This window comes from Photobacterium kasasachensis (assembly GCF_050336885.1).
GTDB lineage: Bacteria > Pseudomonadota > Gammaproteobacteria > Enterobacterales > Vibrionaceae > Photobacterium > Photobacterium kasasachensis.
Genome location: NZ_JAKJSH010000006.1, coordinates 57,672 through 173,014 on the forward strand (window position 1 = coordinate 57,672; position 115,343 = coordinate 173,014).

At 48.3% G+C, this 115,343-nt stretch carries 101 protein-coding genes (2 of these 101 cut by a window edge); 58 read left to right on the top strand and 43 right to left on the bottom strand.

Going from position 1 to position 115,343, the window contains the following annotated elements:
• On the top strand, positions 1-180 hold the 3' end of the coding sequence (locus L4D19_RS08000) for an alpha/beta fold hydrolase (protein WP_428452032.1). 765 nt of this gene lie to the left of the window's left edge; only the last 180 of its 945 coding nucleotides appear in the window; its start codon lies off the left edge, out of view; the stop codon is at positions 178-180.
• 145 nt (positions 181-325) lie between these two features.
• Here L4D19_RS08000 and L4D19_RS08005 read toward each other — a convergent pair whose 3' ends face one another.
• Positions 326-706 (bottom strand): winged helix-turn-helix transcriptional regulator, encoded by a 381-nt coding sequence (locus L4D19_RS08005; protein ID WP_239411019.1) that lies wholly within the window; start codon positions 704-706, stop codon positions 326-328.
• 152 nt (positions 707-858) lie between these two features.
• Here L4D19_RS08005 and L4D19_RS08010 point away from each other — a divergent pair, with 152 nt between their 5' ends.
• The 6 genes from L4D19_RS08010 to L4D19_RS08035 all read left to right on the top strand — a co-directional run bounded on the left by L4D19_RS08010 (position 859) and on the right by L4D19_RS08035 (position 7,364).
• Entirely contained in the window at positions 859-1,401 is a 543-nt protein-coding gene (locus tag L4D19_RS08010) for a nuclear transport factor 2 family protein (RefSeq protein WP_428452033.1), read from the top strand.
• 322 nt (positions 1,402-1,723) lie between these two features.
• The gene (locus L4D19_RS08015) at positions 1,724-2,632 is read left to right on the top strand and encodes a metal ABC transporter substrate-binding protein (protein ID WP_428452034.1); all 909 of its coding nucleotides are present in this window, start codon (positions 1,724-1,726) and stop codon (positions 2,630-2,632) included.
• A complete protein-coding gene (locus L4D19_RS08020) occupies positions 2,632-3,486 on the top strand; it encodes a manganese/iron ABC transporter ATP-binding protein (protein WP_428452035.1) in 855 nt (284 codons plus the stop codon). The genes L4D19_RS08015 and L4D19_RS08020 overlap by 1 nt, the downstream gene beginning before the upstream one ends.
• 13 nt (positions 3,487-3,499) lie before the next feature.
• Complete coding sequence (locus tag L4D19_RS08025) at positions 3,500-4,408, top strand: metal ABC transporter permease (protein ID WP_428452036.1); 909 nt, start codon at positions 3,500-3,502, stop codon at positions 4,406-4,408.
• On the top strand, positions 4,401-5,255 hold the full coding sequence (locus L4D19_RS08030) for a metal ABC transporter permease (RefSeq protein ID WP_428452037.1): 855 nt from the start codon (positions 4,401-4,403) through the stop codon (positions 5,253-5,255). Before L4D19_RS08025 ends, L4D19_RS08030 begins: the two co-directional genes overlap by 8 nt.
• Positions 5,256-5,591: 336 nt before the next feature.
• Positions 5,592-7,364: a S41 family peptidase gene (locus tag L4D19_RS08035; RefSeq protein ID WP_428452038.1), complete on the top strand. Its 1,773-nt coding sequence runs from the start codon at positions 5,592-5,594 to the stop codon at positions 7,362-7,364.
• A 146-nt stretch (positions 7,365-7,510) separates the two neighbouring features.
• Here the strand turns inward: L4D19_RS08035 and L4D19_RS08040 are convergent, their stop codons facing one another.
• On the bottom strand, positions 7,511-9,787 hold the full coding sequence (locus tag L4D19_RS08040) for a PTS ascorbate-specific subunit IIBC (RefSeq protein ID WP_428452039.1): 2,277 nt from the start codon (positions 9,785-9,787) through the stop codon (positions 7,511-7,513).
• Positions 9,788-10,209: 422 nt separating this feature from the next.
• Here L4D19_RS08040 and L4D19_RS08045 point away from each other — a divergent pair, with 422 nt between their 5' ends.
• The gene (locus L4D19_RS08045; RefSeq protein WP_428452040.1) at positions 10,210-10,860 is read left to right on the top strand and encodes an HAD family hydrolase; all 651 of its coding nucleotides are present in this window, start codon (positions 10,210-10,212) and stop codon (positions 10,858-10,860) included.
• 5 nt (positions 10,861-10,865) lie between these two features.
• Here L4D19_RS08045 and L4D19_RS08050 read toward each other — a convergent pair whose 3' ends face one another.
• The 5 genes from L4D19_RS08050 to L4D19_RS08070 form a co-directional block, all read right to left on the bottom strand.
• Positions 10,866-11,297, bottom strand: a complete 432-nt coding sequence (locus L4D19_RS08050) for a phosphoenolpyruvate-utilizing N-terminal domain-containing protein (RefSeq protein ID WP_428452041.1) — start codon at positions 11,295-11,297, stop codon at positions 10,866-10,868.
• Between the two features lie 91 nt (positions 11,298-11,388).
• The gene (locus L4D19_RS08055) at positions 11,389-12,033 is read right to left on the bottom strand and encodes a 3-keto-L-gulonate-6-phosphate decarboxylase UlaD (RefSeq protein WP_428452042.1); all 645 of its coding nucleotides are present in this window, start codon (positions 12,031-12,033) and stop codon (positions 11,389-11,391) included.
• Between the two features lie 33 nt (positions 12,034-12,066).
• A complete protein-coding gene (locus L4D19_RS08060) occupies positions 12,067-12,759 on the bottom strand; it encodes an L-ribulose-5-phosphate 4-epimerase (RefSeq protein ID WP_428452043.1) in 693 nt (230 codons plus the stop codon).
• 30 nt (positions 12,760-12,789) lie between these two features.
• Entirely contained in the window at positions 12,790-13,263 is a 474-nt protein-coding gene (locus L4D19_RS08065) for a PTS sugar transporter subunit IIA (RefSeq protein WP_428452044.1), read from the bottom strand.
• 65 nt (positions 13,264-13,328) lie between these two features.
• Positions 13,329-15,095: a PTS ascorbate-specific subunit IIBC gene (locus L4D19_RS08070; RefSeq protein WP_428452045.1), complete on the bottom strand. Its 1,767-nt coding sequence runs from the start codon at positions 15,093-15,095 to the stop codon at positions 13,329-13,331.
• A 434-nt stretch (positions 15,096-15,529) separates the two neighbouring features.
• Between L4D19_RS08070 and ulaR (L4D19_RS08075) the strand changes: the two genes are divergently transcribed.
• From ulaR (L4D19_RS08075) to ulaR (L4D19_RS08095), 5 genes are all read left to right on the top strand, one after another.
• Complete coding sequence (gene ulaR, locus L4D19_RS08075) at positions 15,530-16,285, top strand: HTH-type transcriptional regulator UlaR (protein WP_160650594.1); 756 nt, start codon at positions 15,530-15,532, stop codon at positions 16,283-16,285.
• 75 nt (positions 16,286-16,360) lie between these two features.
• Positions 16,361-17,428, top strand: coding sequence for an L-ascorbate 6-phosphate lactonase (gene ulaG, locus L4D19_RS08080; protein WP_160650593.1), 1,068 nt, complete (start codon positions 16,361-16,363; stop codon positions 17,426-17,428).
• Between the two features lie 157 nt (positions 17,429-17,585).
• Entirely contained in the window at positions 17,586-18,410 is an 825-nt protein-coding gene (locus tag L4D19_RS08085) for a Cof-type HAD-IIB family hydrolase (RefSeq protein ID WP_428452046.1), read from the top strand.
• A gap of 25 nt (positions 18,411-18,435) precedes the next feature.
• The gene (locus L4D19_RS08090; protein WP_160650590.1) at positions 18,436-19,308 is read left to right on the top strand and encodes an L-ribulose-5-phosphate 3-epimerase; all 873 of its coding nucleotides are present in this window, start codon (positions 18,436-18,438) and stop codon (positions 19,306-19,308) included.
• A 200-nt stretch (positions 19,309-19,508) separates the two neighbouring features.
• Positions 19,509-20,264 carry an HTH-type transcriptional regulator UlaR gene (ulaR, locus tag L4D19_RS08095; protein ID WP_428452047.1) on the top strand — a complete coding sequence of 252 codons (756 nt, stop codon included), beginning with the start codon at positions 19,509-19,511 and terminating at the stop codon, positions 20,262-20,264.
• Positions 20,265-20,328: 64 nt separating this feature from the next.
• Here the strand turns inward: ulaR (L4D19_RS08095) and dsdC are convergent, their stop codons facing one another.
• Complete coding sequence (gene dsdC, locus L4D19_RS08100) at positions 20,329-21,267, bottom strand: DNA-binding transcriptional regulator DsdC (RefSeq protein WP_428452048.1); 939 nt, start codon at positions 21,265-21,267, stop codon at positions 20,329-20,331.
• A gap of 223 nt (positions 21,268-21,490) precedes the next feature.
• On the opposite strand from dsdC, the gene dsdX reads away from it, so the two are divergent.
• The 3 genes from dsdX (at position 21,491) to L4D19_RS08115 (ending at position 24,912) form a co-directional block, all read left to right on the top strand.
• Positions 21,491-22,828 (top strand): D-serine transporter DsdX, encoded by a 1,338-nt coding sequence (dsdX, locus tag L4D19_RS08105; RefSeq protein ID WP_428452049.1) that lies wholly within the window; start codon positions 21,491-21,493, stop codon positions 22,826-22,828.
• Positions 22,829-22,842: 14 nt separating this feature from the next.
• Entirely contained in the window at positions 22,843-24,174 is a 1,332-nt protein-coding gene (gene dsdA, locus L4D19_RS08110) for a D-serine ammonia-lyase (RefSeq protein WP_428452050.1), read from the top strand.
• 249 nt (positions 24,175-24,423) lie between these two features.
• Positions 24,424-24,912: a hypothetical protein gene (locus tag L4D19_RS08115; protein WP_428452051.1), complete on the top strand. Its 489-nt coding sequence runs from the start codon at positions 24,424-24,426 to the stop codon at positions 24,910-24,912.
• Between the two features lie 84 nt (positions 24,913-24,996).
• On the opposite strand, the gene L4D19_RS08120 is transcribed toward L4D19_RS08115, so the two are convergent.
• Positions 24,997-26,343 carry a radical SAM protein gene (locus L4D19_RS08120; protein WP_428452052.1) on the bottom strand — a complete coding sequence of 449 codons (1,347 nt, stop codon included), beginning with the start codon at positions 26,341-26,343 and terminating at the stop codon, positions 24,997-24,999.
• A gap of 274 nt (positions 26,344-26,617) precedes the next feature.
• Between L4D19_RS08120 and L4D19_RS08125 the strand changes: the two genes are divergently transcribed.
• The 4 genes from L4D19_RS08125 to L4D19_RS08140 all read left to right on the top strand — a co-directional run bounded on the left by L4D19_RS08125 (position 26,618) and on the right by L4D19_RS08140 (position 30,675).
• On the top strand, positions 26,618-28,822 hold the full coding sequence (locus tag L4D19_RS08125; RefSeq protein ID WP_428452053.1) for a hypothetical protein: 2,205 nt from the start codon (positions 26,618-26,620) through the stop codon (positions 28,820-28,822).
• 71 nt (positions 28,823-28,893) lie between these two features.
• Positions 28,894-29,982, top strand: a complete 1,089-nt coding sequence (locus L4D19_RS08130) for a hypothetical protein (protein ID WP_428452054.1) — start codon at positions 28,894-28,896, stop codon at positions 29,980-29,982.
• 163 nt (positions 29,983-30,145) lie between these two features.
• Positions 30,146-30,475: a hypothetical protein gene (locus L4D19_RS08135; protein ID WP_428452055.1), complete on the top strand. Its 330-nt coding sequence runs from the start codon at positions 30,146-30,148 to the stop codon at positions 30,473-30,475.
• Entirely contained in the window at positions 30,472-30,675 is a 204-nt protein-coding gene (locus L4D19_RS08140) for a hypothetical protein (RefSeq protein ID WP_428452056.1), read from the top strand. Before L4D19_RS08135 ends, L4D19_RS08140 begins: the two co-directional genes overlap by 4 nt.
• A gap of 28 nt (positions 30,676-30,703) precedes the next feature.
• On the opposite strand, the gene L4D19_RS08145 is transcribed toward L4D19_RS08140, so the two are convergent.
• Positions 30,704-32,107 (bottom strand): methyl-accepting chemotaxis protein, encoded by a 1,404-nt coding sequence (locus L4D19_RS08145; RefSeq protein ID WP_428452057.1) that lies wholly within the window; start codon positions 32,105-32,107, stop codon positions 30,704-30,706.
• 375 nt (positions 32,108-32,482) lie between these two features.
• On the opposite strand from L4D19_RS08145, the gene L4D19_RS08150 reads away from it, so the two are divergent.
• Together L4D19_RS08150 and L4D19_RS08155 are read left to right on the top strand one after the other, a co-directional pair.
• A complete protein-coding gene (locus L4D19_RS08150; protein ID WP_428452058.1) occupies positions 32,483-33,943 on the top strand; it encodes a methyl-accepting chemotaxis protein in 1,461 nt (486 codons plus the stop codon).
• Positions 33,944-34,216: 273 nt separating this feature from the next.
• Positions 34,217-34,723 (top strand): glycine cleavage system transcriptional repressor, encoded by a 507-nt coding sequence (locus tag L4D19_RS08155; protein WP_075768245.1) that lies wholly within the window; start codon positions 34,217-34,219, stop codon positions 34,721-34,723.
• A gap of 122 nt (positions 34,724-34,845) precedes the next feature.
• On the opposite strand, the gene L4D19_RS08160 is transcribed toward L4D19_RS08155, so the two are convergent.
• Genes L4D19_RS08160 through L4D19_RS08170 form a run of 3 tightly spaced genes read right to left on the bottom strand, consistent with a single transcriptional unit; the run spans position 34,846 to position 40,150 of the window.
• Positions 34,846-37,974, bottom strand: coding sequence for an efflux RND transporter permease subunit (locus L4D19_RS08160; protein ID WP_428452059.1), 3,129 nt, complete (start codon positions 37,972-37,974; stop codon positions 34,846-34,848).
• Positions 37,971-39,044, bottom strand: a complete 1,074-nt coding sequence (locus L4D19_RS08165) for an efflux RND transporter periplasmic adaptor subunit (protein ID WP_428452060.1) — start codon at positions 39,042-39,044, stop codon at positions 37,971-37,973. The genes L4D19_RS08160 and L4D19_RS08165 overlap by 4 nt, the downstream gene beginning before the upstream one ends.
• Positions 39,044-40,150 carry an efflux RND transporter periplasmic adaptor subunit gene (locus tag L4D19_RS08170; RefSeq protein ID WP_428452061.1) on the bottom strand — a complete coding sequence of 369 codons (1,107 nt, stop codon included), beginning with the start codon at positions 40,148-40,150 and terminating at the stop codon, positions 39,044-39,046. The genes L4D19_RS08165 and L4D19_RS08170 overlap by 1 nt, the downstream gene beginning before the upstream one ends.
• A gap of 169 nt (positions 40,151-40,319) precedes the next feature.
• On the opposite strand from L4D19_RS08170, the gene L4D19_RS08175 reads away from it, so the two are divergent.
• Positions 40,320-41,027 carry a TetR/AcrR family transcriptional regulator gene (locus tag L4D19_RS08175; protein WP_428452062.1) on the top strand — a complete coding sequence of 236 codons (708 nt, stop codon included), beginning with the start codon at positions 40,320-40,322 and terminating at the stop codon, positions 41,025-41,027.
• A gap of 18 nt (positions 41,028-41,045) precedes the next feature.
• Here the strand turns inward: L4D19_RS08175 and lpxM are convergent, their stop codons facing one another.
• A complete protein-coding gene (gene lpxM / locus L4D19_RS08180; RefSeq protein WP_428452063.1) occupies positions 41,046-41,984 on the bottom strand; it encodes a lauroyl-Kdo(2)-lipid IV(A) myristoyltransferase in 939 nt (312 codons plus the stop codon).
• Between the two features lie 259 nt (positions 41,985-42,243).
• Here lpxM and L4D19_RS08185 point away from each other — a divergent pair, with 259 nt between their 5' ends.
• Complete coding sequence (locus L4D19_RS08185; RefSeq protein WP_428452064.1) at positions 42,244-42,990, top strand: glycerophosphoryl diester phosphodiesterase; 747 nt, start codon at positions 42,244-42,246, stop codon at positions 42,988-42,990.
• A 23-nt stretch (positions 42,991-43,013) separates the two neighbouring features.
• On the opposite strand, the gene L4D19_RS08190 is transcribed toward L4D19_RS08185, so the two are convergent.
• The 13 genes from L4D19_RS08190 to dinG all read right to left on the bottom strand — a co-directional run bounded on the left by L4D19_RS08190 (position 43,014) and on the right by dinG (position 58,208).
• Positions 43,014-43,430, bottom strand: coding sequence for a MarR family winged helix-turn-helix transcriptional regulator (locus tag L4D19_RS08190; RefSeq protein ID WP_428452065.1), 417 nt, complete (start codon positions 43,428-43,430; stop codon positions 43,014-43,016).
• Positions 43,431-43,443: 13 nt separating this feature from the next.
• A complete protein-coding gene (gene dmeF / locus L4D19_RS08195; protein ID WP_428452066.1) occupies positions 43,444-44,421 on the bottom strand; it encodes a CDF family Co(II)/Ni(II) efflux transporter DmeF in 978 nt (325 codons plus the stop codon).
• Positions 44,422-44,702: 281 nt separating this feature from the next.
• Positions 44,703-45,224, bottom strand: a complete 522-nt coding sequence (locus L4D19_RS08200) for a cupredoxin family protein (protein ID WP_075768254.1) — start codon at positions 45,222-45,224, stop codon at positions 44,703-44,705.
• A gap of 40 nt (positions 45,225-45,264) precedes the next feature.
• On the bottom strand, positions 45,265-48,393 hold the full coding sequence (locus tag L4D19_RS08205; RefSeq protein WP_428452067.1) for an efflux RND transporter permease subunit: 3,129 nt from the start codon (positions 48,391-48,393) through the stop codon (positions 45,265-45,267).
• The gene (locus L4D19_RS08210) at positions 48,390-50,018 is read right to left on the bottom strand and encodes an efflux RND transporter periplasmic adaptor subunit (protein WP_428452068.1); all 1,629 of its coding nucleotides are present in this window, start codon (positions 50,016-50,018) and stop codon (positions 48,390-48,392) included. The genes L4D19_RS08205 and L4D19_RS08210 overlap by 4 nt, the downstream gene beginning before the upstream one ends.
• An 8-nt stretch (positions 50,019-50,026) precedes the next feature.
• Positions 50,027-51,325 (bottom strand): TolC family protein, encoded by a 1,299-nt coding sequence (locus L4D19_RS08215; protein WP_428452069.1) that lies wholly within the window; start codon positions 51,323-51,325, stop codon positions 50,027-50,029.
• 112 nt (positions 51,326-51,437) lie between these two features.
• Positions 51,438-51,857 carry a hypothetical protein gene (locus L4D19_RS08220; protein ID WP_428452070.1) on the bottom strand — a complete coding sequence of 140 codons (420 nt, stop codon included), beginning with the start codon at positions 51,855-51,857 and terminating at the stop codon, positions 51,438-51,440.
• Between the two features lie 164 nt (positions 51,858-52,021).
• A complete protein-coding gene (locus L4D19_RS08225; RefSeq protein WP_428452071.1) occupies positions 52,022-53,239 on the bottom strand; it encodes a hypothetical protein in 1,218 nt (405 codons plus the stop codon).
• Positions 53,240-53,565: 326 nt separating this feature from the next.
• Entirely contained in the window at positions 53,566-53,736 is a 171-nt protein-coding gene (rsmS, locus tag L4D19_RS08230) for a pleiotropic regulatory protein RsmS (RefSeq protein ID WP_428452072.1), read from the bottom strand.
• 101 nt (positions 53,737-53,837) lie between these two features.
• Complete coding sequence (locus L4D19_RS08235) at positions 53,838-54,758, bottom strand: histone deacetylase family protein (RefSeq protein ID WP_428452073.1); 921 nt, start codon at positions 54,756-54,758, stop codon at positions 53,838-53,840.
• A 3-nt stretch (positions 54,759-54,761) separates the two neighbouring features.
• On the bottom strand, positions 54,762-55,313 hold the full coding sequence (locus tag L4D19_RS08240) for a primosomal replication protein (protein WP_428452074.1): 552 nt from the start codon (positions 55,311-55,313) through the stop codon (positions 54,762-54,764).
• A gap of 14 nt (positions 55,314-55,327) precedes the next feature.
• Positions 55,328-56,101 (bottom strand): sulfite exporter TauE/SafE family protein, encoded by a 774-nt coding sequence (locus L4D19_RS08245; protein ID WP_428452075.1) that lies wholly within the window; start codon positions 56,099-56,101, stop codon positions 55,328-55,330.
• Positions 56,102-56,129: 28 nt separating this feature from the next.
• Positions 56,130-58,208 (bottom strand): ATP-dependent DNA helicase DinG, encoded by a 2,079-nt coding sequence (gene dinG / locus L4D19_RS08250; RefSeq protein WP_428452076.1) that lies wholly within the window; start codon positions 58,206-58,208, stop codon positions 56,130-56,132.
• A gap of 536 nt (positions 58,209-58,744) precedes the next feature.
• On the opposite strand from dinG, the gene L4D19_RS08255 reads away from it, so the two are divergent.
• Both L4D19_RS08255 and L4D19_RS08260 read left to right on the top strand, forming a co-directional pair.
• Positions 58,745-59,743, top strand: a complete 999-nt coding sequence (locus tag L4D19_RS08255; RefSeq protein WP_428452077.1) for a porin — start codon at positions 58,745-58,747, stop codon at positions 59,741-59,743.
• A gap of 104 nt (positions 59,744-59,847) precedes the next feature.
• Positions 59,848-60,486 (top strand): YccT family protein, encoded by a 639-nt coding sequence (locus L4D19_RS08260; RefSeq protein WP_428452078.1) that lies wholly within the window; start codon positions 59,848-59,850, stop codon positions 60,484-60,486.
• 110 nt (positions 60,487-60,596) lie between these two features.
• Here L4D19_RS08260 and L4D19_RS08265 read toward each other — a convergent pair whose 3' ends face one another.
• Positions 60,597-60,962 carry a conjugal transfer protein TraR gene (locus L4D19_RS08265; RefSeq protein WP_428452079.1) on the bottom strand — a complete coding sequence of 122 codons (366 nt, stop codon included), beginning with the start codon at positions 60,960-60,962 and terminating at the stop codon, positions 60,597-60,599.
• 399 nt (positions 60,963-61,361) lie between these two features.
• Between L4D19_RS08265 and L4D19_RS08270 the strand changes: the two genes are divergently transcribed.
• From L4D19_RS08270 to L4D19_RS08295, 6 genes are all read left to right on the top strand, one after another.
• Positions 61,362-61,769, top strand: a complete 408-nt coding sequence (locus tag L4D19_RS08270; RefSeq protein ID WP_428452080.1) for a YbaN family protein — start codon at positions 61,362-61,364, stop codon at positions 61,767-61,769.
• Between the two features lie 201 nt (positions 61,770-61,970).
• Positions 61,971-62,516: an adenine phosphoribosyltransferase gene (gene apt / locus L4D19_RS08275; protein WP_075768269.1), complete on the top strand. Its 546-nt coding sequence runs from the start codon at positions 61,971-61,973 to the stop codon at positions 62,514-62,516.
• 114 nt (positions 62,517-62,630) lie between these two features.
• Positions 62,631-64,934 carry a DNA polymerase III subunit gamma/tau gene (gene dnaX, locus L4D19_RS08280; RefSeq protein ID WP_428452081.1) on the top strand — a complete coding sequence of 768 codons (2,304 nt, stop codon included), beginning with the start codon at positions 62,631-62,633 and terminating at the stop codon, positions 64,932-64,934.
• Between the two features lie 64 nt (positions 64,935-64,998).
• The gene (locus L4D19_RS08285) at positions 64,999-65,328 is read left to right on the top strand and encodes a YbaB/EbfC family nucleoid-associated protein (protein ID WP_160650537.1); all 330 of its coding nucleotides are present in this window, start codon (positions 64,999-65,001) and stop codon (positions 65,326-65,328) included.
• Positions 65,329-65,331: 3 nt separating this feature from the next.
• A complete protein-coding gene (recR, locus tag L4D19_RS08290) occupies positions 65,332-65,934 on the top strand; it encodes a recombination mediator RecR (RefSeq protein WP_075768272.1) in 603 nt (200 codons plus the stop codon).
• 574 nt (positions 65,935-66,508) lie between these two features.
• Positions 66,509-67,537, top strand: coding sequence for a porin (locus L4D19_RS08295; RefSeq protein ID WP_428452082.1), 1,029 nt, complete (start codon positions 66,509-66,511; stop codon positions 67,535-67,537).
• An 83-nt stretch (positions 67,538-67,620) separates the two neighbouring features.
• Here L4D19_RS08295 and L4D19_RS08300 read toward each other — a convergent pair whose 3' ends face one another.
• Both L4D19_RS08300 and L4D19_RS08305 read right to left on the bottom strand, forming a co-directional pair.
• Entirely contained in the window at positions 67,621-68,169 is a 549-nt protein-coding gene (locus L4D19_RS08300; protein WP_428452083.1) for a regulatory protein ToxS, read from the bottom strand.
• On the bottom strand, positions 68,160-69,026 hold the full coding sequence (locus L4D19_RS08305; protein WP_428452084.1) for a winged helix-turn-helix domain-containing protein: 867 nt from the start codon (positions 69,024-69,026) through the stop codon (positions 68,160-68,162). Before L4D19_RS08305 ends, L4D19_RS08300 begins: the two co-directional genes overlap by 10 nt.
• Before the next feature lie 199 nt (positions 69,027-69,225).
• Between L4D19_RS08305 and htpG the strand changes: the two genes are divergently transcribed.
• From htpG to L4D19_RS08325, 4 genes are all read left to right on the top strand, one after another.
• The gene (gene htpG, locus L4D19_RS08310) at positions 69,226-71,127 is read left to right on the top strand and encodes a molecular chaperone HtpG (RefSeq protein WP_428452085.1); all 1,902 of its coding nucleotides are present in this window, start codon (positions 69,226-69,228) and stop codon (positions 71,125-71,127) included.
• Between the two features lie 177 nt (positions 71,128-71,304).
• Entirely contained in the window at positions 71,305-71,949 is a 645-nt protein-coding gene (adk, locus tag L4D19_RS08315; protein WP_075768277.1) for an adenylate kinase, read from the top strand.
• Positions 71,950-72,074: 125 nt separating this feature from the next.
• On the top strand, positions 72,075-73,049 hold the full coding sequence (gene hemH / locus L4D19_RS08320; RefSeq protein ID WP_428452086.1) for a ferrochelatase: 975 nt from the start codon (positions 72,075-72,077) through the stop codon (positions 73,047-73,049).
• A gap of 134 nt (positions 73,050-73,183) precedes the next feature.
• Positions 73,184-74,488 (top strand): inosine/guanosine kinase, encoded by a 1,305-nt coding sequence (locus L4D19_RS08325; protein ID WP_428452087.1) that lies wholly within the window; start codon positions 73,184-73,186, stop codon positions 74,486-74,488.
• Positions 74,489-75,127: 639 nt separating this feature from the next.
• On the opposite strand, the gene asnB is transcribed toward L4D19_RS08325, so the two are convergent.
• The 5 genes from asnB to nagB all read right to left on the bottom strand — a co-directional run bounded on the left by asnB (position 75,128) and on the right by nagB (position 82,083).
• On the bottom strand, positions 75,128-76,804 hold the full coding sequence (gene asnB / locus L4D19_RS08330; protein WP_075768280.1) for an asparagine synthase B: 1,677 nt from the start codon (positions 76,802-76,804) through the stop codon (positions 75,128-75,130).
• Positions 76,805-77,128: 324 nt separating this feature from the next.
• A complete protein-coding gene (locus L4D19_RS08335) occupies positions 77,129-78,715 on the bottom strand; it encodes a cation:proton antiporter domain-containing protein (protein WP_428452088.1) in 1,587 nt (528 codons plus the stop codon).
• Positions 78,716-78,916: 201 nt separating this feature from the next.
• Positions 78,917-80,131, bottom strand: a complete 1,215-nt coding sequence (gene nagC / locus L4D19_RS08340) for a DNA-binding transcriptional regulator NagC (RefSeq protein ID WP_428452089.1) — start codon at positions 80,129-80,131, stop codon at positions 78,917-78,919.
• 2 nt (positions 80,132-80,133) lie between these two features.
• Positions 80,134-81,270: an N-acetylglucosamine-6-phosphate deacetylase gene (nagA, locus tag L4D19_RS08345; protein ID WP_428452090.1), complete on the bottom strand. Its 1,137-nt coding sequence runs from the start codon at positions 81,268-81,270 to the stop codon at positions 80,134-80,136.
• A gap of 12 nt (positions 81,271-81,282) precedes the next feature.
• The gene (gene nagB / locus L4D19_RS08350) at positions 81,283-82,083 is read right to left on the bottom strand and encodes a glucosamine-6-phosphate deaminase (protein WP_428452091.1); all 801 of its coding nucleotides are present in this window, start codon (positions 82,081-82,083) and stop codon (positions 81,283-81,285) included.
• A gap of 255 nt (positions 82,084-82,338) precedes the next feature.
• On the opposite strand from nagB, the gene nagE reads away from it, so the two are divergent.
• Both nagE and glnS read left to right on the top strand, forming a co-directional pair.
• Positions 82,339-83,829: an N-acetylglucosamine-specific PTS transporter subunit IIBC gene (gene nagE / locus L4D19_RS08355; RefSeq protein ID WP_428452092.1), complete on the top strand. Its 1,491-nt coding sequence runs from the start codon at positions 82,339-82,341 to the stop codon at positions 83,827-83,829.
• Between the two features lie 409 nt (positions 83,830-84,238).
• On the top strand, positions 84,239-85,903 hold the full coding sequence (gene glnS, locus L4D19_RS08360; protein WP_428452093.1) for a glutamine--tRNA ligase: 1,665 nt from the start codon (positions 84,239-84,241) through the stop codon (positions 85,901-85,903).
• Between the two features lie 136 nt (positions 85,904-86,039).
• Here glnS and fur read toward each other — a convergent pair whose 3' ends face one another.
• The gene (gene fur / locus L4D19_RS08365; protein WP_075768287.1) at positions 86,040-86,486 is read right to left on the bottom strand and encodes a ferric iron uptake transcriptional regulator; all 447 of its coding nucleotides are present in this window, start codon (positions 86,484-86,486) and stop codon (positions 86,040-86,042) included.
• 192 nt (positions 86,487-86,678) lie between these two features.
• Between fur and L4D19_RS08370 the strand changes: the two genes are divergently transcribed.
• Positions 86,679-86,825: a hypothetical protein gene (locus L4D19_RS08370; protein WP_428452094.1), complete on the top strand. Its 147-nt coding sequence runs from the start codon at positions 86,679-86,681 to the stop codon at positions 86,823-86,825.
• A 177-nt stretch (positions 86,826-87,002) separates the two neighbouring features.
• Here L4D19_RS08370 and fldA read toward each other — a convergent pair whose 3' ends face one another.
• The 3 genes from fldA to L4D19_RS08385 all read right to left on the bottom strand — a co-directional run bounded on the left by fldA (position 87,003) and on the right by L4D19_RS08385 (position 88,849).
• Positions 87,003-87,530: a flavodoxin FldA gene (gene fldA / locus L4D19_RS08375; protein ID WP_428452095.1), complete on the bottom strand. Its 528-nt coding sequence runs from the start codon at positions 87,528-87,530 to the stop codon at positions 87,003-87,005.
• 238 nt (positions 87,531-87,768) lie between these two features.
• Positions 87,769-87,990 (bottom strand): DUF2788 domain-containing protein, encoded by a 222-nt coding sequence (locus L4D19_RS08380; RefSeq protein ID WP_075768289.1) that lies wholly within the window; start codon positions 87,988-87,990, stop codon positions 87,769-87,771.
• A 94-nt stretch (positions 87,991-88,084) separates the two neighbouring features.
• On the bottom strand, positions 88,085-88,849 hold the full coding sequence (locus tag L4D19_RS08385) for an alpha/beta fold hydrolase (RefSeq protein WP_428452096.1): 765 nt from the start codon (positions 88,847-88,849) through the stop codon (positions 88,085-88,087).
• A gap of 102 nt (positions 88,850-88,951) precedes the next feature.
• On the opposite strand from L4D19_RS08385, the gene seqA reads away from it, so the two are divergent.
• Together seqA and pgm are read left to right on the top strand one after the other, a co-directional pair.
• On the top strand, positions 88,952-89,494 hold the full coding sequence (seqA, locus tag L4D19_RS08390; protein WP_428452320.1) for a replication initiation negative regulator SeqA: 543 nt from the start codon (positions 88,952-88,954) through the stop codon (positions 89,492-89,494).
• A gap of 35 nt (positions 89,495-89,529) precedes the next feature.
• Positions 89,530-91,176 carry a phosphoglucomutase (alpha-D-glucose-1,6-bisphosphate-dependent) gene (gene pgm / locus L4D19_RS08395; protein WP_428452097.1) on the top strand — a complete coding sequence of 549 codons (1,647 nt, stop codon included), beginning with the start codon at positions 89,530-89,532 and terminating at the stop codon, positions 91,174-91,176.
• A 61-nt stretch (positions 91,177-91,237) separates the two neighbouring features.
• On the opposite strand, the gene L4D19_RS08400 is transcribed toward pgm, so the two are convergent.
• A complete protein-coding gene (locus L4D19_RS08400; protein WP_428452098.1) occupies positions 91,238-92,041 on the bottom strand; it encodes a DUF1853 family protein in 804 nt (267 codons plus the stop codon).
• 120 nt (positions 92,042-92,161) lie between these two features.
• Between L4D19_RS08400 and L4D19_RS08405 the strand changes: the two genes are divergently transcribed.
• Both L4D19_RS08405 and L4D19_RS08410 read left to right on the top strand, forming a co-directional pair.
• The gene (locus L4D19_RS08405) at positions 92,162-92,368 is read left to right on the top strand and encodes a DUF2517 family protein (protein WP_428452099.1); all 207 of its coding nucleotides are present in this window, start codon (positions 92,162-92,164) and stop codon (positions 92,366-92,368) included.
• Positions 92,369-92,511: 143 nt separating this feature from the next.
• Positions 92,512-93,270 carry a Nif3-like dinuclear metal center hexameric protein gene (locus tag L4D19_RS08410; protein WP_428452100.1) on the top strand — a complete coding sequence of 253 codons (759 nt, stop codon included), beginning with the start codon at positions 92,512-92,514 and terminating at the stop codon, positions 93,268-93,270.
• A 96-nt stretch (positions 93,271-93,366) separates the two neighbouring features.
• Here the strand turns inward: L4D19_RS08410 and L4D19_RS08415 are convergent, their stop codons facing one another.
• Positions 93,367-94,656: a citrate synthase gene (locus tag L4D19_RS08415; protein WP_160650501.1), complete on the bottom strand. Its 1,290-nt coding sequence runs from the start codon at positions 94,654-94,656 to the stop codon at positions 93,367-93,369.
• A gap of 390 nt (positions 94,657-95,046) precedes the next feature.
• On the opposite strand from L4D19_RS08415, the gene sdhC reads away from it, so the two are divergent.
• From sdhC to L4D19_RS08465, 10 genes are all read left to right on the top strand, one after another.
• Complete coding sequence (gene sdhC, locus L4D19_RS08420) at positions 95,047-95,448, top strand: succinate dehydrogenase cytochrome b556 subunit (RefSeq protein ID WP_428452101.1); 402 nt, start codon at positions 95,047-95,049, stop codon at positions 95,446-95,448.
• Complete coding sequence (gene sdhD / locus L4D19_RS08425; RefSeq protein ID WP_160650497.1) at positions 95,442-95,789, top strand: succinate dehydrogenase, hydrophobic membrane anchor protein; 348 nt, start codon at positions 95,442-95,444, stop codon at positions 95,787-95,789. Before sdhC ends, sdhD begins: the two co-directional genes overlap by 7 nt.
• Positions 95,790-97,556, top strand: coding sequence for a succinate dehydrogenase flavoprotein subunit (gene sdhA, locus L4D19_RS08430; protein WP_428452102.1), 1,767 nt, complete (start codon positions 95,790-95,792; stop codon positions 97,554-97,556).
• A gap of 16 nt (positions 97,557-97,572) precedes the next feature.
• Positions 97,573-98,286 carry a succinate dehydrogenase iron-sulfur subunit gene (locus L4D19_RS08435; protein WP_428452103.1) on the top strand — a complete coding sequence of 238 codons (714 nt, stop codon included), beginning with the start codon at positions 97,573-97,575 and terminating at the stop codon, positions 98,284-98,286.
• 111 nt (positions 98,287-98,397) lie between these two features.
• Entirely contained in the window at positions 98,398-101,208 is a 2,811-nt protein-coding gene (gene sucA, locus L4D19_RS08440) for a 2-oxoglutarate dehydrogenase E1 component (protein WP_428452104.1), read from the top strand.
• A gap of 31 nt (positions 101,209-101,239) precedes the next feature.
• Positions 101,240-102,463 carry a 2-oxoglutarate dehydrogenase complex dihydrolipoyllysine-residue succinyltransferase gene (gene odhB / locus L4D19_RS08445; protein WP_160650489.1) on the top strand — a complete coding sequence of 408 codons (1,224 nt, stop codon included), beginning with the start codon at positions 101,240-101,242 and terminating at the stop codon, positions 102,461-102,463.
• A gap of 133 nt (positions 102,464-102,596) precedes the next feature.
• A complete protein-coding gene (gene sucC, locus L4D19_RS08450; protein ID WP_075768302.1) occupies positions 102,597-103,763 on the top strand; it encodes an ADP-forming succinate--CoA ligase subunit beta in 1,167 nt (388 codons plus the stop codon).
• Positions 103,763-104,635: a succinate--CoA ligase subunit alpha gene (gene sucD / locus L4D19_RS08455; RefSeq protein WP_075768303.1), complete on the top strand. Its 873-nt coding sequence runs from the start codon at positions 103,763-103,765 to the stop codon at positions 104,633-104,635. The genes sucC and sucD overlap by 1 nt, the downstream gene beginning before the upstream one ends.
• A 106-nt stretch (positions 104,636-104,741) precedes the next feature.
• Positions 104,742-105,041 carry a VF_A0006 family four-cysteine protein gene (locus tag L4D19_RS08460; RefSeq protein WP_428452105.1) on the top strand — a complete coding sequence of 100 codons (300 nt, stop codon included), beginning with the start codon at positions 104,742-104,744 and terminating at the stop codon, positions 105,039-105,041.
• A gap of 91 nt (positions 105,042-105,132) precedes the next feature.
• Complete coding sequence (locus L4D19_RS08465) at positions 105,133-106,326, top strand: hypothetical protein (protein WP_428452106.1); 1,194 nt, start codon at positions 105,133-105,135, stop codon at positions 106,324-106,326.
• A 79-nt stretch (positions 106,327-106,405) separates the two neighbouring features.
• Here L4D19_RS08465 and znuB read toward each other — a convergent pair whose 3' ends face one another.
• Positions 106,406-107,191 carry a zinc ABC transporter permease subunit ZnuB gene (gene znuB, locus L4D19_RS08470; RefSeq protein ID WP_428452107.1) on the bottom strand — a complete coding sequence of 262 codons (786 nt, stop codon included), beginning with the start codon at positions 107,189-107,191 and terminating at the stop codon, positions 106,406-106,408.
• Positions 107,184-107,963, bottom strand: coding sequence for a zinc ABC transporter ATP-binding protein ZnuC (gene znuC, locus L4D19_RS08475; protein ID WP_428452108.1), 780 nt, complete (start codon positions 107,961-107,963; stop codon positions 107,184-107,186). Before znuC ends, znuB begins: the two co-directional genes overlap by 8 nt.
• A gap of 90 nt (positions 107,964-108,053) precedes the next feature.
• On the opposite strand from znuC, the gene znuA reads away from it, so the two are divergent.
• From znuA to feoB, 5 genes are all read left to right on the top strand, one after another.
• A complete protein-coding gene (gene znuA, locus L4D19_RS08480; protein WP_428452109.1) occupies positions 108,054-108,947 on the top strand; it encodes a zinc ABC transporter substrate-binding protein ZnuA in 894 nt (297 codons plus the stop codon).
• A 2-nt stretch (positions 108,948-108,949) separates the two neighbouring features.
• Entirely contained in the window at positions 108,950-110,305 is a 1,356-nt protein-coding gene (gene mepM / locus L4D19_RS08485) for a murein DD-endopeptidase MepM (RefSeq protein ID WP_428452110.1), read from the top strand.
• 271 nt (positions 110,306-110,576) lie between these two features.
• Positions 110,577-114,281 carry an ATP-binding protein gene (locus L4D19_RS08490; RefSeq protein ID WP_428452111.1) on the top strand — a complete coding sequence of 1,235 codons (3,705 nt, stop codon included), beginning with the start codon at positions 110,577-110,579 and terminating at the stop codon, positions 114,279-114,281.
• A 464-nt stretch (positions 114,282-114,745) separates the two neighbouring features.
• Entirely contained in the window at positions 114,746-114,973 is a 228-nt protein-coding gene (locus L4D19_RS08495; RefSeq protein WP_160650474.1) for a FeoA family protein, read from the top strand.
• Positions 114,973-115,343 carry the 5' end (the start) of a Fe(2+) transporter permease subunit FeoB gene (feoB, locus tag L4D19_RS08500; RefSeq protein ID WP_428452112.1) on the top strand. The gene runs 1,906 nt beyond the window's last position, so only the first 371 of its 2,277 coding nucleotides appear in the window; its start codon is at positions 114,973-114,975; its stop codon lies off the right edge, out of view. The genes L4D19_RS08495 and feoB overlap by 1 nt, the downstream gene beginning before the upstream one ends.

Sequence of the window (115,343 nt, forward strand, 5' to 3'; positions counted from 1 at the left end):
CAACCGACTCTTATGATCTATGGCGATCAAGATGTCATCCCGAAGTCTGAAAGGCTGACAGAATACGTGCCTAGTGTAGAAGTGCTCAATCTTGATTGTGGACATTGGATCCAGCAAGAAAAGCCGGAAGAAATAAACCAAGCCATTATTAAATGGCTGGGACAGCAGAGTGCAGTCTAGCCCCAAGAGCTTCAAGACGAAACAGACACTCCGGAAAGAACGGTAGTTACCGCTTATGTCTTCTTATGGTGCAAGCTACATGTTTGTAGTTTGCACCAATATGTTTTTGCAATTAGGCTTTTTCCTTTCATCGGACCCAATAGAATTAACTCCTTTCATCATAGGCTTTTCGAGCACGCTTAATATCGTCTTGATGCTCATCCGCCCAACAAACCAATTGGTACAATGGTTTAACTAAGTCTCGCCCCATTTCTGTCAGGCAATACTCTACTCTTACAGGCACTTCAGGGTACACGGTCCGATTAACATAGCCTTCCCGCTCTAAATCCCTTAGCGTCTGGGTCAACATACGCTGAGAGATCCCTTCTATTCTTGATTTAAGAGAGTTAAATCTATCAGCCCCTTCCACGAGTGCAAATAGAATAAGCAACGACCATTTGTCGCCGATTTGCGCTACAACATTACGTACCGGGCAATCTTCATTGTTATGAAATACCCGCTTTTCTGGCTTAGCCTGTGCTGTCACTTTTCCATTCCTTCTCAATCTCAAATCTCAATACTGGTTACCAAAATGTGCCTACCGAACGTTTTGGTACCTTCTTGAAGTGTAGGTTACTAATAATTACTATAGTGTTCAATGTATACCTTTGTGAAACGAGATTATTATTGGAGTTACTTATGTGGAAAGCAATTACATCTTTTATTTTTCTGTTGGTAAGCACTACGGCCTATGCACAAAATGCAGATAAGCTGACTATTGACCTGCATTCGCTACAAAAACCAAATTGGACAGAACAGGAAGTAAAAAACGCTGAATTGATTACTGATTTTGTTCAAAACCTCATGAACAATCATAACTTTGACTACATCTTGGAGCACTACAACGACAGCTCCTATGTTCAACACAATCGAAACCTGCCTGATAAAGTCACTGGCTTAGTAAGCTTCCTGGAAGAGTTTGTAGAGGAATACCCTGACTACACTTATGACGTAAAGCATATCTACGTCGACGGTGATTACGTGATCTTTCATTCTCATGCCACGTTAAATAAAGAGGATAGGGGGAATGACCAAAAAGGCATGAATATTATCGATACCTGGCGTATCGAAGAGGGCAGAATCGTTGAGCACTGGGACTCGATTCAGGCACTAGATTTCTCCATGAGATTTTATTCCCTTATCAGCGGTGGCGATATCGCAAATTCAAATGGCGTGTTCTAGTTTTAGTATTTAGTGAAAAATACGAAAAAGTGATTAGAGCTGTTCTATTTGTCTTGAGGGCATAATAAGTGATCTAGCGATATCTTCGACCGGATATTAGAACGTTATGATGGAAAGAGGCCAACGGCCTCTTTTTTGTGCCTGATTGTTAGCCAATTACGCAAGGTATTGTCAGATCCATTCAGCTGCCTTACGTCCTAGGAATCACAGCACATTCCATAAATACCAATCAAATGATAATCATTATCATTTACATTGTTGGTGTGTAGGAGTAGAATCTTTTCCGAGTTCAGAAAACTATCGTCGACTGGAGAAAACACGGATGAGACTTAAGCTTGGCACTCTAGCCAAACCAGCAGTTGTATTTTTATCGTTAGTGTCACTGGGATTCGGTACGGCAGCGACTGCTGCCGAGAAATTTAAAGTCGTGACTACATTTACCATTATTGCGGACATGGCTCAGAATGTAGCCGGTGATGCTGCTGTCGTGAAATCCATTACCAAACCTGATGCCGAAATCCACAACTATCAGGCAACGCCTGGAGATATCCGCCGGGCTCAGGGCGCAGACCTTATTCTTTATAATGGCTTGAACCTGGAATTATGGTTCAAGAAATTCTTCAAAAATCTACATGATGTTCCAAGCGTGATCGTGACCGAAGGCGTAAAACCAATGAGTATCGCGCAAGGTCCTTATAGTGGTAAGCCAAATCCACATGCCTGGATGTCCCCGAGTGATGCATTGGTCTATGTCGAGAACATTCGTGCGGCGCTTGTTAAGTACGACAGTGCGAATGCCGAAACGTATAACAAAAATGCCGAAGCATACAAACAACAGATCAGGGATATGGTTCAGCCAATTCGCGATAAAGTCGCTCAGATCCCAGAGGACAAACGCTGGCTTGTAACGAGTGAAGGCGCATTTAGCTATTTGGCGCGTGATTTTGGCCTTAAAGAGCTATACCTATGGCCAATCAATGCGGACTCTCAAGGTACGCCACAGCAAGTGAAGCGGCTGATTGATAAGGTCCGGGCTAATCAGATCCCTGCGGTATTTAGTGAAAGTACGGTGTCAGCTAAACCTGCGCAACAGGTCGCTCGTGAGACAGGTGCAAAATACGCCGGTGTTCTCTATGTCGATTCACTCAGCAGCCAAGATGGCCCTGTGCCGACTTTCCTCGACTTGCTGAGAGTAACTTCAAACACAATTGCAGAGGGTCTGGAGCAGTAATGGCGGGAATCAAAGTATCAGACATTAGCGTAACGTATCGCAACGGTCATACCGCACTATACAACGCAAGTTTTGTACTTCCTAAAGGGTCGATTACGGCCCTTGTCGGGGTTAACGGTAGCGGTAAATCAACACTATTTAAATCCATCATGGGGTTTGTGCCTGTCAGTCAAGGAACGGTCGAAATTCTTGATATGCCAGCGAAAAAAGCCCTCAAGCAAAACGTTGTGGCCTATGTGCCTCAAAGTGAGGAGATTGACTGGAACTTTCCTGTCCTTGTCGAAGATGTCGTCATGATGGGGCGCTACGGCCATATGGGATTGCTCCGTATTCCTAAAAAAGCGGATCATGACATGGTGACCGCGGCATTAGAGCGAGTGAACATGACGGCCTTTCGAAAGCGTCAGATTGGCGAGCTTTCTGGCGGCCAGAAAAAGCGAGTTTTTCTTGCCCGGGCATTGGCGCAGGAGAGCGACGTAATTTTGCTCGATGAGCCTTTTACTGGTGTCGATGTGCAAACGGAAGAGCAGATCATGGCGCTTCTTCGTGATTTACGTGATGAAGGCAAAGTGATGCTGGTATCCACCCACAACCTGGGGAGTGTTCCTGATTTTTGTGACCGTACGGTATTGATTAACAGAACGGTGCTGGCGCACGGCATGACAAGTGAAATCTTTACGCCGGAAAACCTTGAACTCGCGTTTGGCGGGGTGCTTCGTCACTTTATCCTTGGTGGTAAAGAACTGCACGAAGATGACGATGAACGTAAGTTAACTGTACTGTCGGACCACGAACGCCCGGTTGTGATGTATGGTGAGCAGCAAGCTGTGCCTGTATCACGCCCAGAGAAGTAAGGAGTTCATTCAGATGGATTATTTGCTTGAACCATTTCACTACGGATACATGGTTAATGCCATGTGGGTGAGCGCTCTCATTGGGGGAGTGTGCGGCTTTCTGTCTACATATTTAATGCTTAAAGGCTGGTCTTTAATTGGTGATGCGCTGTCACACTCAATCGTCCCCGGTGTCGCGGGTGCTTACATGCTTGGTTTGCCTTTTGCCTTTGGTGCGTTTCTCTCAGGTGGCTTGGCCGCAGCCGGTATGCTTTTTCTCAGCCAACGAAGTAAGTTACGAGAAGATGCGATCATCGGCCTGATCTTTACTTCATTTTTCGGGCTTGGTCTGTTTTTGGTGTCGTTGTTTCCAGCGGCGGTAAACATTCAGACGATTGTTCTCGGAAATGTGCTCGCTATTACACCAACCGACACTTTTCAGTTAGTGATTATCGGTGGTCTTTCATTGGTGGTAATGCTGGTGAAGTGGAAAGATCTGATGGTGGTTTTTTTTGATGAAAACCATGCTCAAAGTATTGGGTTAAACCCGACAAGGCTTAAAGTGCTTTTCTTTACGCTTCTGAGTGCATGCACGGTCGCTGCATTGCAAACCGTAGGCGCATTTTTGGTTATCGCAATGGTCGTAATCCCAGGTGCAACCGCTTATTTAATGACGGACCGCTTCTCTCGGGTGATTGTCTATGCGGTGATTATTGGTGCTGGTAGTTCATTTTTTGGTGCTTACATTAGCTACTACATTGATGGTGCAACTGGCGGGATCATTGTGTTATTGCAAACCACTTGCTTCCTAGCTGCTTTTGTCTTTGCACCTAAACATGGTCAAATTGCTATCAAACGTAAAAGTAATCAGCGGATGACAAAAAAGGAACCTGATTCGGCATCTTCTGTTTCTATGATGAACAAGGAGCACAAAAATGCTTGATACACTCCTTATGCCGTTTACGTTCATTTTCATGCAGCAGGCGTTTCTTATCGTACTGCTGGTGGCGATTCCGACAGCACTGCTTTCTTGCTTTTTAGTTTTGAAAGGCTGGTCCCTGATGGGAGATGCAATTGCTCACTCCATCTTGCCCGGTGTCGTCATTGCTTATATTTTTGCTATCCCTTATACACTTGGTGCGTTTGCCGCAGGTATGTTCTGTGCGCTATCTACAGGATACCTGAAAGAGAATAGTCGAATTAAAGAAGATACGATCATGGGCGTCGTGTTTTCGGCAATGTTTGCATTGGGCCTCGTTCTAATGACAAAAGTGGAAGTAGGTGTTCACTTAGACCATATTCTTTTTGGCGATGCGTTAGGTGTAGATTGGGCTGATATTATAGAAGCCGCCATTGTCGCTATGTTAGTTTTGCTTTTTGCTGTTTTTAAAGGTAAAGATTTACTGGTATTTGTGTTCGATTACCAACATGCGCAAGCTATCGGGCTTCCGGTCAAATTTCTCCATTACGGGCTTTTATCGCTACTGTCACTTGCGATTGTTGCTGCACTAAAAGCGGTAGGGATGATTCTGGTAATTGCGATGTTGATTGCTCCGGGAGCGACAGCGTTTCTGTTGACACGTCGTTTCCATAACATGGTGATACTCGCACTGCTGATGTCACTGTCGAGTGCTTTTCTCGGTGCTTATGCTAGCTTTTTCATTGATAGTGCACCGGCACCCACAATCATTTTGATCATGACGCTGAAATTTATTCTGGTGTTTTGTTATACGAGCTATAAGAACCGAAAAGTTGAATTACAGGCCCGTGATACCGTTAAGCAGTTTTAATGCTTGATACTATTAATCACAGCTTATGATTCCGGGCATTTGGTTATTGAAGAGGCGCCTGACAAGTTATTAGCAGAAATAGGTTCTTTCTTAGCGAGTGTGTACATATCCTATCAGTTGGTGCAAGCTTGGGTATAGCTTGCACCATAACTTGACATATTTTTTTAATCAATTACTGAATGACACTACAAAAGCTAATTAATTCATTGTCTTATTGAGTTAGTGTGACTGATGTCAATGTACTGGTAACCAAGCCCCGCTATCTTCTATCGGTTTTTTGAATGATCCTGCCTCTGCTTTTGAACTTAATCGATGTCAGTAATATAAAGGAATGAAATGAAAATCAGCCAGATCAGCATAGGGATGTTGCTATCTCTTTGTGCTTCGCTCGTCGGTTGCCAGACGACTAATAACTCAGCTTCACCATCCAGTGTAGAATCCAGCGAAACTAAACAGGTGTCTGTATCTGGTGAATCATCTCAATTTGGACAAGATAATGCTCAAGCAAGCCTTGAAACCAAAGTTGTTAGTACAATATTAAAGCGACTACATACGCGATTTTCTCGTAGTCACCTTAATCAATCTCTCTCTGACTCTGAGCGTGAGCAGAATACATTCAATAGCATCGTAGAGATAGAGATAACGGCTAAATGCCTGTTCACTCCAGCTGAAGTCCAATCCCTACGGGAACAAACGCAATCGGAGATGATCAACGAAGCTAGTCAGGGGACGTTTAAGCATGGAAACGCGTTGTTTACAGCGATTGATGAGCGTCATTTGGAAAAATTGACCTACCAAACTCATTTGCTGACTATCAATAACAATTTGGTCACTGACGCCCCCTCTGATCTCGTAGCCTGTTGGCAGCACCAGTTTGAAGAGGATAGACAGTGGCTGGAATATATGGGATATGACTCTGATACAGCCAAGACTTTTCTTAATCGCAGCTACGAATCAAAACGAGAGGCACTTATCTCTCAGTCTCTGCGGCAGCGTGCTGAGCGTTGGGCTGTCGCTTATGCTAAAGGATACGGGCCTAGTAACGGTTATCTGCCTGGCTATCAGGGGCCCGAGTTTATTAACGGTGATGAAGGGATCGGCGTTATGCTGAAATCGCATCGATATGGAGCGGAGGTCATAGCGAATTCATATGTTGCAGTGAATCCCGATCTCATTGATGGAGACATTCTCGTCGCCTATGCCGACAATCAACAGGCTATGGTCCCGTTTATCAATACACCGCTTAATAGAATTATTGCGCTAATTCGAGGTGAGCCTGGCAGCCAAATTAAACTGCGGGTATATCGACCAACAACAGGTGAAATCAGGACGGTTCAAGCCTCTAGAGACAAATCAGCTAGAAAACCGGGCGTTTCTTATACCCTTGAAGCCGATAGCCAAGTGGCACTGGTCCGTCTGACGAGTATAACAGTGGGGGTTTCAGATGAACTTGTAGCAATTTCTCACCAATTGCAGCAGCAAGATATTGATACCCTGATTCTTGATTTACGCGGCAACGGCGGTGGCGCGCTGTCCGAGCTTAGTAAGATTTTTGGGATATTTGGCGTTAACGGTGAGGCTTATTTAGTAAACTCCATTTACCGTACAACTTCCCAACAGGCTGAGCAGATTGCTCAGCCTTTTAGCGGAAAAGTGATTGTCCTTGTCGATCAAGACACTGGGTCAGGGGCTGAAATGCTTGCAGCAACACTACAAGATTATGGAAGAGCTATTGTTATTGGTGAAAATACGTATGGTTTGGGAACTGTGCAACAGTACCGCTCCCTCGATCATATCTATGATATGTTTAATGATAAGCTTGGTTATGTAGGTTATACCATTGCTACGCTTCACCGTGTTGATGGCACCTTGCTCCATAACCAAGGTGTCACGCCTGATGTCATCATTCCACAAGGAAAGAGAAAAAATAATAGAATCGAAGATATGGATATTGATGACATAGATACTGACTGGACTCAGAACCATCGACAGGATGCTGAGATAAGAGAGTTACAAAAACACTATAGTTATTTGCAACAGTCACAGTTTTCAAAGGAAGAAACCACGACACTCGCTATAGAAATGGCAAAGGCGTTAGCTAATAGTTAGGCACCTAACTTAGGGGGAGAAATCTGCTCAAGAATGTAGATTAACCCCATAAAAAAACCAGTCTTCTTGACTGGTTTTTTTACACCAGAAAGTTTCGGTATGAGTGAATATCTTTAAGAGTTATATCTAACTCTGTACTACGTTTCCTATACTTGTTGGCCCGCAAGCGCGGTATCAATGACCTTATAGACATCTTCCTTGCAGCGGCAGGCGCGGATCTTATCTAGATCAACGCCGGTGTCGCTGCTTTCATCTTCCAATACCCGGGTGACCTCCATTAGGCCTTCCATATGTTGATCGGAAGAGCTGCCGGCCAGGGTCACCAATACGTCCACTGGTTCTGTTTCGCCTTCAAAGTAGACAGGCTCTTTTAAAGTTACCAGGGCAAAGGCGGTACGGTTTACCCCGTCTTCCGGCCGGGCATGGGGCATGGCGAAATGGGGGGCGATAACGATGTATGCTCCTAAATTTTCTATACTTCGGATAATGGTATCGTGGTAGCGCGGTTCGATAGCGCCAGAAGCAACTAAGGTGTCGGTACCAAGTTTGATAGCCTGTTGCCAGTTTGCGGCATCGGCCTGAAGCCTGATTGACTTATTCTCGATAAGGGATTGCTTAAAGTTAACCTTTTCGCTGCAATGGCTATCAAGCTGTGTATTGGTGAAGTGCTTGTCTATCAGCTCGATCAGCTCGCCGCCAAATGAGGTCGGATCCAGCATGTTCCTAACTCCCAGAATACTTTTCCCGTCACCGACCTCCATCTCTCCGGCCAGGTGGTTTGAGGAAACGATAATGTCTGTGCCGGTAAGTTTCGATCTGTAGTCAGAGACGGCGCACGAATCCATGGTATGAGGGATGTTTTGGCTTTCCAGGAAACTGCCGATTTTCATCTTCATGATCATCGAGGAGCCCTGGCCGTTACCGCACACAGCAAGGATGCGAACTGCGCGGTTTTCCGCAGGGACGCTTGGCTGAACGATGCCATTGGTGAGTGGCTCGTTACTGCCCGTGGCATAGGTGTTCATCATGCCTTCCTTCTCCGCATCTTCTTCGGCGCGAAGTTTTTTTGACGCGAAGAACATATAAATGCCTGCCAGTGCCAGCAGAACAAAGAAGAATAGGGAAGAGGATGACAGGCCCTGCATAATTGGCGGGAACACCAGCGCCCAGTCGGCCATTCCCATCCAGCCGTTCAGTTCCGTGTTGTGTTGGCTGAAAAGATGAATGGCCCAGGCTGAGCCGACGACTTCGATAATCCCCATTACAAAGCAAATCTTCATGACCGCTTTCCAGCCGCCAAAGTGATTGGCAAACACGCCGATGGTAGCGTTAGAGAAGAACATCGGGATAAAGCCCGGAATGATCATGATAGGAGCATCGAAGGTTAGCATCGCAAGTACTGCCGTAAACTGACCAATGGCTCCCCACATGAAACCAAAGACCATGGCGTTAGGTGAAAAGGCATAGATGGCAGCACAGTCAATGGCCAGGACGGCATTGGGGATCACACGTTCGGAGATCCCCTTGAAGGCCTCGGACAGCTCGGCGACAAACATACGCACACCCATGACGATTATCTGAATGGCGACGGCGAATTTCATGCCGGTTTCAAAGATGTAAATGGTCCAGTGGGTACTCCCCGCCATCACTTGTAGCCTATCGAGGCCGAAAGAGAGCAGGATGATGCTGAAGAACAGTGTCATTACAATCGCGGTCGCGGCAATGCTGTCGTGGAAGATATGAAGCCACTGTGGCAGCTTGATTTTGTCGACGCTGTCGTTTTTGTCTCCCAGTTTTGGGGCGACTTTGATAGCTATCCAGGAGGCGACTTGCTGCTGGTGGCCAATTGAGAATCCTGCGCCACCGGTCACCTCCTGGGTGGGTTTAAACATGATGTTGGTGGAGATCCCCCAGTACAGCGCGATCAGTACAGCTGAGTAGATAATCGTCTCCCACATTGAAGCGCCGAGAACGAAGTAAAATACCGCAATCAGGCCGGTTTGCTGAAACATGATGTGGCCTGTCAGCATGATGGTACGAATGCCTGTGATACGGCGGAAGACGACGAGCAAGATATTAATTGCCAATGCCAGCAGGACGGCATAGCCAACCCAGGAGTAGTTTTCTCCCATGGTTTCCATGGTGGCCATCATGGTGGTGTAGGGGTCAATGACCGAGCCGGTCAGGTTGTGGTACTCGGACATTTTCTCTATCACTGGCTTAAAGCCTGCGACCAGCGTGCCGGCACCCACTTGTACCAACATGAAACCGACGATGGTTTTGATTGTACCCTGGACAATGGTGGTCCTATCGCGCTTTAGCAGGAAGTATCCAAGGCATGTGACCAGCCCGAGCAGGAGCGGTGCCTTGGTCATAACTTGGCTGTAAAAGATGTAGAAGATGTCGTACAGGGTGTCCATCATGATGCTCCGCAACTCGAGGCAAACGATAATCTGCAGTTTTTGGGCAACGATATCGTTTGGGTAGTCACAATAGCAATCACATATAATCACAAGAAGGTAACATGTGATTTTTTGTGGAAACGATCTCGCTTGTGCTTTGATGTTGGTGATCGCGATCACTTAACTGATAATTTTGTGAATAATGCCGTTAAATGCTGAATGATTGTTCATTGCGAATGGAACAGGAAAAGGCTGGTTTGGCTCAAAGCAAGGAATGCCTAATAGGTAATAAGTTTATATTCCATTATGTGCGCTTGTGGTTTGTTTATTCCAATCATCCTGATGCTATTGTAGTCATTGTTAATCATGGTGGTGATTGTTATAGTCTTGTTCTGTAATTAGTGGTCATTTGATAAGCAGAAAATGAAGAGGTATTCACGGCGATGGACTTGGCAAAATATCAGGGGCTTATTTTTGATCTCGATGGCACGCTGGTGGATACGATGCCGGCCAACCTGGAGGCCTGGCGGCGAACCAGCGAGCATTATTGCTTTCCGTTTGATGCGGATTGGCTGTACCAGTTGAGTGGCCAGCCAAGTGTCAAAATGGCCAGCGCCATGATTGAGCGCTACGGGCTAACTCATCGCCCTGAAGATATTGCCAGTACCAAGTTGGAAACCTATTTGGCTCTTGATGATCATGGTGAGGTTATACCGTGTACTTACGAGCTGTTAGTTAAATATCGAGATACCAAGAAGACGGCCATTGGTACCGGCTGCCAGCGCCTCAATGCACTTAATATCCTTGAGAGCAAAGGCCTGTTGCCGTTGATTGATGTGGTTGTTACATCCAGTGACGTAACAAACTATAAGCCAGCACCGGATACGTTCTTATTGGCAGCTGAAAAGCTGGGGCTGGCTCCGAAGCAGTGCGTCGTATTTGAAGATACTTTGCTGGGAATAGAAGCTGCGTGTAACGCTGGCATGGATTGTATACTGGTCAAAGATAGTCAACTTTATGTTGTTGATAACCATGTTGTTGATAGCTATGTCGTTAATAACCATGCTGCTAATAATCGGGATAATGCCACTTAACCTGCCTATATAGACATCAGGTGCCAAAGCAATGTATGGCACAGCTCTTTGATGTGCTTTTGTTGAAGAGACCACTTGTTATCACCCAATGTTATTGTCAGCTCGGAATAAGTACTGAGTGCATCAAGTGCCGCTGCCTCGATATTCTGGCCGTTAGCCACCGCATCATTGATGGCTAACTCGATCTCATGGCTGGTTAATAGCTGAATGCTGAGATCAAATCGCTGGGCTTGCCTGAGTCCATTATTTACCGCTGTTTGATCCCTGAGCTGTTCCAGCTGGTACTGAACGGAATCGCGGGCTCGGTAAAACCGGATCATTTCTGTTTCGAATTTCTCTCGTTCAATACGATAACGCGGTATCAGCAGGTGTTGCTCGTGGTATGCCCTCGTTTGGTTATAGGTATTCTCGTTTAACGTCGTGATCCCAGCTAGCATGACAACCTCTTGCTTACTAAAAAAGGCCTGTCGAAACAGGCCAAGAGATAGGAGTGTGTTTTACTCAGTGTTTCTCGGGGGCTCTTTTGTATTACCAGTATTTGTTTATTTCGGCGCGCAGTGCTTCTGCGGTTTGTTTGCCGGTATTATTGGCCAATGCCCGGCCGGCGATAAAGGTCTTGGCTTTGATCCCTTCGAACAGGTGAATATCTTGCGGTACGATGCCGCCAGTGATGGAGACTTCCAGACCCAGTTCCGAAAGAACGCGCATGCGGTTAATATCCTCGTCCGTCCAGCTTACCCCGGCAAGTTCGGCATCGCGTGAACGGTGGTAAATGGCCTGCTTGATGCCAAGATCAACCCACGCCTGGGCATCATCCAGGGTCCAGTTGCCGTATAGCTCGATTTGGATTTCACCGCCTAGTTCATCGGCAATCTTTTTACATGCTTCGATGGTGGCAATATGCGCAGCGGCAGAGACGGTAAGCCAGTCTGCTCCGGCTTCAAATGCCATGCGTGCCAGAATAGCGCCGCCATCGGTGGTCTTCATATCACAGACAATAATATGCTCGGGGTGGTTGGCGCGAAGGGTGCGAACAGCATTCATGCCTTCGGCAAAGGCAAGAATAGTACCGACCTCAATAACATCAACGAAACTTTCTACGTTATTAGCAACCGAAACAGCTGTATCAAGATCGGTAGAATCAAGTGCAATCTGGATTAATGGTTTAGTCATGATTATTTCTCTCAAACGTTTTAAAAATTAATGTTACTTCTGGCCATAATATGCATTCTTGCCGTGCTTACGGTTGTAATGCTTATCCGAAAGCTCTTGCTGTACTTTTATGCCGCTATTTAAAGAACGTGTTGCAAGGGCCATCGCCGCCACTTCTTCCAGTACGACGGCATTATGGACCGCGTCATAGGCATCGTTGCCCCAGGAGAAAGGCGCGTGGCCTGAAATAATGGCGCTGGGAACGGCCTTCGGATCAATATCCCGGCGACCAAACTCTTCAATAATCACCAGTCCGGTATTCTTTTCGTATTCTGTGTCTATTTCGGTCGGGGTGAGCTGACGGGTACAGGGAATATCGCCATAGAAATAATCAGCATGCGTGGTACCCAGCGCTGGAATGTCCAGTCCGGCCTGTGCCCATACTGTCGCATTTCTTGAGTGAGTATGAACAATGCCGCCGATAGAGCCGAATGCTTTGTAAAGCTCAATATGGGTCGCGGTATCACTGGATGGATTTAATGTCCCTTCGATAACATTGCCGTCTAAATCGACAATGACAATATCATCCGCTTTCATGACATCGTATTCTACCCCTGAAGGTTTAATGGCAATGATGCCCTTATCGCGATCTATTTCAGATACGTTTCCCCAGGTGAAGGTGACTAAATCATATTTCGGCAGCAATAAATTTGCTTCCAGTACTTTTTCTTTCAGTGCTTGGTACATAGTAACTCTCTTATTGGGAGGGGGTCCCAATCAGGCCTCAACAAGTGCTGCATCAATGACCGCGTAGACATCTTCCTGGCTGCGGCAGGCGCGGAGTTTATCAAGATCGACACCGGTTTCACTGTCGTCATCTTCCAGCACCTGGGTTACTTCCATCAGGCCTTCCATATGTTGGTCCGAGGAGCTGCCCGCCAGAGTGACCATGACATCCACCGGCTCATCTTCGCCGTCAAAAAATACAGGCTCTTTCAGGGTTACCAGTGCAAAGGCTGTGCGGTTAACACCGTCTTCAGGGCGGGCGTGCGGCATGGCAAAGTTAGGGGCAATAACAATGTAGGCACCGAGTTTTTCTACGCTGCGGATAATCGCATCGTGATAGCTTTGCTCTACTGCGCCGGATGCTATCAGCATATCGGTGCCCAGCTTGATGGCCTCACGCCAGTTAGCGGCATCTGCCTGCAGGTTGATAGAGTTGTTTTCGATAAGTGATTGTTTAAAGTTCATTGCTCGACTCCCGTTCCTGCCAGCCTGTCGGCTGGCAGGATTATCTTTCTAGTGATCAGTTGTTGTTAGCTAGCGAAGTTTTTGTTGATAAGGCCCAGTAGCTCGTCGCCGAAGGAGTTCGGGTTCAGCATGTTCTGCACCCCGAGTACGAACTTGCCTTCTCCTGCATCCATCTCGCCTGCCAGGTGTTTCGACGACACGATAATGTCGGTATTGGCCAGTTTCGACTTGTAGTCCGAGACTGCACATGAATCCATTACATGCGGGATCCCTTTCTTCTCCAGGTACTTACCAATTTTCATTTTCATCATCATGGATGAGCCCTGGCCATTACCGCACACAGCAAGAATACGGATGGCACGGCCTTCAGAACTTGCGATAGCCTGGTCGGCAATTTCTGCTACCTGTTCGTTGCTTGAGTCTGTTGCCACGGTTGTTGCTTCTGCAGCTTCGGCATCTTCTTCTGCACGTAGGGCTTTAGAGGCGAAGAACATGTAGACGCCAGCTAATGCGAGTAGGACAAAGAAGAACATGGAAGATGAAGACAGACCTTGCATGATTGGTGGGAATACCAGAGCCCAGTCAGCCATACCCATCCAGCCGTTGAATTCAGTGCCGTACTGGCTAAAGAGGTGAATTGCCCAGGCAGAGCCGACAACCTCGATAATCCCCATCACGAAACAGATCTTCATGACCGCTTTCCAGCCGCCGAAGTGGTTGGCAAATACACCGATAGTGGCGTTCGAGAAGAACATTGGGATAAAGCCCGGGATGATCATGATTGGCGCGTCGAAGGCCAGCATGGCAAGCACGGCTGCAAATTGGCCGATGGCACCCCACATGAAACCAAATACCATCGCGTTCGGAGAGAAGGCGTAGATGGCAGCACAGTCAATGGCTAACACCGCATTAGGAATAACACGTTCGGAGATCCCCTTGAATGCTTCAGACAGCTCGGCAACAAACATGCGTACACCGGCAACAATGACCTGAATGGCTACGGCGAATTTAAGACCGGTTTCAAGAATGTAGATGCTCCAGTGAGTCTTGCCCGCCATGGCTTGGAGATTATCCAGGCCAAACGACAGCAGGATGATGCCGAAGAATAGCGTCATTACGATCGCGGTAGCGGCAATGCTGTCATGGAAGATATGAAGCCATTTTGGTAGCTCGATATGGTCAACACTGTCTTCTTTATCGCCAAGCTTGGGCGCAACTTTGGTGGCTATCCAGGATGCGATCTGCTGCTGGTGGCCGATAGAGAAGCCGGCACCACCGGTGACTTCCTCTGTTGGCTTGAACATGATGTTGGACGAGATGCCCCAGTAGAGTGCCATCAGTATTGCCGAGTAGATGATGGTTTCCCACATGGATGCACCAAGTACAAAGTAGAACACCGCAACCAGACCAGCCTGCTGGAACATGATATGGCCGGTCAGCATGATGGTACGAATACCGGTAAAGCGACGGAATACCACGAGCAGGATATTGATGCCCAACGCCATGAGTACGGCGTAACCGACCCAGGAGTAATTCTCTCCCATGGTTTCCATGGTCGCCATCATGGTGGTGTAGGGGTCAATGACCGAGCCGGTGAGATTGTGGTATTCGGAAAGTTTTTCGATAACCGGTTTAAAGCCTTTTACCAGGGTACCGGCACCGACCTGTACCAGCATAAAGCCGACAATCGTTTTGATTGTGCCTTTAATAATGGTGGTGTTGTCACGTTTTAAAAGGAAGTAGCCGATGCATGTTACTAGCCCCAGGAGTAGCGGCGCTTTGGTCATGACCTGGCTGTAAAAGATATAGAAAATGTCGTATAGGGTTTCCATTATGATGCTCCATCGCTTCATGTAAATGGGGTGATTGGCTTAATGCCGTTTCTTATTCTCTGATCTATCTACCTGTTCTCTGTTCGCGCAATCACCATAGCAATCATAAATAATCACAAAAAGACCATTTGTGACTTTATGTGAGAGTGATCTCGTGCCTGTTGCTTCGTTTTTGATCGAAATCAATTTTGGCCAATCTGCCTGTTTCCCTACGCCACATGGTGACTTAAACCCCTCTAAGCCCTTTAAAATCGGGCTTTGAGGCTAAGTAACTGTTATGTATAGAGATGAGTTGGGGGGATTCTATCGTCTGTTCATGACTCAATTTGAAATCAGAGCCTAATCACAAAACGCTCATTTTAATCATTGATAATCATTTTTGTGATTGTTATAGTCAGGGTGTGTCATGAGTTGTCACAGAGTGAGTTAAATATATGACTGAGTCACAGCGCCACAATGCGTTACTGGATCTTCTTAATCAGAAAGGTTCGATCACTGTTTCGAGCCTGATTACAAAGTTCGGTGTTTCTCCTGCGACAGCTAGAAGAGATATCAATAAGTTAGATGAGAAGGGAAAGCTAAAAAAAGTACGTAATGGTGCTCAGGTGGTGGATCATCAGCGTACCTATTGGTCGCCAATGAATATTCACCAAACACTCAATCATGATGAGAAAGTCCGTATATCACAATATGCGGCAAACATGTGCTCACCTGGTGACAGTATCGTGATTAATTGTGGTTCTACAGCCTTCTTGCTGGGCAAAGAAATTTGCGGTCGCGATATTCAGGTGATCACTAATTACTTCCCGCTGATGCGATACCTCATCGGGCAGGACCATGACGGCGTGGTGATTGTCGGCGGGCAGTACCACAAAACACGCAGTTTAATTCTCGCACCCCATCAGGAGATGACATCGTTTTACGCCGGGCACTATATGTTCACTAGCGGCAAGGGCCTGACGGCGGAAGGACTTTATAAGATGGATATGCTCTCGGCGATGGCCGAGCACAAAATGCTTAACCAGGTCAGCAGGCTGGTTGCCTTGGTCGATAGCTCGAAAGTGGGCCAGAGAGCGGGATTGCTGTTTGCGTCTTCCGAGCAGTTAGATGTAGTGATAACAGGTAAAGCGGCAGATCCCGATGTGGTGAAACAACTTCAACAGCAAGGCATCGACGTTGTCTTGGTGTAACAATTCCAGTCGAAAGGTGACTTCTGACGACAACACTTTTTGGTTGATAACATCCCCCAACGAAAGGTTACTGTAATGAGCAAAGTAAATGAAATTACCCGTGAATCGTGGATTTTAAATACATTCCCTGAGTGGGGAACTTGGTTAAACGAAGAAATTGAAAAAACCGAAGTTCAGCCTGGTACGTTTTCTATGTGGTGGCTGGGGTGTACCGGTGTCTGGCTGAAAACAGAAGGCAACACCAATATCTCAATGGATTTCTGGTGTGGTACCGGCAAAAAAACGCAGCAGAATGCATTGATGAAAAACCAGCACCAGATGATGCGTATGGGGGGTGTTCGCGAGCTGCAGCCAAACCTGCGTACGGCCATTTTCCCGATGGACCCGTTTGCGATTAAAGAAATCGATGCGGTGTTGGCATCTCATGACCATGCCGATCATATTGACGTTAATGTTGCAGCGGCGGTACTGCAAAACTGCGGTGACCACGTTAAATTTATCGGCCCGCAGGCGTGTGTTGATCTATGGACTGGCTGGGGCGTTCCTGAAGAGCGCTGTATCGTTGCGAAAGTTGGTGATGAAATCCAGGTGGGTGATGCACTGATCAAGGTGCTTGACTCATTCGACCGGACAGCGCTGGTTACACTGCCTGAAGGAACGTCGTCTTATGACAAGGGCATCCTGGATGGTATGGATGATCGCGCCGTCAACTACCTTATCGAAACAACGGGCGGCTCACTCTATCACTCTGGTGACTCTCACTATTCCAACTACTATGCCAAGCACGGTAACGATCACAAGATTGATGTTGCGCTGCTTTCCTACGGTGAGAACCCACGCGGTGTCACGGACAAGATGACAGCTTCCGACATCCTTCGTGCCGGTGAATCACTTAACTGTGAAGTGGTTGTTCCTTTCCACCATGATATCTGGGCTAACTTCCAAAACGATCCGCGCGAAATTGAAGTGCTGTGGAATATGAAGAAAGAGCGCCTGCAATACGGTTTTGCTCCTTTCTTCTGGCAGGTCGGCGGTAAATACACTTACCCAACAGACAAGGGCCGTATGCACTACCAGCACTTCCGTGGTTTCCGCGATATCTACACTGACGAGCCGGAGCTGCCGTATAAAGCATTCCTATAAAAGCGCTTAGGTAAAGCTCTCAGGTAAAAGTACTGGGCTATCTTCCTGTTTTCGGTTCGCGTCGTATGTTGGAAGGTAGCCCTTCTTTTAACCTTGGGTTTGAACCTGTCTTCAATGACAAGTGTGGAATTTTAAGCATTTAAACAAGGTGAACGCTGTGAAATATAAATTGTTGGCGCTTGATCTGGATGGTACGACGCTTACGTCAAATCATGAAATCTTACCGCAGGTGAAGCAGGAAATTCAGCGAGTAAAAGATGACGTTGTCGTTTTGCTGGTGACAGGCAGACACCATACAGCCGCCAGGCCATACCATCATGAGCTAGACCTCGATACGCCGATTATCAGCTGTAACGGTACCTATATTTACGACTTCAGCAGTGACACGGTCGTTAAAGAAAATGCTTTGCCAAAAGAGAAAGCCAAGCAGTTTCTTCAGCTGGCCCACCAGTACCAGCTAAACATGGTGATGTATGTGACAGATGCCATGACCTTTTCCTCTCAAAAGCCGATTGAATATATGAAGGCGCTGGAGGCATGGGCCGAGGATTTTCCTGCTGCCATCAAGCCGGAGATCCGCCGTATCGCGTCTTTTGAGCAGGAACTGGCGCTGAATGACTACATTTGGAAGTTTGTTGTAGAAGGGGATATCGAGCAGATCGAGTCATTTACCCGGCTGCCATTTATACAGGATGAATTTTCCGGAGAGAAGTCGTGGTCTAACCGTATCGACTTTGCCAATAAAGGCAATACCAAAGGGGCCCGGCTGGCTGAATATATTCGAACCTTGGGCATAACGCCGTCTGAGGTGATTGCCATCGGTGACAATCACAACGATATATCCATGATTGAACTGGCAGGCCTTGGAGTGGCGATGGCCAATGCCGACGACGCCGTTAAACGTGCTGCTGATATATCTACCCCGGAGGGAAACGACGGGAAAGGTATTGCCGACATTATCTCAACGTACTTTCGCGCGTGAGCAATATAAATAGATAGGGGGAAACATGCATAACTTTGATAAAGAGCTCCGTCTCGGGTTATATGAAAAGGCCATGCCCAATGACTTGTCATGGGAAGAGAAGCTAGTCAGTGCCAAAGAGCTGGGCTTTGACTTCGTTGAGATTTCGGTTGATGAATCAGAGGAGCGCCGTGCTCGTCTTGATTGGAGTGATGATGAGATCTATGCCTTGCGTCACTTATGCGAAAAGTACGGAATGCCATTGCATTCTATGTGCTTAAGTGCCCACCGTAAATTCCCGTTTGGTTCTGAAGACGAAACCACGCGCAAAGAAGCTTATGTGATTATGGAAAAGGCAATTAACCTTGCCTATAAGCTAGGGGTGAGGTGTATCCAGTTGGCGGGTTACGATGTCTACTATGAGCCGCAAAACGATATTACCCATCAGCGTTTTGTCGAGGGAATGAAGGCGTCGGCCAAGATGGCAGAGCGAGCCGGGGTGATGCTTGGGGTCGAAATCATGGATACGCCATACCTCAATGCCCTCAGTAAATTCGAGGTACTGAAACGAGAGATCCCGTCGACCTATTTTATGGCTTATCCCGATGTCGGCAATATTACCGGCTGGAATTATGATACCTGTACGGAGCTAAAGCTTAGTCGTGATCACATTGTTCAGATCCACCTCAAAGATACCCTCAAGGTGTCGGAAACCAGCAAGGGGCAGTTCAGGGATTTGGTGATTGGTGAAGGGGAAGTGGATTTTAGTGCTATATTCAAAACCCTGGCACAAATTGACTATACCGCCCCTTTGGTGATTGAGATGTGGGCGCAGGATGAAAACTGGATGGAGAATATCAAGCTTGCCAAGACACGTTTGGTCGGCCTGGCCAACCAGGCTGGTTTTAATCTTGTTTAATTACCAGTCCAACCATCGCTCTCATCAATAAATGCCTAAGTGGCCAGTCACAGCAGACAAATCCCTGATTGAGGGAGTTTGTCTGCCTTGTGAGTCTTAAAATCATCTAATAATTCTTCTTATCTCTTTTCATCTCAATTTTACGATTATAAAATCAGGGAATAATCATTTTTAATCATTAGAAGAAATTGAGGTGTGGTATGACTGAAGCCCAAAGACATAACGCCATCCTCGAATTGTTGCACCATAAGCGGCATGTGACGGTTGCCAACCTTATTGAAGAGTTTGATATTTCGCCGGCAACTGCACGTCGTGATATCAACAAGCTGAACGATTCTGGGAAATTGCGAAAAGTGCGTAACGGTGCAGAAGCTGTCGCGCAGGAGAGAACCTATTGGTCTCCGTTTAATATTCATCATGCGTCAAACCTTGATGAGAAGGTGAGAATTGCCCAGGCTGCGGCCGCTTTGTGCCAACCCGGTGAAAGTGTGGTCATCAACTGTGGTTCTACGGCTTTTCTGTTGGGGCAGGAGATATGTGGCCAGGATATCCAGGTGATCACCAACTACTTTCCGCTTGCCAATTACCTGATTGAGGAAGAGCACGACGGGGTGGTGATCATTGGTGGTCAGTACAACAAAACCCAGTCAATTACCTTAGCGCCGCAAGATGAAATATCGTCGCTGTATGCCGGTCACTGGATGTTTACCAGCGGCAAGGGGATCACGGCAGACGGCTTGTATAAAATGGATATGCTGACAGCGATGGCAGAGCAGAAAATGCTAGATCATGTCGGTAAACTGGCGGTCCTTGCCGACAGCAGCAAAGTTGGTCAGCGAGCAGGTATGTTGTTCTGTAATGCCGATCGCATTGATGTGTTGGTAACAGGCCAGGATGCCAATCCTGAGGTTGTGGCCAAGTTAAGAGAGAAAGGCATTGAGGTGATCCTCGTATAGCCATTAATGCATGGAGATCTTAATCGATATTATTCAGTGTCGGTTAGATCTCTTGCTTATTGTCTTAAAGTCTTGCCTCGTGTGATATCCAGTCGATAAAAAGCTCAATCTTTTGCGTGTGATTATTTGGAAGCGTGGCGATGTAATATCGCTGGGCACAGGGGATTTCTTTATTGGGGAATGGCGTAATTAATTCTCCGGATTCAATTCTTTTTTTTACCAAACTATGCCTGCCCATGGCAACGCCGGCATTATTAATCGCCGCAACCACAGCAAGATCGGAGCGGTCAAAACCGATACTCGGGATTTGATCTATGGATTCAATATTATACTTCCTTGCCCAAGACTCCCACTCGTCAACATTTGAATCATAGTCCCAGGCTTGATTGTCATGCAATAAAGTACACTGTCGCAGGTTATGTTCTTTTCCAATTAAATCGTGTTGTGTTGCATAATACGGTGTACAGACCGGAACTATGGTTTCTGACATTATTTCCTGATGCCAAAGTTTCTTTGGTGTTTTATCGTCATAATAAATGGCAATATCAATGCCGTAACCATAAAAGTTGATATTTTCATTGCCGGATAAGATTTTTAATTCAATCGCAGGATACAGCTGTTTAAATTTATAGATCCGAGGAACCAGCCAGCACTGGGCAAAAGAGGGGCGGGAATAGATGGTCAGCGTGCCTGACACCTCGCCACTTTGTACTTCAAGTATTTCCTGGTTCAGGGCGTTTAGTGATTGCTTCAGGGTGAGGTAGATCCGCTCTCCTTCGGTGGTTAAGCTGATTTTTCGATGGGATCGCTTAAACAGCTGGATACCAAGCTCTTCTTCGAGTCCGTTAATACGGTGTGATATTGCGCTTGGGGTCATCGAAAGCTCTTGAGCCGCCATGGAAAAGGAGCAGTGCCTGGCTGCGACCTCAAAAGTGTGAAGCTTTGAAAGCTGAAAACTATTGAGTCGTTGGTTGCGTGAGTGAATATGCTCTTTGGTGTACATGCCGGATCCTCAAGCAAGAAAATATACCTGCTAATATTTCTCTCAATTATACCCTCGCTATTTTAATCAGTGTGATGTCAGTTAGGGTAAATATCTGAATATTGAATTTGATCACTGGTTTGTTTCAATCTGGCTCACAAGGGGATGAGGTTTGATCGTTTGTCAGCAATTTTCCCGTTTTGTTTAATAAAACGAGATTAAACAGCAGACACAAGGTCAAATTATGGAATCGCAACTTTGGGTTATAGCGACGCTTATAACCAGTATTGTAATGATCGTTTTTTCGATTGTTAAATTTAAACTCCACCCGTTTTTAGCACTGCTTTTTGCCAGCTTTTATGTTGGTACGTCTATGGGAATGGGGCCGATTGAAATGGTTACCGCCATTGAAAATGGTATTGGCGGAACGCTTGGTTTTCTGGCCACTGTTATTGGTCTTGGTACCATACTGGGAAAAATGATGGAGGTATCGGGAGCGGCTGAGCGAATAGGCTTAACGCTTCAAAAATGCCGCTGGTTATCACCTGAAGTTATTATGGTGCTCATTGGCCTGGTGTGCGGTATTACTCTTTTCGTCGAAGTGGGTGTCGTACTTCTCATTCCTCTGGCTTTTTCTATTGCCAAGAAAACCAATACCTCTTTGCTTAACCTTGCCATACCACTGTGTACGGCATTAATGGCGGTGCATTGTATTGTTCCTCCTCATCCTGCTGCCCTTTATGTCACCAATGAGCTGGGAGCGGATATCGGTTCGGTTATCTTTTATGGTCTATTAATTGGTTTGACGGCATCGCTTGTTGGTGGCCCTTTGTTTTTAAAGCTTATGGGTTCCAACTTACCTTTTAAAAATGTACCAGAAGAATTTACCTCGCTGGAAGTCAGAAATGAAAACGAGCTCCCATCACTCGGCGCTACCTTATTTACCGTGATGCTCCCTATTTTCCTTATGCTGATGAAGACAGCTGCGGAACTGAACATGGAGCACGGCACCACCCTTTACACTACGCTTGAGTTCCTGGGGAACCCGATAACCGCCATGTTTATTGCGGCTTTTGTTGCCTACTACATGCTGGGTATTAGGCAAAACATGGGCATGTCAGTACTGCTGGAAAAAACAGAAGGTGCCTTTTCCTCTATCGCCAATATCTTGTTGATCATTGGTGCTGGTGGTGCATTTAACGGTGTACTGAAAGGGAGCGGGTTGGCGGATGTGCTGGCGCAAATTTTATCAAACCTCGACATGCACCCAATTCTTCTCGCCTGGCTGGTGGCGATCATTCTTCACGCCGCTGTAGGCTCAGCGACGGTTGCAATGATGGGGGCGACAGCCATTGTTGCGCCTATGCTTTCGATGTATCCGGATATTAGCCCAGAGATCATTACCCTGGCCATCGGCTCTGGTGCGATTGGCTGTACTATCGTTACAGATTCATTATTCTGGTTGGTTAAGCAGTACTGCGGGGCATCGATAACAGAAATCTTCAAATACTATACGACGGCGACATTCATAGCTTCTTTTGTCGCGCTGGGTGGCACTTTCCTACTGTCATACATCATTTAATTTAAGGTAGAAAAATGAACGCATTGAATATTGAAAAACTGGTTGGTGAGTTCCCTTTGGTGAAACAGCTGATTGCCCTGGAAGAAGTCTGCTGGTTCAACCCGAATATTACTACCTTGGCAGAAGGGCTACCGCATGTCGGTCTTGATCAAGCCAATATCAAAGATGCCAGTGAGCGTCTGGCAAGGTTTGCCCCGTACCTGATGAAAGCCTTCCCGGAAACGGCACCATCGAAGGGCATTATCGAATCAGAAGTAGTCGCGATCCCGGCGATGAAAAAAGTCCTCGAGCAGCAGTACCACACCGAGGTCGCCGGACAGCTCTTGCTGAAAAAAGATAGCCATCTGCCTATTTCAGGTTCGATTAAAGCGCGTGGCGGGATTTATGAAGTACTAACTCACGCTGAAAAGTTGGCGCTTGCGGCCGGCATGCTGTCTGAGTCGGATGATTACAGCAAGTTGTTCACCGATGAATTCAGAGACTTTTTCAAGCAGTACAGTATTGCCGTCGGCTCTACCGGTAATCTGGGTATGTCTATCGGCATTATGAGTGCAAAATTGGGTTTTTCGGTGTCTGTCCATATGTCAGCAGATGCGCGCGAGTGGAAAAAGAACAAGCTGCGCGCTCATGGCGTGACGGTGGTTGAGTACGAGGAAGATTATGGGGTTGCGGTTGAGCAGGGGCGAAAAGAGGCGGAAAATGACCCGTCTTGCTTCTTTATTGATGATGAAAACTCACAAACCCTGTTCCTGGGTTACTCTGTTGCCGGCGAGCGGGTAAAGAAACAGTTTGATGATATGGGTATCACCGTTGATGAGCAGCACCCGCTGTTTGTCTACCTGCCATGTGGTGTGGGTGGCGGCCCTGGCGGTGTGGCGTTTGGTTTGAAAATGGCCTTTGGTGATAATGTCCACTGTATCTTTGCCGAGCCAACCCATTCCCCTTGCATGTTGCTGGGGGTTCATACTGGCCTTCATGATCAAATCGCGGTGCAGGATATTGGTATCGACAACATTACGGCTGCTGATGGCCTAGCCGTTGGCCGTGCTTCCGGCTTTGTGGGACGGGCGATGGAAAGGCTACTTGATGGCTACTACACCGTTACCGACGAAAGGATGTATCACCACTTGGGAGAGCTAAGCAAGCATGAAGACATTCAGCTTGAGCCTTCAGCATTGGCTGGGTTGCTCGGTCCTGTCTGGGTCTCAGGCAATGAGGAATACCGCGAACGTGTTCAGCTTGATGATCACAAGATGAAAAATGCAACGCATCTGGTCTGGGCGACGGGAGGTGGTATGGTGCCGGAAGAAGAGATGGCATCATATATTGCCAAATCAGGGAGTTAATTCTTTTTTGCTAAGGCATAGTTTCGGCTATGCCTTTTTCTTGTCTGATCTGCCGCGCAGCCAGTAAAAATGGAGTGTGTAGCCTGGTTGGCTTTCTCGAACCGGTGCTTTATTACCGCACTTAATTGTCAAAATTTTGACCTCTGTCACTCTATTTGATCTAAATCTTGATAAAACGCATAGCCCTTAGCTGCCAACGTGCATAATGTCTCGGGTGTCCCGTATTCGTTTAAGTAAAAGGTTACAAATATGTCTGATGTACCAACGTCTGTTACAAAGGTTGCCGAAGTCGTTCAGCCGGTTGCCGAGTCTTCAGGTTCAATTTGGGGGTATGTAGCAGGTGGTGCTGTCTTACTAGTTCTGGCGGGCTTCTTTGGTTACAGAAAGCTAAATACGCCTGCATTCATCATTAAGCAGGTAAGAAAGAGAAACCTGAAAGAGATCCAGAAGCAGGGTATCGAGAGCTCAGAGTTTATTGTTGATTTGGACAAGCTACTTGATTCAGTACTTGAGTACGCTAACGAAAATAACAAGAAAGGCAGCGATGTTGTGAAGATCATTAGCCCGCTTAATGATGCTGATCGTATTAAGACGCCTCGCGACATGTATCAGGCAATGATTTATATCTGTAATTCAATCAATGACTCATCTCTGGCTCGTGAATTGAAGAATAAGTCCAAGCAGGTTAAGGGAAGCTCAGCTCTGATGACCGGCTTGTTGAAGCGCGCGGGAATCTAATACTCCCATTCGTTTCAAAGAAGGCTGCGTTATATGATAACGCAGCTTTTTTTATGCCTATAAATCCTAAACATATTGGCTGCATCAGTTAATGTTCCTGCTTCTTCCCTTGAGAAATCGTGACGGTAGCTGATCCACGGGGATCACCTCGAGAATTTGTTCCGTGCCAGACAGGCTTCCTGTTACCGGTGACCAATATTTTCCCTCGCTAGTTTGTATCGCCTGGTGGATGAACCCATCCCGCTTGGCATTATGCAGGCACATCGAAATTGGCCCGTCTCGTGTCATGGTATTGAATACGCAACAGGCTACTCTTTCCTGATCAAGCTGGCTGGCATCCATAAAGTTATGGACGATAAATGAAAGAGTGGTGGCTTTTCCTCTGCTGGCAATTAAGGCCCTTTTGAGTTGCCATAACCTTCTTGACCCCCACACTGCGAGCCTCAAGGCGATCGATGGGTGTTTTAGCAACCAAAGCCCGAAGCGATAGACTGACTGTACTGGTTGGTTGCGTTGCCAGTTGACCGTTTTGCTGGCCCGAAGCACTTGGCCAAAAAGCCGGTTGTCATCGTAAAAGTTATGGGCTTGATTATTAATGACTAAAGCCAGGGCATAGCGATTGCAGTTGGGGTGACCTGCCTGTACAGCATCAAAGTTAAGAACAGTGCCACTTCCTTGGTTGATGCGCTCTACAGTGTTTTTTAGGGTGATATCAACAGCGCGCGTTGTTAGTGTCCCTCTGCCGGTATCAGCCTGAAGTTGAAAAGAGGCGGTACGCAGCTGTGTGGCATGATCACAGAAGAAGCGAACAAGCTCAGGGAGCTCGTGATAATTGCCTTCGTGCAGCGTGGTATTGAACATCACACTGAGAGGCAGTCCCTTTACTTTTTCCAGATAGGCCCGGCGAATAACATTGAGTTCCAGCTCGGTGCTGTATCCCTGGCGTTGCTGGGTGGTATCGACATGGAAGGCGACATCGGTCAAACCGGCTTGGCATAGCTTTTCAAGCAGCGACCTGCTTGCCCGAATGCCGTTGGTCATCAAGGTCGCACGCATGCCCAGCTTGCGGATTCTGGCAATGATGGCGCATAACTCGTCTGGCTTTCTTAGTGTCGGTTCGCCTCCGGTTACCTGTATATCGGTATTCTTCCCGTAGTAGCGATACACTTGCTCAATTCGCCGCAGGACTTCATCGAGTGGCAGATCATGAATCGATTCTGAGTGCTCCGACAGATAACAGAGGGTGCAATCCAGATTACACCGCTGGGTGATTTCCACTGCCACACAGGCTATCGGCCAGCGGCTTCCCATTTGCTGATTGATATTCCACAGGCCGTATCTTTTCATTGTTTCCCGGGCGGCTTTCAATGGATCAGTCACCCAGTCAACTGGCTCCTGCTGCTTAATCTGATCTTTGCTAAATAAGGGCATTTGGACATCCTAAACCTAACAATAGTAACTTGGTTGTTTTGTTCTCTGCGCTCACTGATAAAGTGGGATAGAGATCAATCTGTAATAAGGACCTTTCCATGTGAGTATTATTTCTCACCACTTTGAGTATTCATTGGTATACGTTGAATGCTGTAATATTGAGCAAAAGCACTAATTTACTTGATCTGGTTATCATATTAAAACGATTTCATTGCATGTTATTTTTTAATGGAATAGTGTTGGCGCATTTGTTTTGGTGATGCTAGGTGTGATTATGAAAAGAAAAATATTAGCTATAACAATTGCTTCTGTACTGGGTCTTGTTGGCTGTGGTGGTGGAAGTGGTGGTGACAAGAAAGTAATCCCGCAACCAACGGGTACCGATTTTTCAGGAACCGTGAACAAAGGTATTATTAGCAACGGCAAGGTTGAAGTCTGCGATACCTTTGATGCCCAAGGCTGTAATGCGAAGGGTAACTATTACTCTGAAACAACCACCAACTCGAGCGGTAAATACAGTATCTCAGGCGCTCCGCTAGACAAACCGTTACTTGTTGCGGTATCGAAAAAAGATACATCAACAACAATGAAATGCGACGTAGCAACTTGTACAGATGCATCAGGTGCTCAAGTCAACTTTGGGCAAACTTTTGTTGTTAAGGATGGATGGCAGCTGAAAACTATTCTTCCTGCGGCAAACTCGACGACTTCTGTTGTTAATGTTACTTCTTTAACGGATATTGCGGCCAAGCAGGCACTCGAAGATGCAGGTTCTTCACCTGTTACGACACAAATTGCAAATCGTGCTAAAGACACTGTTGAAGATATTTTTGGCTTGGAAGGTTCAATTACTGAGCTTGGCTCGGTAGATCTGACAGACCCTGCTCAAACTCAAGGTGCAGCCCCGGAAGATATTAATGCTGCGTTGTATTCTGCTGCAGTAATGAGTAGTGCTATTGATACCGATGCATTGCTTGTCAGTAAAGGGGATGTATATGAAGTTTCTACTACCTTGCTAGATGTAATTGCCGATGCAGAAAAGTTAGTTGACAGTGGTAGTGGTGAGCCATTAATAAAAGTGTCTGAAGTAAGCAAGAAAGAGTTAGCAGATCATAAAGCAGAGCAGACAACAGGCGATAGTGGGTTTAAGGATATTGATGGTGATGGCAAGCTGGATCCTATTGAAGTGACTCCTCAGCCGCCTGCGCAGGGTGTGGTACAGGCAGCCAAGTCATTTATCAATGATGTTCGCACAACGTATTTATCTGTTCAGGATAATGGCGATCTGAAGAAAGGATTGACAGATTTTGGCAACGAGCTGGATGTTATTGCGCCATTGATTGAAGAAAAAGATGTTGAGTTGGCGCTAACAAATGTCCAAACGGCTGTAGAAGCTATTACTGATGCTTATGAAGCACAAAAATCTGCACCTGGAAATACAACTTATAGTTACCGCGGCTTCACAGTTACCGTTGATGGTACGACCTATTCGGCGCAGCGCGATAATACAGGTGCAAATGTCGAGTCAACCAAAGTAGTTGCCGTTATCAGCAAGGTTTCAATTGTGAAGGGAGATTCTACCACAGCTGAAATTGACCTAGGTATTACATCGATCAATTCTTCAGTCGATAATGTTCTGCTTACAGCGGCTGATAGCACAGCAACAGTTGTTGGTTTTTCTGTAGATGATACTAAGTTCCCTAAGGTTGAAGTGAGCGTCTTGAAGGTAGATTCAGTGGCGCTTGACTTACAAAATACGAAGATGACTTTTGTTGATGCTAAAGCAGGGAAATCGGCAAACTTTACCGGTAATATCCACTTTGGTTTAACAGGCCTTGCGGCGGTAGATTTCCAAGACAATTCAGTTAGTAACCAAGTATCCGAAAGTAAATCTGGTACGTTTATGCTGGCAAACATTCGGTTTGGTGGCGATTTGGCGACTGGCGGCGATTCTGTTGGAGTTTATCTAAATCTAGTCGCTGATAACAGCCTAGGATATATCTATGCGGAAGAGTCTAAAATTTTCAATGTTTGTTCTTCAGGTTCAGTTTTAGGCTGGAACTGCAACAATAATGTTGATACAACGAGTATCCCTGAAACTCAAGATAAATTTGTTAAGACTTATTTGACAGCTCAGGTTAGTACTAATGTACAAAATGCACTAAATAATGCCATCGCAGCTTCTGTTAAGTTAGAAGTTAATCGCTCGCAGTATAATGTTGCACAGGCAAAAGCGACCGTTGAATATAATAGTGTTGATACTATCATTGAAGCGCCTGTAGGTTTGTATGATAATTTCGTTAACCCCACAATTATTGTACGTAATACAACAGGTGCGGTAGCAACGGTGAGTGAGTATGAAGAAAACGTTGCCGGTGAAATAAGTATCAATGGTGAGAAGGTTGCGTCAATTGAAGAGATAAAAAATGGCCTAGTGCTGGTTCGTTATCTCGATGGCTCCTTTGAATCGCTGTTTTAATACAGTTGCTCTAATTCTAGGGAGGCATCTAGCCTCCCTTTCTTATTTTTAAAGTTTGATTTGTACATATCATGTTAATGTCTGCGGCGGCTGCGTCACTAAGCCTAATACCATTCTATTCTGCAAGTTCTCAAGGGCTAGATGTCTATACATCGATTAACGCGATAGCCTATGCTGAAAATAACTCTGCTTATCACCTGATTAAAGGAACAGAAACGACCTACAACCGGAGTGAGAGTGCCTTTACCTTTAATGAGTTCGCGATAGGCACAAGATATAAGAGTATCTCTTTCTCGCTGATTTCCCGTTATGAGTGGTTTTTGGGATTCACCAAAGACACGATGGAACTCTATGGCACAACAGTAAATGGCACACTGATCGAGCCCGATAAGAGATACGACTTGGATCTGAAAACCAATCACATCAAAACCGATGGCTTTAGGGTTGCTTATCACTATGATGGCTTTGAAGGTATCAATCTTTATGGCGCTGCATCATATCTAAAAGCCAGGGAGTTAATGGTCGGGGAGACAAGTGGCTGGGCTTCATTGACCGGAGATTGTGGTGATGGATTTGAGTGTTATTCTGGCAATTTAGATCTCTCATACACGTATACAGAAGATAAATTGTTTGATCGGCAAACCAATGCGCCTGAAAGTCTCTATGGTTATAGTTTTGATTTAGGAGTAGATTGGCAACTCACTGACAGTGTGTTTACTTCGCTTTATGTGCAGGATGTTTATAGTGAAGTACTGTGGGATCAATCGCCATTTACTGATGCCCAAGCGACGACGGCAACGAGTGTCATAGAAGATGGGAAGATAAAAATTGAACCTGTGATCACAGGTTATGAGGGTAATAGGGATTTTAAGCAAAGGTTACCTGTGAAATACAATGCCTTGTTGGGCTATAGTCGCCAAGCGCATACCGGCTATATTCAGGGCTTCCAGTCGTACGATACCTTGTTAGTCAACTTGGGGTACCAGTACAGGGCAGGGCAGTCTCAGTATCTATTCAAATACTACCCCTTAGAGCAGGCATTTGGGATTGCATATAAGAGTTCTATTTTTGATCTTGCCCTGACGAGTGATTCGTTCGATTATCAAAAGACATCAATTCTTGAAATCAGGTTGGGTTTCTCTATTCCCTTGTATCGATAATGGTTTGGTAATCTGATTCGGAACATCAATGAGGACACGCTCTTAGAAACTCAGTCTTTGAAATAACAGGAGTAGTGTTCTCATTTTCGACTTGGCGTAGATTTGCGTAATTATCTGGGGTGGCCTAGTTTTGGTTGCATAATACGATAATGTAAGTTGTATCATGTATGTCAATAAAATCAGATGGTTGCTGCTTGTTTTTGCTTTTCTCCTTGGTTATTCGACCTCTGCTTATGCCGTGAACTGGCGCATGACGCTAGGTGGGCGTATTAATACCTACTTTGATATCGATAATGACGAGCTGGATCCTGATCATATTCCTATTTGGTTTCAGTCTGATTTTGTTGCCAGAGAAGTGCTTGCGGACTTAACTGAACAGGTTGCTATCGATTGGTTTGTCGGGCTTGATGACAGGCGAAATACAGTCAGCTCAGTCGAGAAGCAGCAGAATTTCATGCCGGGTATGACTGGCTGGAAAATAAATTTGTCGTGACCTTTGCCTATGATGCTAATCATTGGCAGAAAGGGGGCTGGTTTGAAGGTGGTCAGCTGGTGCTTGATATTGAGCATACTGAATACAACCTGGCCCCCTATGATAACAGGCTGACAGATGACCCTGACTATTTGCCTATTTTACCCTGGAATAACGATACCTTTGTCCGTGTGTACATTGATTTTCCACTGAGCTGGTGAAGGTGTGTTCATTGTTCTGATGCAGAAGCTACACCTTCAAATCTTTCATTAAGCTTTCCAGTACATCGGCCTGTTGGTAGAGGCGGTGTATCTCTTCGGTAGACTGAGTCACCATGTCAGCAACCTGTCGAGATTGCTCCCTAACTTGCTCTACATCCGAGGCAATGTTGTCAGCAACAGCCCCTTGTTCTTCAGCGGCTGCAGCGATTTCTATACTTCGACCAGAAATAGACTGATTTTTGGCTGAGATCTGGTCAATATCCTGATTAACCGAGCTCATCATTTTTTCACTGGATTCAGCATTGCTTACCGTATGCTGCATTACCTTCATCAAACGTTGACTGTTGCTTTGCAGTGCTTCAATCATTTGCTGAATTTCTACCGTAGCATTCTGGGTACGGCTGGCCAGAGTGCGAACTTCATCTGCAACCACGGCAAACCCTCGGCCTTGTTCACCGGCTCGGGCTGCTTCAATGGCGGCGTTAAGAGCCAGTAAGTTAGTTTGTTCTGAGATAGCACTAATGGTGGTCACTACGTCATCGATCTGGGCTGCGTTACTGTCTAACTCCTGAACGGCTTTTGAAGCTGAATTGATCTCGGTGCCGAGCTGATTAATGGCTGAGAGAGTGGTTATGACTTGTGTTTGGCCTTGGGTCGTTAGCTGTGCCGCCTCGCTAGTTTGACTGGATGTGTCATGGGCATGGCTGGCTACTTCACGAACTGAGCTAGCCATTTGTTCTGTGGCGCTGGCCAGAGAATCGATACGCTCTTGCTGCTGTAAGGTTAAGGCCTCGTTGTCATTACTGCGCTGGCGAAGCTCTGAGCTGATTTGTTGGATCAACGCAATGGCTTCCTGAGTCGCAATAACCAGTTTGTGTTCTCGCTCAGACACGCGGTCGACTGTTCTGGCAATAAGGTTAAAGTCATTTCGTGCCGGAGCATGGTTGATTCGGTAAGAAAGATCACCGTCGGCCAGGCGTGTCACCGCATCATAGATATTGTAAAGGGCGCCGCCCATAAAGGTCATGATGTAGTAGAGGCACATAACAATAAAAAGGCATGCAGCAACAATAATTGCTGAGTGGCCAATTGTGAGGGCTGAAAGTAGATTGGGTTGTTCGGTGATCGTTAGCTGATAGCCAGAATTGGCCACTTGAGCGGTATGCTGGCCGCTAGAGCCAACCTGAATGTTGCTGCCTGCCAGGACACGAATTACGTCACTTTGCTCTAAATTGGTCTGAGAGATAAGGGTTGCGACGGTTTTCATTTCTTGTCGTAATATCTGGTTTTGTTGCTTTTCTGCCGCATCAATCAGAGTTATGCTGACAATAATAATAGCAAGGAGCGGGGCAAAAAAGAGGATTAAAAAATTCTCTCTAATTGTCACATTGATTAGGTGTTTGTCTATCCAGCGGAATGCAATTTCTTTCATCATTATGTCCTGGTGGCAGCGAGGAACGCAGCTTGTAAAACTGGTTGTTATTATGAGTGAAACAGAATTCCAATAATGTTGAAGGAGGTGATCTGGGTCACATTGGGGGAGAATGAATGACTGGAACCTTAGTTGCAGAAGATTGTTCTTTTGCTGTAAGTGGTGGTTAGGGTAGGGACTCCATTCAGAAGGCCTAAAGTGCAGATAGGCAATTCACTAGATATGCTGACGAAGCATGCTCAATGGCAATATTGTGATCGCGGTCTATATTCCTTGAAAATATTGTTAGGCTCGTCAATAAATTACCTGTTGTATATCACAACAAATTTCTTCAACTGTTACCATAACGTTTTAGGCTTATTACATGGTATCACGATGAGAGAAGTTGAATTCAGGACCGTTGATCGTCTGTTTATCAAAATGTCTATCAATGACAAATTTTGGGTATTGTTTTTGGCAATAGCCGCAGTTGTTGTTGGTGTATCAGGCAGTCAGTATTATTCTGCATTATCTCGTATCGAAGCGGCCTCTGTTCAGCGCGTTGAGGCGCAGGTCGAAGCGACGGTCAAGACGTTGCAGGTCGCCGGGCTGACTACTTCTGAGCAAGAGCAGGTGCTGGCGAAGCAAAATATCAAGCTAGTTTCTTCTGCCGCTGAATCTAAGCGTGATAACGATGTGATCACTGCGTCGGCATCTGTTGCGGGTGGCGGTTATGCCGTGCTGACCCAGTCCGTCGGAGAGTCTGAGAGCGAGGCCAAAGGCCAGGCATTGTCCCACTTTATCTATTCCCTCTTGACCTTGGCACCAATTGCATTGATTTGTTACTGGCTTGCTACTTTCCTCGGTGGTGCTTTATGGGTTATGCATCAGGCAACACGCCGAATTGCGGAAGGTGATCTCACTTCTCGCCTGGGATTCCATGTAGGTCGTGATGAATTCGGCATCATTGGTTTTGAGCTGGACCGTACGATGGATACTCTGAGTGAACTGGTTGAAACCGTTAAGGGCAGTTCGGCCACTTTGCACAATACGGCCGCGACATTTGGTCAGGAAGCGCAGAACTCTGAGCAACAGATCAACCAGCAGTATGCATCTGTCGATTCAGTCGCAACCGCGATGGAAGAGATGACAGCATCCGCCAAAGATATCGCTAACATCGCCGTGCAAACAACGGATCAATTTGATGCCGATACCGCGAAGCTGCAGCAGAGCAATGAAAAAGTGCAGAATGCTATTGTGGTTGTGACCAAGCTCTCTGAGCAGACCGATGCAGCATCGGCGACTGTTAGTAGCTTGAATGAGAAAGCGACGGAGATCAACGAGGTGATCACGACGATCAATGCTATTTCAGAGCAGACAAACTTGCTGGCACTGAATGCGGCGATTGAAGCGGCAAGGGCCGGTGAGCAAGGTCGTGGATTTGCCGTGGTTGCAGACGAAGTTCGTACTCTGGCTGGGCGTACTCAGCAGGCAACGGTCGAGATCCAGTCGATGATCGACAAGCTTCAGGCTGAAACCAACGGTATTTCGCAAATTACCTCAGAGACTCTGGAGCAAGCCTACCAGAGCCGCGAGATGATCACTGAAATTGGTGCGGATGTGAATTACATTGCCGAGTCATCCAAGACGGTCATGGACATGAGCGCCCAGATTGCAACGGCTGCTGAGCAGCAGACGGCAGTGGCCAATGATATCGCCTCTGAGCTGCATGACATTCGCAATCAATCGAGCGTGATCCGCTCGGCGACTGAACAGTCTGTTGCCAGTGTACAGGAGCTGTCTGATGCGTCTCAGTCGTTGGGCCGAATTCTGGAAAAATACCGCACAGCCAATTAAGCCTACTCTTTTAGTAATTGCATAATAAAAATGCCAGTCGATTCAAATCGGCTGGCATTTTTGTTTGTGTTGATAAATACCCCTAGGATGAATAGCTTTTTCAAATCAGAGATATACCAAATTGTCACATAAATTGTAGGTGAATATGCATGGTTAGTATGAACTGAGTCACTGCAGGAGTGCGGGTTGCTTGCTAGTCTGAATAGGTGACCTGCAATTTTTCATCTGGTTACAACGCGTTAATACATGATGTATTTACAGAGGGGACGGCTAATGAATATTCAGTTGACAATAACCATTGCGGGTCAGGATCACCCTCAATTAATTAATCAACTTGCGGCTAAAACCCATGAGCTGGGAGGTAAGTGGTTGGTGAGTAAAATCAACCGCTTGGATAACCAGATAGTTGGTCTTATCAAGGTCGACATTCCTGCAGAAACAGCAGCAATGCTCAAAGAGGCATTTAATCGCCTGACTGATCTGAATGTACGTATTATTGAAGCGCCTCAGGCTGCGCCAAAGGGTAGTGTTGAGTCGTTGAAACTAAAAGTAGAGTCCAGTGATCGGCCAGGGATCGTCAATGACATTACCAATATCCTGGATGATATAGGGATCGAGATCGTCAAAATTGAAAACTACCGGATCGGTGTCGCGGATCTTGGTCAGGCCCTGTTTATTGCCGAGTTGATGGTAGAGGTACCAAGCGAGGTTAATGTCGACCAGTTGCTTGAGGCCGTTCAGCAAGTTGAAGAAGATATGCGGGTCAGTGTGGTTGAGTGAGGAGCCCTATAGCGCCTGTTTCACATCCAAGCCTAATTATGTTTAGCCCTATAACAGCTTGATAAAGAAAGGCTCACCTATGGTGAGCCTTTTGCTTTGCGCGATGTCACCCCCGAAGGGCGTTAGGCCGAGGCGAGGCTTGGCTCCGTCGTTATGCGTTGGCGTGCTGGTGGTTGAATGCGATACAGCAGTGCATACAGAACCGGTACCACAATCAGGGTGAGGATAGTGGCAAAGCCGAGACCGAACATGATGGTGATTGCCATCGAGCCGAAAAACGCATCGGTAACCAGCGGGATCAATCCCAGAATTGTGGTGAAGGCCGCCATACTCACCGGCCTTACCCGGCTAATGGCACTATCGACAACAGCCTGGTAAGGCGCCTTGCCTGATGACATCTCTAGATTGATCTGATCCATCAGTACAATACCGTTTTTCAGTACCATACCACTCAGGCTCAGTAGCCCTAGCAAGGCCGTGAAGCTAAATGGCATATTGGTGCTTAGCAGGCCAACGGTGACACCAACGATAGACAGCGGCACGGTAAACCAGATCACCAATGGCTTTTTCACCGAGTTAAAGAGAAATACGGTGATAATGAACATGAACAGGTAGCCCATCGGCAGAGAGCTGAACAGCGCTTCCTGGGCATCGGCCGAGGCCTCATATTCACCGCCCCAATCGAGCGAATAACCAGGTGGCAGAGCAATCGCCTCGATTTGCGGACGAACCCGAGCAAAGACCGTCGCAGCGGTTTCGTCACCCAGAATGTTATGGTCTGCCAGTACAGTCAGGGTGCGTTTTCTGTCCTTACGCTGGATCAGCGGATCGCCCCAGTCCAGCGAGATAGTATTCACGACTTGCTGAATCGGCACATAGCTTTGCAGTGTCGGGCTCCACAGCTTAAGGTTTTGCGACGTTTCGTAGTTGACGCGCTCATCCTCCGGCAGGCGGATCACAATTGGCAGCAACTGGGTGCCATCACGGAACAAGCCGATTTGGTTGCCGCCGAAGGCCATCTGCAGGGTATTGGCCAGATCGGTTTTTGAAATTCCCAATCGACGGGCCTGAGACTCGTTAAACTGTGGTACCAGTTCCTTGGTACGCTCACGCCAGTCATGACGGATATTACGTGTTCCCGGGTCGGCATGAAAAATATCCTCAATTTGGGCTGCGTACTTGCGCAGGACAGCCGGATCGGCACCAATCAGGCGGGCTTCTATTTTCGAGGACGGAGTGGGACCGATTTCCATCATCCGGAACTGGAACATAACCCGGTTAAACTGGGTTCGCAGCTCACTGTCGAGCTGTTTCATTAACGGAAGTTGTTGCTCACGATCGCGAATTCGAACCTGTAGCTGAGCAAAGGCTTCATAGCTTTTCTCCGGACTGTAAGTCAGGCTGAATCGTTGCAGGCCCTGACCTGTTGTAGAAGAGACAAACTCCACCTCCGGTATGGTCTGAATATATGCCTCTACTTTTTGTACTTGCTGGTAGGTGGTATGAATGTCAGTGCCTTCCGGCATCCACATATCGACATAGAATATCGGAGTATTGGCTGGCGGGAAGAAGGCGTTTTTTACATAGCCAAAGCCAAATACCGAGCCGACAAGTAGGCTTATCATTAAGGCGATAGTCAGCATGCGGAAGCGTAGGCAAAGTTCCAGCAAACTATTGAACAGGGTAAATATAATGCCCTGATAGGCGTCAATTTCCTCGTCCTTGTTTTTCTTGCTGTTATCCTTGTCATAGCCTGCCTTCGCCGCTTGATTTTCCTTAAGCAGTAGGTCAGCTAGAAACGGTGTTAGTGTGATGGCAGTGATCCAGCTCAGGAACAGGGAGAAACACAGTACCCAGAACAATGATCCCATGAACTCACCCGTGGCATCCGGCGACAGGCCGATCGGGGCAAATGCCGTAATAGCGATCACTGTTGCACCGAGTAGCGGCCAGCGCGTCTGCTGGACTATATCAACAGCGGCCTGTAGCTTGGTACGTCCCCGCTTAAGTCCGACAAGGATCCCTTCGACGACCACAATGGCGTTATCAACCAGCATACCCAGTGCGATAATCAAGGCACCCAGAGAGATCCGCTGGAGCTCGATGCCGGTCAGCTTCATCAGGATGAAGGTTCCGAAAACAGTCAATAGCAGTACCAGGCCAATGATGATCCCGCTACGCAGCCCCATGGTAAAGAGCAGAACAACAATAACGATACCAACGGCCTGTGCGAGGCTGATGATAAAGCCGTTAACCGACTCGTCGACTTCCTTGGCCTGGTTATAAAGGGTATGAATTTCGATACCGGCAGGTTTGATGTTTTCCAGTTCCTGCAGGCGCTGATCAAGCTGCTTGCCGACTTCAACGACGTTGACACCGCTTGAGAAGGAGATCCCCAGGTTGATTGCGGGCTTGCTGTTAAAGTTGATGAGGTTCGATGGTTTTTCGACGATATCCCGCTTGATGGTTGCAACATCCTTCAGGCGGATCAGGTTACCGGTATCACGACCATGAATGATCAGGTTCTCGTAAGTTTCCACTGAGTTGAGAGAGCCGGAAGGACGGATATTCAGTGACTCGCCATTGAGGGTAATATCGCCGGCACTGATCACCTCGTTCTGCTGGTTAAGCAGGCCGATCACGGTATTGAGATCCAAGTTCAGGGCAGCCAGACGTTTCATCGACAGCTCGACAAACAATTGTTCCTGCTGATCGCCGGCAATGCTGACTTTACCGACACCCTCGACCAGTTCCAGTTCGCGGGAGAGGTAATCGATATAGCGCTTGAGCTCGACATAGGAGTAATCATCGCCAGTGATCATCAGCATAATGCCAAATACATCACCAAAGTCGTCCATAACTTGAACTGGCGGTACGCCTGGTGGCAGTGAAGGCTGGAGATCATTGACCTTTCGGCGTAGCTCATCCCAGATCTGCGGCAGGATATCCGGGCCATAGTCCATTTTCATACTGACCATGATCTGGGACATCCCGGCCGAGGAGGTCGAGGTGATGGTATCGACATATGGAAGTTGTCGAATCGCTTTTTCTAGCGGATACGTCAGCTCTTCTTCCACTTCCATGGAGGTTGCTCCCGGGTAGGTCGCAATTACCATGGCATCCTTGATAGTGAAGGCAGGATCTTCAAGCCTTCCCAGGCCGTTAAAGGAAACGACGCCGCCGATCGTGAGGATCAGCAGGAACATCCAGCTGATCACCTTGTTGCGGATGGAGTCTTCAGCAATGTTCACAGATTTTGCTCCTGTTGTACGGTAGTGACGGGCTGACCGTCTCTCAGCTGGGCCTGTCCGGAGGTAATAATTTGATCGCCGAGGTTAACGCCTTGGGCTATTAGCACGCCTGATGTGTGTATTTGGCTAATCTCAACCTGTGACTGATAAGCCTTGCCCTGTTTGACTTTCCAAATGACAAAGCTACCTGGTTTTGCTGCTGGCACCACGGCAGTCATCGGAACCCGGTAACCATCGGCACTGCTCAATCCGGCCTGATTAAGGTCAACCTTAACCGTGACGGCGGTACCGGGCAGGGTAGGGGGCTGGGTCTGCGGCATGCTCAGCCAGGCGTCAAAGCTCATTCCCTGAGATGTTGGCTCGGAGGTGTGCTCCAGGTAGTCCATCGCATAAGGCTTTTTATTGCCGGCAAAGTAAGCGGTGGGCTGATAGTTTCCGCCTTGGTTCTGAGGATTGAAACGGGCCAGCAGGCTGTCCGGGACCTGGAATTTCACATACAGCTTGTCGATTTGGTAAAGCTCGACAACGGTTTCGCCCGGAGCGACGCTTTCGAAGGCTTCTTTTGCTGTATGGCTAACCTGACCAGCAAAAGGGGCATGCAGTTTGGAGTCATTGAGCTGTTTTTTTACCTGCTGGTGGTTCGCTTTGGCCTTTTTGTAGTTTGCCTGTAGTTCGTCGAATTCGGCCTGAGAGATCAGCTTCTTGCCCAGCAAACGTTGTGCCCGGGTCAATTGGCGATAGGAAAGATCATGCTGGGCGATGGCATCTTCCAGCCGCTGGATCAGTTTACGGTTGTCGAGACGGGCCAGTACCTGTCCCTGCTTGACTTGCTGCCCGGGCTTGACCATTAGCTCGGTAATTTCACCTTCGACCGGGAAGGATAACGGGGTAAGTTCCGCCGCCACAACCTGACCATTGAATTCGCGGGTGTTAATCGACACCGGCTCTTCAAGCGTGATAGTTGATATAACCAGAGGAACGCGTTGCATTTCATCCTGCTTGCCCTGGCAGCCAGCCATAACCAAAGCTGAAAGGCACAGGGCTGTTAATTTTGAGTATGTCTTTTTCATTAGATCCCCCCTTCTTTTTCCCAGCCGCGGATTTGCTGGTTGTGCTGGAGCATTTTGGCACCGGCTGTAACGATACGATCGCCAGCGTTTACTCCGCCAATAACATACCCTTGGGCATCCAGTTCGACAGTAATTGCTTCTAGTTGGTTGGTATCAGGCTGAATACGCCAGACCTGGGCTGGCATAGTGAACTCGTTAATATCATCAGTGGCAGAGGGTTTGGTAATGAAAGCCCCTTCCGGCAACAAGATAGCAGCAGGTGCAGCGCTGTCTTGGTTGATGTGAGCAACGCCTGACATGCCCGGTAAAATATTTAGTGTTGCTGGACGGTTGACGGTTAGTGTCACGCTGTAGCTGTTGGTATCTGGATCGGGCTGGGTAGCAATCTCTTTGAAACTAGCCGGTAGCGTTAGGTCTGGAAAGTTGTCCAGTTTAACGCTCAGTATGCTCTCGTTGAGGCGCTGCGCTTTGAGTTGCTCGGCAATAGGAACCGGAATATTAAACTGCACGTCAAACTGTTGGTTGCTCAACAGGTTCAGCACTGGTTGGTTAGCTACAGCAAACTGGTGTGGTTTGGAATGGGTTAACGAGACAATACCGTCAAACGGTGCCTGCAGCTTTGTGTGTGACAAGTCGGTTTTTGCCTGTTCAAGGCTCGTTTTGGCGGCCTTATAGGCAGCATAGGTTTGGTCGTATTGCGCCTGGCTAATCAAACGGTTGGCTATAAGCTGCTCGGCACGGGCAAGCTTGGCTTGTTGCAGTTCAAACTCTGCCTGATTGCTGGTGACGGCAAGCTGATAATTTTCCTTGTCCATGGTTGCCAGAACATCGCCTGCCTTGATGGTTTGCCCCATCTTCACGTTAACCGCATCTATCTTGCCGCTGATTTGAAAGGCAAGTTTTGCATGCTCGGTAGCGTTTACCTGAGCGACAAAGCGGTATTCATTGCCTTTCTCTGCGGCAGGTACCTCCATCACTCTGACCGGTACAACCGTTTCTTGAATGACATCTGACTGGGCGGGTTTACAACCCTGCAGTATGAGTATTGCACTGAAGAATGCAGCTATCATACTGATTTTTAAGGTTATAAAGCGTTTGCTTTTCATCCTGAACTCCAAAGAGTGGGTGATATTTAATTTGCTATCCATTTGTGCAGTATATTTGTCGAACAAGGTGATTTCAAGTATGCTGCACATGTGTGCAGTATAATTAGGTGGGTTTATCAGGATCTTTTTGGTAAAACGACCCAGTTAATGATTTTGGAGTAGCTGGAATATGACGGAGAAACGAGTTGGTCGACAGACCGCCAAGGCCGCAGAAGAAACACGCAAACAGATATTGTGTGCAGCCACCGAGCTGTTTTGCAGTCAGGGATTCAAGGCTGTATCGCTAAGGGCTATTAGCGAGAAAGCAGGCGTTTCCCACAGTCTTATTCGTCACCATTTCGGCAGTAAGCTTAAGATCTGGAAGCAGGTCAATGATGAAATGGAGAACTATTTTCGTCAGTACATTTCAGATTTGCTGCATACGCAAGATCCTCAACTTAAAAGTAACTATCGGTTATTTAATGTATTGACGACTTTGCTGGCGAGATTGCTGGTCGATCCCCGTCCGATGCAGATACTGGCTGATGCCATGAAGCAAGAGCAGGAGCTGGTTGTTTATTTTCTTGATGAAAGTTATGAGATGGCTGAGCTGTTTGAATGCCTGCTAAATGAGTGCCATAAGGAAGGATATATCCAGGATTATCAGGTCAATGAATTGAAATGGCTGACGGCAAGCTATGCTCACTCGGCCACCTCATTGGCACCACTGATGCGCGGTACTTACCCTGAGGTTGAGTCTGAATCCGCCTGTTTGCTGAAGCACTGGCACCTTTATGCCAGAATGCTTGCCGCTCAGTTGGAAATACCAGCGGACGATATTCCTCAACCGGCACAGCTTGAAGACTTGCTCCAGGCCGTGCCGTGGGAGTGTAAATAAACGATTTATTTATATAAATCAGTAGCGCTGGCTGCCGTCTGACAGGTGGCGCATAATGCTCATTACCCACATGTACTGTTCTGGCTGTTTTCTGATCATCTCTTCCAGTACTTTGTTCATGTAGCAGGCATCCTCGTATTCATTTCCGGACGGGAAATCAGTGAGTGGTGCCTGGATATTGATCTCATAGCGGCCGGTTTCCATGTTAAAGGAAGGGAATACTGGCAGAACTGCTGCATTAGCCAGTTTAGCTAGCTTGCCGACACCCTTGACTGTGGCCTTTTCGTTTCCAAAAAATGGAGCAAAGACACTTTGCTGCGCACCGTGATCTTCATCCGGCAGGTAATAAGCCAGATATCCTTCCTTGATGGACTTTAGGTACGGTTTGATGCCCTGGCTGCGGGTGTAGATGCGACCGCCAAACTGCATACGCTGCAAGTTCATCAACCAGTCGGCGATTGGGTTTTTCTGCGGACGGATCATCGCGACCATCGGCATTTCTTTGGCGGCAAAATAGAGTGCCGTAAAATCAATGGCCCAGTTGTGTGGTACCAGCATAATAATATTTTTATTCTGCTGTTGCAGTTCGTGAAGGTAATGTTCCCCCTTCACATCATGGCTGTTGATAACGAAGTTGCGGCCTTTGAGAAATGGCTGGGCAAACCCCAGCAAGACTGTCCCGGCAGTCGCGTATGAGCGCTCAAGCAGCGCCAGTTGCTGTTGCTCGGTCATTTCAGGAAAGCATAACTGGATATTGATAAGTGCCCGTCGCTTAGCGCTGTTGTTCTTGGAGACAAAGTACTTGGCAAGACGGGTTGCCATAGCGACTCGTAAACGGTGCGGAAGCAGGGACAGCAACAGAGCAAAAGGTAGCCCCAGCCAGGTTAGCCAGTGCCTGGGATGGAGAAACGAAGAATTAAAAACAGGGTTGTACTCGCTGTACATTTTGTTGCTCATGCTGATAAATCCAAAGGTGCCTTGTTGTTTTTTAGGTCTTGAACGGGGAGCAATTTGTCAAGATTGAGTTCGGAATTGTAAGTCTTATCGTGCCGGAATCAAGTATTACGCTTGGCAATCGCTGTTTCTTTGCGAAATGAAGCCGCTCGAGCGGCATAGTGCTTTTAAATAATACATTAGCCCCTGTCACAATGTTGCAGCTTTGATGTCAGTCAGCTAGTGTCTCGGTATGTTGATGGCGGTATATACAGGCTCATAAATGAAAACTCTCTTTGCGCATCGTGGTATGTCTTCTCTGGCCCCTGAAAATACCCTTGCTGCTTTTGCGTTGTGTGGCCAGCACGGAATTCGATGGATCGAATGTGATGTTGATATCCTGGCTGACGGGACTGTTGTTGTCTCCCATGACGATACCCTGGATCGCTGTACCGACCAAAGCGGTAGCCTGGCTGAACTTACCAAGGCGGATTTGAGCGATATTGATGCTGGAAGCTGGTTTCATGATGATTTTATCGGTGAGTCGATCCCGACCTTTGAACAGCTGATAACCCTGGTTAACCAGCATGAGCTGAATATCAATGTTGAGATCAAGTCATGTTCGGCTGGCTGGGCGATGACCGATAAGCTGATTGCTAATGTGATCACAGCGTTGGCGCAGTTGGATAGCGGACGTGAGTTGATAGTTTCCAGCTTTAACCATCTTGCTTTGGCAGAGTTTAAGCGCCGTCGACCGCAGACTTCGGTTGCCTGTTTGTTTGAAGCCGCAAGTCTTGGTGATGACTGGGAGTCTGTGATGCAGGCGTGCGGGGCGGATTATATTCATCCGGAAGATCAGAACCTGACTCAGGCGATGGTAGCCCGGTTTAAGTCTGCGGGTTACAAGATTAATGTGTATACCGTGAACGATTTGGCTCGTGCCAACCAGCTATTTAACTGGGGCGTCGATGGCGTATTTACTGATATCGCCCACCGTTTTCCGTCAAAGTATAAGCTGCGCGGGAAATGAGACATTCCCGCGCGGGTTAGGATTTAAAACTCCTGGTTTATCTTGACCAGATATTTCAATAGGTTGCTTCGCTCATTTTCATCAAGGCCTGCTGTGATATCTTGTGTTAACGCGAGGTGCAGGTCGTCATGCTCGTGATACATGGCAGCTCCTTTCTCCGTTAGCTCCACAAGAATAGATCGTCGATCCGATTCATGCGGTCGGCGTTGGAGCAGTTCACTTTTGACCATTTTATCAACTTGAACAGTTAGGGTGCCGGTGGTGACACCGATCTTGTCTGCCAGCTCTTTCATGCGCATGGCGCCATGGACCCCGAGAATTTCCACGATGTGAACCTGAGGTAGGGTAAAGCCCTTGTCGCGAACGACAGACTGCTCCCAGGACGAGAGTTTTTCGTAGAATTCAATAATTGTATGGTTTAACTGTTCAATCTCTTTCATTAAATATCCGTGGTCAGTGCAAGTCCTGACACCTGTTTACTTCAATGGTCAGGTGGTTGAGTTTATCGAAATTTGCCAGTAATTGCTTGTAATCCTGTGCCGGTTTCGGTGTGTGGGTAACCAATGAGATCATCGCGGCATAATGATTGGCGCTGACTTTCCAGATATGAATATCACTGACTTTGTTATCAGCATCAGCTTCCAGAGTGTCGATAATTTGCTGCTGGTATGTCTCATCGATATTACTGTCGAGCAAGATAGGGCTGGTTTGTTTCATAAGCCCCCACGCCCAGCGGGTAATGATCACGGCACCGACAATTCCCATGATGGCATCAAGCCAGTGCAGGCCGTAATACTTGCCAAATAGCAGAGCGACAATGGCCAGTACCGAGGTGAGTGCATCGGCAAGTACGTGAAAGTAGGCGGCTTTGAGGTTGTGATCGTGATGATGGTGATCATGGCTGTGACTGTGGTTATGGTCGTGGCTATGACTATGACTATGACTATGACTATGACCGTGATCATGATGATGGTGGTGATCATCTTTGAGCAGAAACGCACTGGCGATATTGACGCTAAGGCCAATAACGGCCACCAATATAGCCTCGTTGAACTGAATGGTTTCAGGTGAGAACAACCGCTGGACAGATTCAACCATCATCAGCAATGCAACCAACCCCAGGGCTATTGCACTGGTAAAACCGCCCAGTACACTGACTTTCCCGGTTCCGAACGAAAAGTCCCGGTTATCTGAATGTTTGCGTGCATAGCGGTAGGCAAAGATGGTGATCATAAAAGCGGCAGCATGTGTGCCCATATGCCAGCCGTCGGCGAGTAGTGCCATTGAACCATACAAGCTGCCAGCTGTAATTTCAGCCACCATAGTAAAAATGGTCAGCCACAACACCCATAGGGTACGTTTCTCTCCTTTGGGGTTAATAGATACAAAGTTATGCGAATGTTGCCATTGGCTCAGAGTTTGGGAATGCACAATGCTGCCTCGTGTGAAATTGTTTGATGCTATTATAGTTTGGTTTTCAAACTATATTTTCATCATATAGTTTGAAGATCAAGGTAAATTGTTGTCTTGATGCAAATTTAGGTCGTTTCGAAAGTATGGTGTTGTTGGAGATGTAGTAGCTGGCCGCTGCAATTGTCACGGTGTCGGGTAGTGCGCAAAGAGAAAGAGTGGGAGTAGAACAAGGGAGCAATGGTTGCTGCTCCCTTTTTTCAATTTTTCTTTTTAGATAGTAGGACTTGTATATCCGGCTTTTAGCGTAGGATCGTATTCATTTTCATACCAGCTTCGGCATGGCCAGGAATATTGCAGGAAAACTCAACAAAGTTCTGCCCCATGAAATGCCAGCCGAGTTCTGCGGTTTCACCGGCCTGCAAGGTGACTGTCGTGCCGTCCGAATGCTGCATATCCGGCATGGAGCGCATCATTGCCCGGTGCTTGTCTTGCTCGTCAATGCTACCAATTGAGAATTCATGAGGAATTTGGCCGGTATTCGTGACCACGAAGCGCACGATATCGCCTTGTTTAATATTGAGTGCAGGCGAAAACTGCATTTTCATGTCATCGCTAAGGCTTACCTTGACTGTTTGTGTTGCTTGCTCGACAGGAGCGGGCATACCAACGGCGGAGGCCATCTTTCCGTGGTGCTCCATGTTGTCGTGGTGCATGTTGCTGTGGTCCATCTGACTGTGATCCATCCCCTCATGCTGCCCAGCGGCAAAGCTTGTCGCAGCGGCAAACAGTAACCCTATTGGTAGTAGTTGATAGTTCTTCATTTATCGTTCCTTTCAATTATTCTTCTTCACAAAAGTACGTTTATTGTTTTAGCTGGTGGCTGGCTTCTTTCCAGAGCTTGAACACCGCGGGCAGGACAACCAAGGTCAGCAGCAGGGCAGACGCCATACCGCCAATCATCGGGGCGGCAATACGCTGCATGACTTCAGAACCGGTACCCGAGCCGTACATAATCGGGATCAGGCCGATGATCACTGTTGCTACCGTCATCATGACGGGGCGAACACGCAGCCCGGCACCTTCCTTGATCGCTTCAGTGAGATCGGCCTTGGTCAGGGGGGTCTGCTGATGCTCGCGCTCAAGCTGTCTGAATGTCCACGCCTGGTTGAGGTACACCAGCATGATCACTCCGATCTCTACCGCAACCCCGGCCAAGGCAATGAAACCGACACCGACGGCAATCGAGAAGTTATAGCCGAGTATTTCCATTAGCCAGAGGCCGCCAACCATAGCAAGGGGCAAGGTGCCCATGATCATCAGTACTTCTCCGGCGCGTCGGAAGCTCATGTAGAGCAGCATCATGATGATGGCGATAGTGGCAGGCACAACGGCGCTCAATCTGGCCTTTGCGCGCTCCATATATTCATACTGACCGGACCAGGTGAGTGAATAGCCTGCGGGCAAGTTCAACTCCTGAGCGACTTTTTGCTGGGCATCCTGGACATAGGAGCCGAGATCCCGGCCGTCAATATCGATGAATACCCAACCGTTAGGACGGGCATTTTCGGTTTTGATCATCGGCGGGCCGTCTTCAAAACGGACATCAGCAACATCGGCTAGCGCAATACGTGCCCCGTTCGGTGTGACCAGCGGCAGGTTTTGCAGTTTGACCAGCGAGTCGCGGTAGCTTTGCGGGTAGCGAACATTAATCGGATAACGCTCCAGGCTTTCAACCGACTCACCAACGTTCATTCCCCCGATGGCGGTACTGATCACCTGTTGGATGTCTTTGATGCTCAAGCCATAGCGTGCCGCTTCACGGCGTTTAATATCCATGGTGATATAACGTCCGCCGGCAACACGTTCGGCGTAGACAGAGGCCGTGCCTTCCACGCTTTCCAACACCGTTTCGAGCTGGGTGCCTATGGCTTCTATCTGCTTAAGCTCAGGACCGGCAATCTTGACGCCGATGGGGGTCTTTATCCCTGTCGCCAGCATATCGATGCGGGTTTTGATTGGCATTACCCAGGCGTTGGTCAGGCCTGGGAACTGGATGAGTTGGTCCAGTTCCCGGCGAAGGCTGTCATTTGTCACTCCTGCTCGCCACTCATCCTTCGGTTTAAACTGAATGATGGTTTCGATCATGGTCAGCGGAGCGGGATCGGTAGCAGTATTGGCCCGGCCAATTTTTCCCCAGACCGTTTTTACTTCCGGGATGGTTTTGATCAGCTTGTCGGTTTGTTGCAGCAGTTCACGGGCCTTACCGATGGAAATGCCCGGATAGGTCGTTGGCATATACATCAGATCGCCTTCGTCCAGGGGCGGAATGAACTCGCTGCCCATTTTTTGTATCGGATAGTAGGCAGAGGCCATTAACGCGATAGCCATGACGATAATGGTTTTCGGGAACCGCATACTGAGGTTAAGCAACGGACGATACAAGCCTATCACAGCCCGGTTTACCGGGTTTTTATGTTCAGGTAGTACCTTGCCACGGATAAAGTAACCCATGAGTACAGGTACCAGAGTGATAGCCAGACCTGCTGACGCTGCCATGGCATACGTTTTGGTGAAGGCCAATGGCGAGAACATCTTGCCTTCCTGACCTTCAAGGGCAAAGACAGGTACAAAGCTCAAGGTGATAATGATTAACGAGAAGAACAACGGGGTACCGACTTCTTCTGCTGCCTTTCCGATCACCTGCCAGCGGTTTTTATCCGTCAGTGGGGTACGTTCGAGATGCTTGTGAACGTTTTCGATCATCACGATAGCACCGTCGACCATGGCACCGATGGCGATGGCAATTCCACCGAGCGACATGATATTGGCGTTGATGCCCTGCCAGTGCATTACGATAAAGGCACTAAGAATACCTATCGGCAGGCTGATCATGACTACCAGTGACGAACGAAAGTGGAACAGGAAGAGGGCACAGACCAGTGCAACCACGATAAATTCTTCCAGCAGCTTTTCGTACAGGTTGTCTACGGCACGGTCAATCAGGCTCGAGCGATCATAGGTCGGCACAATTTCTACGCCTTCTGGCAGGCTACGCTGGAGCTCCGCCAGTTTAGCTTTGACGTTCTCGATGACTTCCCTGGCGTTTTCGCCAAATCGCATCACGATCACGCCGCCAACCGCTTCACCTTTGCCGTTCAGCTCAGAGATCCCGCGGCGCATTTGCGGACCGAGGTTAATATCGGCGATATCACCCAGTAGCAGCGGTGTCCCCTTGGCGGTGACTTTGAGCGGCAGATTTTTCAGGTCTTTGATATCGGAGACATAGCCTGTTGCCCGAACCATATGCTCGGCCTCGGCCACTTCGACAACCGATGCGCCGGCTTCCTGGTTTCCAGCCTGAATCGCCATGTTGATTTGCTGCAAGGTCAGGTCATAGGCGCGCAGTTTGGCAGGGTCAATTTGTACCTGATACTGCTTGACCATACCGCCGACGGTGGCGATCTCCGAGACCCCATCAACGGTTTGCAGTTCGTACTTCAGGAACCAGTCCTGCAGGCTGGTTAGCTCACTGAGATCGTGCTGCCCTGTAGTGTCGGTAAGGACATAGCTAAAGATCCAGCCCACACCGGTTGCATCTGGCCCCAGAGTCGGTTTGGCACTTGGGGGCAGGTTCGGTGCAACCTGGCTGAGGTATTCCAACACCCGCGAGCGAGCCCAGTACATGTCTGTTTCATCATTGAAAATGATGTAGACATAGGAGTCGCCGAAGAAGGAATAGCCCCGGACCGTTTCAGCTCCCGGTACTGCCAGCATGGCCGTCGTCAGAGGGTAGGTGACCTGATCTTCTACGACCTGGGGAGCCTGTCCCGGATAGCTGGTTTTGATAATAACCTGGACATCAGACAAGTCAGGAATGGCATCAATAGGCGTTTTTTTGACACTATACAGGCCAGCGGCGACCAGAAAGACAGTGGCTATTAGGACCAGAAAGCGGTTTGCAATCGACCAGCGGATTATCGCTCCAATCATTGTGCACCTGCCTTAGTGCCAAGTTCCATTTTGCTATGATCCATTTCGCCGTGGTTCATTTGGCTGTGGTCCATGGTGCTATGATCTGCGTTGCCTCCGTTCATAGCACCGTGGTCCATTTGGCTGTGGTCCATAGTGTTATGATCAACGTTATTGTTGGACTGGGCAGGAATAACCCGGCTGACGACAAATTGGCCATCACTGCTTTTCTCAAGGATGAAGTCTACCGACTGGCCATTTTTTAATTGGCCCAGGTTGCTGCTATCGCCGACAGTGAAGTCCATTGTCATCGCAGGCCAGCTCCACTGCTCGATAGGAGCATGCTCTATGGTCAGCATTTTGTGATTCGCCATGACATTGCGGATCACACCAGTAGCGTTGACTGTTTTCTGGTTGGTTTCTATTGGTTGAGTGCCTGCAATCCGGCTTAGATCGGCGCTCTGGCTCGATTCGGAATCCAGCATGAAGTGTGCGGAAGTAACAACGCTGTCTTGGGCTGTCAGTCCCTTAAGCACTTCGACCATACCACCTGCGACACGGCCGGTTTCTATCCGGGCAGAGCGGTATTTACCCTCCCCGAGAGCCAGTACAACGCGGGTCATATTGCCTGTGCGGATCACGGCTTGATCCGGTACCGCAATAACAGTGTCGTTGCTACGAGGTACCATGGTCAGGCTCGCAAACATATTGGGCTTGAGTTCGCCATCTGGGTTGGGAAATTTGAGTCGAACCCGCAGGGTACGGGTTTGAGGATCCAGGATGGGATAGACATAGTCTACTTCCCCCTGCCATTGCTTGCCCGGCAAGGCATCAATGTGCATGTCGGCATAGGTACCGGACTTGATCCAATGGGCCTGACGCTCGAAGATTTCCGCATCGACCCAGACATTATCGAGTGAGCCGCCGCTGATTACGGTTTGCTGGGGTGACAGATAGGCACCGTTTCGAACACTCAGAGTAGCTATCACACCATTGGCCGGGGCTTTGATTGCAATGTTTCTTTTGGCTTTTCCACGGCGCAAGACTTCATTGATCTGGTTGTTATCGACACCGAGCGAAGCGAGGCGCTCTTTGGCCCCTTTGACCAGAACGGCTTTGCCAATCCGTTTGGCATTGAGCAACTCTTCCTGGGCGCGAACCAGATCCGGGGAGTAGACCTCAAACAGGACATCGCCTTTATTTACCTTCTCGCCAATGGCATCCACATTGAGCTTTTGGATCCAGCCGCTGATCCGGCTGTTGATCTGCCATAGTTGGCTTTCGTCGAAGGAAACATAACCGACTGTATCAATCTTTGGTTCGAGGTTTTGTACGCTAACTTGTGTCGTTTTGACGCCAAGGCTGTTTTCCACGGCCGGAGAGATGGATACTGTGCCGGCTTGCTCCTTGTTTCCTCCAGCCAGATCTTCTTCATACACCGGGATCAAATCCATCCCCATTGGTGATTTTCCGGGCTTGTCCCGTTTGTAGTTGGGATCCATAGGTGCAACCCAATACAGGGGCTCGTTGCTGCTGGTACTGGTGGCCGCTTGCTCTCCAACCGAATGTGTTTCGGTAGCGATGTAGTAGCCCAGGGCGCTGCCGACTGCGAGTGCCAGTACGGCAATAGTGAGTGATTGTTTCATTCTTATTCCTAAAATTTATTCAGCATGTAGGCAAGGTTGCTATTAGCCAGTTGCAGATCGGCATTGAGACGTGCCTGTTCCAGTTCAATCGTCAGCTCATCACTGGCAGCTCGGATATACTCATCGAGCTGATTGGTGTTGTTCTGGTAGCCTCGTTCGATGGCACGGGTTTTCTCTTTGGCCTGACGCAGCAGCGAGCCTTGGTAGCGGGCTAAACGCTGCTCGATATTGCTGCGGTCTATGAGCAATGCCGCGACTTTGGCGTTCATTTGCTGGAGCATTAAATCGCGCTGTGATTTGGCGGCTCCTAGCTGGTGCTGGGCGGAAGATAGTTTTTTATCCTGTCGCTTGTCGGTAAAGAGCGGTATATCCAGAGTCAGAAAGGCACTGACTAGATCTGAAGCCGGCTGGCCGTTCATGCCATTTGCCTGTCGGTAGCCGTACATGACTTCTATCCCGAACTGTGGCTGGTAAGCCTCGTTGGCAATATCGACGCCGGTTTCGGCGCTCTCGATCAATTGATCAACCATACGTACAGATGGATGGACAGCCAGTACTTGATAGTTATCAGATGGCGCCGTTGCTAGGTAGGTATTTAAGCTCTTCCATTGCGGATAGCTGTCGGCGGTTATTGTTGATGCCTGCTGACCTAACCATTCAGAGAGTTGGGCACGAAGCCGTTGCTGCATCTGTTCGTTGGCCTGGAGCTTTTCATCCACTAGGCTGATCTGTAATTGCGCCTGGATAATGTCCTGAGCCTGGTTGGCGCCGACCCCATAGTTGGTCCCGAGAAAGTGCTCCAGTTCGGAAAACAGGGTGCGGTTCTGGCGTAGAAGCTGATGGGCTTGTTGTAGATAGGCCAGTTCTATCCATTGAGTTGTGATGGCATTTTTAATATCCAGTTCACGTTCACCCATTTTCTCGCGCAGGCCATCTGCCTGCTGCGTACTTTGCTGTTGCTTTAGAGCCAGGGTGTCGCCGCGGCCAAACTGCTGCATCAGTCCGACAGACACATTGGTCATCGGGTCATCATCGAAGCCAAAGGTGTCAACGGGTAATCCGCCGACACCGACCTTGAGTTTGGGATCCATCCACTGGCCGGAGGCGATCCCCATATCAGTCATTGCATCGGCCTGATACTGGAGTTGTTGTTTACCGGGATCGTGTGTAATAGCCCAGTCAATGAGGCTACTTAGTTCCGGGTCTGCGCTTACCGGGTTTGCAATTGCCGGGTTTGCAATTAAAGAGGGGGCCCATGACGCAAATAGCGCCATGCCCAATACACGGGGCAGTATGCGTTTGTGCATAAATACATCCACTACAAAAAGTCAGAATTGATTCGCGAGCTAACCGGCTGCCATTGGTGATATAACACCTAAAATGGGGCTGAAAGCTGCGAGTTAGATTTGCGGTAGGTATTTATACGATCGGTGGACGGAACAGGGTTTCTGTCCGGGATACAGGATGGGCTGATATCCGTTGTGGAATATGGTGATTGCCTGTTAGGCCGGAAACAGTTTCACCACCAATAGGCAGATAATTGCTGTAAGGCTGACAGTGGGTCATATCGCAGTCAGAGCATGGCGAAGTAGTTGAATCTGGGGTAGAACAACACTCGGGCTGCGATTCTGAAAGCGAGTGGAGTGCCTGATGGCAGTCACTACCAGCATTATGAGCGCTGGTTTTAGTTGGCTGCGGGTGAGACATCAGAGATACCGAAGGTGCTGTCACCATGTTCATCTGATGAGCAGACATACCCAATACCGGCTTGGTGATCAGGCTGATCATCAAAACCAGAACTAAGGCTAGCAAATTGTATGTGCTAATGCGGTATGTCATTAAAATCATAATAACTTTATTGAAGTCTCGTTGAAAACTGTAAACCCTTCCCTAGGGGGAAGGTCAAGGTTCATTGTCGTTTGGGTATTAATTATAGACATAAAGAAAAACGCCCCGTCGTGAGAAGGGGCGTTTTTAATTAGAAAGGCTAAGACGATGTAGGCTTAGCTTGCTTCATTGGTTGTGGTAGTGGTTTCCGTAGTGTCGGCTTCAGTGGTAACCGTTGCACTTTTCACTGGTGTTGCATTTTCAGTTGTTTCTGCTGGTGCCTGCTTGGTTGCAAGCAGCTGGGCTGATAGCTTGGCTACTTCTTTTTCAAGCTGAGCGGTACGAGCTTTCTCATCGATTAGCTCGCTGCGTACTTTCTGCTGGGCAAGCATCGTTTTCTGCTCGTCACGCAGGTTGTCTTTGATGTACTGGACAAGGTTTTTACCTTGTTTGCTGATTGCCTGGTCACGCATGTCTTCAGCACCAAGAGCAAGGGTGATTTCAAGCAAAATTTTCTCGTAGCTCAATACATGGCGCTCGTAGTCTTTCTCCGGCATTGCTTTTAGTTTCTTCACTACGGTTGCAATTTGCTGAGCATGGTTGAGTGAGAACATAGCTTCATCGGCTTTGTCGATGATTTTCGCTGTCGAGCGCGGCTCTGCGGCAATGAAAGCTTCGGCAGCTGTTACTGCGGCAGCTGCACGGGCCAGTGTTTCGGGTGCATGCATGCCTACTTTTGCTGTTTTCAGGCGTTTCAGCTCTTTTTGCGCATCAGACAAGTAGATGCGAGTGACTGTTTTGACTTCCAGCGCGCGCTGCTTTCGTACTAGCTCTGGCTGGGCATTGATAGCCTTGTCGGTATCTTCGTTGGCCACATAGTCAACAAGCCTTTTCAGGTTCTGCTCAAGCTGTTTGGCTGTTTTCGGATAGTATTTCGCTGCATTGATGGTCGTTAGCTGCTCTCGGTAACCAAAGGCATCTTCTAATACAATCAACACTTCGTCACGAATGGATTCAGCCTTGTTGATGTGCGCGTTAAATTTGGCTATGCCTTCTTCAGTAGCCTGAAGGTTGGTTTTTGAGCTAAAGAAGCCGCTACTGCTGTTGGCTTCGGATGGGTCAAGCTCAAATTCGGCGTAATATTCTTTGGCCTCTGCCAGTGCTATTTTCGCATCTCGGACTTGAATTGAAGCAAACCAATCCAGATCCGCCTGATAAGAAGACTCAAGTGTTTTTTCCGCCATATCAATTGATTGCTTCACTGCATCAATTTGTATTGCCGTTTGAGACTGGTTGGTGTCCAAAGGGAGGCTAGCCGTTGAATCTGAGTCGGATGCACAGCCTGACAGTGCAATTGCTGCGGCAAGTGCAGCCACTTTAAATTCCCTCTTCATGAGATACTCCTTGGCGGTGAATTTAAAACAAAAAGTAGGTAGAGTTTTAATAATAATATACGCAGCCAGTATTCTAGATATATTTATGCGTAAATTAAATCGCATACCTCTAATATATGATTATATTTTTATTAAAATCAAAATTGGTTATTTAATTGACAGGTTAATAATTAAAATCGTCATTTTTATGACGCTTTGGGGTAGCTTGAGTATACGCCAACAGGATTTAAGAGAAGGCAGCAGCCTGAAGATCAGGCTGCGGGTGGAAATCACACTCTGCGCTCTATATATGGCTAGCAAAATAGTAAGCGCGTAGGTGTTAGAGGCTATTGGCCTTTATTTATTTTTTTTTTGAGATCTTGAGCCACAATTTCTAACGCCGATAATGCAACCTCAGGCGGTATTTCATTAGTTTCAAGTAAGTAAATAAGATCAACTGCCAGTTTAATATCTGCTGGAGCTTCCTCGAGTGATGACGGTGAATTTTCGTTTGTCATTATTACTTTCTCTCTTAATTTAGAGCTTATACTTAAAAGTGTGAATATCTACGATTCCGTTATCGCTTTAGTGTGAATTGAGCATAGCTAATTCAGCAATATTACCCTGAATGATAGACTTTTCTTGCGGCATGAACTAATTGGGCGTGCAGTTCGACCAGTTGCTGATGATCTTGCCGGTATCCGCCACCGACGACTGCGGCAATAGGTATGTCGGCTTGCCGGCAACGGTTGAGTACCAGAAGATCACGGCGGTAGATGCCATCAAGGCAAACATCAAAATAGCCCAGCTCATCATGCTGGTGGATATCGACACCGGCATCATAGATTATGAAATCAGGTTGGTGCTGGGCCAGAGCCAGATTCAGGATAGACTCAAACGTCTCCAGATACTCGCTGGTTGATGTATGTTTCGGTAATGCCAAGTCGATATCGGAAGCGGGTTTGCGTGCCGGGAAATTTTTGTCGCAGTGAACGGAGAACGTAATGATGTTGTCATCGTCGCGGAGCAGGGTGGCCGTACCGTCGCCCTGATGAACATCACAGTCGATAATCATCACTTTGTCGATATTATCGAGGGTAAGGGCGTGTCTGGCCGCAAATGCCAGATCGTTGACCAGACAAAAACCACTGCCAAAATCATGATGCGCATGGTGATAGCCACCACTGAGGTGGATACCGATCCCATACTGACTGGCCAGATCGACAGTCAATTTGGTGCCGGCGGTAGACGTTAATGTACGTTTGACCAGCTGCTGGCTCCATGGGAAACCAATACGGCGCATTTTAGCCGCGGGTAGAGCATTGCTAAACAATGCTTCAATATAATCGGGGTGATGGAGCGCTTTCAGTTCATCGACATCAATCACTTCTGGCTGGCAGAACAGGATCTCGCTCTCTTGATCGAGTTTCATTTCGTCAATCAGGAACTGATACAGGCGGCGATACTTCGAAATGGGGTAACGGTGGCCGTCCGGCAGCTCAAGCTCTGAATAGATAGGATGATAGACCAGGGGCAGCATTTGTTATCCTTTCCGTTCCCGAAGGCTAATATCTTTTTCAATTTTGGCAAGGGCCGTCCGGCAGCGTGTCAGTCTTCCTTCTAGCGTTAAAACTTCTTTTTGCAGTTTTTGCTGTTCCGTTATCGTTGTACAGCGGCTTAGCAGCATTTCCTTGTCTCTTTGCATCGCAGAAAGCCGTCGTTCCCAATCTTGGTGCTGGGCTAAATCCTGATACATTTCATGAATAGGGCGTCGCCATCCCCGGTTGCGCTTGGGCTCGTTCTTACGCACTTGCACTGTGGCAAGTTCACGCTGGATAGCCTGAATTTGAGCGACGACTTTTTCACAGATGTGCTGGGTCCGTGATGCCAGTAATTTACCGGTTTTCCGCTCGTTTCTCAGTGCGGTAATTTCACTGCGCACTTCTGTTACACAAGGGGTCAGTAGTTTACTGCGGCAGAAAAACAGCTGTTCATCAAATAAAGGGCGTTGTGCTTCCCCCCGCTTACGATCAATTTGCGCAGCGTCTTGTGCCAGTTGTTCCAGTATATCTTCTAACCGTTTAAGATCAGGCATAATCCCTTCCTGTTCTAGAACCAGGCTTGCCAGGCGAGCTTGACAGCCAGCACAATAACAACGGTGACGAACACCGGACGGATAAATTTGGCTCCAAACCGGATAGCTGAATGTGCGCCGATATAGGCCCCTAGCATTAAGCATACGCCCATTGTCAGGCCGAGTGCGAAATTAATATGACCAAGAATGGCAAAGGTGACCAGCGAGGTTAGATTGCTGGTGAAGTTCATCGCCTTGGACAGTCCGGATGCCATTAGGATATCGAGCCGATATAGCGCCATGTTGGAGACGGTCCAGAAGGCTCCGGTTCCCGGCCCGGCCACGCCATCATAAAAACCAAGCGTGGTGCCCTGGATCCATTGTTTCTTGGTCAGCTTTTTACATGGCGTAGGGAGACTGTGAGAATTTCCCTTCGGGTGCGGGTGCCAGATGGTGTAGATCGCGACGGTCAGTATGATCAGCGGCAGAACTTTTTCCAGCCAGGCAGTGCTGATGAGATCCACAACCAGAGTACCGCTGATTGCACCGATTAGGGTCGCGACAAACGACATCCGCCAAAAAGCCGGCGAGAATAACTGCTTTTTATAATACGTCCAGGCTGCGGTTGATGAAGCAAAGGTCGCTGCCAGTTTATTGGTTCCCAACGCGATATGCGGGGGCAGGCCGATTGAGAGCAGAGCGGGAACAGTCAGCATTCCTCCTCCTCCGGCGACGGCATCAATAAATCCGGCAGCTAGCGCTACAAGACCAAGTATGATGAGCATACTTGGTTCAATCATTTCTATCATTAATCGTTATTCTTGGTTTAAGTGTTGTTTAGGCGTATTCAATGACACGTTTAAAAGGCGGTAATGAATCAAGCAGTGCCTTACCGTAGCGACGGCTGATCACCCGGCGGTCGAGCAGCACGACTCTACCAGAATCCTCTTCTTTGCGCAGTAGGCGTCCTGCTGATTGGATCAGTTTTTTACTGGCCTCCGGTACCGAGATTTGCAGGAAGGGATTGCCACCCCGGCTTTCAATATACTCGGCATGAGCCTCTTCTACCGGAGAAGTCGGAACGGCGAAGGGTATCTTGGTAATAATTAAATTGGTAAGTAAGTCTCCAGGCAAATCAAGGCCTTCAGAAAAGCTGCCGGTACCGAAAAGAATGCTGGATTTACCTTTTTGGCAGTTTTCTTTATGTTTTTTTAGGGTGAGGTTTCTTGATTCCTCACCTTGTATCAATAGCTCCCACTTGTTTTTCTTCATCAGTGGTCGTAATGCTTCCGCAACCTTGTTCATCTGCCAATATGACGAGAACAGCACCAGGCTGGCCTTTTCGCCTTCGAGATATTCCGGCAGGGTTTTGATCAAGAGATCGGTGAACTTGTCGGCCTGCGGTTCAAGCGACATGGCCGGAATGACCAGACGGGCATTGTTCTGATAGTCAAACGGTGAAGCCAGTGCCAGAAAGCGTGTGCTCTCTTTCTCATAGATACCAGCCTGGCGACAGAAGTAGTCAAACTGGTTCAATGCCCTGAGGGTGGCTGACACTAAAATGGAACCGGCTGCACGGCTCCAGAGCAGCTGATCCAGCCGGTAGCCGACCTCGAGCGGGGAAACTTCAATGATATAGTCTCCTTCGCGATCGGGGTTTTTCTCTATCCAGCGGGCTAACGGGGCACCCTTGTCCTTGTTGGGTTGGGCCATCAGGGACCAGACTTTCTCCAGGTTTTCCAGCCGCTGTAAATAAAATCCGGACTCGGCAAGTGCCTGCTCTCCCAGCCTAGGAAGTATCTCGTTGTCCTTGGTTCGCTCGGCGATAAGGTCATGGATTTTTCCTAGTGACTGTAATGCCTTCTTGCTGGCTTCTTTGCAGCTTTTCGCTTCCTCTACTAGCCAACTGGGAAGTTCACCGTGTTCAAATCGATAAATGCCGTCCTGGTTAAACTGGGTTGGGTCGATGTTGGCTGCAATTTGTCTTAGAGACGGTATCAAATGGCTGATGGTTTCATTGAGGTTGGTTTGGAAACGCCCCGATTTCTTATAATCCGCAAGCTCAGCCAGTTTGCCTACAGATTGGTTGAGTTTCTCCAGCCAGTTGGCTGCACCTTTGAGGCTGGCTGCTGCCGAGGAGAAGTCTCTGGCCACTTGGGGCAGGTGATGGGCTTCATCAATGACATAAATGGTTTGTTCGGGCTCTGGCAGGATAATACCGCCGCCAAGCTCGATATCGGCCATCAGTAATGCATGGTTGGCCACTATGACATCGGCTTTTTCAAGATGTTCGCGAGCCTTGGCAAATGGGCAGCTGCGGTGCTTGGGGAGCCCGGCATGGCAACTGTGCTTGTCAGCGACGATTTGTTGCCAGACGCGATCAGGAACAGCTGTTGGCCAGCTGTCACGGTCACCGTCCCATTTCCGCGTTTCAACAGCTTTCAGCATCCGCTTCAAAAGTTCTAAATCTGACTTTTTAGGTTTTTCCTCCCAAAGCGCAACCTGTTGATCAGTATCGGTAATACAGCACGCCTCTAGCTTATGGGTACAGCAGTATCGTTGCCTGCCCTTGGCCAGGATAAAACTGAACTCTTTAGGAAAAATTTGATTAAACAGTGGCAGATCTTTGTTGATGAGCTGTTCCTGAAGCGCCACCGTTGCGGTTGAGATTAGTATTTTCTTGTTATTGAACAGGGCAAAAGGGATACCGCCCAACAGATATGACAGAGATTTACCGATCCCTGTACCGGCTTCCGCTACTAGCATACGGTGTTTGGGGTGGTATTCGCCTGCCAGTGTTTTGGCTATTTCAGCAACCAGATAATTCTGTGCGCGTCTGGGGATAAAGTTATCTAACTGGGCTCCCAGATTCTCATAGCATTGTTTGATATCACTTTTTATCTGGCTGTGTAACATAACTGAAACTTAATAAGGACAGGGATTGGCATTATAGCACGAACCTCTAAATGTGAGCGGTAACGTGTTCTGAAGAATTTTATAAAAAAAGTGGGATCTTAGTCACGAAATAAGATTGAACCTAAACTGAACGGGTTAGCTAGTTGTTTATAAACAAGGGATTAACCACTGAACGCGAGTCCGATTGGTGTTTTATCCTGTACGGTGTGATTTTTTTGCTGTTTTTAGGTTTTTTGTGTTGTTTTTTGTTTGAGGTGAAAAAATGGCAAGACCGTGTTGTGGTGCATATTGGTGATGAATAAATAGGCGGCGGCACCTGTAAGTGTCTGATTTTTAATTGTTTTGAGTTTTTTTGATGTTCTCTTTAGATGATTTGACACAGGGATAAATGTTCTGTCAGGATGAGCCCACAAGTTACTTACCTTCGGTTTTTATCTTTCTTTATGTTATGAGGGGATTAGAAGCCGGAGGAATATAAAGAAAAGGAATTCTGGAAACAGGAATTCCAGTCTAAATAAGAAAAGGCAGTGGATATCATGAAAAAGACACTTCTAGCACTATCAGTACTAGCAGCTGGTTCTGCGCAAGCAGGCGTAAACCTATATGACTCTGAAGGCGTACTTGTTGACGTTGCTGGCGCAGCTGAAGTTCAGTACTTCCAGGGTTATTCAGCGAATAGCGATGCAGCATTCCGCCTAGATGATGGCGATCTAGCGTTCAGCACTACCGTTCCTGTATCAAACAACTTGAATGCAGTTGCAGCTATGGCCTTCAACTTTGAAGATAAGAAAAGTGACGAAGGTACAGTTAAGAATGACGAACTTTGGGTTGGTTTCCAAGGTGATTTCGGTACAGTTACTTTCGGTCGCCAGTACCTAATTGCTGATGATTCTGGCATCGGTAAAGACATCGAACTAGGCGGTGACGGTCTAGATTTTGTTCAGGCACAAGGCGAGCAAACACTTAAGTACGTGTTCGACAATGGTCAGTTCTACGCTGGTGTTTCTGCTCTACTGAAAGAAACGAACCCAACTCCAGATGCTGATGAAACTACTGTTATTGACGGTCGTCTAGGTGCGCGCTTCGGTGATTTGGACGCACGTGTATACCTATACTCAGGTGAAGACGTAAATGCTTCAACGATCACTTTCTTCAGCAACCTAACAGGTAACGTTGACATTGATGGCTTCAACCTAGAAGGTGAGTACATCATGGGCGCATTTGCTTTCGCAGCATCTTACGGCCAGGTTGAGTACGAAGATTCAGCTAACACTATCGGCAAAATCGAAGCTGATACTGCTGCGCTAGCTGGTTCTTATACTATGGATAAGACCACATTTGCTCTTGGTTACACTTACCTAGATGCAGACCTAAGCCTAAAAGCTGGTTCTAACTCAAGCGACGACGCAAACACTTTCTACGCGAACGTAACTCAGCAGCTTCACTCTAACGTGAAAGTATACGGTGAAATCGGTACTACTGATGTTGACGATTCAGAGTTCGGTTACGTAGCTGGTATGGAAGTTTCTTTCTAAGATTGATTATTTCTTAGAATTCTTCTTGAAAAAGCCGCCTTTAATGGGCGGCTTTTTGCTATCTTATCGCTATCGAGAAACTTGGTATAAATTCAAGGGTTGAAATGAAGAAGTTAATTGGATTATCGCTAGTGTTGCTTTCTGGCGGGTTGCAGGCTGCGACGGTATCAAGCAGTAAGAATGTCGAGTTACTTGTTGTCGATGGCAAAAAAGTGCAGTCATCTTTTTGGTCACCGAGTGAATCGGTTGAACTTCAGCCAGGCAGGCACCAGATTGTGGTTCGTTTTGATGGTGAGCTGAAAAATGGCTCCAAAAAGACAATGTATACGACTCGTCCATACTTGTTTGAGATGGATGTGCCAGATGATGATGTGACGATCACCTTACCTCGTTTGACGACGCTTTCGCAGGCGAAAGCGCATTTTAACCGTGGCGTACAGTGGCAGCTTGAGTCAAGTGACGGCTCAACATCTTTATTGTCATATGTTGAGTTAGAGGGGAAGGGTTTCGGGGCATTTAAGAATATGGAAGAACTGGTGGCAGACTATAACCGCCAGCATGGGATCACTTTTGAGCAAGGCTACGCCGTCAATCTTGAACAAGCCGCTGTTGAAGTGAGTGAACAGGGCGAAGTGATGATCTCAGGCGATGCTTTGGCACAGTTGAAACTCTGGTATGTCAAGGCAAGTGCAGAAGAAAAAGCTGCCTTTTACCAGTGGGCAAAAGCACAAGATGCGCAGTGATCGATAATTGTTTATCGCAAGCTAATGTAACGTATAGCTAGCTAAGCTGATTGCGGGATGCTGGGCCAGCCGCCAATGGTGGCTGTTATGTTCTATCCCGCCAATTTACGTTACTTATCATGGTGATAGCGGCTATGGGCGCGGCATGAATGACATCGCGGCTGAGCCGGGTCGGCCTGAAGCTCTTCACGTTCAATTTCTTCCTCACAGTCCACGCACAGCCCATACATGCCAAGTTTGATTGAGCAGACGGCGGCATCGACTTTTTCCATTTTCATCGCCAAATCAAACAGGTTTGGAATGAATGAGGATTTTGCCATCACGATGAGCTCATTGAGATCGGCCTGCTCAATGGCTGTTGCCGAAGGGACAAGAGTATTTAGCAGCATTTCATGCTTAAGCTCTTTGGCTAACTGAGTATGTTCCTGCTCCAAATGCTCTTTTAGCTGTTGGTAAGTACGCTCTGACGTTGTCATATCTCGGTATTATGTTTATAAGTGATAAATTTAGTCTAAGACGGTTTGATAGTTTGATTGTGATTTGAATCAAACCTTTATAGAGTAATGGGCAGAATAACCATAAATTCCATCGGTTTTTGTCGCTTTCATGATCCGCTATAGTGATTTTCGCTCAAGATCGGCAGCCAAAGAAGCTGCTGACAATAAGCAAGTCAGCTATATATACTCAATAAAGGAAGCGTACCATGGAACACGGTTTTAAAGACCCGTATAGTTTTAAATATTTTGTTGGTTTTCTCGTTGCACTGGCACTGCCAACACTACCGGCAAGTTTAACCTGGTTGGGAATACTGAGCCTATAGTATCAGCGACTGATACCTGGGTTGGTATTCTATCCCGACCGGTAAGGAAGGGGAGATGAAAAACATCATTAAACGAGCCATCTTGTTAAGTGTTGGCTGGTTGTGTGTTGTTCTCGGTGTCTTGGGCATTTTTCTGCCTTTGCTGCCGACGACCCCTTTTTTGCTGCTGGCCAGCGCCTGTTTCATGCGTGGCTCGCCCCGCCTCAGCCGCTGGCTTCATCAACATCCGCACTTCGGCCCGGTTCTGCAAAACTGGCATGATAACAGAGCGGTCTCAAGAACGGTCAAGCGTCGGGCAAATATCACCATAGTGCTCAGTTTTTCCCTGTCTGTTTATCTGGTGCCCTTGCTATGGCATAAAGTGATGCTGATGGGGATGGCTACCCTGTTGCTGGTTTGGTTCAACCGGTTGCCGGTGGTAGATAACTCACGCTTTTCAAACGCACCTGTAGGTAATAAGTAAGTCGTTGCTTACGAGTCCGGCAAGATGTAAACGATATCTATTGATTCATGACAAAGAACCCTTGGTATTAGTTGCTCCCGCCTGTGAAAATCAATACTATTTGCTCCGGAATTTATTTGCCTGCTGCCGAGGTTTGTCCCTGCGCCAGGCTTTTTAACAAGCGCTACAGCACTTGCGTAAGATGGTGCACGGAAAACGATTATGACTCAAGAAAAACTAGCTTTGATCAAGCGTAGCATTAAATCTATCCCGGACTACCCGAAGCCAGGTATTTTGTTCCGAGATATTACCAGCCTGATGGAAGACCCTGCAGCTTATAGCGCAACGATGCAAGTGCTGATCGAGCAATACAAAAACAAAGGTATTACGAAAGTAATCGGTACCGAGGCGCGCGGCTTTTTGTTTGGTGCCCCGCTGGCACTCGAGCTGGGCGTTGGTTTTGTGCCGGTTCGTAAGCCTGGCAAACTGCCTCGTGAGGTGATCGGTGAAAGCTATGAGCTTGAATACGGTCAGGACACGCTAGAGATCCATGTCGATGCGATCAGCGAAGGCGATAAGGTACTGTTGGTTGATGATTTGCTGGCTACCGGCGGCACCATTGAAGCGACAACTAAACTGGTTCGCCGTTTGGGCGGTGTGGTTGAAGATGCCGCGTTTGTGATTAATCTGCCAGAGCTGGGTGGCGCAGAGCGTCTGGAAGGCATTGGCCTTAACGTATACAGCATCTGTGACTTCGACGGTCACTAATCCCTGTAGCCAGTATCTATCTGGCTAATCATTGGGCGCTCGCCGTGGCGCCCTCTCGCTCAAAAATCCTCCCTGTGCTAGCATTGAGTTCTTGATTCTGTAAGGTTAGTAAACATGAGTTATCAGGTTCTGGCACGGAAATGGCGACCACATCAATTTGAGGATGTTGTCGGCCAGTCCCATGTCCTGACGGCGTTGGCCAATGCACTTGCCCACAACCGTCTTCACCACGCCTATTTGTTCAGCGGCACACGCGGAGTGGGTAAAACAACCATTGCCCGTATTTTTGCCAAAGGGCTGAACTGTGAGCAGGGGGTGACATCCACGCCATGCGGTCAGTGCGAGACCTGCCGCGAGATCGACGAAGGCCGCTTTGTCGACTTGCTGGAAATCGATGCGGCATCACGGACCAAAGTCGAAGACACCCGTGAACTGCTTGATAACGTTCAGTACAAACCTGCCCGTGGTCGTTTTAAGGTTTATCTGATTGACGAAGTGCACATGCTCTCTCGTCACAGCTTTAATGCATTACTGAAAACCCTTGAAGAGCCGCCGGAATATGTCAAGTTTATCCTGGCCACGACGGATCCCCAGAAGCTGCCGGTGACGATTCTGTCACGCTGCCTGCAGTTTCACCTGAAACATCTGGATAATGCCCAAATTCAGTCTCAGCTGGAAAAGGTGCTGACAGAAGAGCAGGTGGAGCATGAGCTTAGAGCCTTGAGCTTGCTGGCCCGAGCTGCAGAAGGCAGTATGCGTGATGCCCTCAGCCTTACCGATCAGGCGATAGCCCTGGGTAATGGTCAGGTTCAGGCCGAGTCCGTTTCGGCTATGCTGGGAACCTTGAATACCGAGCAGGCGCTGTATCTGCTCGAAGCTATGGCACAGGGTGAAGCACAACCTGCTATGGCATGCCTCGAAGAGCTTGCGGGTGTCGGTGTCGAGTGGGATAGCCTGTTAAGCGAGCTTGCCGCTCAGCTACACCGTGTTGCTATGTATCAGGCACTGCCAGCGTCGCTGGATGATAGCGCGCCTGATGCCGAGCGTGTTATTGCGCTGAGCAAACATGTATCACCGCAGGAAGTGCAACTGTGCTATCAGATTGCCTTGCAGGGTCGCCAGGATCTGGCCTATGCCCCGGACGGTCGTACGGGACTGGAGATGGTGCTGTTGAGAATGCTGGCTTTCCGACCGCTTTCAGGTCAGGGGAATAGCGCTCAGCCGATTCATGTGCCAACCACAGAACCCGTTACGCAGCCCCAGAACAAAGCGCCACAAGGTCAGCAGGGGATGCAACGGGTACAGGCCCTGAAAGCGCAGATGAGCGGTGGGCAATCTCATACGCCGGTGCAGCCTCAGCCAGTAGCTCCGGTCCAGCAGTCGCCACAGCGTAATGTTGTACAGCCAGCGCCGCAAGAGCAGGCTCCATCATATCCGCAGGATAGCTATCCCCAGGGTGGGAATCTGCACGGCAGCCCGATGCAGAACAGCCAGCCACAGGGACATTATCCGCAGCAAGGTAATTATCCGTCGTCTGCGCCTGTGTCCCAGCAGGCTCCTCAGGGTTATGAAGCAGCGATGCAAGGTTCTGGGCAAGAATCTCGGCAAGAGCCGCGGCAGTCTTCATCTCTGGCTTCGCAGCAGCCAGAAGCAGCACAGTCTCCGGCCCAGCCGTCATCGGCAGCAACAGGGTTGCTGGCGGCAAGGAACAAGCTGAGAAGCAAGAGCAAGCGAGGCCATGAGGATCTTCCTGCTGCAAAAAAGACTGAATCGGCGCCAGCTAAAAAAGTCGCAACCAATGTGCTAGACCGAATTGCTACCAAGCACAAGGGTCAGCCAGCTCCGTCTGTCGGAGCATCCGCGATGCCAGCGCCGGGAGCTGCCGAGAAACCGGTGAGCAAGTCGGATGAAGAATACCGGTGGAAGCCAATGGCTCAGCCAGAGCCAGAAGCGGTAAAGCAGGAAGTGGCACCTGCCACCCTAAAGCGCGCGTTAGAGCATGAAAAAACGCCAGAGATGGCGAAATTGCTTGTCAAAGAAGCGGCAAATCAGGATAGTTGGTCAGATTTAGTGACTAAGCTAAATGTAGGGCGAATGGTCCAGCAATTGGCATTAAATTCAGCGTTTGAGCAACATGATCAACAAGTGACTTTGTTCTTACGCCAGTCTCAACGACATTTAGATAGCCCTAAGGCCAGAGAGCAGTTGGCGCAGGCTATCGGTGAATTGCTTGGTATGGAAATCGAATTATCGATTGAGCTCGGTGAGAAAGGGTGTTCGCCGCTAGAGTGGCGAGAAGGGCTCTATCATCAGAAGCTTGATCAGGCAAAGCAAAGTTTAATGAGTGATCCTAATGTGAACTTTATCTGCCAGCGCTTTGCTGCTGTACTTGATGAAGAGAGTATTAGGCCGCTGTAATACAGTCAGTTTGTATTACGATATAGCAAAATGAATTTCAACCAGACCAATAGAGAGAGAGTATATGTTTGGTAAAGGTGGTATGGGCAACATGATGAAGCAGGCGCAGCAAATGCAAGAGCGCATGCAAAAGATGCAAGAAGAAATTGCAAACATGGAAGTCACTGGCGAGTCTGGTGCTGGCCTGGTAAAAGTGACACTGACTGGTAGCCACAGTGTACGTCGTGTTGAGCTGGATGATAGCTTGATGGAAGACGATAAAGATATGTTGGAAGATTTGATCGCTGCAGCATTTAACGATGCAGCGCGCCGCATCGAAGAAGCGCAGAAAGAGAAAATGGCAAGCGTAACAGGTGGTATGAACCTACCTGCTGGCTTCAAGATGCCATTCTAATCAATGCGCACCAGTCAATTACTGGAACAACTGATGGAGGCCTTGCGTTGTCTGCCTGGGGTTGGCCCCAAGTCGGCTCAGCGTATGGCCTTCAGTTTGTTGCAGCGTAATCGCCAGGGCGGTTTGCAACTGGCTGATGCCCTGAGTAAGGCGATGACCGAAATTGGTCACTGCCAGAGCTGTCGTACCTTTACGGAAGAGGATGTGTGCGCGATTTGTGCCAACCCTCGTCGTCAGGAGAACGGGCAGATCTGCGTGGTTGAAAGCCCGGCGGATATTGTTGCCGTTGAATCAACGGGGCAGTTTTCGGGGCGTTATTTCGTGCTGATGGGGCACTTATCCCCGCTTGACGGTATCGGTCCGTCAGATATTGGCCTCGATACCTTGGAATTTCGCTTGCAGAACGAGCAGATATCAGAGCTTATTCTAGCGACGAATCCGACGGTTGAGGGCGAGGCAACGGCGCACTATATTGCCGAGCTGTGCAGTGAGTACTCGATCCCAGCTACCCGTATTGCACACGGTGTACCGGTCGGCGGCGAACTAGAACTTGTTGACGGGACGACATTGTCACACTCCATTGCCGGACGACATAAGCTCTATTAGTCGGTTTGGCTGATTTGATAATCATCTGAATTTGATAAATACCAACTTACAGGCTAAATCTGGAGTTGGTATTTTTTTATCTGTTATCTAGCCTTAGGTTATTATTTACCAGTGAATCTGCTATTGAAATTTAAAGAGTTATAACTTTGTTAGTTTATTCTCTGTTGAATGACATCCAATGTTTATTTATTCACCCAATAAATACCTATCAAGTTATTATTTAGGCGCTTATTTGCGTATTTGGCATAAAGCCGGGCAAATTAGCGTCTAAATGTTATGTTTTTAGCTGGTTCAGTAATTTATAGTCGCTTTTAGTTTTTACCTAAACTTATTTTCTAACTACATCTAGATAAATAATTTTTAAGGCTGTTTTTCTTCATAACACTCTGATTTTCGGTATTTAATATTGTCATCTCGGACAGAACAGAAATGCCATGGAAGTTACCTGAATGCACCAGGCTATTACGGTTAAGCGTAATGAGTGCTCTCGGGTAGCGAAGGCAAGGGATCAAAATATAAATACCATCACCTGACATATAGCAAATGGGCGTATGCAGGTTTTTAGGAGTTGGACATGAAAAAGACAGTTGTAGCAACAGTTATTGGTTCTGTTGTTGCTAGCGCATCAGCAATGGCAGCAGAAGTCTATAAAACAGATGAGCTTTCAGTTAATGCCTACGGTAACCTGCGTGCACGTTATGAGACAACTGATAACGGTCATATGGGGGCGGACAGTACGTTTACCGGTGAGGGGACGGAGCTTGGTCTGGGGATCACTTACTTCCTGGACAATAACATGTATGTCAACGGCGATGTCATGTATGAAATGAATATTATCCCGGAAGACGGTGACGGAAATGATGATGATAATTTCCTGAAATTCGGCTCGGTGGCGATTGGCGGTGACTTCGGTGAGTTCCGTATCGGTCGTATGTCGGCAGTTCAGGATACCTTGGCCGGTCAGTATGATATCACCTGGGAATATGGCGGAACGGCAAACATCAAAGAGGATGCGTTTGCGACCGATCGTCTTACCAATGGTATTCAGTACAAGATTGATGTTAACAGCCTGAGCATCATGGCGCAGTATCATACCGGTGATGAAGGGGTCGATGCGAACGGTGTGGCAGACCCGGATCTGGGTGAACTTGGTATCGACCAGGCGTATGCCTTGGGTGTGGCCTGGGCTTCTGACTTCGGCCTTGGCTTATCGGCTACCTATACCTACTCAGAGCGCACCGAGAAGGATGTGACCTACGGCGGTGATGACGATACTTCCTGGACGCTGAACGCCACGTATGCCTACCAGGCGCTGTCACTGGCTGCAATGTACTCTGATTACGACTTCGCCGGTGAGGAGAGAACAGGTATCGGTGCAATGGCTCGCTACGATCTGCCTGTCGGTGTCGGTTTGTACGGTGTCTACGATTATGTCGATTACGATACCCAGGACGATAAGCTAAACCAGTTCACCATTGGTGCTGACTACTGGCTAAATGACAGTGTTGTCTCGTACGCAGAATATGCCGATCAGAGCTTTGACGAAGAAGTCGCCGGCAGCGATGACAGTGCATTCACGATTGGTATGAGAGTGTACTTCTAAGCTGTAATTTGAAAGGAATGTTCATTGTGGTTGGGGGAAGCGAGCGCTTCCCCCCTTTTTTGATTTAACCGTAATATAAAGCTTTACAGCGAGTAAAGAATGCTCGAGCCGTAAGTCAGGCTGGTCAGCAATAGCGACTTCTTATTGATGATATCAATACGGCGGCTTTGCTGGGCATCCATTCGGAATACCTGTTTGACAATCGTCAGATGGTGGCTCTGGAAGTCTTTGTTCTGGCCTGAAGTAATGTCCTTAAATTCAAGCGGCTCGGTAAGCAGGTAGCCACCGCTGATGTCCCATCTCCCCGATTCGGAAATGTGCAAGGTAAGTGGCTGCTCGCTTTCGCTAAAGAGTTTTAGCAAGGTTATGCGCGAGTAGGTTTTATTGGGCAGGTAGACAACATGGCTGCTTTGTTCGACACGACGTAGCATCCCTAGCTGTTCCAGTTGCATGGCTTCAATCCGGCTGACAGACATTGACTGCCATTCTCGGGACATGAGCAACTGTTCCTGCTTGTAGTCGCTGGAGAAATAGAGCCAGGCGCTGAAAGAAGTCGATAATGCCAAAACGATGAACGCCCAGTACTGCCTGCAGAAACCCGGAAAGTTGCTGTATTTAGTTTTTACTGACATAGCTTGGTATTATCCTCATGGCTAGTAAGCAATCGCAGGGTAACGTTTTCACCCGGTACCGAGGTGCCGTGAATGTAGTTCAGCCATAACTGGTTGCTTTGTCCACCCGTAGCAATGACCTCTAACGGACGTTCATCCCCCTGATGGTACTCAAGATAGGTCTCCACACAGCTCGAAATCAGTGTTTTCCACTGCAACAGATCTGGGTGATTTTTGGGCGTCAGTACCTGAACGCCGTTAACAGTCAGCAACGGCTTGAAGGCCTCTGACTTTGGCGGAAAGCTTAAATTCACCAGCAATGGCAAGAAACAGGCAATCATCACTGCCACAATTTTCAATATGGCAATTTTCGATGGCTTGTTGTTTTCTACCGTATTCTTGCTCTTGTTCGATGGATCCGCGCTCGGTTCGGCAGTCACACTGTGCTGCGCGATCGTATCCATGTCTGGCTCGGAGGTAACGGCTTCCGCATCGGCGTGAACGAGTGGTGTTTCGGTCACTGCTGGGCTGTCAGCCATCTCATTGACATTGGCGATCATCTGATAGCCTCGCTTAGGCACGGTCTTGATAAACTCCGGCGATTTCGTCGAGTCTTTCAGCGCCTTGCGAAGCGTCGAGATGGCCTGGGTCAGGCTGGAGTCATCAACTTCGAAGCCTTGCTCACGCCAAACATAATCATGCAGGCGAGTACGGGTGATGATCGCACCAGGTTCTTCAATCAGCAGGCTTAATGCTCGGCTTTCATTGCTGCCGAGTCGGGTGAGCTCATCGTTTTCAGATTGGTCGATTAAGCTATTGTCATAAGGGTCAAAGAGGAACCTCTGACCAATCAAATATTTATTTGATATTTTATTCATTTTTAGCACCAATGGCACAGTTGAGCTGATTATATAGCATGAATTCCCTGAATCATTTCTGAATGTAAATTTTTAAAAGGGCGGCTGAAAAAATATAAATATTATAAAAAGCGCATTTTAGGTTGAAAAACCGAACTTTGGCCATATCTATGAAATGAATTGATATAGATTACGTAATACGACTAGTTACGGAGTTGAAATGAGCGAGCAAAATATCCATAAAAATAAGGAAACACGTGGCTTTCAATCGGAAGTAAAGCAACTTTTACATCTGATGATCCACTCATTGTATTCGAACAAAGAGATCTTTTTACGTGAGTTGATTTCTAATGCCTCTGATGCGGCGGACAAGCTACGCTTTCGCGCCCTGTCGCAACCTGATTTATATGAGAAGGATGCTGAACTAGGCGTAAAACTGTCGTTCAATGCTGATGCCGGTACCTTGACTATCCATGACAACGGTATCGGTATGAACCGCGATGATGTCATTGAGCATCTGGGTACCATTGCCAAATCAGGCACTAAAGATTTCTTTGCCAAGCTTAGCGAAGACCAGTCAAAAGACTCCCAGTTGATCGGCCAGTTTGGTGTCGGTTTCTATTCATCTTTCATTGTGGCTGACTCGGTGACAGTGAATACTCGTGCGGCAGGTGTCCCTGCCGATCAGGCTGTGTGTTGGCACTCTAGCGGTGAAGGCGATTATTCGGTCGAAGATATCGAAAAAGCCAGCCGTGGTACCGAGATCATTCTTCACCTTCGTGAGGATGAGAAAGAATTCCTGAGCGAGTACCGCTTGCGTGACATCATTGGCAAATACTCTGACCACATTGGTATTCCAGTCTTTATCCAGACCGCTGAGCGTGACGAGGAAGGTAAGGAAACGGGAACCAACAAATGGGAGCAGGTCAACAAGGCCCAGGCGCTTTGGACCCGCAACAAGTCAGAGATCAGCGAAGAAGAATATAAAGAATTCTACAATCACGTTTCACATGACTTCGCCGAGCCGCTGGCGTGGAGTCATAACCGCGTCGAGGGTAATCAGGACTACACCAGCCTGCTGTATATTCCATCGAAAGCACCGTGGGATATGAATAACCGTGACAGCAAGCACGGCCTGAAGCTGTATGTTCAGCGCGTCTTCATCATGGACGATGCCCAGCAGTTTATGCCTTCCTACCTGCGTTTCATGCGTGGTCTGATCGACTCGAATGATCTGCCGCTGAACGTATCGCGTGAAATCCTGCAGGACAACAAGGTGACTCAGGCATTGCGCAAGGCATGTACCAAGCGTGCTCTGACGATGATGGAGCGGATGGCGAAAAATGATGCCGAGAAGTACCAGACATTGTGGAACGAGTTTGGTCAGGTGCTAAAAGAAGGTCCTGCCGAAGATTTTGCCAACCGTGAGAAAGTTGCCAACTTGCTGCGCTTTAGCTCTACGCACAACGAAGTGGCCGAGCAGACTGTCTCGCTGGCCGATTATGTTGAACGGATGAAAGAAGGTCAGGATAAGATTTACTTCCTGACGGCAGATAGTTTCAGCGCGGCCAAGAACAGCCCGCACCTGGAGCAGTTCCGTGCCAAGGGCATTGAAGTTGTTTTGATGCACGATCGTATCGATGAGTGGTTGATGGGTCACCTGCCTGAGTTTGACGGCAAGCAGTTCCAGGCAATCACCAAAGCCGATCTGGATCTGTCCAAGTTCGAAGACGAGGAAGAGAAAGAGAAGCACAAGCAAACTGAAGAAGAGTTTAAGTCTGTGGTTGAGCGGACGAAGAGCTACCTTGGTGAGCGTGTGAAGGATGTTCGTACCACGTTCAAGCTGCAGGATACACCGGCTGTTGTGGTGACTGATGAAAATGAAATGGGTACGCAAATGGCTAAGCTGCTGGCAGCGGCGGGGCATGATGCGCCTGAGGTGAAATATATCCTTGAGCTTAACCCGGAGCACGCCCTGGTCAACAAGATGGCCGATGAACCTGATGAAGAGGCATTTGGCCGCTGGGTTGAAATGCTGCTAGGTCAGGCGATGTTGGCAGAACGTGGCTCGATGGACGATCCGTCTCAGTTCCTGGCCGCCGTTAACAAGTTGCTGGCATAATTTTGCTAATAGGTATCGATATGACTAAGGTCTTATCGATTCTATTATCAGCTTCAAATAGTATTCTGATAAAGCATGTAATCCAGGCTCGGCAATAGTGCCGGGCTTGCGACTGCGGGCTAATCAGTGTATTTTTCTGTTTTTTGAAAAACTCCATCTTATTTAAAGGGGATCAAGATGCGCATCATTCTTCTGGGCGCTCCAGGTGCAGGTAAAGGTACTCAGGCACAATTCATCATGGAGAAATTTGGTATTCCTCAAATCTCTACTGGTGACATGCTACGTGCGGCGATCAAAGCTGGTACTGAGCTAGGTAAGCAAGCGAAATCAGTAATTGACGCTGGACAGTTGGTGTCTGACGATATCATTCTTGGTCTGGTTAAAGAGCGTATTGCTGAAGACGATTGTGCAAAAGGCTTCCTGCTAGACGGCTTCCCACGCACAATTCCTCAGGCTGACGGCCTGAAAGAAATTGGTGTAGCTGTTGACTATGTTATCGAGTTTGACGTTTCTGACGATGTTATCGTAGAGCGTATGGCTGGCCGTCGTGCCCACCTGGCTTCAGGTCGTACTTACCACACGGTATACAACCCGCCGAAGGTTGAAGGCAAAGATGACGTAACGGGTGAAGATCTTGTTATCCGTGAAGATGACAAGGAAGAGACAGTACGTGCTCGCCTGGGTGTATACCACGACCAGACTTCGCCTCTTATTGCTTACTACGGCAAAGAAGCAGAAGCGGGTAACACTAAGTACCTGAAGTTTGACGGTACTCAGCCTGTCGCTGCAGTAAGTGCTGAACTGGAAAAAGCACTGGCTTAATCGACGCTTCGCATCGAATCGAATAAACGGGTTAGCTTTAGGGCTAACCCGTTTTTTATATGCATGATTTTATTAAAGCTGATAAAGTTAAGCCGTCAGCGCATTACTCAAACGCGAAGGAAAGTATGAGCGAAAAAAATAATAATTATGGTGTATTGCTGGTTAACTTGGGGACGCCGGACGAAGCCTCGCCTGCAGCCGTTAAACGCTTTTTATCTGAATTTTTGCATGATCAGCGAGTTGTCGATATGTCTCGCTGGCTATGGTGCCCGATCCTTCATGGCGTTATTCTGCCGATACGCTCACCGAAAGTAGCCAAGCTATACCAGTCTGTCTGGATGGACGAGGGGTCACCCCTGATGGTGTATTCCCGACGCCAGCAGCGACAGCTGGCTGAAGTCCTGCAGGTGCCTGTCGAGTTGGGAATGACTTACGGTAACCCCTCGCTTGCAAGCGGTTTGGAGAGCCTGAAACAGCAAGGCTGTCATAAGGTACTGGTTCTGCCGTTGTATCCGCAGTACTCACAAACCACAACCGCCGCGGTTTTCGATAAAGTGGCAAAGGTGCTCAAGTCCCACCCGGAAATACCTGAACTACGTCTTGTGCACAACTATTTTGATCATCCCGAGTACATTGGTGCGCTGGCAGAGTCAGTGACAGAGTTTTGGGATAATCACGGCAAGCCGGATTACCTGTTATGTTCCTACCATGGCATTCCCAAGCGCTACGCCGATAACGGTGATCCGTACCCGCAGCACTGTAACGGTACGACTGCGTTGCTAGCGGAAAAACTTGGTCTGCCTCGCGAGCAGATGAGTATGAGCTACCAGTCCATTTTCGGCCGGGAAGAATGGTTAAAGCCTTACACCGAACAAACTATCTCGGAGCTGGCCCAAAAGGGGATAAAGCGGCTGGATGTGATGTGCCCGGCTTTCTCTGTCGATTGCCTTGAAACGCTGGAGGAGATTGCCGAGCAGTGCAGGGAAACCTTTATCGAGGCGGGCGGAAAGGAGTTTAACCTGATTCCGTGCCTTAACGATAATCCCGCGCATATTGCAATGATGGCGCAGCTGGTCAGGCAAAATACCCAGGGCTGGTAAAACCGTGTACAGACTGTATCTAATACTTTCCTCTTAAAAAGTTGAAGCTCTCAAAAACTGTGAGAGCTTTTTCTTTTCTGTTCTATATTCTGTGATAGAATTCGCAAAATTTTCCCAACAGACAGCTCATTGACATGAAATTTCCAGGCCAACGAAAATCTAAGCATTACTTTCCCGTACATGCCCGTGATCCTCTTCTGAGTCAAGCCAAACAAGAAAAGCGCCTCACACGCACTCACGTAGTGGGTATCGACCAGACTCTGGTGGATATCGAAGCGTGTGTTGACGATGCATTCCTGGAACGTTATGAGCTAAGCAAAGGCCACTCTTTGGTCATTACCGATGAAAAGGCTGAAGCGCTGTATCAAGAACTGAAAGAAAATGACCTGATCAGCCACGAATTTGCTGGTGGTACGATCGGTAATACCCTGCACAATTATTCTGTACTGGCGGATGATAAGTCCGTATTGCTCGGTGTAATGAGCAAAGATATCGAAATCGGCAGCTATGCCTACCGTTATCTTTGCAATACCTCGAGCCGTATGGATATGAACCACCTTCAGCCTGTACATGGCCCAATCGGTCGCTGTTTTGCGCTGATCTCTAAAGAGGGTGAGCGGACATTTGCGATCAATGAAGGTCGAATGAACCAGCTGGATCCGAACAGTATTCCAGAGACGGTATTCGAAAATGCTTCTGCTTTGGTACTGACCGCTTATCTGGTGCGTTGTAAAGAAGGCGATCCGATGCCGGAAGCGACCATGCGTGCGATTGAGTATGCGAAAAAGCATGATGTACCTGTGGTACTGACGCTGGGTACTAAGTTTGTTATTGAAGACGATCCGCAGTGGTGGCGTGATTTCCTCCGCGACCATGTGACGGTTGTTGCGATGAACGAAGATGAAGCTGAAGCACTGACTGGCGAAGCAGACCCGCTTGTGGCTTCTGAGAAAACCCTGGAGTGGGTGGATCTGGTACTGTGCACCGCAGGCCCTGTTGGTCTGTATACAGCAGGTTACACCGAAGATGATGCGAAGCGCGAAACCAGCTTGCCGCTGTTGCCGGGTGATATCCCTGAGTTCAACCGTTACGAGTTCAGCCGCCCGATGCTAAAGAAAGAATGTGAGTTGCCATTGAAGGTCTTTTCTCACATTGCACCGTACATGGGTGGCCCAGAGCGCATCAAAAATACCAATGGTGCCGGTGACGGTGCACTGTCAGCCCTGCTGCACGATATGTCAGCTAACCGTTACCACAAAGAGAATGTGCCTAAATCAAGCAAGCATCAGCATAACTTCCTGACCTACTCGTCGTTCTCGCAGGTTTGTCTGTATTCGAACCGTGTAAGCTACGAAGTGCTGGCACAGCACTCTCCGCGTCTGTCTCGTGGTTTGCCAGAGCGTGAAGACAGTCTGGAAGAGGCATACTGGGAGCGTTAATTCCCAGTCTCAAGATGTTAGAGATTGAGAAAAACCGCCGGAAGGCGGTTTTTTTATGCCTGCATTTTGTGAGTTAACCCCTCCCAGCCTCCCCTTGAAAAGGGGAGGTGCAAAGAGAGCGGGGAAGTTAGATGGGGTTGGTTTCTGGGGGGATGTTGTGGTGAGGTTTGGTGGTTAACCCTCCCAGCCTCCCCCTTGAAAAGGGGAGGAGCAAAGACTTTGATCGTTGAGTCTGAGTGCTGAACCAGTCCTTCCCCTTGTTCGATGATGGCCGGGAGAGCGAGCAAGTTGATAGAAGGGGAAGTTAGATGGGGTTGGTTTCTGGGAGGATGTTGTTGTGAGGTTTGGTGGTTAACCCCTCCCAGCCTCCCCTTGAAAAGGGGAGGAGCAAAGATTGTTGGTCGCGAAGTATGAGTGTTGAACCAGTCCTTCCCCTTGTTCGATGATGGCCGGGAGAGCGAGCAAGTTGATAGAAGGGGAAGTTAGATGGGGTTGGTTTCTGGGAGGATGTTGTTGTGAGGTTTGGTGGTTAACCCCTTCCAGCCTCCCCTTGAAAAGGGGAGGGGAAAGGCAATGAGAGCAAAAACAAAAACGAGAGCTTATAGCTCTCGTTTCAGTATTTAGATGATAACTGGGCCGTTAGGCTTTCTGCTCATAAGCTTCGTTGTGAACGGCAGCTACAGCACGACCTGATGGGTCGGCACTGTTCTTGAAGCTCTCGTCCCATTCAATGGCTTTGGCGCTTGAACAGGCGATTGACGGGCCGCCAGGTACACATTTCGCGGCATCTTCAAGCGGGAACAGCTCTTCAAAGATTTCACGGTACATATAGCCTTCTTTGGTTGTCGGCGTGTTGTATGGGAAACGGAACTTGGCTGTTTCAAGCTGCTGCTCAGTGACCTTGGCTTCGGCAACCTCTCTTAGCGAGTCAATCCAGCTGTAACCAACACCATCAGAGAACTGCTCTTTCTGACGCCATGCAACGGATTCTGGTAGATAGTGGCCGAAGCATTCACGGATGATGTGTTTCTCCATCTTGCCGTTACCGCACATTTTATCTTCTGGGTTCAGGCGCATTGCCACTTCAAGGAATTCCTTGTCCAGGAACGGTACACGTGCTTCGATGCCCCAGGCAGCCATTGACTTGTTGGCACGGGCACAGTCAAACATGTTCAGTGCCAGCAGCTTACGTACTGTTTCTTCGTGGAACTCTTTTGCGTTCGGTGCTTTGTGGAAGTAAAGGTAGCCGCCGAAGACTTCATCTGCCCCTTCGCCGGAAAGCACCATCTTGATCCCCATAGCACGGATCTTACGTGACATCAGGTACATTGGCGTTGAAGCACGGATTGTCGTGACATCATAAGTTTCAATGTGGTAAATCACATCACGAATGGCATCCAGGCCTTCCTGAACCGTATAGGTCAGTTCATGGTGAACGGTACCAATGCTGTCTGCTACCACTTTTGCCGCCTTTAAATCAGGCGCACCTTCAAGACCGATAGCAAAGGAGTGTAATGTCGGCCACCATGCTTGAGATTGCTCGTCATCTTCGATACGACGGGCCGCGAACTTTTTGGTGATAGCGGAGATGACAGATGAATCCAAACCACCTGACAACAGCACACCGTATGGAACATCTGTCATTAGCTGACGCTTAACCGCACTCTCTAGTGCATTGGTCAGTGCAACTTTATCGGTCTTTGCGTCGGCAACGGTATCAAACTCCATCCAGTCACGCTTGTAGTAACGCACCGGCTCGCCTTTCTTGCTCCATAGGAAGTGGCCAGGAGGAAACTCGCTGATGGTTTTACAAACCGGTACCAGTGATTTCATTTCAGAAGCAACATAGTAGTTACCGTGTTCGTCATAGCCGTGGTACAGCGGGATAATACCGATATGGTCACGACCGATCAGATAGGCATCTTCCGTCTCATCATAAAGGATGAAGCCAAAAATACCGTTGAGGTAGTCAAGCAGTTCCGGTCCTTTCTCTTTGTAGAGTGCCAGAATAATTTCACAGTCAGACTCAGTCTGGAAAGGGTAGTCGGGTGCAAACTCAGCCTGAAGTTCTTTGTGGTTGTAAATTTCACCGTTTACCGCAAGAGCATGTGTTTTATCTTCGTTGTACAGAGGTTGCTCACCGCTGTTTAGGTCAACGATAGCCAGGCGCTCGTGCACCAGAATGGCTTTATCTGACGAGTAGATACCTGACCAGTCAGGACCGCGATGACGCATTTTCTTGGACATTTCTAGCGCGGTTTCGCGCAACGCTGCTGCATCACTCTTGATGTCTAAGATACCGAATACTGAACACATACTTCTGACTCCAACTTTTAAATCGCTTGTCGCTATCCATAATTGTTTGGGAGGGAGTAAGAATTGAGTATCTAGTTCCTAGTCTAGAGACTTAATTCTTACTCCTTGCTGCTAACGTCTCCCGTTCTTAATTGTTAAAATTGCGTATTCGGTAAAATAAAGCAACCTTTAATCTCAATTCAATTGAAGAAAAGCCTTGCTGGTGAATATTATCCAATAAAAAGGGGTTTATCTGAATTTTATCTATAATTGGCTGGTTTTTTGAACGAAAAAACAAACGGCAGCCGAGGCTGCCGTTATAAAAAGTGAAAAATGGTTGGGGGGCTAGAGTGGTTTTATATCGGGTGACAGGTGCTCACAGACATGGCGGGCAAACCCACTGCCTGCCTCATTGTAAATGTTGAATGCCGCATCGACCCCCAGTTCGCTGAGCAGGGCTTCATCATCACTGTATTTGGCTATTGCCGCGATCTTACCTTGGTAATGACCCTCGCGAATCTGTTCCAGAGCAAAGCTGTTGGCCTGGCTATGAGGCATTGCCAGCAAGATCAGTTCGGTGTTGTGGCGTGAGATAACACGCGCCCAGAAATCGGGGTCGGTGGCGTCGCCGTGGATCACATTGCGTCCGGCTGCTCGATGGATCTGGACGGAGTCTTCACGGGTCTCGATACCTATGACTTGCTCGCCATAGCGTGCGACTAGTTCATCGTAGGCACCTGAGCCAATACGGCCCATGCCCAGAATCATGATTTTCTTGTTACCGAGGTCAATCAGCTTATCGCTCGAATTAAGTTTGTCTGGCTCAAACTCTTTTAACCACTTCGAGGCATCTTTGTATAACCGGTGGCCGATACTATTGAGTGGAGCCGCGATCAGGAATGACAATGAGACGGCAATGGCGATGGCTACCAAAAAGTTGCCTGGCAGCATTCCCAGACTGTACGCTAGCCCGCCGACAATGAGGCCGAACTCGCTGTAGTTGAACAAGGTGAGCGTACCAAGCAGTGACGTCCGGACCCGGTAGCGGAACAGGTTGAAGATGACGTAGTAGAGGATGCCTTTTATCGGCAGTAGCAGTAGCAGCAAAATGGCCATCAGGAAGCCGTCGAGGGTCGGTTCTTCCGACAGGCCTATGTTGAGGAAGAAGCAGACAAGCAACAGCTCTTTTAGGTTGAATAGTGATTTTGACAACTCCGAGGCCTTGGGGTGAGCGGCTAGCATCATACCCAGGATCAGAGCGCCTAAATCTGCCTTCATGCCGACAGCCTCGAACAGACCGGCCCCGGCGACCAGGGCAAGGAAAATCCCATACAGTACCAGCATTTCTCCGTGGCCGGCCTTGTCGAGAATTTTAAACAGTGATGGACGCAATAGGGGCAGGGCAAACAAGGCTAACGCAGTGATTTCGGGCACTTTGCCGGTCGAAACGGTCAGGAATATAACGGCAAAAATATCCTGCATGACCAGTACCCCAATGGCAAGGGTGCCGTAGGTAGAGTTGAGCTCGCCTTTTTCCTGCAGCGCCTTGATCGCAAAAACGGTACTTGAAAATGAGAGTGCGAAGGCAAGCAGGCCAAGCTGCACCATATCCAGCTCGCTGAGCATTCCGAGGCCGAGTTGTTTCAAAGCCAGCAGGGCAAGGGTAAAGAGGCCGGTTGTCAGCAGGTTATGCAGTGTCGCTCCTCCCCAGATCTCTTTGGCAAGCAGGGTTTTGACATCGAGTTTGAGACCAATCGAGAACAGTAGCAGGGTAACGCCGAGATCGGCCAGGACACTGAGGACTTCGGTTGACTGGTAGCCTGCGCTATTGAGGGCAAACCCCGCGACAAGGAAGCCTACCAGAGGAGGAAGCTTGCACCTCAGGGCTATAAAGCCAGCCAGAAAGGCGGCTATGATAAAAATAAGTTCCATGTTGAGACTAATTATCCTTTCTTATTGTGTTCTCGATAGCACTATCGCATAACCCATAGTGTAGCTTGGGCGTAGGGTGAATTTTTTTGCGCAATATACCACAAGGGGCATGTACCTGTCCGGTACATGCCCCTTTTTAGTGTGGCGAAAAAACTGCTGTGCTATAAGGTTGGCATGCAGTCAGACGCTGTGTTGTCGGCCTTAATCTTCAAGCAGTCGCTGAAGCAGCACGCCGTTTAGCATAGCCCGCTTGATCATTGAAAAAGCCCCGATGGTAGGCTGGCTATAGAGCTCAGATTCTACAATCGGCAGATCTTTATGGAACGTTGACAGTGACTGGGTTTCGACACAGCGTCGGATGGCCGGAAAAACGACATCTTTGGCCTGGATGATATTGCCGGCAACCACGATTTTTTGCGGGTTGAATAAATTAATCGTCATAGCCAGTGCCTTGCCGAGTTGATTACCGACCTTGATCAGTACCTGGCTGGCCAGTTCGTCACCCTTATTGGCCGCTTCGCAGATGGCTGGCATAGTGACTTCCTCCAGCTCCTGCAGGCTGCTACGGTAACCTTGGGCCAGCAGGCTCTGAACCTGCTTGATGATGGCCGGATCTGCCGCCACTGTTTCCAGACAGCCAAAGTTGCCGCACTGGCATTTGTCACCGAGCGGATCAATCTGGATATGGCCAATCTCACCGACATTACGGTTAAAGCCTAGGAACACCTGTCCGTTCACGATGATCCCGGCACCGGTACCGTGGTGGACACTGATCAGGATTGAATCTTTGCAGTCCTGACTTGCGCCGAAATAGTGTTCGGCTAACGCCAGGCCTCGGATGTCGTTACCGACAAAGCAGGAAACGCCGAATTTCTCGCTGATAATTTCCGAGAGTGGAAAGTTATCCACCTCAATATGTGGCATATATTCGACCACGCCGGTTTCCGGATCAATCAGTCCCGGCAGGGTAATACCGAAAGCGACCAGCTCACGCATGATATTTTGGTTGTCTGCGATGAACTGGCGGATATGGCCAAGCAGGCCGTCGGTCAGTTCTTGCTGGTTGGCGTAATTAAACTGATGAGCGGCACTGGCTATGTGCTTGCCGCTCAAATCGTAAATGGTCAATTCGATATAGTTGCGTCCAAGCCGGATAGCAATCGAATGGAAAGGCGCTGACTCTGTCGTCAGCGAAATGGCACGTCGTCCACCGGTGGAGGCTTGCTGCGCGACCTCTTTGATCAGGCCGCGCTCAAGCAATTGGCGGGTGATTTTAGTAACGCTTGCAGGAGCCAGCTGACTTACGTCTGCTACCTGGATACGTGAAATAGGGCCTTGCAAGTCAATGAGTCTGTAAACAGCTGCACTGTTAAGCTGCTTTACCAGATCTACATTACCAATTTGTCCGCCTGTCATAGTTAGTTCTGCTCGTATTCACCGTTAACAACAGTCGCCCGAACATGGAAGTCACGATCAAAAATAGCCAGGTTAGCAACCATGCCTTTTTTGATGGCTCCCAGTGTCTTGTCCGCACCAATGGCACGAGCAGGATACAGGGTTGCCATACGAATCGCTTCGTCCAGGGCGATACCTGCATGCTCGACACTGTTTTGAACTGCTTCAATCATGGTTAGTGCCGAACCGCCAAGTGTGCCATTTTCATCAACACACTTGCCATCACGGTAATATACTTTCTTACCGACAAAAATAAAGTGATCAATGTCTGCTCCTGCTGGTGCAGTTGCATCGGTGACCAAAACAAGTTTTTCGCCTTTCATCCTGTGAGCCATACGAATATTGGCATAATCTACATGAAAACCGTCCGCTATCACCCCAGTGTAGACATCCGGCGTGTCGTAGATGGCCCCGACCATGCCTGGCTCGCGGCCGGCAATCGGTGTCATGGCATTAAACAGGTGGGTCGCAAAGCTGATACCGGCCTCAAAGCCCTTGCGCGCCTCGACATAGGTGGCATTGGTATGGCCTGCAGAAACAACAATACCGGCCTCGGCCAGCTGTCGGATATGCTCGTGGGAGTTCTGTTCCGGTGCCAGTGTTACCTTGGCCACGATATCGGCATTGTCACAGATGGTCTGGATCATGGCGTCATCGGAACGACGGATGTGATCGACACTGTGGATACCTTTTTTCATCACGTTCAGGTAAGGGCCTTCCAGGTGCAAACCGAGCGAGTGGTTTTGATACTGGGCGTGATATTCGCGGGCCGCGGCAATGACCGCTTTCATATCGTCGTCAGACGAGGTGATCAGCGTCGGCAAGAAGCTGGTGCAGCCTGATTTTAGGTTGGCGCGGTGCATGGTATGGATGGTATCGGCATTGATCTCATCGTTTAGCATGACGCCGCCGCAGCCGTTGAGCTGCAGATCGATGAAACCTGGTGTCAGGTTGGCCCCGTCCAGATTCAGCGTTTCAATATCTTGAGGTAGCTCGTCAGCAGGGCAAATAGCGTGAATGTTCACGCCGTCAATAATGACGGCGTGGTTATTCAGCACATCGCTACCGGTAAAAATACGGCAGTTGGTAAGCGCGTACATGAACAACTCCTATTACAGGTTCTTGATGTTTTCAGCTTCCAGTTCCTGGAAGTATTTCACAGTTTTGACTTTCAGCTCCTGTGTTGACGGCTCGTCACAGACAATCAGTGATTTAGGGTGTAGCTGAAGGGCAGATACCGTCCACAGGTGGTTAACCGAACCTTCAACGGCGGCTTCAAGAGCCTGAGCCTTGTTGTGGCCGGTAACCAGAATCATGATTTCCCGTGCATCCAGCAACGTACCAACGCCGATGGTTAGTGCGTACTTAGGTACCTGATCCATATCACCGTCAAAGAAGCGCGAGTTTGCAATACGGGTGTCTTCTGTCAGTGTTTTGATACGGGTGCGTGATGCCAGCGAAGAAGCCGGCTCGTTGAAGGCAATATGTCCGTCGTTGCCTACGCCGCCCATGAACAGATTAATTTTACCGTAAGATTTGATCTTGTCCTCGTAACGCTGACACTCGGCTTCGTGATCGTCAGTATTACCATTCAGAAGATTGATGTTTTCTTCTTGAATATCAATGTGCTGGAAGAAGTTGCTGTACATGAAGCTGCGGTATGATTCAGGGTGGTCGGCTGAGATACCGATATACTCATCCATGTTGAAGGTAACAACGTGCTTAAAACTTACTTCTCCAGCTTCATAAAGCTCGATTAAACGCTTGTATGTTGCCAGTGGAGTACCACCTGTTGGTAAACCTAATACAAAAGGACGGTTGGCTGTTGGCTGAAATTTATTAATAGAATCAGCGATATAGCGAGCTGACCACAAACCTACATCTTTAGCTTTATTCAGCGGGATTAGTCTCACGGTGATACCTCATTCCTAGTAGAAAATACGATTAAATCTTAGCGGCATATTACCTTTGTTTTGGATAATAAAATAAGTTTTATGATCGGGCTAGCAAAATCGCTCTATTGTTAGTTAATCAGGTGATAAAGATCACAATTGATGAGGTTTTAATTTGCGGGGCGAAATTAATCTCTTACACTGCAAATGACTTAATCGGATAACTAAAAAAAGTTATCTGGATCGCATCTAAGAAAACCATAGGGGGAACTAAGGGTGAATATTCTTGGATATTTTCAGAAAGTAGGTAAGGCGTTGATGGTACCTGTTGCCACACTGCCTGCCGCCGCAATATTAATGGGTATTGGCTACTGGATTGATCCGAACGGCTGGGGTGCAAACAGTGCACTGGCTGCCTTTTTGATCAAGGCTGGTGCCGCTATTATTGATAACATGTCTGTACTGTTTGCAATTGGTGTTGCGTACGGTATGTCTAAAGATAAAGATGGTGCAGCAGCACTTTCTGGTTTTGTTGGCTTTTTAGTCGTTACAACGCTGCTGTCTCCGGGTGCAGTTGCACAAATTCAAGGCATTGACCCTAGTGCAGTGCCTGCAGCATTCGCGAAGATCAATAACCAATTTGTCGGTATCTTAGTCGGTATCGTATCCGCTGAAATCTATAACCGCTTCTCTGCTGTAGAACTTCACAAAGCCCTGGCATTCTTCTCGGGCAAGCGTCTGGTTCCTATCCTGACGTCATTCGCAGGTATCTTTATTGCTTTCATCCTGATGTACATCTGGCCAGCCGTTTATGGTGGTCTTGTGAACTTCGGTGAAGGTATCCAGGGTATGGGTGAGATAGGTGCTGGTATCTATGCATTCTTTAACCGTCTATTGATTCCTGTCGGCCTTCACCACGCACTGAACTCTGTATTCTGGTTTGACGTTGCCGGTATCAACGATATTCCTAACTTCCTTGGTGGCGCGAAATCTATCGCTGAAGGTGTGGCGACTCCGGGTGTGACCGGTATGTATCAGGCTGGTTTCTTCCCAATCATGATGTTCGGTCTGCCAGGTGCGGCGCTTGCGATGTACCATACGTCGAAAGCGAAGAACAAAGAAAAAGTTGCTTCAATCATGATTGCAGCTGGTTTCGCATCATTCTTCACCGGTGTAACTGAGCCGCTAGAATTTGCCTTCATGTTCCTGGCTCCTGCGCTATACGTTGTTCACGCAGCACTGGCTGGCTTGTCTGTATACATTGCGGCATCAATGCAGTGGATTGCTGGCTTCGGCTTCTCGGCTGGTCTGGTCGATATGGTGCTCTCTACGCGTAACCCGCTTGCGGTTAACTGGTACATGCTAATTGTTCAAGGCCTGGTATTCTTCGGTCTGTACTACGCAATCTTCCGTACTGTCATTGTTAAGTTCGACCTGAAAACACCGGGTCGTGAAGACGATGATGCCGAAGAAGGTTCAGTTGCGGGTTCAGAAGAAACGGGTGAGCTGGCAAAACAGTACCTGAAAGCACTGGGTGGCCACGGTAACCTTGAGAACATCGATGCATGTATCACGCGTCTGCGCCTGACACTGAAAGACAGTAGCCTTGCTGATGAGAAAACTCTGAAGGCTCTGGGTGCCATGGGTGTGGTTAAACTTGGTACTAACAATATTCAGGTTATCCTTGGCCCGCTGGCGGAAATCGTTGCTGGCGAAATGAAAAAAATCCCGGCATCTGAAGATCTCTCTTCGGTAAAACTGCCTTAATGACCTAAGGCCGGGTTCCTGATCAGGGAGCCTGGATTACGGCGTGAAGAGCGGCCTCTTGTTTGGAGGCCGTTTTTTTTTCCAAAACAAGCTTACACTGAGGCTTGGCCATCGCTACCGCAAGGCTCCGCTCTGGTTCGGCGGGTTGTGCCTTGCTAGTTTCCGAATACGCTTTCCCCGAAGTGTATTCCGAAGCTGCCCTGGTAGTTTTAGGCTTGGGTTGCCCTGCATCTTGAGGTAGCTTGGGTATATTGATGCTCGAATTGGGTGTCATCTGTTTATATTGCCCTGCGATAGCGGGGTTTTTTTATACATATCGACAAACAATGCACACTATTTGTTGAGTCGTGCACCATATTTATGGATCATAGAGGGTTCTAAAATCCTGTAAGCACACGAGGTGTAATAGATGAGTGAATCTGAAGCTCGTCCAACTAACTTTATCCGCCAGATCATTGATGCGGATTTAGCAAGTGGCAAACATACAAGCGTACATACCCGATTCCCGCCGGAGCCGAATGGCTACCTGCACATCGGTCATGCTAAATCAATTTGTTTGAACTTCGGTATTGCTCAGGACTATCAGGGTCAATGTAACCTACGTTTCGACGATACTAACCCTGAGAAAGAAGACATCGAATACGTTGAGTCTATTAAGAACGATGTTAACTGGTTGGGCTTCGAGTGGAGCGGTGAGATTTGCTATTCATCAAACTACTTCGACAAGCTATACGGGTTTGCTATTGAATTGATTAATAAAGGCTTAGCGTATATTGATGAGCTAAGTCCAGAGCAAATGCGTGAATACCGCGGCACATTGACTGAGCCGGGTAAACACAGCCCATACCGTGATCGCAGCGTTGAAGAAAACCTGGCGCTGTTCGATAAAATGAAAAATGGCGAAGTGGAAGAGGGCAAGATGTGCCTTCGCGCCAAGATCGACATGGCTTCACCGTTTATGGTGATGCGTGATCCCGTTATCTATCGTGTGCGTTTCGCCACTCACCACCAGACTGGCGACAAGTGGTGCATCTATCCGATGTACGATTTCACGCACTGTATCTCTGATGCGCTGGAAGGTATTACACACTCTATCTGTACCCTGGAGTTTATGGACAACCGCCGTCTGTATGACTGGGTACTGGATAACATTACGATTGACTGCCAGCCGCGTCAGTATGAGTTCAGCCGCCTGAACCTTGAGTACACGGTTATGTCCAAGCGTAAGCTAAACCAGCTGGTAACCGATAATCTGGTTTCTGGTTGGGATGATCCGCGTATGCCGACTATCTCTGGCCTGCGTCGTCGTGGCTTTACTTCTGCCTCTATCCGCGAGTTTTGTAAGCGCATTGGTGTAACTAAGCAAGACAACACCATCGAGATGGGCTCACTGGAATCTTGTATCCGTGATGATCTAAACGAAAATGCACCTCGTGCAATGGCCGTTCTGGATCCAGTTAAAGTTGTTATCGAAAACTTTGATGGTGAAGCGGAAATCTTGAATGTAGCGAACCATCCGAATAAGCCTGAGATGGGAACCCGCGAAGTACCTTTCACTCGTGAGCTGTATATCGAGCGTGAAGACTTCCGTGAAGAAGCAAACAAGAAGTACAAGCGCCTGGTGCTGGGTAAAGAAGTGCGTCTGCGTGGTGCCTATGTGATCAAGGCTGAACGTATCGAGAAAGACGAAGAAGGTAATATCACTACCATCTTCTGTACTTACGATAACGAAACGCTGGGCCAAAACCCAACAGACGGCCGCAAGGTGAAGGGCGTGATCCACTGGGTATCAGCGGAAGCGGGTATCCCTGCTGAAATTCGTCTGTACGATCGTTTGTTCACGGTACCGAACCCTGGCGCTGCTGATGACTTTGTCTCTGTGATCAACCCGGAATCACTGACCATTAAGCAAGGTGTCGTAGAGCCGTCGTTGGCTGATGCTGAAGCGGAAAAAGCGTTCCAGTTTGAGCGTATGGGTTATTTCTGTGCCGACAGCAAAGAGTCATCTAAAGATAAACTGGTGTTTAACCGCACGGTTGGCCTGCGTGATACTTGGGCCAAGATTGGCGATTAACAGCAAAGCCAGCTAAGGCTGGCTTTTTGAACCCATAAAAAAACCAGCCGCTTGGCTGGTTTTTTGATTTAGTGTCTAGCGCCTAAGCCGCCATCTGTCGTAGTCAATATATCGCAGTGGAGGCTTAGGGCATTAATTATTTTTGATCGTGCAGCTCTGGGTTTTCGTTACAGTCACCTTCCATGCAGTGACCATAGAGGTACAGGCTGTGGTTAGTCAGGCGAACGTTGAAGCTGGAAGCAATCTCTTTCTGACGCTGTTCGATAACTTGGTCAGAAAACTCAATAACTTTTCCACAATCAAGACAAACCAGGTGGTCATGGTGGTGCTGAGTGGCCAGTTCAAATACTGATTTACCACCTTCGAAGTGGTGGCGAGTCACAATACCAGCATCATCAAATTGGTTCAGTACGCGGTAAACCGTTGCCAGGCCAATCTCTTCACCAATATCGATTAGTTTCTTGTATAAGTCTTCAGCACTAATGTGTTGGCAATCAGGCTGCTGCAATACTTCCAGAATTTTAAGACGCGGAAGCGTAACTTTTAAGCCTGCTTGTTTAAGTGCGTGATTATTATCTGACATCCGAGTTTCCTATTGGCTAGCCGCAACAACATGAAGCGGTAGTCTTTCTCATATCTATTTATTATAAGTGACGACAAGGTAACAATAAACCTTAAAAAGCGATGAATCTACCTGATATGTAACTTTTCTTTACTTTGCAGGCTTGTTACAAAAATGTAGGTGTGCTCTTCGTGCTAGTGGTTAGGGTTGGCCGTGGATGATAATGATTTTCCGGTTGGCCAGTATAGCGTCGCCCCTAAAGAAGTGGCGGCTGCTCTGGGGAATGAGGTTTGGAACATCATAGACTTCCCAATACTGCTGTTATTTCAGAACTTGTCTGAAGTTAACGTAGTGGAATAAAAATGCTAATCGTACTCAATACCGCCATGAAATTTTCTCATGAATTGAGTTGTTATATGCGCTATTGTTTATATGCGGTTAGGGTATGTAAGTTATGTCGAGGTATGCAGATCTGATTGCGATTACAGAAATAAAAAACGCGCCATAGGGCGCGTTTTTTGGGCGTAACCGTGACGATTAGTCGGCCAGTTCAGCCAGGCACATTTCGTCGTAGATTTGTTTTACCCACTTCTCTACGCGCTCGTCAGTCAGTTCCGGCTGGCGATCTTCATCGATGCAAAGGCCAACGAAGTGATTGTCGTCAACAAGTGCTTTTGATGCTTCAAACTCAAAGCCATCCGTCGGGAAGTGGCCAACGATAGTTGCGCCGCGGCCTTCTACGATTTCGCGAACCGTACCCATAGCGTCACAGAAGTACTCTGCGTAATCTTCTTGGTCACCACAACCGAAAATAGCAACAAGCTTGGTCGAGAAGTCGATACCTTCCAGCTCAGGGAAGAAGTCATCCCAGTCACACTGCGCTTCGCCATAGTACCAGGTAGGGATACCTAACAGTAGCAGGTCGAAGTTGTCGATATCTTCTTTGCTGCTTTTAGCGATATCTTTTACTTCAACCAGTTTTTTGCCCAGTTGTTTCTGGATCATTTTAGCGACAGCTTCTGTATTACCTGTGTCGCTACCAAAGAAGAGTCCTACACTCGCCATAGTAGAGATTACCCGTATATTAGTTGTTGACCGTTATCCTTGATGATAACGATATACATAAATCTTATCAGGGCGTTGGCCCTGAGTTTCAATGATCACTTGTCAAGCGGTGACACTGGTCACTTAAATGCTCGATGCTGTTTTATCTGATCATCACTAGCTCTGTTGCCTGAGCATGTTCTATTTCATGGTTCGGCTTTGTTGCGCGCTCGACAGTTGCTGAATTCAGCTAAAAATGTTAACCAATGCCTGCGCCTTCCCAGCTAATCTGGATCAGGCCCTTGGTGATAAACCCGGCGCATCCCAGAAAAAGGACAAGCCAGACAATTTTGCGGCCAAATGGTGGCACATTACCCTGCTTCAGTACATCCTTTATGGCCATGCCGATAAAGAAAAATATCGCGGCAAACAACAAGTCCAGCCCAATCGATTCAAGCAGTTCCATGTGCTCATATAACATTTCTGTCTCCTTACAGCAGTTGAAGCCGAGCTAGGCGCGCACTATAACACAGACAGCAGGTGCCTGTTAACGGTATAGGGGGGCTTGATTCGTCCTAAGCCGACTGTAAGAAGTTCAGAATAATACGGTTTACCGTCTCTGGTTTCTCGGCATGCAGCCAGTGTCCGGTGTTCGCCACCATGTGGGCCTTGGCCGAAGGAAACTGGCGCGCAATAGATTCTCTGTGCTCCGGCAGGATATATTCGGAATCCTGGCCCTTGACGAACAAGGTCTTACCTCTGAATTCAGGCACTTCCTGCCACCCCATAATTGTATCGTAATTGGCGATCAGGCCCTCGACATTGAAGCGCCAGCGATAGCCGCTGTCTGTTTTGGCAAACGACTTGAGCAAAAACTGCCGTACGCCCGGTTCGAGCACATGTTTAGCCAGGTGCGTCTCAGCTTCGCTGCGCTTGCCAACAGTGTGTCTGGTAACTTCCCGCAGACCGGCAAAGACATTTTGGTGGCGGTGTACGTGGTAATGGACCGGCGCCATATCAAGGACGATCAAATGGTTAAAGCGGGAGGCGGCCAGTTCGGTCATCGCCATGGCCACTTTGCCGCCCATGGAATGGCCAATGAGCGAGAACCGTTCTACATCACAATGGTCGATGACCTTCAGGATGTCGTCAGCCATTTCGCGGTAGGTAAATGTATCTGAATGGGGGGAGCGACCGTGGTTCCGAAGATCGATGCTGATCACTTTATATTTATCTTTCAACGATCTGGCGAGCAACCCCAGATTGTCGGCACTGCCGAAAAGGCCGTGGATCAAAATGATCGCCTCACCTTGTCCGTCCACTTGGTAATGAAGATTCACTGACTATTTTCTCTTGTTGATAACGCTTTACCGTAGAGTATAACCTCGGATCACGTTATAATCTCACGGTGATTTTCAAACGGAACGATAATGAACACTACGATGAAGAGTATTGAGGTAGACGAAGAGCTATATCGTTATATTGCCAGCCAAACCCAGCATATTGGCGAGAGTGCATCTGACATTTTGCGCCGCCTGCTAATGGTGCCTGAGCAGAGTGAACAGCAGCCTGAAGTGGTTATGCCTGTTCGACCGAAAGGTATCGTGGTAAGTAAAGACGCGGGTAACGTAACGAAAATGGATCGCGTGAAAGAGATGCGATCGTTGTTGATTTCAGATGAATTCGCCGTCCAGGAAAAAGCCATCGGTCGCTTCATGATGATCTTGTCGTCGCTTTATCGTATCGATCCGACAGGCTTTACAGAAGCTGCGGCAATCAAAGGTCGTACCCGCATTTACTTTGCCGAGAGCAAAGAGACACTGCTGGCGAGTGGTAAAACGACCAAGCCGAAAGCAATCCCAGAGACCCCGTACTGGGTAATAACGAATACGAATACTGATCGCAAACGTCAGATGGTTGAGCAGTTGATGGGCAAAATGAGCTTCGGTGCAGATATCATCGACAAAGTTTGCGGTGAAATTTAACTGGCGTTTCGCCTTTTTATTACAAGGATAAGTTAATGGCAATCCATCCTCGTGCCGGGCAGCGTGCCCAGCAAGAAGATATGCATAACATTCCCGCGTTAGTGGCAAATTATTTTCTGATTGAGCCGTGCGTTTCTGAACCACAGCAGAAAGTGGCCTTTGGTACTTCTGGTCACCGTGGAACGGCAGACAAAGGCACCTTCAATCAGCACCATATCTGGGCAATTGCCCAGGCTGTTGCGGAAGTTCGTGCTGCAAATGGTGTAACAGGTCCGCTGTTTCTAGGTAAGGATACGCACGCGTTGTCTGAGCCTGCATTCACTTCAACGCTAGAAGTGCTGGTTGCAAACAATGTGAAGGTGGTGATCCAGGAAGGACGTGGCTACACACCGACGCCGGGCGTATCTCACGCTATTTTGTGCCATAACAAAGCCAATGCTGACAAAGCTGATGGCATTGTGATCACCCCGTCTCACAACCCGCCTCAGGATGGTGGTATCAAATACAACCCTGTCCATGGTGGTCCTGCGGAAGGTGAACTGACTACGGCCATCGAACAACGTGCCAACGAGCTCATTGCCAATGGCATGGTCGATGTTAAGCGTGTGTCGATTGAGCAGGCATTTGCCAGTGAGCTGGTGGTCGAGCAAGAGCTGGTTGCACCGTATGTTGATGACTTGGTCAATGTTATCGATATGGCTGCAATCCAGAAAGCCAACCTTAAAATTGGTGTCGATCCACTCGGTGGTTCTGGCATTGAGTACTGGCGCCAGATTGCCAGCCACTATGGGTTGGATCTGACTCTTGTCGATGAGTCTATCGACCCGTCTTTCCGCTTTATGTCGCTGGATAAAGATGGTGTGGTCCGTATGGACTGTTCGTCGCCTTATGCGATGGCTGGCCTGCTGGCACATAAAGACAACTACGATCTGGCTTTTGGCAATGACCCTGACTACGACCGCCACGGTATCGTTACGCCAGCCGGCCTGATGAACCCTAACCACTTCCTCGCGGTGTGTATTGACTATCTATACCGTCACCGCCCGGACTGGAGCCAGGAAGTGGCTGTTGGTAAAACACTGGTATCCAGTGCGCTGATTGACCGTGTTGTGGCTGATCTGGGCCGTGAGCTGTGTGAAGTACCGGTTGGTTTCAAATGGTTCGTTGATGGCCTGTACTCAGGCGAGCTAGGTTTCGGTGGCGAGGAAAGTGCAGGGGCATCCTTCCTGCGTATGGACGGTACGCCTTGGTCTACCGACAAAGACGGTATCTTGCTATGTCTGCTAGCGGCTGAAATCACGGCTGTTACCGGCAAGAACCCGCAGCAGTATTACGAGGAGCTGGCTGCCAAGCACGGCGCTTCGCAATACAACCGTCTTCAGGCTGTCGCCAACGGTGAGCAGAAAGCGGTACTGAGCAAGCTGTCTCCTGAAATGGTGGCTGCCGAGACTTTGGCAGGTGATGCAATCACCGCTCGCCTGACTCATGCGCCAGGTAATGGTGCGGCGATTGGCGGTCTGAAAGTGACCACCGAGAACGGTTGGTTTGCTGCGCGTCCATCAGGCACCGAAGATATCTACAAGATTTACTGCGAAAGCTTCAAAGGTAAGGAGCACTTAGCCCTTATTGAGCAAGAAGCGCAGGAAATTGTCAGCAAGGTATTTGCCGACGCTGGTCTGTAAGATTATCTAGCGGATAAAAACGTCCTCTCGAGGGCGTTTTTTTATGCCTGAAAAACAGTGATCAGCGGTCCCTGTTATGCGTCGGCCAGTGATCGGGCATCACAAACCAGACTTGGTTATCAGGACTGACAGCCTGTGTCGGAATTGAAAGCTCACTGGTATCAAGATACGTATTGAGGTCCTGATAGCGGGGAGGGCTGATCCAATGGGTTTTACGCAATTGTTTCAATTGGCGATCGGATGCCTGTGACTGGTAACACCAGGTGCCCACCAGGGCATGCGGGTTGATGGCAATACTTGAGCCTGCTGTATTTTTGTCGTGAGGATAAAACAGCCGACCTTGCATAATCAGGCGCTTGACGGCGGGTTGGCCAAAGTAGGGAGCAAGCTGCTGTCTAAAAGCGGGATGATCACAGAGCGTTAATTGGTGTTCCAGCATGCGTGCCGTTTTTTTATCGAGGTTGTCGCTGGCGTTGGGGCCGGGCCAGCTGTGTTGATAGGCAAGGTAGAACTTGATGGCAACTTCCCAGTGTTCAAGCTGGTTTGTGACGGTGTTCATGACCAGAAAATCGACGGCACCGAGAGTTTGCTTGTTCCACGTGAGCTGAACTTCTTCTGCCACTAATCGGTAGTGAGGATGAGCTTCAATCAGCTGTTGCCATAGCCATTGATAATAGAAGCCGAGCCGCCGGTTTCCCTGATACTCGGCGTGCTCAGGAATTTCTGCCTCAGCCCGAAAGGCAGAGAGCCAGCTCTCACTAGCAACTGATGGTGGGCCATCGGTGAGCGACGGGCTAGTAAGAACCGCATTGATGTCGTTTCTAAATTGTTCCTTGCTTGTTAATCTTCTGTAAGTGTTTGACATATTGGGTCTTAATCTACTCGTCAATTTAAATGTTTGGTTGAAAAGTGTGCGTTGTGATGCAGTGTGACGATATGTTTTCGATTATTGTTTATACAGGTTAGACCAGTTGTCGAGGCCCTTATGTACAAGTCATTTTCGCAGATCCGCATTTTTTTTCGTCGGGTGCTTGTTGTGCTTGTTGGCGTCATAAGCTTTCCCGTTATGATCTTTTTATCGGTCGACAAACGTTCTCGCTTCTACAGCTATTTGCATCGGTATTGGCTTAAAACCAGTACCAAGCCGGTATGGCTAGAGGAGTCGGAACACGGCTCGCAAGATCTATATTAGTTACTTTCTTTAGAATATTGAAAAAGCTGCAGTGATGCAGCTTTTTTGATTTCACTCGGTGACGGTTGCTGGTCTTATCCTGAAATCTGCATTTTGAGGAAGTTTGGGTATAGAATAACGCTAACTGAAAAAAGGAAGCGATAATGAATAACCTCAAATTGGAAGCAGAACTGAACATGCTGCTGAGCCCGCACCTGATCAAAGACTATTGCCCGAACGGCCTTCAGGTCGAGGGGAAGTCAGAAGTGAAGAAGGTGATCACCGGGGTGACGGCTTGTCAGGCCCTGATTGATCGCGCTATCGAGGAACAGGCTGATGCGATCCTTGTTCACCACGGCTACTTTTGGAAAGGTGAGCCGGCTGAAATTCGCGGCATGAAGTTTCGTCGGATCAAGGCCTTGATTGAAAACGGTATTAATCTTTATGCCTACCACCTGCCGTTAGATGTTCACCCCAAGCTTGGTAACAATGCTAAGTTGGCCGAATTGCTTGAAATCGAAGTATTGGGTGGAATGGAGGAGGGCAATCCGCAATCTGTCTCTGTTTACGGCCAATTTGAGCAGCCGCTGACAGGGGAAGAGCTAGCCTCGCGCCTGTCGATTGCACTGCATCGCGAACCGCTACATATTGGCGACAATGCCCCGGCTGAAATTAAAACTATCGGCTGGTGTACCGGCGGCGGACAGGACTTTATTGAGCTGGCTGCCCATAAAGGGCTGGATGCCTTCATTTCTGGTGAGATCTCTGAACGGACAGTGCACACGGCAAGAGAATTGGGGATCCACTATTTTAGCGCCGGTCACCATGCCACTGAGCGTTACGGGATCCTGTCATTGGGCGAGTGGCTGGCTGACGAACATAAATTGGATGTTAAGTTCATTGATATCGACAATCCGGTTTAGTGGTTGTGTCATAAAACACCCAATAAAATAAAAGGTTGAGCATTTCTGCTCAACCTTTTGTTTTTGGCTACAACCTGTATCTATAACCGAGAACGACTATTCACGTTCGTGGATCGGGCTGAACTCACGCTGCGTGTAACCTGTGTACAGCTGGCGAGGACGGCCGATACGGTTGCCCGGATCGTTGTGCATTTCGTTCCAGTGCGCGATCCAGCCGATAGTACGGGACATGGCGAAGATCACGGTGAACATAGAAACTGGAATACCGATCGCCTTCAGGATAATACCTGAGTAGAAATCAACGTTCGGATACAGTTTCTTGTCGATGAAGTATTCATCTGAAAGTGCAATACGTTCCAGCTCCATGGCTACGTCTAGCAGCGGATCCTGGATGTTCAGCTCTTCCAGTACTTCATGGCAAGCTTCACGCATTACCGTTGCACGTGGATCGTAGTTCTTGTAGACACGGTGACCGAAGCCCATTAGGCGGAACGGGTCGTCCTTGTCTTTCGCACGATCGACGTACTCAGGAATTTTGTCAACACTGCCAATTTCTTCCAGCATCTTCAGACAGGCTTCGTTGGCACCGCCGTGCGCTGGTCCCCAAAGTGAAGCAATACCAGCAGCAATACAGGCGAACGGGTTAGCACCTGACGAACCAGCCAGGCGAACGGTTGAGGTCGAGGCGTTTTGTTCGTGATCAGCATGCAGAGTAAAGATTTTGTCCATTGCACGTGCCACGACAGGGCTAACTTCATATTCTTCACATGGTGTCGCAAACATCATATGCAGGAAGTTTTCAGCATAATCAAGATCATTGCGTGGGAAGATAAACGGCTGTCCAATTGAGTACTTGTAACACATTGCAGCCAGTGTCGGCATTTTCGACAGCAGGCGGAAAGCCGTAATTTCACGGTGGGTATCGTTATTGATATCCAACGAGTCATGGTAGAACGCGGCAAGCGCACCAACTACACCACACATAACTGCCATTGGGTGAGCGTCACGGCGGAAGCCGTGGAAGAAGCTGGCAATTTGTTCGTGGACCATGGTATGGCGAGTAACTGTGGTACGGAATGTCTCGTACTGTTCACGCGTAGGGACTTCGCCGTACAAAAGAATATAACAAACTTCTAAATAATCAGCGTTATTCGCTAATTGGTCGATCGGGTAGCCACGGTGAAGTAGCACGCCTTTATCGCCGTCAATATAAGTAATTTGAGATTCACATGATGCAGTGGCTAGAAAACCTGGGTCGAATGTGAAGTAACCGTTAGCGCCAAGTTTACGCACATCGACTACATCTGGCCCTTGTGAGCCCCCGAGAATCGGCAGTTCGACTGGTGCTTCCCCTTCAATGTGAAGAGTAGCTTTCTTGTCTGCCATAACAATCTCCTTTGCTTTTTTATAATCCTAATCCAAAGCGGATGTGCATTTGTTGTACCGATTGAGACGCCATTTGTCAATTTTTGTGCCTGTTTGTGTGCGCTTGTTAATAACTTTGGTTGAAAACGTGCAAAATTTCCAAACCGTGTTAGAGGTCATGTAACGGGATTTGTAATTGGTTGTTACGGGGCGTATACTCGCCGCAGGTCTCTGGTTCTGCAGCTGCCAGGAACGAATGCTTAAGTTGTCAGCAATATTAGTCACTTAGGTTGCGTTTTGTTTTTAGGTCCCCGTTAAAACATTATTGCAACCAAAGGTTACAAAGATGTTAAGTTTGTATTTTCTGGCTTAAGCGGATCGGAGAATTCTATAAAAAAATAAAATGCTTCAATGGAGCTGAGTGGGCAAACCGTGAAAGTAAATAAGCCAAGACCTGTCAACCTCGACCTACAGACGATTCGCTTTCCTCTGACGGCGATTGCGTCAATCCTGCACCGTGTATCAGGCGTGATCACATTTGTTTCTGTTGCCATCCTACTTTGGCTATTAGGCCTTTCCCTTTCCTCCCCAGAAGGTTTCGCAAGTGCTGCCAACATTGTTGACAGTTTTTTTGTGAAGATTGTTTTGTGGGGTGTACTGACTGCACTGTTCTATCACATTGTGTTGGGCGTGCGTCACTTAATGATGGACATGGGATATTTTGAAGAGATGGATACCGGTATTGCGAGCACCAAAGTGAGCTTCGCAATCGTAGCGGTTCTAGCTATCTTCGCTGGAGGCCTAGTATGGTAAACAACGTATCGACAATCGGCCGTAATGGTATACACGATTTTATTCTGATTCGCGCAACTGCAATCATCCTAACCCTTTACACCATTTACATGGTCGGATTCTTCGCCTTTGGCCCGGATCTAAGCTATGAAACATGGACCGCGTTTTTCGGCAAGCTGAGCACCAAGGTGTTCACCATGCTGGCGCTGCTGTCGGTTCTGATCCATGCCTGGATCGGTCTGTGGCAAGTCTTAACTGACTACATTAAACCTGCCGCCCTACGAGCAGGTATTCAGTTTGGTGTTGTAGCTGTCCTTTTTGTCTACCTGTTTTCAGGTTTCTTCATTGTGTGGGGTGCGTAAGTGAGCATTGCAGTTCGTGAGTTTGATGCCGTAGTAATCGGTGCTGGTGGTGCAGGTATGCGTGCCGCACTACAAATTTCTGAACAGGGCCTTAGTTGTGCCTTGTTGTCTAAAGTTTTCCCTACCCGTTCTCATACCGTGTCGGCACAGGGTGGTATTACCGTTGCGCTAGGTAATTCACATCCGGATGACTGGCAGTGGCACATGTATGACACAGTAAAAGGTTCTGATTACATTGGTGATCAGAATGCGATTGAATACATGTGTCAGAATGGTCCTAAGTCGGTTATCGAGCTGGAGAAAATGGGCTTGCCGTTTTCTCGTTTTGATAACGGTACGATTTACCAGCGCCCGTTTGGCGGCCAGTCCAAAGAATTCGGTGGCGAGCAGGCGGCACGTACCGCTGCGGCCGCAGACCGTACTGGTCACGCCCTGCTGCATACGTTGTACCAGCAGAATATCAAGCACAAGACGACCATCTTCTCCGAGTGGTATGCGCTTGATCTGGTGAAAAACCAAGATGGTGCAATTCTGGGGTGTACTGCTCTTTGCATGGAAACAGGCGAGATCTGTTACTTCAAGTCGAAGGCAACAATTTTGGCAACCGGTGGTGCTGGCCGCATCTATGCATCGACAACCAATGCATTTATTAATACCGGTGATGGTGTTGGTATGGCATTGCGTGCTGGCGTTCCGATGCAAGATATCGAAATGTGGCAGTTCCACCCGACAGGTATTGCCGGTGCCGGTGTACTGGTGACAGAAGGCTGTCGTGGTGAAGGTGGCTACCTGCTGAACAAAGACGGCGAGCGCTTCATGGAGCGTTATGCGCCGAATGCCAAAGATTTGGCCGGCCGAGATGTCGTCGCCCGCTCGATGATGGTTGAAATCCGTGAGGGACGTGGCTGCGATGGCCCTTGGGGACCGCATATTAAGCTGAAACTGGATCACTTGGGTAAGGATGTCCTTGAGTCACGCCTGCCGGGTATCTGTGAGCTGTCTCGTACCTTTGCCCATATCGACCCTGTTAAAGAACCTATTCCAGTTATCCCTACCTGCCACTACATGATGGGTGGTGTCCCTACCCAGGTTTCAGGTCAGGCCATTAAGCAAAACAGCGCAGGCCAGGATGAAGAAGTACAAGGCTTGTTTGCCTGTGGTGAAATTGCCTCGGTTTCTGTTCATGGTGCTAACCGCCTGGGTGGTAACTCACTGCTTGACCTTGTGGTATTCGGTCGCGCAACGGGTCTGCACCTTGGTGAAACGCTGGCGGCGCAAGCTGAAGCGCGTCCGGCAACTGAGTCTGATATCGAAGCATCCCTAGAGCGTGTCAACCGCTGGAACAATACCCAGAAAGGCGAAGACCCTGTACAGATCCGTAAAGATCTGCAGTCGTGCATGCAAAACAACTTCTCGGTATTCCGTGAAGGTGACGCAATGGCAACAGGTCTCGAAGAGCTTAAAGTTATCCGCGAGCGCCTGAAAGAAGCGCGTTTGGATGATACCTCTACCGAGTTCAACACCCAGCGTATTGAGTGCCTAGAACTTGATAACCTGATGGAAACTGCATACGCAACTGCCGTTGCTGCAAACTTCCGTACAGAAAGTCGCGGTGCCCATGCCCGCTTCGACTTCCCTGAGCGTGATGATGAAAATTGGCTATGCCACTCGATTTACAACCCTGAGACAGAAGAAATGTCGAAGCGTGCTGTAAACATGGAGCCAACAAGTCGTGAAGCGTTCCCACCGAAAGCGCGTACTTACTAAGGTGGAGGGGAAGAAAATGAAACTGAATTTTTCAATTTATCGTTACAACCCAGATGTCGACAATGCGCCACACATGAAAGGTTATACCCTTGATGTGCCTGAAGGCTCCGACATGATGGTTTTGGATGCGTTAATCCTGCTGAAAGAGCAAGATCCAACGCTGGCTTTCCGCCGCTCTTGTCGTGAAGGCGTCTGTGGCTCGGATGGTGTAAACATGAATGGTACTAACGGCCTGGCATGTATTACTCCGCTGTCAGCCCTGACTGGCGAAAAAACGATAGTGATCCGCCCGCTACCAGGTTTGCCGGTGATCCGCGACCTGATCATCGATATGGAACAGTTCTATACTAACTATGCGAAAGTGAAGCCATTCCTTATCGATGACGGTGCCCAGCCGCCAGCGCGTGAAAACCTTCAGTCACCTGAAGACCGTGCTCATCTTGACGGGCTGTATGATTGTATTATGTGTGCGTGTTGCTCGACCTCTTGTCCGTCATTCTGGTGGAACCCGGATAAGTTTATCGGCCCGGCAGGTCTGCTGGCTGCCTACCGTTGGCTAATTGACAGTCGTGATACTGCAACAGATGAACGATTATCAGATCTTGACGACGCTTTTAGTGTTTTTCGTTGCCATGGCATCATGAACTGTGTAAATGTTTGTCCTAAGGGATTAAATCCAACGAAGGCGATAGGCCACATTAAATCAATGTTGCTAAAACGCGCGGTATAAATTAGTCGAATTATCGATATGCTGGCTTCTTGACTCGCTATCGGAAGCCAGCTTTAAAGCCCGGCCTAGAGACCGGCGCAAATGGCGATAACTAGTGGTTAAGGGAAAACAATGCAGAACGGCGTTATGAAGGCTTGGCTTGAGTCTTCACACCTGGCTGGCGCCAATGCAACTTATGTAGAAGACCTCTACGAGTTGTATCTTAGCGACCCAGAATTAGTCGACGAAAAATGGCGTCACGTATTCAGTGATTTGCCTGTGGTGAGTGAAGTTGCTGTCGAGCAACCGCATTCGCGTGTTCGTGATTACTTCCGACGTCTGGCTAAAGAGACAACCCATCTAAGTGCTACCGTCAGCGACCCAGATGTTGATGCGAAACAGGTTAAGGTATTGCAGCTTATCAATGCATACCGTTTCCGAGGCCATCAGCATGCAAACTTAGATCCGTTAGGACTATGGCAGCAGGATCGAGTGCCTGATCTTGAACCTGAATTCCATAACCTGACCGCAGAAGATTTTAACGAAACCTTTAATGTCGGCTCTTTCGCTATCGGCCAAGAGACGATGAAGCTTTCTGAAATCTATGATGCACTGAAAAAAACCTACTGTGGTTCGATTGGTGCTGAGTATATGCACATTACCAATACCGATGAAAAACGCTGGCTTCAGCAGCGTCTGGAATCGGTGGTTGGTCAAGGCGCATTCTCGAAAGACGAAAAACTGACTTTCCTCGATGAGCTAACAGCTGCCGAAGGTTTGGAGCGTTATCTGGGAGCTAAATTCCCGGGTGCCAAGCGTTTCTCACTAGAAGGTGGTGATGCGCTTATTCCGATGGTGAAAGAACTTATCCGTTATGCCGGTACGAACGGTGCCCGCGAAGTTGTCGTTGGTATGGCACACCGTGGCCGTTTGAATATGCTGGTTAACGTGTTGGGTAAAAAGCCGCAGGACTTGTTTGACGAGTTTGCCGGTAAGCACGGTGAATCTTGGGGAACCGGTGATGTGAAATACCACCAGGGCTTTTCTGCGGACTTCGCAACGCCAGGTGGTGATGTACATTTAGTATTGGCATTCAACCCATCACACCTTGAAATTGTGAACCCAGTAGTTGTCGGCTCTGTGCGTGCTCGACAGGATCGTCTTGGCGACAAAGATGGTTCGCAGGTCCTTCCGATTACTATCCATGGTGACTCCGCGATTGCTGGTCAGGGCGTGGTAGCTGAAACATTCAACATGTCTCAGTCACGTGGCTACCGAGTTGGTGGTACGGTTCGAATTGTGGTCAACAACCAGATTGGCTTTACGACCTCGAATCCAAACGATACCCGTTCTACCCAGTACTGTACTGACATTGCAAAAATGGTCCAGGCACCAATTTTCCATGTCAATGCCGATGATCCTGAAGCAGTGGCTTTTGTTACTCGTATCGCTCTGGACTTCAGAAATACGTTTAAGCGCGATGTTGTGATTGATCTGGTGTGTTACCGCCGTCATGGCCACAACGAAGCTGACGAGCCTAACGCCACTCAGCCTCTGATGTACCAGAAAATCAAGAAGCATCCGACTCCGCGTAAGATCTATGCCGATGCGTTGACAGACAACGAGACTGTAGATCTGGAAACAGCGACGTCGCTGATTAACGAATACCGCGATGCACTGGATCGTGGTGACTGTGTGGTTAAAGAATGGCGCCCGATGAAGCTTCATTCTGTCGACTGGGCCCCGTATCTGGGGCACGACTGGACGGTTGAGTGGCCTAATACCATTGAAACCTCTCGTCTCACAGAACTTGCTCAGCGTGTTTGTCAGTTCCCGGAAAGCCACAAGCTGCAAAGCCGGGTCCAGAAACTGTACAACGACCGCCAGGCCATGATCGCAGGTGACAAGCTGGTTGATTGGGGTATGGCTGAAACATTGGCCTACGCTACCCTGGTTGATGACGGAAACCGTATCCGGATCACCGGTCAGGATTCGGGCCGTGGTACTTTTTTCCACCGCCATGCTGTTTTGCATAATCAAAGTGATGCCAGTACCTATGTTCCGCTTGCTAATGTTCACGATAAACAGGGTGCATTCCAGGTTTTTGACTCGGTATTGTCAGAAGCTGCGGTATTGGCATTCGAATATGGCTATGCGACAGCTGAGCCTGGTGGCTTGACTGTTTGGGAAGCACAGTTTGGTGACTTTGCCAACGGTGCCCAAGTGGTAATTGACCAGTTTATCAGCTCCGGTGAGCAGAAGTGGGGCCGTATGTGTGGCCTGACGATGTTGCTACCACACGGCTATGAAGGGCAGGGGCCGGAACACTCGTCTGCACGTCTTGAGCGTTATCTTCAGCTTTGTGCCGAACAGAACATGCAGGTGATTATCCCGTCGACACCAGCGCAGGTTTATCACATGCTTCGTCGTCAGGTGCTTCGTCCGATGCGCCGTCCGCTGATTGTAATGTCTCCGAAGTCCTTACTTCGTCACCCTCTGTGTGTGTCGACGATGGATGATTTGGCTAGCGGTAATTTCCTACCGGCTATTCCAGAAATTGATGACTTGGATCCGAAGCAAGTTAAACGCGTGGTGTTCTGTTCCGGTAAGGTTTACTTCGACCTGCTAGAACAACGCCGTAAAAACGAGCAGACAGATGTAGCTATTGTTCGTATCGAACAGCTATACCCATTCCCGAAAGAAGACGTTGAAGCCGCGTTGGCTGATTACCAGCACGTGACAGACTTCATCTGGTGTCAGGAAGAACCGCAAAACCAAGGTGCCTGGTATTCAAGCCAGCACAACTTCCGTTCGGCAATACCGCAAGGTGCTGCCTTGAACTATGCGGGCCGTCCGGCATCTGCTTCACCGGCTGTAGGTTACATGTCGGTTCATTTGAAACAACAAAAAGCGCTCATCGAATCAGCGTTGACCATAGATTAACAAGAACTGGAACAATAAGGACAAAACCGATATGACGATCGAAATTCTGGTTCCCGATTTACCTGAATCAGTTGCAGATGCGACAGTGGCAACTTGGCACAAGCAGCCTGGTGATGCCGTTACGCGTGATGAAGTTCTGGTTGATATCGAAACTGACAAAGTGGTGCTGGAAGTTCCGGCACCTGAAGACGGTGTTCTGGAAGCAATTCTAGAGACAGAAGGTACTACCGTATTAACCAAGCAGTTGATTGGTAAAATTAAAGCCGGTGCTGTTGCCGGTGAACCTACGGCCGATGTTCCTGCTGAAGCAGAAGCCTCGCCTAACAAGCGCAATACTGCATCACTGTCTGAAGAAACGAACGAAGCACTGAGCCCGGCGGTTCGCCGTCTGCTTGGCGAGCACAGCATCAATGCTGCTGACGTCAAAGGTACCGGTGTTGGCGGACGCATCACTCGTGAAGATGTCGAAGCGTTTGTCAAAGAGGGTAAAGCACAGGCACCTGTTGCGGCACCTGCACCTGCTGTCGAGGCTAAGGCAGAAGCGCCTCTGGCTCACCGCAGTGAGAAACGTGTTCCGATGACACGCCTGCGTAAACGTGTGGCAGAGCGTCTGCTAGAAGCGAAAAATAGTACAGCGATGCTGACTACTTTCAATGAAGTGAACATGAAGCCAATCATGGACCTTCGCAAGCAGTACAAAGACATCTTTGAAGAACGCCATGGCATTCGCCTGGGCTTCATGTCTTTCTATGTCAAGGCTGTTGTTGAAGCGCTGAAGCGTTACCCGGAAGTGAATGCATCGATTGATGGTGATGACATTGTTTACCACAATTTCTTCGATGTGAGCATTGCGGTATCAACGCCACGCGGCTTGGTGACTCCAGTCCTTCGTGACTGTGACAAGCTTAGCCTGGCGGAGATCGAGAAAGGTATTCGAGAGCTCGCTATCAAGGGTCGTGACGGTAAGCTAACCGTTGATGAGCTGATTGGTGGTAACTTTACTATCACTAACGGTGGTGTGTTCGGCTCGCTGATGTCGACCCCGATTATCAACCCGCCGCAATCAGCTATTTTGGGTATGCACAAAATTGCTGACCGCCCAATGGCCGTTGACGGCAAGGTTGAAATCCTACCTATGATGTACCTGGCACTGTCTTATGATCACCGCTTGGTTGATGGTCGTGAGTCGGTTGGGTATCTGGTAACGATTAAAGAACTTCTAGAAGACCCAACACGTCTGCTACTGGACGTTTAATACTTAAAGCTAAGCCGGGCAAGGCTCGACGCCCGGCTTGAACACGGCTTTAGGTATCATTGACGAAGAAATACCCAAGAGTATTTCAGATGGAATAACAAGTCCCAAAGGGATATAAAACGGATAGAACATCATGAATCTGCATGAATATCAGGCAAAACAGCTGTTTGCTGAGTACGGTCTGCCAGTTCCAGAAGGCTATGCTTGTGATACACCACAAGAAGCTGCTGAAGCTGCCGGTAAAATCAGTGGTGACAAGTGGGTAGTTAAGTGCCAGGTCCACGCTGGTGGTCGCGGTAAAGCGGGCGGTGTTGAGCTGCACGATACCAAAGAAGGTATTAAAGAGTTTGCTCAGAAATGGTTGGGTAAAAACCTGGTGACTTACCAGACAGATGCCAATGGTCAGCCGGTTACGAAAATTCTTGTTGAAGAAGCCTCGAATATCGCCAATGAACTGTACCTAGGCGCGGTTGTTGACCGTGGTACTCGTCGAATTGTGTTCATGGCATCGACTGAAGGTGGTGTTGAGATCGAGAAAGTTGCGGAAGAGACGCCGGAGCTTATCCATAAAGCCGCAATTGATCCTTTGGTCGGCCCTCAGCCGTACCAAGGCCGTGAACTGGCATTCAAACTGGGTCTTAAAGGCGACCAAATCAAGCAGTTCACCAAAATCTTCCTGGGGCTTGGCAACATGTTTGCTGATTACGATTTGGCATTGCTTGAGATCAACCCGCTGGTTATCACTGGTGATGACAATCTGCTGTGCCTTGACGGTAAAATTAACATCGACTCAAACGCGATGTACCGCCAGCCTAAGCTACGTGAAATGCACGATCCTTCACAGGAAGACGAGCGTGAAGCGCACGCGGCGCAGTGGGAACTGAACTACGTTGCCCTGGACGGTAGCATCGGTTGTATGGTTAACGGCGCAGGCCTGGCGATGGGTACGATGGATATCGTAAACCTTCACGGTGGCCAGCCAGCCAACTTCCTGGATGTCGGCGGCGGCGCAACCAAAGAGCGCGTGACCGAAGCATTCAAGATCATTCTTTCCGACAGCAATGTAAAAGCCGTACTGGTTAATATCTTTGGCGGGATCGTTCGCTGTGACCTGATTGCTGAAGGTATCATCGGTGCCGTTGAGGAAGTGGGTGTCGAGGTACCGGTTGTTGTCCGTCTTGAAGGTAACAACGCCGTACTGGGCGCAGAGACACTGGCTAAGAGTGGCCTGAATATTATTGCTGCGACTTCCCTAACTGAAGCAGCGGAAAAAGTAGTTGCTGCAGCGGAGGGCAAATAATGTCAGTTCTAATTAATAAAGATACCAAAGTAATTTGTCAGGGATTCACTGGCGGTCAGGGAACTTTCCACTCTGAGCAGGCGATTGAATACGGAACGCAGATGGTTGGTGGTGTTTCGCCAGGTAAAGGCGGTACAACCCACCTTGGTCTGCCTGTCTTTAACACTGTGCGTGAAGCCGTTGAAGCAACTGGTGCTACTGCTACTGTTATTTATGTACCAGCACCGTTCTGTAAAGATGCCATTCTTGAAGCGATTGATGCGGGAATTGAACTGATCGTGACGATCACCGAAGGTATCCCTACGCTTGATATGCTGGATGTCAAAGTTCGCCTGGATGAAGCTGGCGTGCGTATGATTGGTCCTAACTGCCCGGGTGTGATCACGCCGGATGAATGTAAGATCGGTATCATGCCGGGTCACATTCATAAAGCCGGTAAGGTTGGTATTGTGTCGCGCTCAGGTACGCTGACTTATGAAGCGGTTAAGCAGACTACGGATGAAGGTTTCGGCCAGTCAACTTGTGTTGGTATCGGTGGCGACCCAATTCCTGGCGCAAACTTTATCGATGTTCTGGAAATGTTCGAGAAAGATCCAGCGACTGAAGCCATTGTCATGATCGGTGAAATCGGTGGTACGGCTGAAGAAGAAGCGGCAGCTTACATTAAAGAGCATGTCACTAAGCCTGTGGTTTCGTACATTGCAGGTGTTACAGCGCCTCCGGGTAAGCGTATGGGCCATGCCGGTGCGATCATCTCCGGTGGTAAAGGTACGGCTGATGATAAATTCCAGGCGCTTGAGTCTGCCGGTGTTAAAACCGTGAAGAGCCTAGCTGATATCGGTAAGGCACTGCGCGAAGTTACCGGCTGGTAATATTGCACAGCAAAGATGATGAAGACCCGCCACTGGCGGGTTTTTTTGTTTGGTATTACCCTCAAGTTTGTGCAAGCTTGGAAATAAGCGAAAAGGGTAGGCATAAATGAAGTGGCTGAGCGGTATTATCGTCATTGCTGTTAGCTTGCACGTCGGTGCGAAAGAAGACAAAGCCGGCTATGAAGATTGCATACTGGCGCATGTATCCGGAGCGGAAGATACGTTGGCTGCCAACTTGATGACCTACGCTTGCCATCGCCTATATATTGATAACTTTATGCTTTCCGAGCAGGATCAGGGCTATTATCAGTGCCTGCTGGACTTCATGCCTGATGCCAAGAAAGCTGAGATTACACTTCAAATAAAACGCACATGCAATGATAAGCACCGAAGCTTGTTTCGTTAGCTAGGTTAAGCACGACGAATAAAGGCCTTTACAATTTATAAATAGGTGAATAGACTTTAAAGCATTAATTGAACGGTGTTTTTTATTTTTCATGAATTGTTTTAGAGTTGTATTTTTATTGCTTGTTTCGATACTTAGCTTTCAAGTAACTGCAGAGGTTGAGCAGAGTGATCGGTTCAATGAGTATTTTGAGTCAAAAATTGTGCTGGAGACTATTGAAAACCTTGCTGATGACGGATTTATTACGGATAGAAATGCGATTGATGCAAAGGATAAGTATGTTTTTAGCAACGAAGATCTAAAGGCCAGAATGGATGCTTCTATCGCACCGGCGTCAAGTGCTCAAATTGATAAGGAGATCTCTTGGGGCGAGTACATTCACTTTGTCAACCTTCTTAAGTTTTGTGCTGTTATGTTTCTTTTGGTCGCATTCCGAGGATTTGTTGCACATTTTATAAGTAGTATTATCGGCATTATTGCTAGTATTCCTTCCGCGGTATATCAAATTACGCTACTTATGTTCAGTCTGCTCATTACGATCATTCCTGAAGTTTTCTGGGCGTCAGAGACTTTATACCTGGCTCTTTTGGGCAGTATAGCAAACCTAATTATCCTCAGTTGGGTTGGCTATGACTACCATGTAACAGTTAATAAAATCATTAGGTTAATCTCGATTGGAGTTAAGCCGCATGTTTTAGTTCCAACCTATTTGGCGCTGTACTTTGGTTCATTGGCTATCTGGTACCAATCAAATATCTTCGGGGTTATTGCGGTAGCCTGTGTATTGGCGGCAATGGGGTTTGTCATCATATTTTCAGGGTTATGCGTAACTATGGGGGTTGATGATGAGCGGGTTTTGCCCACTTTGATTCTCGTAAACTTTATAACGTTGTTAACATATAGTCTTATCATTATTCTGGGTTATTCCATTCCGTATCTGGAGTATTTTACGGTAGGTGTTGAGTATCTCTGTTCATTGGTACTTGGTGTGTGTTTGCTGATATCCACTTCACCGCTGTATAAACACAGTCAATTCTTTACGCGCGCGATAATCATGATGGTGGTTTCAGGGGGGCTTTCTGTTTGCGGCTCTGTGTTTTATAGCCTAGATGTGATTCCTCAGTTCATTAATACTTTTTTTATGTTGTTTCTATTGGGCTGGGTGGTCGAGCTGACTAAAAAGGCTGGTTTTATTGCATTATGTTTTGTTGTTGGCTGTGCGCTATATGGCTTTGCCATCATGCTTGAACGACACCCGGCATATTTTATTACGTCTTTGATCTGATTATTCGTCAGCGAATACAAAACCAAGCCTGCAGAGATTGTCTGCAGGCTTGATAATGATCGTGATGAATGTAAGCTGGTTAGCCGTCGGCTCGTTTAAACTGGCTGAGAATAAACATTGCAGCGGCTGCAACCACCACGGAAGGACCGGCTGGTGTGTCGTAGTGCCATGACATGGCAAGGCCGATCATTACGGCAACGCAGCCGATCGCTGATGCTAAGCCGGCCATAAACTCAGGACTGTGAGAAAATTTCCGTGCCGTTGCAGCAGGAATAATCAGTAGTGAGGTGATAATCAGCGCGCCGACAAATTTCATGGCAATGGCAATGACCATACCGACCATCAGCATCAGCAACAGACGCATAAAATCGACGTTGACGCCTTCAACCTGGGCAAGCTCTTCGTTGATCGTCATCGACAGCAGAGGACGCCAAAGGAAAGCCAGCAAGGTCATCACAACAGCACCGCCTCCATAGATCCATAACAGGTCGGTAGTGGTGACTGCCAGCAGATCACCAAACAGGTAGGCCATTAAATCGATACGGACATGATCGAGAAAACTGACCGCAACCAAGCCGAGCGACAAGGCGCTGTGGGCAAGGATACCCAGCAGGGTGTCAGTTGCGACATACTTTTGTTTCTGCAGGCCTACGAGGATCACGGCAAGTGCCAGACAGCAGATAACCAGTGCCAGATTGAGGTTGATATTGAACAGAAAGCCGAGGGCAACACCCAATAAAGACGCATGAGATAGGGTATCGCCGAAATAAGCCATTTTTCGCCAGACGACAAAGGAGCCCAGTGGCCCGGCCAGGGCGGCAATACCGATGCCTGCAATAAGTGCTGGCAGGATAAAATCAAGCATTGTGTTTCTCTTGTTGCTCGTGGTGATGGTGCTGACAAGGTCCTACCGGGCTACCGGCAAGATCATGTTCATGATTGTGGTGGTGGTGATACAGTGCCAGCTGCTCACTTTGCTGTGCCCCAAACAGGGCAACATACGAAGGGTGATTGGTGATAGCTTCCGGCGCGCCTGAACAGCAGATGTGATGATGCAGGCAGATCACATTGTCTGTTTTTGCCATGACCAGGTGCAAGTCGTGCGAGACCATCAAAATGGCACAATTAAGCTTATCACGCAGTGACTGGATCAAACTGTATAGCTCTAGCTGGCCATTAACATCTACGCCTTGTACTGGCTCATCAAGTACCAGTAAATCAGGGCGCTGGAGCAGTGCCCGTGCCAGCAGAACGCGTTGCATTTCACCACCGGAGAGCGAATGCATATTACTGTGGTGCAGGTGGGTACCGCCAACCAGTTTAAGGGCATCGATCCTGTCACTTTCGGTATAGCGACCGGCCAGTCGCATGAAACGGTCAACACTGAGTGGTAGTGATGCATTTAGCTGTAATTTTTGCGGCACATAGCCTATCCGGAGTCCTTTCTGACGAATGACCTTCCCTGCTGTGGGCTTGCGTAGGCCGGTGATGACTTTCACCAGGGTTGACTTGCCTGCACCGTTGGGGCCGATCAGGGTGGTGATCTGGCCTCGTTCAAGTTTTATCGAGACTTGATCAAGCACGTGCCGTTCCGAAAAAGTCACGGTAACGGTCTGTAATTCAACTAGAGTAGTCATAAAAAGTGCTTCAAGGTATTTGCCAAAGTGAGATGTTATAATATAACATTTCCACTCTACTTGTAATCAATTATTATTTCGGAAATCATTATGCGCCGTTTGTTACTTTGCATCAGCTCTGTTGCACTGCTCTTCTCATCAGCCGTTTCTGCCAGTGAGTTCAAGGTGGTGACAACCGTTAAACCCTTAAATTTGATCGTACTGGAGCTAACTGACGGCGCTGCAATCAGCGAGTCGATTTTACCACCAGGTGCATCCCCGCACGATTACGCTTTGCGCCCGTCAGATGTGAAGAAGCTAAGAGACGCCGACTTGGTCGTTTGGGTTGGACCAGAGCTGGAAATGTTCCTGTCAAAAGTGCTGGATGCGAAAGGTAACAGCTTGGCATTGACGGAACAACATACAATTGATCTTCGCTCTTATGAAGAGGGGGCTGAAATTGACCACGGTGATCACAGTCATAGCCATGACGGGGTTGATCCGCACTTGTGGCTGGGGCCAAAGCAAGCGATTCAGGCAGCGAAGGTGATTTCTGAGGCGCTTATCAAATTTGATCCATTGCATAAAAATAAATATGAAGATAACCTTTCTCGGTTCGTGTCTGACGTGGAACTGGCCATTGATGATCTGAACACTGAGCTGAAGCCACTAGCCAGTCGCGGCTATTATGTTTTCCATGATGGTTACGGCTATTTCGAAGCACAGTTCGGACTAAATAATCTCGGGCACTTTACAGTTGACCCTGATCGTCGTCCGGGCGCGAAAACATTAGTTTCTATCCGTCGAGCATTACAAGACAAGCAGGCACAGTGTGTATTCAGTGAGCCGCAATTTTCACCGGCGGTAGTAAAGAGTGTCGTTAGTGGCACAGAAGTCAATATTGGAACCCTTGACCCGATGGCAACGGAGATTGCAGAGGAAAAGGGAGGTTATGTCCGATTTTTGCAAGAATTGGGGCAGAGTTTTACCAAGTGTCTTAAATAATAATGAAAATATTCAAGGTTGCGGCCTTAACAATTAAACAATTACCCCGCCAGCATCGAATTGCTTTAGCCTCAACCTCATTGATCGTCGTGGCTGCCTTGGTATGGCAGCCTTCATCGCCGCTTCAGCAGGCTGTAACCTATCAGTCTGATCAACGTATTGACGTTGAGCTCCCGCTGGAAGAGTTAGATGTCCTGTCTGAGCAAAACAGCGAGCCGATGGGCGCTGTGCTTGATCCCGAAGATCCGGAATTTCTGGCGCCGAAAGATGAGCTGGAGCAACAACTCGAAGAAGTGGTTGATATCGCCCATAACCATAAGGTGGCTTCTGGCGAGACATTAGGCGCGATTTTCTCGCAGTACGCGTTGCCCCTGGCTGATATGTACCGTTTGATCAAGGTGAACAAGTCGATCCAGAACCTCCGCGTGGGCCAGATGATTGAATGGTCTGTCGATGATGAGGGCCGGGTCAAAGAGTTCAGTATTAAGCGCAGTGCAAAATTGACTGACTTATATACGCTTGCCGGGCCGGGTTATGAGTTCAAGCAGCTGGAAGAGAACGGCGAAATAAAGCCGGTGATGCTGACTGGACGGATCTCCGGCAGTTTTTATCAGTCAGCTCGCGCCGCTGGCCTGACGCCCAACCAGATCCAAACCGTGGTTCAGGCCCTGCAGTGGCGGTTTGACTTCGGCCGGGAGGCACGTAAAGGCGACCGGTTTGCTGTTTCTGTCGAGCGTGAGTTTATTGATGGCAAAGCGGTAACACGGGGCGATGTGAAATCGCTTTACTATTTGAGTGGTTCTCGCGAAGTGTTCGTGATGCGCCATGAGGACGGCTTGTTCTACGATGCCGACGGCAAGAGCCTGAATCGTGCGCTGCGCCGGATACCGTTAGCCAAGCGTTACCGAATCAGTTCGTCGTTTAACCCAAGGCGTAAACACCCGGTTACCGGGCGAATATCTCCGCACAACGGAACAGATTTTGCTACACCGGTAGGCACGCCCGTGCTTGCTGCCGGTGATGGCGTAGTCGTCAAAGCAAGAAAACACCCGCTAGCCGGCAATTACGTGGTGATTAAGCATGGCCGGGAGTATATGACCCGCTATCTTCACTTACATAGACTGCTGGTGAAGGTTGGTGACAAAGTGACGATGGGCCAGCGTATTGCGCTGAGTGGCAATACCGGGCGGTCAACCGGCCCCCATCTTCATTACGAGTTGATCAAGAAAAATCGTGCAGTGAATGCAATGAAGGTACCTCTGCCTCAGGCTGAGCCTATTTCGTCCAAGCAGCGAGGTCGTTTTGTTCAGCTGGCCAGCGACGAAAGACAGAAGCTACTGGCGGTAATGCCGGGCTGATGAAAAAGCGCACAAAAGTGCGCTTTTTTTATGTCTTACCACTCATTTTATAAAATCATTCTTATACAACAAGTCAACTTACTTCATAATGTTTCGTTACGCTGTTGTGAGTTATTGCAGGGATACGCTGTACCAATAGTTCCTGGTTGTTATGAATAAAGCCTTTTTCATATTTTCCTTCTGCCTGTCAGTACTGTTGCACTGTAGTTTTGCTACAGCAGAAAACAGTCATGCCTTTTATCCGCTTCCTCATCAGGAACGTGGAAGCTTTGTGGCAGCACAAAAGGTCATTGCCAATACCAACGGCGGACTGTGGTTCGTTGATGCTCAGGGATCGCTGATTTTCTATGACGGAGAGCGGTTAGACAGGGCGGTAGACCAAACCGGCGAACCGATCACCGGTGTCACAGACGCTGTTATGCAAGGGCAGACGATGTGGCTGGTAAAAGACGGCTATGCCTACCGCTTCCTCCCTACAACTGCCGAGCTAAAGCGGTTGAAGTGGCAATCGGCGCCGCTTAGATATGTTATCAGCCATCAGGCAGGCATCTGGTTTGCCAGCAGCGAAGGTTTATATACCCTTTCAGATGAACACCGCCAGCCGGAATTTGTGCCGGTTCCAGAGCCAGCCTCGGTTACCGGTCTCTATAGCGTGGGCGATTCAATATTTGTTGCTGGGGAACTGGGCATCTATGAGTTTAGAGATCGCCAGTTCTTAACCCCGCGTTTGTATCCGCGGCACAGAGTCACAGCGGTTTTCGAAGACAGCACAGAGCAGTTATGGTTCGGAACTCGGTCCGGCTTGTTTTTATCCCGCCAGGCGCGCCCCGTTCTTTCTTCTCAAGATTCATCAAGACATCAGCTTTCGGTTTCAGCGATTGCTGAAACAAAATCCGGTATCTGGGCGGGGACTGCGCAGGGGCTTAAGCTGATTGATAAGGCGTCATTGGCCGTGAGCCATTATCGTGCTGACGCTGAGGATGAATATACGATCAATAACAACCGCGTGATGGCACTGCTTGGGGATGAGAAGTACGGACTGTGGATCGCCACCGAGAGCGGTATTAATTACTTACCGGCCTCCACGTCGGCCTTGAAAAGGTTTCCTTATGGCTCCGGGGGAAATAATGCAGTAAAGATAGGTCGGACTAATCAACTTCAGCAGATTGAAGACGGCAGCATCTGGCTTGCGACCGACAAAGGGCTGACAGAGCTTGATGATCGTTTGGAGATTGTGCGCCAGCTACCTTTATCGGGAGGCGTTGACTCTTTTGCTTATAAGAAGGGGACTTTCTGGCTTGCAACCAGAACGGGCCTGAAAGCCTATTCGTTAGTAGATAATGAGTGGCTGGCACTAAATCTGCCGAGCTGGTTTGATGGTCAGGCGATCACAAGCGTGATGGTTGATCACTACAATTCGGTCTGGATAGGTATGGAGTCGCATCTTTACCGTTACTGGCCAAAAACGTCAGAGCTTAATTCGTTTGGTAGTCATTGGTTTCAGGCTCCTTACGGCAGCGAGGCCGTCACTGTCTTGTTCGAAGACAGCCATCACCATATTTGGGTCGGTACGGATTATGCTTTGTACCAGTTTGATACCGGGCTGCTTAGTATGGTTGAGAAAACGGCTAGTCTGGGCGGTGTGATCGACATTTATGAAGATATACTGGGCCAGCTATGGGTGGTAAATAACCATAGCCTTCAATATTCACCAAAGCAGGACAAGTTGCCACTTGAGCCGGTTGTTCTCAATGGAGCCTATGCCAAGCCATATTGTATCGATGGTGACAATGGCGGGAGTTGGGTGACAACGAGCCAAGGGCTGTCATACTACTCGCTATCCGCACAGCTGAGGTTGCACCTTCCGCCCTTGGTCGGCGGGGTTGAAAAAGAATCGTATTCACAAGCGTGTGAAATCTTGCGATCAGGGAAATTATTGCTCGGGGGAAAGAAAGGACTGCTTGAAATTGATCCGAAGAAGTTGCTTGCTTCGGAAAAGCAGCAGTTTTCTATTATTGTTGGCAATATTCAGATAGATAATCAGCTGGTACGTTTGGCCGGTGGCTCTGAAACCTTGCTTACCGTGTCGTACGGTTCATCGGTCAGTTTTGATATTGGCGTGCTGCCGTTTTCCGGATATACCAAGTTGCAATATCGCTTGATAGGGGAGCGGGAATCACCTTGGGCAAGCTTTAGTCATTCCTCATTGTTTTTTGACAACCTGAACCCCGGTGATTACCTGCTGGAACTGCGCTTTGATGGCGAAAACCCGCAGGATCAACCCGAGATACGTTATCCTTTCCAAGTATCTGGTCCCTGGTACCTATCTTACTGGTCAACCTCGTTGTTGGTTGCGTTATTGATCCTGCTGCTGTTTCTCTTGATTGGCTGGCGAGCACGCGCGTATCACCGCCAGAATTTAGCGCTCAAGCAGGCGGTTTTTCGCAGTACGGCCAGAATAGAACTGCATAAAAAGCAGCTCTACGCCAGTAACAAACACCTGCAGCGTATATTGCATATGCGGCAGAATTTTATGGCCCAGCTATATAGTGAGCTGCGATCGCCTTTGTCATTGATCCTCGGGCCTATTCGGAAGATGCAGGCAAGCAGCCATGGCGAAGAGAATGAACAGCTTCACCTGGTCGCCAACAACATAGAACGCTCGCTGCATTTGGTCGAGCAGCTACTTACTCGCGATGCGCAGGCTTTTATCGAGCCTGAAAAGCGATGTGAGCAATGGAGCAGCCCGATCATCCAGGCCTGTTGCCTGAGTTGGCAGCTAGAGGCCGAGCAGCGGGGGATTGCGCTCTGCCTGGAGGACGAGACTGACGGGGTGAGTGTGAAGGTGGCCCCGTATCACCTTGAAATTATGCTCGGTAACTTGTTATCCAATGCACTGAAATACACCCCCCGGCACGGCTGCATCAATGTGGCGGTGAAGAGTCTCGATCACAGGCTGGTGGTGTCGGTCAGTGATACCGGCAAAGGGATGTCAGAAGAAGTCAGGGACAACATTTTTGATAGCTACTTCAAAGAGGACACCGACTTTAACCCTGAGGCCGGCTTTGGCCTGGGGCTGAGTACCGTCAAGCAGCTTGTCGAGCTATATGAAGGCGAGATTTCCGTTGTTAGCTACCCGGGAGTCGGCAGTGAATTTGTGATAACCCTGCCTTTGTACCGTGAAGGCTGTATGAGAACCTTGGCTGGTGAAGACAATCCGGAGGTATCTGCTGCGCCACAGGACGATCTGCCCAAGCTGTTGGTAGCCTCGACGGACGAGGAGGTTGTAGCATGCCTGACGGCCTTACTTGAGGAATACCCCCTGTTAGTCGCAAGCGACGGTTATGAGGCGGTTTTTTTAGCGAAGGAAAATCAGCCCGACATGATTTTGTGCGACTTGGACTTACCCGGGCTTGGCGGGCTTCAGGTACGTGAAAGGCTGCAGGAAGAGCCGAGAGAGTGCCAGCCTGCGTTTATACTCATGGTTGATAATAGCCCTCAGGAGCATATAGCAGCGGGCGTTGACTCAGTACTTACTAAGCCTTTTGAGCCAGATGCTGTCCTTAATCATATCCAGTATTTGCTCAACGGTGAGTGTCCGCCGTTTCAGGCACTGATCTCCAGCCAGGCAGGGCTTCCTGCTGAGGTTGTTGAAACCTCCTGGCGGCAGAGTGTGATGAGCTTGGTTGAGGAGCAATTTGATCAGGCGAACTTCGGTACCGCGATGGCAGCCAGTGCCCTGTATATGTCGGAGCGTAGCTTACAGCGGAAGTTTAAGCTGGAGTTTGGTATGTCGTTTAAAGACTATGTTAGTCAGTTCCGTTTTGAGCAGGCCAAGCGGAAGCTTAAGCAGGGGGAACGAGTTTCGGATGTGGCGCTTTCCTGCGGCTTCAATGATCCGTCATATTTCAGCGCACGCTTTAAAGGTAACTTTGGTATCACGCCTTCCCAATATGCAGCCCAGTACCAGCACTGATAGCCGATGACGCTACCTCTGACGTAAAGATCCCAATACTGAAAAAAAGAACGTGATATGGTCAGCCCGACCATATCACGGGTACCAATGGCACCTTCGCTTGCTGCCGGCAATATGACGGGCGCCATATTGCCTTAGGAATAGGAGCAGGCCTCATTGCCTGTTGGTGGCGCACTATACCGCTGTTGATACTAGGTAGCCATGAGATATGCGACATAATGCATTGATAGTGCGCCAATACGCCAAATGCAGGGGGAGCAGCTGCTGCGTTAAAAACAGCGAGTGGGTGTTAACAACGTCAAATTCGTCATTTTCATGATATTTCAAAATGTGATAGGCCGATATTGATAGCCTTAATAGACATACAAACACCATGGTTTTTTGATTTAAGACAATACGCAAGATGTTTCAAATTGTGTAATATCGCGTATAGGAATAAAAATAATTCTTATTAAGGTGTAAAAATGAAACTGTCCGAGTTGTCGTGCGGTGCTAACGGAATCGTAACCAGCTTGTCTGAGCTTCCTTCCGCAACGCGCAAGAAGCTAATGGTTATGGGGATGTTGCCTGAAACTCAGGTGACTGTTGTTCGTTTGGCGCCGTTGGGTGATCCCCTACAGGTGCGTGTCCGTGGTGTCGATATTGCTCTGCGTAAGCAGATTGCGGCCAATATCGAAGTGGAGGTACGCTGATGCAATATAATATTCTGACTGTTGGTAATCCAAATAGCGGTAAAACAACATTGTTTAACGGTCTGACAGGTGCCAAGCAGCAAGTCGGTAACTGGGCGGGTGTGACGGTCGAAAAGAAAACTGGTAATTACCAGTGTGCCGGTGACGACTTTGCCCTGACGGATTTGCCGGGGATCTACAACCTGGACAGCGCCAACGATGCTAACAGTTTAGATGAGGCCATCGCTTCTCGCGCCATTCTGACTATGCCGGCAGATGTGATCATCAATGTGGTTGATGCCTCTTGCCTGGAGCGCAGCCTGTACATGACCTTGCAGTTGCGCGAGCTGGGTCGCCCGATGATTGTTGTACTTAATAAGATGGATGTCTT

Coding starts and splice junctions, on each gene's coding strand:
- L4D19_RS08010 (WP_428452033.1), top strand. CDS start 859: ATGTGGAAAGCAATTACATCTTTTATTTTTCTGTTGGTAAGCACTACG.
- L4D19_RS08015 (WP_428452034.1), top strand. CDS start 1,724: ATGAGACTTAAGCTTGGCACTCTAGCCAAACCAGCAGTTGTATTTTTA.
- L4D19_RS08020 (WP_428452035.1), top strand. CDS start 2,632: ATGGCGGGAATCAAAGTATCAGACATTAGCGTAACGTATCGCAACGGT.
- L4D19_RS08025 (WP_428452036.1), top strand. CDS start 3,500: ATGGATTATTTGCTTGAACCATTTCACTACGGATACATGGTTAATGCC.
- L4D19_RS08030 (WP_428452037.1), top strand. CDS start 4,401: ATGCTTGATACACTCCTTATGCCGTTTACGTTCATTTTCATGCAGCAG.
- L4D19_RS08035 (WP_428452038.1), top strand. CDS start 5,592: ATGAAAATCAGCCAGATCAGCATAGGGATGTTGCTATCTCTTTGTGCT.
- L4D19_RS08040 (WP_428452039.1), bottom strand. CDS start 9,787: ATGATGGACACCCTGTACGACATCTTCTACATCTTTTACAGCCAAGTT.
- L4D19_RS08045 (WP_428452040.1), top strand. CDS start 10,210: ATGGACTTGGCAAAATATCAGGGGCTTATTTTTGATCTCGATGGCACG.
- L4D19_RS08050 (WP_428452041.1), bottom strand. CDS start 11,297: ATGCTAGCTGGGATCACGACGTTAAACGAGAATACCTATAACCAAACG.
- L4D19_RS08055 (WP_428452042.1), bottom strand. CDS start 12,033: ATGACTAAACCATTAATCCAGATTGCACTTGATTCTACCGATCTTGAT.
- L4D19_RS08060 (WP_428452043.1), bottom strand. CDS start 12,759: ATGTACCAAGCACTGAAAGAAAAAGTACTGGAAGCAAATTTATTGCTG.
- L4D19_RS08065 (WP_428452044.1), bottom strand. CDS start 13,263: ATGAACTTTAAACAATCACTTATCGAAAACAACTCTATCAACCTGCAG.
- L4D19_RS08070 (WP_428452045.1), bottom strand. CDS start 15,095: ATGGAAACCCTATACGACATTTTCTATATCTTTTACAGCCAGGTCATG.
- ulaR (WP_160650594.1), top strand. CDS start 15,530: ATGACTGAGTCACAGCGCCACAATGCGTTACTGGATCTTCTTAATCAG.
- ulaG (WP_160650593.1), top strand. CDS start 16,361: ATGAGCAAAGTAAATGAAATTACCCGTGAATCGTGGATTTTAAATACA.
- L4D19_RS08090 (WP_160650590.1), top strand. CDS start 18,436: ATGCATAACTTTGATAAAGAGCTCCGTCTCGGGTTATATGAAAAGGCC.
- ulaR (WP_428452047.1), top strand. CDS start 19,509: ATGACTGAAGCCCAAAGACATAACGCCATCCTCGAATTGTTGCACCAT.
- dsdC (WP_428452048.1), bottom strand. CDS start 21,267: ATGTACACCAAAGAGCATATTCACTCACGCAACCAACGACTCAATAGT.
- dsdX (WP_428452049.1), top strand. CDS start 21,491: ATGGAATCGCAACTTTGGGTTATAGCGACGCTTATAACCAGTATTGTA.
- dsdA (WP_428452050.1), top strand. CDS start 22,843: ATGAACGCATTGAATATTGAAAAACTGGTTGGTGAGTTCCCTTTGGTG.
- L4D19_RS08115 (WP_428452051.1), top strand. CDS start 24,424: ATGTCTGATGTACCAACGTCTGTTACAAAGGTTGCCGAAGTCGTTCAG.
- L4D19_RS08120 (WP_428452052.1), bottom strand. CDS start 26,343: ATGCCCTTATTTAGCAAAGATCAGATTAAGCAGCAGGAGCCAGTTGAC.
- L4D19_RS08125 (WP_428452053.1), top strand. CDS start 26,618: ATGAAAAGAAAAATATTAGCTATAACAATTGCTTCTGTACTGGGTCTT.
- L4D19_RS08130 (WP_428452054.1), top strand. CDS start 28,894: ATGTTAATGTCTGCGGCGGCTGCGTCACTAAGCCTAATACCATTCTAT.
- L4D19_RS08135 (WP_428452055.1), top strand. CDS start 30,146: ATGTATGTCAATAAAATCAGATGGTTGCTGCTTGTTTTTGCTTTTCTC.
- L4D19_RS08145 (WP_428452057.1), bottom strand. CDS start 32,107: ATGAAAGAAATTGCATTCCGCTGGATAGACAAACACCTAATCAATGTG.
- L4D19_RS08150 (WP_428452058.1), top strand. CDS start 32,483: ATGAGAGAAGTTGAATTCAGGACCGTTGATCGTCTGTTTATCAAAATG.
- L4D19_RS08155 (WP_075768245.1), top strand. CDS start 34,217: ATGAATATTCAGTTGACAATAACCATTGCGGGTCAGGATCACCCTCAA.
- L4D19_RS08165 (WP_428452060.1), bottom strand. CDS start 39,044: ATGAAAAAGACATACTCAAAATTAACAGCCCTGTGCCTTTCAGCTTTG.
- L4D19_RS08170 (WP_428452061.1), bottom strand. CDS start 40,150: ATGAAAAGCAAACGCTTTATAACCTTAAAAATCAGTATGATAGCTGCA.
- L4D19_RS08175 (WP_428452062.1), top strand. CDS start 40,320: ATGACGGAGAAACGAGTTGGTCGACAGACCGCCAAGGCCGCAGAAGAA.
- lpxM (WP_428452063.1), bottom strand. CDS start 41,984: ATGAGCAACAAAATGTACAGCGAGTACAACCCTGTTTTTAATTCTTCG.
- L4D19_RS08185 (WP_428452064.1), top strand. CDS start 42,244: ATGAAAACTCTCTTTGCGCATCGTGGTATGTCTTCTCTGGCCCCTGAA.
- L4D19_RS08190 (WP_428452065.1), bottom strand. CDS start 43,430: ATGAAAGAGATTGAACAGTTAAACCATACAATTATTGAATTCTACGAA.
- L4D19_RS08200 (WP_075768254.1), bottom strand. CDS start 45,224: ATGAAGAACTATCAACTACTACCAATAGGGTTACTGTTTGCCGCTGCG.
- L4D19_RS08205 (WP_428452067.1), bottom strand. CDS start 48,393: ATGATTGGAGCGATAATCCGCTGGTCGATTGCAAACCGCTTTCTGGTC.
- L4D19_RS08210 (WP_428452068.1), bottom strand. CDS start 50,018: ATGAAACAATCACTCACTATTGCCGTACTGGCACTCGCAGTCGGCAGC.
- L4D19_RS08215 (WP_428452069.1), bottom strand. CDS start 51,325: ATGCACAAACGCATACTGCCCCGTGTATTGGGCATGGCGCTATTTGCG.
- L4D19_RS08220 (WP_428452070.1), bottom strand. CDS start 51,857: ATGACATACCGCATTAGCACATACAATTTGCTAGCCTTAGTTCTGGTT.
- L4D19_RS08225 (WP_428452071.1), bottom strand. CDS start 53,239: ATGAAGAGGGAATTTAAAGTGGCTGCACTTGCCGCAGCAATTGCACTG.
- rsmS (WP_428452072.1), bottom strand. CDS start 53,736: ATGACAAACGAAAATTCACCGTCATCACTCGAGGAAGCTCCAGCAGAT.
- L4D19_RS08235 (WP_428452073.1), bottom strand. CDS start 54,758: ATGCTGCCCCTGGTCTATCATCCTATCTATTCAGAGCTTGAGCTGCCG.
- L4D19_RS08240 (WP_428452074.1), bottom strand. CDS start 55,313: ATGCCTGATCTTAAACGGTTAGAAGATATACTGGAACAACTGGCACAA.
- L4D19_RS08245 (WP_428452075.1), bottom strand. CDS start 56,101: ATGATAGAAATGATTGAACCAAGTATGCTCATCATACTTGGTCTTGTA.
- dinG (WP_428452076.1), bottom strand. CDS start 58,208: ATGTTACACAGCCAGATAAAAAGTGATATCAAACAATGCTATGAGAAT.
- L4D19_RS08255 (WP_428452077.1), top strand. CDS start 58,745: ATGAAAAAGACACTTCTAGCACTATCAGTACTAGCAGCTGGTTCTGCG.
- L4D19_RS08260 (WP_428452078.1), top strand. CDS start 59,848: ATGAAGAAGTTAATTGGATTATCGCTAGTGTTGCTTTCTGGCGGGTTG.
- L4D19_RS08265 (WP_428452079.1), bottom strand. CDS start 60,962: ATGACAACGTCAGAGCGTACTTACCAACAGCTAAAAGAGCATTTGGAG.
- L4D19_RS08270 (WP_428452080.1), top strand. CDS start 61,362: ATGAAAAACATCATTAAACGAGCCATCTTGTTAAGTGTTGGCTGGTTG.
- apt (WP_075768269.1), top strand. CDS start 61,971: ATGACTCAAGAAAAACTAGCTTTGATCAAGCGTAGCATTAAATCTATC.
- dnaX (WP_428452081.1), top strand. CDS start 62,631: ATGAGTTATCAGGTTCTGGCACGGAAATGGCGACCACATCAATTTGAG.
- L4D19_RS08285 (WP_160650537.1), top strand. CDS start 64,999: ATGTTTGGTAAAGGTGGTATGGGCAACATGATGAAGCAGGCGCAGCAA.
- recR (WP_075768272.1), top strand. CDS start 65,332: ATGCGCACCAGTCAATTACTGGAACAACTGATGGAGGCCTTGCGTTGT.
- L4D19_RS08295 (WP_428452082.1), top strand. CDS start 66,509: ATGAAAAAGACAGTTGTAGCAACAGTTATTGGTTCTGTTGTTGCTAGC.
- L4D19_RS08300 (WP_428452083.1), bottom strand. CDS start 68,169: ATGTCAGTAAAAACTAAATACAGCAACTTTCCGGGTTTCTGCAGGCAG.
- L4D19_RS08305 (WP_428452084.1), bottom strand. CDS start 69,026: ATGAATAAAATATCAAATAAATATTTGATTGGTCAGAGGTTCCTCTTT.
- htpG (WP_428452085.1), top strand. CDS start 69,226: ATGAGCGAGCAAAATATCCATAAAAATAAGGAAACACGTGGCTTTCAA.
- adk (WP_075768277.1), top strand. CDS start 71,305: ATGCGCATCATTCTTCTGGGCGCTCCAGGTGCAGGTAAAGGTACTCAG.
- hemH (WP_428452086.1), top strand. CDS start 72,075: ATGAGCGAAAAAAATAATAATTATGGTGTATTGCTGGTTAACTTGGGG.
- L4D19_RS08325 (WP_428452087.1), top strand. CDS start 73,184: ATGAAATTTCCAGGCCAACGAAAATCTAAGCATTACTTTCCCGTACAT.
- asnB (WP_075768280.1), bottom strand. CDS start 76,804: ATGTGTTCAGTATTCGGTATCTTAGACATCAAGAGTGATGCAGCAGCG.
- L4D19_RS08335 (WP_428452088.1), bottom strand. CDS start 78,715: ATGGAACTTATTTTTATCATAGCCGCCTTTCTGGCTGGCTTTATAGCC.
- nagC (WP_428452089.1), bottom strand. CDS start 80,131: ATGACAGGCGGACAAATTGGTAATGTAGATCTGGTAAAGCAGCTTAAC.
- nagA (WP_428452090.1), bottom strand. CDS start 81,270: ATGTACGCGCTTACCAACTGCCGTATTTTTACCGGTAGCGATGTGCTG.
- glnS (WP_428452093.1), top strand. CDS start 84,239: ATGAGTGAATCTGAAGCTCGTCCAACTAACTTTATCCGCCAGATCATT.
- fur (WP_075768287.1), bottom strand. CDS start 86,486: ATGTCAGATAATAATCACGCACTTAAACAAGCAGGCTTAAAAGTTACG.
- fldA (WP_428452095.1), bottom strand. CDS start 87,530: ATGGCGAGTGTAGGACTCTTCTTTGGTAGCGACACAGGTAATACAGAA.
- L4D19_RS08380 (WP_075768289.1), bottom strand. CDS start 87,990: ATGTTATATGAGCACATGGAACTGCTTGAATCGATTGGGCTGGACTTG.
- seqA (WP_428452320.1), top strand. CDS start 88,952: ATGAAGAGTATTGAGGTAGACGAAGAGCTATATCGTTATATTGCCAGC.
- pgm (WP_428452097.1), top strand. CDS start 89,530: ATGGCAATCCATCCTCGTGCCGGGCAGCGTGCCCAGCAAGAAGATATG.
- L4D19_RS08400 (WP_428452098.1), bottom strand. CDS start 92,041: ATGTCAAACACTTACAGAAGATTAACAAGCAAGGAACAATTTAGAAAC.
- L4D19_RS08405 (WP_428452099.1), top strand. CDS start 92,162: ATGTACAAGTCATTTTCGCAGATCCGCATTTTTTTTCGTCGGGTGCTT.
- L4D19_RS08410 (WP_428452100.1), top strand. CDS start 92,512: ATGAATAACCTCAAATTGGAAGCAGAACTGAACATGCTGCTGAGCCCG.
- L4D19_RS08415 (WP_160650501.1), bottom strand. CDS start 94,656: ATGGCAGACAAGAAAGCTACTCTTCACATTGAAGGGGAAGCACCAGTC.
- sdhC (WP_428452101.1), top strand. CDS start 95,047: ATGGAGCTGAGTGGGCAAACCGTGAAAGTAAATAAGCCAAGACCTGTC.
- sdhD (WP_160650497.1), top strand. CDS start 95,442: ATGGTAAACAACGTATCGACAATCGGCCGTAATGGTATACACGATTTT.
- L4D19_RS08435 (WP_428452103.1), top strand. CDS start 97,573: ATGAAACTGAATTTTTCAATTTATCGTTACAACCCAGATGTCGACAAT.
- sucA (WP_428452104.1), top strand. CDS start 98,398: ATGCAGAACGGCGTTATGAAGGCTTGGCTTGAGTCTTCACACCTGGCT.
- odhB (WP_160650489.1), top strand. CDS start 101,240: ATGACGATCGAAATTCTGGTTCCCGATTTACCTGAATCAGTTGCAGAT.
- sucC (WP_075768302.1), top strand. CDS start 102,597: ATGAATCTGCATGAATATCAGGCAAAACAGCTGTTTGCTGAGTACGGT.
- sucD (WP_075768303.1), top strand. CDS start 103,763: ATGTCAGTTCTAATTAATAAAGATACCAAAGTAATTTGTCAGGGATTC.
- L4D19_RS08460 (WP_428452105.1), top strand. CDS start 104,742: ATGAAGTGGCTGAGCGGTATTATCGTCATTGCTGTTAGCTTGCACGTC.
- L4D19_RS08465 (WP_428452106.1), top strand. CDS start 105,133: ATGAATTGTTTTAGAGTTGTATTTTTATTGCTTGTTTCGATACTTAGC.
- znuB (WP_428452107.1), bottom strand. CDS start 107,191: ATGCTTGATTTTATCCTGCCAGCACTTATTGCAGGCATCGGTATTGCC.
- znuC (WP_428452108.1), bottom strand. CDS start 107,963: ATGACTACTCTAGTTGAATTACAGACCGTTACCGTGACTTTTTCGGAA.
- znuA (WP_428452109.1), top strand. CDS start 108,054: ATGCGCCGTTTGTTACTTTGCATCAGCTCTGTTGCACTGCTCTTCTCA.
- mepM (WP_428452110.1), top strand. CDS start 108,950: ATGAAAATATTCAAGGTTGCGGCCTTAACAATTAAACAATTACCCCGC.
- L4D19_RS08495 (WP_160650474.1), top strand. CDS start 114,746: ATGAAACTGTCCGAGTTGTCGTGCGGTGCTAACGGAATCGTAACCAGC.